Here is a 109,163-nt window from a genome sequence, read left to right as displayed (position 1 = left end):
GGAGTCGGAAGGGATTCCGGATGCCGGGGAGCACGACGCTCTCCGCGATCAGATGCGCGGGGGTCGGTGCTCGAGCGAGAGGGGAGGAGTTCTCGTCAGCGACACATTCGACAGCACATGACGGCGCCGCCGGCCATCATGCCGGCGTTCCCGGGGGCCTCAAAGGAGGTCGGGGTGAACGCGTTGTCAGTCATGCGCCTAATCAAAGCGGATACGTGACACGAAAGTCAAGCATCCGCTCGACTTCTGTGCAGTGGCACGGCGTCGCCCGAGGTATAGGTTCGACCGCATGACCCGGAGCGAGGCATGACCCAGACGTCCCCTGCGATCCCCGACCGGGCGAGATGGCAGGCCTTCGCGGTCTGCGTCGCGGTGGCCGCGCTGACGATCCTCGACCTGTCGAAGGTGAACGTCGGGCTCCCCTCGATCGAGAAGTCGCTCGGCGCCGGGCCGACCGAGCTGCAGATCATCGTCGCCGGGTACGCCCTCGCATTCGGTCTGGCGCTCGTGCCGTCGGGCCGGCTCGGTGACCTGTACTCGCGCAGGCTGCTGTTCATCATCGGGCTCAGCGCATTCACGCTGTCGAGCGTGGCCTGCGCGATCGCCCCCGACATCAACACGCTCGTGATCGCGCGCATCGTGCAAGGTGTGGCGGCGGGCATCCAGATGCCGCAGGTGCTCGGGCTGGTGCAGCAACTGTTCCAGGGCGAGGAGCGCGGTCGCGCCTTCGGCCTGTTCGGCGCCACGATCGGCGTCGCGACGGCGTTCGGGCCCACGCTCGGCGGCCTGCTGATCGCGGTGGGCGGGCCGACCGACGGCTGGCGCCTGCTGTTCTGGATGAACGTGCCGCTCGGCATCGTGCTGCTGCTGTTCGCCTTCCGGCTGCTGCCCAAGGCGCAGGTGCGCGATCCCGGTGCGAAAAACCTCGACCTCGTCGGGATCCTGCTGCTCGGAGCATCCGTCTTCACCTTCATGCTGCCGTTCGTCCTCACGACCGGCGGGCCCGACGACAGTGACTTCCGCTGGTTCTGGCTCGCCGGCACCGTCGTTGCCGTCGCGCTGTTCATCTGGTGGGAGCGGCGGTACAAGGCGAGCGGCAGATCGCCCGCCATCTCGTTCGCGCTGTTCTCGATCAGCTCGTACCGCAACGGGTTGCTGCTCGCGACCGCCTACTTCGCGGCGGTACCGGCGGTGTTCCTGCTGACGACGCTGTTCCTGCAGGAGGGGCTCGGGTTCGAGCCGGTGTTCGCCGGGATGGTGAGCATCCCGTTCGCGCTGACCTCGGCGATCTCGTCGCTGATCGGTGGGCGGCTCGTGCTGCGCATGGGGCGGAAGCTCGTGGTCATCGGAGTGGTCGTCGCCATCGTGGGCTTCGTGCTGGTGCTGCTGGCGGCCGTGCTGCCGCCCGCCGGCTGGTCGATCTGGCTGATGGCCGGTGCGATGGCGGTCGCCGGGGCCGGCGGCGGACTCGTGATCTCGCCGAACCAGACGCTGACGCTCGCCGAGATCCCGGTGACCGAGGGCGGCGTGGCCGGGTCGATGGCGCAGGTCGGGCAGCGCGTCGGCACCGCGATGGGGGTCGCGGCGGCCTCGTCGATCTTCTTCGCGACGCTGTACCGCGAGGTGCCGGGCAATGCCGACAACGTGATGGCGTACCACGACGGGTTCCGCAACGCGTTCTTCGTGGCGTTGGGGCTGTTGGCGGTGGCGCTCGTGATCGGGTTGCTCGACCTGCGGCGGCGGGCGCTGCAGGCGTCGTCCTCTGAGTCGGATGCCGACGAGTCGGCGACTCCCGCGGCCTCGTAGGCGGGCCCGCGCCGACCTCGCCCATCGCCGCAGGTGGGCGCGGGGTGGGGGTGTGGGTCAGACCAGGCCGTAGAGGCGGTCGCCCGCGTCGCCGAGGCCCGGGACGATGTAGCCCTTCTCGTTCAGACGCTCGTCGAGGGCGCCGAGCACGAGGGTGACGTCGCGGCCCTCGGTGGCCTTCTCGAGGGCGGCGACACCCTCGGGGGCGCCGAGGAGGCAGATCGCGGTGACGTCCTGCGCTCCGCGGTCGAAGAGGAACTCGATCGCCGCCGAGAGCGAGCCACCCGTGGCGAGCATCGGGTCGAGCACGAAGCACTGACGGTCGGACAGGTCGTCGGGCAGGCGCTCCGCGTAGGTGGTGGGCTCGAGGGTCTCCTCGTTGCGCACCATGCCGAGGAAGCCGACCTCGGCCGACGGCACCAGCTTCACCATGCCCTCGAGCATGCCGAGCCCGGCGCGGAGGATGGGCACCACGAGCGGACGCGGCTCGCTCAGCGCCAGACCCTGCGTCTCGGCGACGGGGGTCTGGATGGTGATCGGCTCCACGTTCACGTTGCGCGTCGCCTCGTAGGCTAGGAGGGTCACAAGCTCCTCGGTGAGCGCGCGGAAGGTCGGCGAGGGCGTCGTGCGGTCGCGCAGCACGGTGAGCTTGTGGGTGATGAGCGGGTGATCGGCAACGTGAACTCGCATGAGGCCAATCTACTGGAGAGGACGGCGCCACCGTGCCCGAGAACGCCGCCCCGCCGCTGCCGCCCGCGAGTGTGCTCGACGAGTGGATGCGCGCCGCCCTCGTCGAGGCCAGGGCCGCGCTCGACACCGGCGATGTCCCGGTCGGCGCGATCGTGCGCGACGCGACGGGTGTCGTGATAGGCGTCGGACGCAACGAGCGCGAAGCACGCCACGACCCCACCGCCCATGCCGAGGTGCTGGCCCTCCGCCAGGCGGCCGAGACGATCGGCGACTGGCACCTGACCGGGGCGACCCTCGTCGTCACGCTCGAGCCGTGCGTCATGTGCGCGGGCGCGATCCTGTCGGCGCGAGTGCCGCGCGTGGTGTTCGGCGCCTGGGACGAGAAGGCGGGTGCCGCGGGCTCCGTCTACGACGTGCTGCGCGACCGCCGCCTCAACCACCGCGTCGAGGTGGTCGCCGGCGTGGGAGCCGCCGCCTGCGCCGCGCTGCTCACCACCTTCTTCCGCACCCCCTGACCTGCACCCGCATCCGGGTCGCGCAAACGCACCTTCGCGGCGGGGGCACGGGGCTTTTGCGCGACCCGGGCGCGGGCGAGGGCGCGGTCAGAGTGCCGCGAGGCGGGTGAGGTAGTCGGCGAGGAGGCGGGACGAGGCCGTCTGCATCGCGGCCGAGTGCCGCTCGCGGTCGGCGCGGAGCGCGTCGGGGGAGTAGCCGGCCGCCGTGACGTAGGGCTCGTCGCCCGTGAGCCACTGCTCGTGCATGTCGGCGGTGAGCTCGGGGTGGAACTGCACCGCGAGCATCCACTCGCCGATGCCGAAGGCCTCGTTGGGGTATGCGGCCGACGACGCCAGCAGCGTGACGCCCTCGGGCAGGTCGAAGGTGTCGCCGTGCCATTCGGCCATCGGCACGCCCGCGACGTGCCGAACCGGCGAGAGCGCTCCGGCCGCGGTCGGTTCGACGACCCGGTAGCCGACCTCGACGGTGGGGCCCGGATGCACGGACGACCCCAGCGCGGCCGCCAGCGCCTGCGCGCCGAAGCAGACCCCGAGCACGGGCCGCTCCTCGTCGAGGCGGGCCCGCAGGAAGTCGAGCTCCGGGTCGATGTAGCCGAGGCGGTCGCGGTCGTAGACGCCGTCGGTCGAGCCCAGCACGATCACCAGGTCGGCACTGCGGGCGCGTTCGAGACCGGCCGCGAACTCCTCGGGGGACGCCGACGCATCGACGAGCTCGACGGCGTAGCCGTGCTGCGCCAGCACGGGGGCGAAGTTGCCGAGGTGCACCGAGGGCTGGTGCTGCACGACCGCCGCCCGGCGGTCGGGCTCAGGAGTCGGCCCGGGCATCCGTTCGCTCGTCAATCGGCGCTCTTGATGATGATCGCCGAGGTGTTGAGCTCGACGTCGATCGGTGGCACGTAGACGTCGGGCTCGAGGTAGATGACCCGGGCGATCGGCACGACCTCACGGATGCGTCCTTCGACCTCGTCGATCGTCTCGGCCACGTCGCGCAGCTCGGAGTCGGGCGCCAGCGCGATCTTCGCCCCGACGAGCAGCTCGTCGGGCCCGAGGTAGAGCGTCTTGATGTGGATGAGGCGGTCGACCTTGGGCGTCGACTCGATCGCCTGGACGATCTTGTCGTGGTCGGCCTCGGTCGCGCCCTCGCCGACGAGGAGGCTCTTCGTCTCCATGCCCAGGATGATCGCGACCGCCACGAGCAGGGCGCCGATGAAGAGGGTGCCGATGCCGTCCCACACCCCGTCGCCGGTGACGACCGAGAGGCCGACGCCCACCAGGGCGAAGGCCAGGCCGGTTAGGGCCGCCGTGTCCTCCAGCAGCACCACCGGCAGCTCGGGGGCCTTCGCGCGGCGCACGAACTGCACCCAGCTCTGCTTTCCGCGGGTGTGGTTGCTCTCCTTGATCGCGGTGCGCAGCGAGAAGCTCTCGAGGGCGATCGCGATGACGAGCACGGCGATCGGCACGATCGGGTTCGAGATCTCCTCGGGGTGCGAGATCTTCTCGATGCCCTCGTAGATGGCGAAGACGCCACCGACCGAGAACAGGATGATCGACACGACGAACGCGTAGACGTAGCGCTCGCGGCCGTAGCCGAACGGGTGCTCGCGGTCGGCCGCCTTCTTCGCCTTGCGCCCGCCGAGCAGCAGCAGGAGCTGATTGCCCGAATCGGCCAGCGAGTGCACGCTCTCGGCGAGCATCGACGACGAGCCCGAGATGAGGAACGCGACGAACTTGGCGACGGCGATTCCGACGTTGGCCAGCAGGGCCGCGATGATCGCCCTGGTTCCGCCCGATGCGCTCACGTGAGACCTTCTTCCTGCGGTGGGGTGATGCCAATCCTAGGATGGCGGGATGACCGCCGCAGAGACCACCGCCCAGCCGACCGACGCCCAGCCCGCCGATGGAACAGCGCCTGCACCCGCGCTCGCCCTGCCGACGATCGCCCTGCTCGGCGCCGGAGCGATGGGCCGCGCCATCCTGAGCGGCCTGCTCGCTCCCACGGTCGAGGTCGACGGCCCCATCCGCGTGACGAATCGCAGCGCCGCCAGGGCCGCCGAGCTCGACGGCACCCCGGGCGTGACGGCGTCGGCGACCGACGGCGACCCCGAGGCGAATCGCCGGGCCGTGGCGGGCGCCCGAGTGGTGCTGGTGGCGGTGAAGCCCTCGATGGTGGTCGACCTGCTCGACGAGATCGCGGATGCGCTGGAGCCCGGCGCCGTGGTCGTGAGCGTGGCGGCCGGCGTGACCGTGGCGACATTCGAGGAGCACCTCCCTTCGTCGGTGTCTGTGGTGCGGTCGATGCCGAACACGCCCGCGGTGGTGGGGCGTGCCGTCACCGGCATCTCGGCCGGAACCCGCTCGAGCGACGACGACCTCGCGCTGGTGCGCCGTCTGTTCGAGACCGTGGGAACGGTGGTCGAGGTTCCGGAGAGCCAGCTCGATGCTCTCAGCACGATCTCGGGGTCGGGGCCTGCGTACGTCTATCTGTTGATCGAATCGCTGACCGAGGCGGCTGTGCAGAAGGGGTTCACGGATGCCCAGGCCGCCGAGCTCGTGAACGGTACCTTCGCGGGCGCCGCCGAACTCCTCGTGGCGTCGGGGAAGACGCCGACGGAGCTGCGCATCCAGGTGACGAGCCCCAAGGGCACCACCGAACGCGCCGTCGCTGTGCTGCAGGAGGCGGGCCTGCCTGAGCTCTTCGGCCGCGCCACCGACGCCGCCCTCGCCCGGGCCCGCGAGCTCGCCGCCGGCTGAGCCGCGGGGTCGGCCTCGTCAGCCCGCGAAGCCGGCGTCGCGGGCGACGACGGCGGCCTGCAGCCGGGACGAGCATCCGAGCTTCATCAGCACCCGGCTCACGTGCGACTTCGCCGTCGTCTCGGTGATGACCAGGCGGTCGGCGATGGCTTGATTGCCGAGCCCCTCGGCGAGACAGGCGAGCACGTCGCGCTCGCGCGGTGTCAGCTCGTCGAAGGCCGGTGAGGCGGATGCTCGGGCCGCCGTGACGGCTGGGGGAGCATCCGGCGCCGGCGCCCTGCTCGCCACCGCCTCGAGCACCCGTCGCGTCACCGCGGGCGACAGCATGCCCTCGCCCGCCGCGACGCGGTGCACGGCCTCGAGGAGGGTGCGGGCGTCCGTCGACTTCAGCAGGAAGCCCGCCGCACCGGCGCGGATCGCCCCGAACACGTACTCGTCGAGGTCGAAGGTGGTGAGCACGACGACGGCGGCCAGGCCCTCCGCGGTGATGCGGCGGGTGGCGTCGATGCCGTCGCGGACGGGCATCCGCACGTCGACCAGGGCGACATCGGGGCGCAGGCGCCGGGCCTCGACGACCGCCGCGTCGCCGTCGCCCGCCTCGCCGACGACCGAGATCGCCGGGTCGGTCTCGAGCATCGCGCGCAGCCCGCTGCGGATCATCGGGTGGTCGTCGACGAGCAGCACCCGGATGCCCGCGCCCATCCGCTCGCCCGTCGGCACCCGCTCGCCCGGTGGCACCCGACCCCCCGGCGGCACCGCAGGGCCCGTCACGCCCCGCCCCGCAACCGCGTGGTCGGCAGCTCGGCGTGCACGACCCACTCCTCGTCGTGCCGGCCGATCACCGCGAAGCCGCCCAGCGCCCTCGCCCGCTCGCGCATCACCTCGACGCCGATGCCGCCCGAGTGCGCCGTGTGCAGCGATTCCGCCGACGCAGGGTCGGTAGAGGAGCGGCTTGAGGAGCGGCCAAGCGCGCTTCGCACCTCCACGACCAGCCGCGGCGGCCCCTCCGCCTGCCGCACCGCCACCGTCGCCGCACACCCCGGAGCATGCTTCCCCGCGTTCACCAGCGCCTCCTGCACGATCCGCACCGCGGCCTGCTCCGCGGCCGACGGCGCCCCGACGCGCGCGAAGTCGACCCCGCCATCGAACCCGCCGGCGAGAGACACGTCCACCCCCGCCCGCCGTGCCCGCTCGACCACCGCCCCCAGCCCCTCGAGCCCCGGCGCGGTCGCCCACGGATCGGCCTCGGCACCCCGCAGCAGCCCGATCAGCTGCCGCATCTCCTGCAGCGACTCCAGGGCAGACTCCCGCACCACCGCGAGCGCCTGCCGGTCGCGGGCCGGATCGGGCTCCCGGGCGAGGCTCGCCTCGGCCTGGATGGCGATCACCGAGACCTGACCCGCGATGGTGTCGTGCAGGTCCCGGGCCATCCGGGCGCGTTCGCCCCGCACGGCCTCGGTGCGCTCGCCGTCGGCGACGAGGCGCAGGGCCTCAGCCTCCCGGGCGAGCGCATCGGCCCGCTCGGTCTCGAGCCGCGCGCGCTCCTCGGCGAGCTCCGCCAGTTCGCTCTTCTGCTGCACGTTCGCCGCCCACCAGAGCGGCAGCACCACGAGCGCCACCGCCTGCAGCACGAGCAGCACCGTCACCCGTGGCGGTGCCCCCGAGAGTACCGAGGCGACCGTGATGCCGACCAGCACCACGACCACCGTGCGGGTGATCAGCCGCCGCCCGGCCGGGGTGGTGAACAGCCAGGCCGCGAAGAGCAGGTCGAACAGGGCGAGCACGACGCCGATGCTGCCGCCGAGCATCCCGTCGGCCACCGTCGCCGCCACCCCGACGAGCAGCATGGTGAGCGGATGCCGCCGCTTCGCCAGCATGGCCGCGCACGCGACGGCGAGCGGCCCGAGGTGCGCCCACGGGGTCTCGACGAGCGTGGGGGCGTCCGACCAGGTGCCGGTGACGCCGAGCGCGATCAGCGCGGTGCCGAGCAGGAACACGACGGCCGCGGTGAGGGCGTCCTCCAGTCGCGGGTTCGCGCGCACCCGGGCGTCGGCACGCCGCAGGGCCGCGAGAGGTGAGCCGGGCCGTCGGTCGGTGCGCTCGCTCATCCCGTCATCCCATCACACGCCCGCGGGCCGGGACATCCTCCGAAGGATGGAGGCATGCTGCGAAGACACCTCCTTCGACGGATGCCCGCCGGACACCGCTCGGCGACCGTGGAGTCATGACCCCCGTCCTTCTCGGCACCCTCGCGGTGCTCGCCCTGATCGACAGCACCAGCTTCGGCACGCTCGTCATCCCGCTCTGGCTGATGCTCGCCCCGGGGCGGGTGCGCCCGCTGCGCGTGATCGTGTTCCTCGGCACGGTGGCGGTGTTCTACCTCGGGGTGGGGCTGCTGCTGCTCGCCGGGGCGTCCTGGCTGCAGGACGCCCTCGGCGGAGCCGACCCGGAGGCCCTGCTCGAGCTGCGGCCGGTGCGGATCGCCGAGCTGGTGCTCGGACTCGCCCTGCTCGGGGGCAGCTTCTGGATCGACTCGCCGAAGCGCCGGGCCGCGGCGGCGTCGAAGGGGCCCGGTCGTCTGTCCCGGTGGCGTGAGCAGGCGATGGGCGAAGGACGCAGCGGGGGACTCGTGCTGCTCGCCCTCGCCGCCGCGCTGATCGAGGTGGGATCGATGCTGCCGTACCTCGCCGGGATCGGGCTGGTCAGTGCATCCGGAGTCGACTGGCCGGCGTCGGCGCTGCTCGTCGCGGGCTACTGCGTGGTGATGATCGCACCGGCGCTCGTGCTGCTCGTCGTGCGCACGGTGGCCGCCCGGGCCGTCGAGCCGGTGCTGCGGCGGCTGAGCGAGTGGCTGAGCGCGCACGCCGCGTCGACGACCGCGTGGATCGTCGGCATCGTGGGGTTCCTGCTCGCCCGCGACGCCGCCGTCGGGCTGGGCCTCTTCGGCTAGTTCCCCAGGGCTGCGAAGGTCTCGATGTCCGAGCTCTTGCCCGACACGATGATGAGGTCGTGGTTCGACACCACCGTCGACTCGGTCGCATACGTGAACGGCTTGCCCGGGCTCTTCACGCCCACGACGGTCACGTGGTACTTCGACCGCACCCCCGACTCGGTGAGGTTCAGCCCGCGGATCGGCTTCGGCGGGTACATCTTGACCAGCGCGAAGTCGTCGTCAAACTCGATGAAGTCGAGCATGCGGCCCGAGACGAGGTGCGCGACGCGCTCGCCGGCCTCGGCCTCGGGGTAGATGACGTGGTTGGCGCCGATGCGCTCGAGGATCTTGCCGTGCGAGCGCGAGATCGCCTTCGCCCAGATCTGCGGCACCCGCAGGTCGACGAGGTTCGCCGTGATCAGCACCGAGGCCTCGATCGACGACCCCACGGCGACGACCGCGATCTGGAACTCGGGGGCCCCGATCTGACGCAGGGCCTCGACGTTGCGGGCATCCGCCTGAACCGTGTGGGTCACCCGCTCGGACCACTTCTGCACGAGCCGCTCGTCTTCGTCGATCGCCAGCACCTCGCGGCCCAGCCGGTCGAGCTCGCCGGCGGTCGCCGCACCGAACCGGCCGAGGCCGATCACGAGCACGGGCGCGTCGTGTCTGATGCGATCAACCAACGATGGGCCTCTCTTCCGGGCGCTTGTAGAGCTGCTGCCGCTGGCTGGCCGCCAGCGCTGCGGCGAGTGTCACTGTACCAACGCGGCCCATGAACATCGTGGCCGCCATGATGTAGACGCCCTCGTCGGGCAGCGAGGCGGTCAGCCCGGTCGTCAGGCCCGAGGTGGCGAACGCCGAGATCACGTCGAACAGCACGAAGTCGAGCGAGGCCTTCGAGATCTGCAGAATCAGGATGCTCGACACCGCGACCGTGGTGGCCCCCCACAGCACCACGGACACACCGAGGCGCAGCACGTCGCTCGGGATGCGGCGCCCGAACGACTCCATGTCGTGCACACCCCGCGCCTCGGCGAACGCCGCGAGGAACAGCACGGCCAGGGTCGTGACCTTGATGCCGCCCGCGGTGGAGGCCGAGCCGCCGCCGATGAACATGAGCATGTCGGTCACGAGCAGGCTCGAACCGTTCAAGTCGGGGATGGAGATGGTCGAGAACCCACCCGAGCGGGTCATCACCGACAGGAAGAAGCTCTGGAAGACGGTGTCGCCGGCGTCGAGCTGCCCGAAGGTCTTGGGGTTGTCGAACTCGAGCGCGATGTAGAGCGCGGCACCCACCACGATCAGCAGCAGGCTCGTGACGATGGTGAGCTTCACGTGCACCGACCAGCGCACCCGCGTCTCCGTGCCGTGCACGCGTCCGGTGCGGCGGCGGATGCCCCAGGCCCGCAGACTCCGCGACAGCGTGTAGATCACCGGGAAGCCGATGGCGCCGAGCACGACGCCGAGCATCAGCACGCCGAGGAAGAAGTAGTCGTCGGCGAAGGGGGCGAGACCCTCGGCGTTCGGCGCGAATCCGGTGTTCGTGAACGCCATGGCCGAGTAGTAGAAGCTGTGCCAGACGGCCTCGCCGACGGGGATGCCGTCGATGAGCATCCGCGGGAAGAGCAGAGCGGCGATCACCGCCTCGATGACGAGGGCGCTGATGGCGACCGTCGACAGCAGGGAGCCGATCTCGCCGAGCCGCACCGCCTGCCCCTCGGCGACCGGGCCGTGGTGCATGCGCAGCGGGTTGGTGTCGCTCGCGGCGATCAGGCGGGCGCGCAGGCCGAGCTTGCGCGAGATGGCCAGGCCCAGGATGCTCGCCAGGGTCAGCACCCCGAGAGCCCCGATCTGCACGCCGATGTAGACGATGGTGTGGCCGAAGGCCGACCAGTGCGTGGCCATGTCGACCGTGGACAGGCCCGTGACGCAGATGACGGAGACCGCGGTGAAGAGGGCGTCGGCGAGCGGCGTCATGCGGCCGTCGGTCGCCGCGATGGGCAGCGAGAACAGGATCGTGAAGATCAGGATGAGCGCCGCGAAGATGAGGATCGCGAAGCGCGAGGGCGAGTTCTCGGAGAACTCCCGCATGCCGTCGCGGATGCGGCCCGCCAGCGTGGCGCTCCGATTGAACGGATTGGGTCGAGCCGGGAGGGTGCGGGCGCTCACCGCAGCAATGCTACTCGGCGGGTCGGCGCGCGCTACCGGCGGGTCGGTGCGCGTCACCGGGCGGGTCGGCGCGCGCGGGGCCGGGTATGGCGCCGATCCGCCGCCTGCCCACTACCCTGGTCGCATGGCCGACATCTTCTCCGTGATCGCTGACCCGACCCGGCGTCAGCTGCTGTCGCTGCTGCTGGAACGCTACGTGTCCGCCGAGCCGGCCACCGCATCCGCGACCTCGGAGGGTGAGTACAGCGTTTCGGAGCTCGTCGGCCACCTCGAACTCAGCCAGCCGACCGTGTCGAAGCACCTCAAGGTGCTGCGCGACGCCGGCCTCGTCGCTGTGCGCGAGGAGGGCCAGCACCGCTTCTACAAGATCGACGTCGCGCCGTTGGAGGACGTGGAGGACTGGCTGATCCCGTTCCTCAGCGCCGACTTCGACACCGCCGAGGAGGACGCCCTCTGGGACAACGCCTCCGACGCCGTGCGTTCGGCGGCGGCGACCTTCGGTCAGAACGTGGGGCGGCGCGCGGCGCAGACCTCGCACGCGGTCAAGTCGGTCACCGAAGACCTCGTCTCCAAGCTCCGCCGCTAGTCGTAGGGGCTAGGCCAGTCCGCTGGGCGTATCCGCGCGGGCTCGCGTCGCACTATAGTTCAGCCATGACCACCTCCTCGCCCGAGCTCGGCGACGTGAAGTTCCTCACCGTCGCCGAAGTGGCCGAGATGATGCGGGTCTCGAAGATGACGGTCTACCGCCTCGTGCACGCCGGTGAGCTGCCGGCCATCCGCTTCGGTCGCTCGTTCCGGGTGCCCGAGTCGGCGGTCGCCGTGGCGCTGCGCAACCACATCGCCGACACCGCCTGACGGCGACTGCTACACTTCTCCGAGGCTCTTTCTGCCCCTGGCCGCCGTATCTGCGCGGTCATCCCCGAAACGTGTGAGGTCTGTGTGGGTTCTGTAATCAAGAAGCGACGCAAGCGCATGGCGAAGAAGAAGCACCGCAAGCTGCTTCGCAAGACTCGCCACCAGCGTCGCAACAAGAAGTAGCGCCGAGGCTTCCGCCTCGCCGCTGCGCGAGCAGAGCGTCAGACCTCCGGGGCTGGCGCTTTTTGCTTAAGCTGGCGCCATGCCCCTCTACTGCGCCACCCTCGTCGTGCGTGACGCGGTCACGAAGCTCGACGCCCTGGCGATCGTGGCGCTGGCGGCGGATGCGGTGGTCACCGACCCCGGCACCGTGCGCCCCAAGGTGGTGCTGCCGGGCGGAGCCTGGGTCGAGGTCGAGATCCCCAAGTTCGGCGAGCCGCCGCCCCTCGCACTCGACGTCTACTCGACGCTCGGCGACGACCACGCCAAGATCGCGGCGCTGGCGCTGCTCGCCCGGCTCGAGGAGCAGACCGCCTGGACGGTCAAACCCGACTTCGTGCTCTGAGCCCCGTCTCCTAGGCTGGTGTCGTGGCCGCCGTTCCCCTGACCTTCATCGCTAAGCCCGGGTGTCACCTCTGCGACGACGCCCGCGCCGTCGTCCGCGAGGTGATCGGGTCGCTGGGCGATGCGGTCGAGGTCGAGGTGACCGAGCTGTCGATCCTCGACAACCCGGCGCTGATGGACGAGTTCGCCGAGGAGATCCCGGTCGTGATGATCGGGGGTCGCGTCCACACCATCTGGCGGGTCGAGCCGGCCCGCCTCCGCACCGCCCTTCTGGAGGCCGCCTCATGATCCGTCACGTCGTCGCGTGGAAGGTCGCCGCCACCGAGCCCGCCTCGGCCGCCCTCGCCGCCGCCGAGATCACGCGGCTGCTCTCCTCTCTGCCTGCGCTCGTACCGTCGATCTCGTCCCTCACCGTGGGGCCGAACATGGCGTACTTCGAGTCGAACTGGGACGTGGTGCTCGTCGCCGACTTCGAGACCCTCGCCGACCTCGACGCGTACCAGGTGCATCCCGAGCACCAGGCCGTCGTGCCGCAGATCAAGGCGCTCGTCTCGCAGCGGGCGGCCGTCGACTTCGAGCTGTGAGCGCCGGGGCGCTCGAGCTCCGCACCGACCGGCTGCTGCTGAGGCGCTGGCGGGCCTCCGATCATGAGCCGTTCGCGGCGCTGAACGCCGACCCGGCGGTGATGGAGTTCTTCCCCGCGCCGCTGACCCGGGCCGAGAGCGACGCGATGGCGGAGCGGGCCGACGCCGGCTTCGACGAGCGGGGGTACGGACTGTGGGCCGTCGAGCTGACGGCGACGGGGGAGTTCGCCGGGTTCGTCGGTCTGGCGCCGATGCCCGACGGCTTCGGCGGCGTCGAGGTCGGGTGGCGGCTGGCGCGGGCGTTCTGGGGCGCGGGGTATGCGACCGAGGCGGCGCGGGCGAGCATCCGCTTCGCCTTCGAGACGCTGGGCCTACCCGAGGTGAGCTCGGTGACCTCGGTGATCAACGTGCGCTCGCAGGCGGTGATGCGGCGCCTCGGCATGACCCCGGCCGAGCACTTCGACAGCCCCCGCGTGCCCCCGGGCTCCCCGCTCGTCCCCCACGTCCGCTACGCCCTCCAGGCGCCGCCGGCCTGACGTCTTCCCCCGTGTACAATTCGACCCTCGAGATGTACAATCCGAGCATGACCGCCATCAGCGTCGCGGATGCCCGCAACCACCTGTCAGACGCCATCGCCCGCTCGCAGACCGAGGCCGTCTTCATCGAGCGCCGAGGCGAACGAGCCGCGGTGCTCGTGAGCCCCGAACGCTACGACCGCATGCTCGAGGCGCTCGAGGATGCCGAGGACGTCGCCGCCTTCGACGAGGCGGTGGCCGAAGAGGGGGCGAACGTGCCCTGGGCCCAGGTCAAGGCCGATCTGGGCTGGGTGTGAGCTACCGGATCGAGCTCCGTCCGGCGGCGATCCGGGCCCTCAAGCGGGTCGACCTTCAGGACCGTGACCGCCTGCGCGGAGCCATCGCGTTGCTCGGTCAGGACCCGCGGCCCCCGGGCGCCCGAGCTCTTCAGGGCCGGCCGGGGCTGCGGGTTCGGGTGGGCGACTACCGCATCATCTACACCGTCGACGACCAGGTTCTCGTGGTCGCCGTGGTGACCCTCGGTCACCGGAGCGACGTGTACGACCGCTGACGCGCGGCGAACCCGGGGCGCCGACGGCCGCGCCGGCGCACCTCGGCGGCGGCTACGCCCGCCGGCCGCCGGCCGCCGGCCACTGGCTACGGGGTGAGGCGCGTCGGGCCGCGGAAGAGGTAGACGACCTCGCGGAGGTTCGTCTGGTGCAGCATGAGCATCAGCACCCGCGACAGACCCATGCCGAAACCACCGTGCGGCGGCACGCCGTAGCGGAAGAAGTCGAGGTAGAAGCCGAGCTCCTCGGGGTCGAGCCCCTTCTCCTTCGCCTGCTCGATCAGCACGTCGACGCGGTGCTCGCGCTGGGCGCCCGTCGAGATCTCGACACCGTTGTAGACGAGGTCGTAGCTGTTCGTGATCGTCTCGTCGGCTGCGTTGCGCATGTGGTAGAACGGCCGGATGCTCGCCGCGTAGTCGGTGAGGAAGACGAAGTCGTGGCCGTAGGTCTCCTTGACGTAGGCCGCGATCTGGCGCTCGCCCTCCGGGTCCATGTCGTCGTCGTCGCGGGGCACGACGTAGCCGCGCTCGGCCACGATGCGCTTCGCCTCGGCGAGCGGGATGCGCGGGAAGGGCTGCGTGGGCACCTCGATGTCGACGTCGAAGAGGGCCTTGATCTCCTCGCCGTGCTTCTCCTTGACCGCGCGGAGGCCGGCGACCATGAGCTCCTCGTGCAGCTGCATGACGTCCTCGTGCGAGGAGATCCAGGAGATCTCGGCGTCGACGCTGGTGAACTCGGTGGCGTGGCGGCTGGTGAAGCTGGGGTCGGCGCGGAACGCGGGCCCGACCTCGAACACCTTGCCGAAGCCGGCGGGCTGCGCCATCTGCTTGAAGAACTGCGGGCTCTGCGAGAGGTAGGCCTTCGTCTCGAAGTACTCGACCTCGAACAGCTCGGCGCGCGACTCGCTCGCCGACGCCATCAGCTTCGGGGTGTGGATCTCGATGAAGTCGTGCTCGACCCAGTAGGTGCGCCAGGCGTGCTCGAGCGTGGTCTGCACGCGGAAGACGAGGTTCTGCTCGGGGCGACGCAGGTCGAGGAAGCGCCAGTCCATGCGCTTGTCGATGCCGGAGTCGGCCGCGATGGGCGTCTCGGGGATGGCCGCGGTGACGACCTCGAGGCTCGCGAGCTTGACCTCGATGCCGCCGAGCTTCACGCGCTCGTCGTGCTTGAGCTCACCGGTGACGGTGACGAACGAGCCCTGGGCGAGGCCGGAGATGGTCTCGGCGACCTCGGCCGTGTCGTCGGTGCGGGGGTTGACGAGCTGCACGGCGCCCGACTCGTCGCGCAGCACGACGAACTGCACCTTCTTCTGGTCGCGAACGGTGTCGACCCAGCCCGACACGGTCACCGGACCGTCTTCGAGGGCGGAGAGGTTCTTGACGAGGGTGCGGGAGGTTTCAGTCACGGGAAGAAAGTCTACCCGCGCCGCCGCGGCGCACGGGGGCCGGCGGCGGCGCGGGACCGAGCAGGCCGGACTGCACGCCGGCGGGCTCGGACTGAGCGGCGGGACTGCACGCCCGGCTGCTCAGGGTCTGGGGTCTCAGGCCTTGCGGGTGGGTACGCGGTGGTAGCCGTCGATGCCGATGGCACGGACGGTCGCGACGATGCCGGCGACGGAGACGAGAGCGAATGCGGAGAGGGTGATGAGGGTCATGAGTAAGCCTTTCTGTCCCCAATTTCACCTCTTGTGACTGTTCAGCACAATCTCATAGTTCTTCACGGCTCTTGTAGCGTGCCTTCACGATGCTTCGGCTTGCCGCTCTCGGCAAAAGCTCGGGTGGGGCGCTCGTAGAATTGACGGGTGCCCGCCCGCCAGATCCATCTCGTCCGCCACGGTGAAGTCTTCAACCCGAACGGCGTGCTCTACGGTCGCATCCCGGGCTTCGGCCTCTCAGAACTGGGTCATCGCATGGCGGCGGCCGCCGCGGCCGACATCGTCGCGCGTGACCGGCCGGTGGCCGCTCTGTACACCTCGCCTCTGCAGCGTGCCCGCGAATCCGGAGCCCCCATCGCGGCGGCGCTCGGCCTCGAGCCGTCGATCGAAGACCGCATCATCGAGCCCACCAACGCCTTCGAGGGCCGGCGCATGGAGGGCAAGGGCGGTGCGCTGCGCGACCCGCGCATGTGGCGCTTCCTCTGGAACCCGTGGCTGCCGGCCTGGGGCGAGCACTTCACGTCGATAGCAGGGCGGATGCGCGCTGCGATGACCGACGCGCACGCCGCCGCCGAGGCGTCCGGCGAGGCGGGCGACGTCGTGATGGTCAGCCACCAGCTACCCATCTGGATGGCGCATCGCTCCATCGTGGGCGAATCCCTCCCGCACGACCCCCGCAAGCGCCGTTGCGCGCTGTCGAGCATCACCAGCTTCGAGCTGCGCGACGGTCGCCTGGTCGAGGTCGGCTACAGCGACCCGGCCGCCGGGTTGCAGGCCGAGGCCACCGATGTGGGCGCCGTATGACCGGCACACCGCGCCCGTCCCGGTCTCGCGCTCGCGTCGGCTTGGCCGCCGGTCTGGCGCTCGTCACCCTGCTGCTGGCCGGATGCTCGAACGACCCCCTGGCCGAGCAGTACCGCGAGGGCAGCGATAAGGGCTACATCGCCGGCGACGGCACGGTCACCGAGATCGCGGAGGCCAACCGCCAGGACCCCGTCGAATTCACAGGCACCGACGAGAACGGCGACCCGATCAGCTCGGCCGACTACGCCGGCCAGGTGCTGGTGCTCAACTTCTGGTACGCGGGCTGCGCGCCCTGCCGCGCCGAGGCGCCCGACCTCGAGAAGTTGAACGCCGAGTACCAGGGCACGGGCGCGTCGTTCCTCGGCGTCAACGTGCGTGACCAGGCGGCCACCGCCCGCTCCTTCGCCGAGACCTACGGCGTCACCTATCCCTCCGTCGTCGACACCGACGGCGCCCTGCAGTACGCCTTCGCCGGCACGGTCGCGCCGAACGCGGTGCCCACCACGCTCGTGATCGACACCGAGGGTCGCGTGGCGGCGCGCATCCTGGGCCGGGTGAGCGAGCCGACCATTCTCGACACCCTGATCAAGACCAGCCTCGGCGTGCTTCCCGAGCCCGGGGCGACCTCGTCCCCGTCGCCCACCCCGGCTGCCGGCTGACGTGAACAATCCCTTCGCCGAGATCGTCCTGAGCGGGCAGCTGCTGCTGGCCATCCCGATCGCCCTTCTCGCCGGGCTGGTGTCGTTCGCGTCGCCGTGCGTGCTGCCCCTGGTGCCCGGCTACCTCGGTTACGTCAGCGGTATCGCGGGCATCCCGTCGCTCGCCGGCACCGACACGCGCTCGGCGGCCGAGGCGCGCAAGGCGGCGAAGGATGCCCGACGGCGCATGCTCCTCGGCATCTCGCTATTCGTGCTCGGCTTCTCCCTCGTCTTCCTGGCCTATTCGGCGGCGTTCGGCGCCCTCGGCACCTGGCTGTTCCGCTGGCAGGACCTGATCACCCGCATCATGGGTGTCGTCGTGATCGCGCTCGGGCTCGTCTTCATCGGCCAGTTCAGCTTCCTGCAGCGCACCCTGAAGCCGGCGTTCCGCCCGGCGACGGGCCTCGCGGGGGCACCGGTGCTCGGCATCGTCTTCGGCCTCGGCTGGACCCCGTGCATCGGCCCGACGCTCGGCGCCATCCAGGCCCTCAGCCTGACGAGCGGCTCGGCCTGGAACGGTCTGCTGCTCGGCTTCTTCTACTGCATCGGGCTCGGCGTGCCGTTCCTGCTGGTCGCCCTCGGGCTGAACTGGGTGACCGGATCGGTCGCATTCCTCAAACGGCATATCCGCACGATCAACATCGTGGGCGGCGTGCTGCTGGTCGTCATCGGCCTGCTCATGGTGACCGGGCTCTGGTCGCTGTGGATCTACGAGCTGCAGGCGGTGATCTCCGGTTTTGTCCCGTCCATCTGATCACATCGACTCCCCGCAGTCGCCATCGGGCTCCGACGTCACCCTGCCGAAGCTCGGCTTCGTCGGGACTCTGCGCTGGTTCTGGCGGCAGCTCACCAGCATGCGCACCGCTCTCTTCCTGCTGCTCCTGCTCGCCCTGGCCGCGGTGCCGGGGTCACTCGTGCCGCAGCGGGCGGCCGACCCGAACGGTGTCACCCAGTACTTCGTCGACAACCCCGACCTGGCCCCGGTGCTCGACAAGATCCAGGCCTTCGACGTCTACACCTCGGTGTGGTTCTCGTCGATCTACCTGCTGCTGTTCATCTCGCTGATCGGCTGCATCGTCCCGCGCACGAAGCACCACTTCGACGCGCTGCGGGCCAAGCCGCCGCGCACACCGGCGCGGCTGTCGCGGCTGGCCGGGTTCACGACGCGGGAGGTGCCCGCGACTTCCGTGTCGTCTGCCGCTGCGCCTTCGGCCGCTTCGGTCGTCGATTCGGCGCGCACGCTGCTCAAGCGTCAGCGCTACCGCACGATCGTCTTCACCGGCGTCGACCGGGCGACGGGCCTCGAGACCGCCTCGGTGTCGGCCGAGCGCGGCTACCTGCGTGAGACCGGCAACCTGGTCTTCCACTCGGCGCTCGTCGGCATCCTTCTGGCCGTGGGCATCGGCGGCGGCTTCGGCTACCAGGGCCAGCGCGTCGTGGTCGAGGGCCAGACCTTCGTCAACACGCTGCTCGCCTACGACTCGTTCAACCCCGGACGCTTCTTCAGCGACTCGGCGCTGTCGCCCTACCAGATCACACTCGACTCCTTCTCGGCGACCTACGAGACCCAGTCGCTCAAGGCGTTCGGCCAGCCGCTCGACTACACGGCCGCCGTCACGACCACCGATGCCGACGGCTCGGTCTCCGACGCGGACATCAAGGTGAACGACCCGCTGAAGATCGGCGGCACCGACGTCTACCTGCTCGGCAACGGCTACGCGCCGACGATCACGGTGCGCAACCCGGCGGGCGACGTCGTGTTCACCGATTCGGTGCCGTTCCTGCCGCAGGACGCGAACCTGACCTCGCTCGGGGTCGTGAAGGTTCCGGATGGTCTGCCCGACCAGGTGGGCATGATCGGGTTCTTCTACCCGACCCAGTCCGAGGCGCAGTCGGGCGTCTACTTCTCGTCGTTCCCCGACCTGCAGTACCCGGTGCTCACCCTCAACGTCTACGACGGCGATCTCGGGCTGAACGACGGCGTTCCCGCCTCGGTCTACTCGCTCGACACCGACAGCATGAACCAGCTCACGGGTGGCGCCACGGGCGTCGACTCGATCGAGCTGAAGCCCGGCGAGACCGCCGAACTGCCGAACGGACTCGGCTCGGTGTCGCTCGACGGGGTCAAGCGCTTCGCCTCGTTCGACGTGCACCACGACGCGACGCAGGGGTGGGTGCTGCTGTTCGCCATCCTGGTGCTGGCCGGGCTGCTGACCTCGTTGTTCATCCCGCGGCGGCGCGTCTGGGTCAAGGCCACCGCGCGTGCCGACGGGTCGGTGCACGTGGAGTACGCGGGGCTCGCGCGCGGGGACGATCCGCGCCTCGTCGACGCCGTCGCGGAGCTGGCCGATCGGCACGCCGGAACCTCCTCCACCGACAGCGCAGCTCCCGATCCGTCCACAGGCTCGCCGGCTCCCGGTACGCCCCCCGATTCCAAGGCTTAGGCTTCTCCCGTGACGCAAACCCTCGACGAGATCTCGATCATCCTCATCTACTCGGCCATGGCCGTGTACGCGCTCGCGTTCATCGCGTTCGCGCTCGATCTCGCCCGCCGCTCGTCGACCGTGAAGTCGGCGGTCGAAGCCTCGGGGTCGGCATCGGTTCCGGCCTCGGTCGCGCCCGAGCTGGCGTCCGTGGGCGCGTCCTCCGCCGGTTCCCCCGTCGGGCGTCCGCCTCGCGGCTCGGGGGCAGACGACGCGTCCCTCGTGTCCCTGGCCGGGGTAGACGCGGCCGGCCGCCGCTCCATCGCGTTGCGGCTCGGCGTCTCGTTCACCATCCTCGCCTTCGTCGTCCAGCTCGCCGGGGTCATCCTCCGCGGCATCGCGGCCTCCCGGGTGCCGTGGGCGAACATGTACGAGTTCTCCATCACCGGAACGCTGCTGATCGTCGCGGTCTTCCTCGTCGTGCTGCTGCGCGAAGACCTGCGCTTCCTCGGCACCTTCGTCACCGGTCTCGTGCTCATCCTGCTCGGCGTCAGCGCGGTCAACTACTACGTCAGCGTCGCTCCGCTGCCGCCGGCGCTCCAGTCGGCGTGGCTCGTCATCCACGTGCTCGTCGCCATCCTCGGCACCGCGTTCTTCGCCATCGGCGGCGCGCTCTCGGTCATCCAGCTGCTGCAGACCAAGGGCGACTCGGTGTCACGCCTCGCCACCGTGCTCCGCCTGCGCTTCCTCAAGACGCTGCCCGACGCCGAGACCCTCGAGCGCCTGGCCTACCGCGTCAACATCGTCGGCTTCGTGTTCTGGACGTTCACGCTCATCGCGGGCGCCATCTGGGCCGAGCGCGCCTGGGGTCGCTACTGGGGCTGGGACACGAAGGAGGTCTGGACCTTCATCATCTGGACCATCTACGCCGGCTACATCCACGCGCGCGCCACTCGCGGCTGGCGGGGGTCGCGCTCGGCCTGGCTCGCCATCGTGGGCTTCTCGGCCGTGCTGTTCAACTTCGGTGTGGTCAACGTGTTCTTCAAGGGACTGCACGCGTACTCGGGGCTGTGAGTCGGGTCGTTCGATCGAACGCCGCTTGAGCGCTGTTCGCGCGCTGCCTGAGCGCCGCCGGAGCGCTGCTTCGGCCTCGGCGACTCGGCCCGGTGGACGGGATCCGTGCGCCCGCGTCGAGCGGGGAGGTCAGCGGGCGAGGTGGGCGTGGGTGCGGGTGACGCGTTCGGCCCACCACTGCCGGCGGGCATCCGTCGCCCGGTGCGTCTCGAGCAGGGCCGGGTCGACGCGAGGGCGCTCGACCGGGATCGTGCCCCCGCGCGGAACGAGGCTCTCGCCAGGCGCGACCACGTCGCCGGTGAAGAGGTCGACGGTCGCGAGCCCGCAGTCGTAGTCGAGCTCGGGCAGCGCGGCGGCGAGGTGCGCGCCCATCGCGATGCCCACCGAGCTCTCGAGCGCCGACGAGACGACGGCCGGAAGCCCCGCCTCGGCCACGATGCCGAGGGCCCGTGCCACGCCGCCGAGCGGCTGCGCCTTCACCACGATGAGGTCGGCGGCGCCCGCTCGGGCCACGGCGATCGGATCCTCGGCCTTGCGCACGCTCTCATCGGCCGCGATCGGGATGCCGAGCGACTCGCCGACCCGCTCCCGGATCTCGACCAGCTCCTCGACGCTGGCGCAGGGCTGCTCGACGTACTCGAGGTCGAACTCGGCCAGGCTGCGGATGGCGTGTTCGGCCTCGTCGATGTTCCAGCCGCCGTTCGCGTCTATGCGAACTCGGCCCTCGGCGCCCAGGAGCTCGCGGGCCCGCCGCACCCGGGCGATGTCGTCGTCGAGCGTCTGGCCGCGCTCGGCGACCTTCACCTTGACGGTGCGGCAGCCGTCGTAGCGGGCGAGCACGCGCTCGACGTCGTCGGCGGGCACCGCGGGCAGGGTCGCATTGACGCGGATGCTCGTGCAGCCCTCTCTCGCGGCCGGGAGCTCGTGCCAGCCGAAGTCGACGGCCGCGCGCAGCCAGGAGCTCGCCTCGGCGTCGCCGTACTCGGGGAAGGGGGAGAACTCGGTCCAGCCGCGGGGGCCGTCGAAGAGGGCGAGCTCGCGCACGGTCTGGCCGCGGAAGCGGGTGTCCAGCGGGATGGCCACCACGTGCATCCGCTCGAGGAGGTCGTCGAGGTCGGGCAGCTGCGAGGTGTCGTCCACCTCCCCATCCTCGACCCCGCTCTCCTTCTGCACAATCGCGGGCCGCGCGTTGATCCTGCACAATCGCCGCCCCCGCGGAGCAGGCACGCCCGACCCGCGTAGCCTTGACCCATGACCGACCAGAGCACCGTCTCCGACATCTTCGACCCGTCCGCGTGGGTCGTCGCCCCGGGTTCCGAGGGCTTCACCGACATCACCTACCACCTCGACACCGAGGGGCGGGTGGCGCGCATCGCCTTCGACCGGCCGGAGGTGCGCAACGCGTTCCGGCCGAAGACGGTCGACGAGCTCTACAGCGCCCTCGACGACGCCCGCCAGAACCCGCGGGTCGGGGTCGTGCTGCTCACGGGTAACGGTCCGAGCCCGCGCGACGGCGGGTGGGCGTTCTGCAGCGGTGGCGACCAGCGCATCCGGGGGCGCGACGGCTACAGGTACTCCGACGAGGAGACCGCGGCGGGCATCGACCCCGCTCGGGCCGGTCGGCTCCACATCCTCGAGGTGCAGCGGCTCATCCGCTTCATGCCGAAGGTCGTCATCGCGGTCGTGCCCGGCTGGGCGGCCGGCGGCGGGCACTCGCTGCACGCGGTCTGCGACCTCACCATCGCCTCGGCCGAGCACGGCCGATTCAAGCAGACCGACGCCGACGTCGGCTCGTTCGACGCCGGGTACGGCAGCGCCTACTACGCCCGGCAGATCGGGCAGAAGCTGGCGCGCGAGGTGTTCTTCCTGGCCGAGGAGTACAGCGCGCAGCGCGCCTACGAGATGGGTGCCGTCAACAAGGTCGTGCCGCACGCCGAGCTCGAGGTCGAGGCGCTGGCCTGGGCCCGCATCATCCTGGGCAAGTCGCCCACGGCCATCCGCATGCTGAAGTACGCCTTCAACGCGGTCGACGACGGGCTCGTCGGCCAGCAGATCTTCGCGGGCGAGGCCACCCGTCTCGCCTACGGCAGCGACGAGGCGGTCGAGGGCCGCGACTCGTTCCTCGAGAAGCGGGCGCCCGACTGGTCGGCGTTCCCGTACCACTACTGATGCCGATCCCGCCCGAGGTGCCCGCGTGAGCAGACCGCTCGAGGTCGTTGCCGGTCTGCCCGCGCCCGAGCTCTCGGCGCGCTTGCGCGAGGCCCTGTCGAACGACGGCCCGGCCCTGCTCCCGCGGGAGTCCCGTGCGCGGTCCTCCTCGGCGCCCTCCTTCTTCGCGACGGGGTCCTCCGCGTCGACCGATTCCTCCTCCGGGGGCCCGAACGGCGCGCCGCTCGGCGACGCTGGCGCGGGGGCCCTGGTGCCGCTGCCTCGTGAGGTGCGGAGAAGTGTGGCCCTCGTGATCGAGACCTCCGGGTCGACGGGAGTGCCGAAGCGGGTGGCGCTCAGCACCGACGCTCTGCTCGCCTCGGCCGCGGCGTCGGAGCAGGCGCTCGGCGGGCCGGGGCAGTGGCTACTGGCACTGCCGACTCACTACGTGGCCGGCCTGCAGGTGCTGGTGCGATCGATCGCGGCGGGCACGCAGCCGGTCGTGCATCCGCCCGGCCACTTCTCGCCCCAGGCCTTCGCCGCCCTCGCGGGCCGGCTCGAGCAGCCCCTGCGGTTCAGCTCGCTGGTGCCGGCCCAGCTCGCTCGTCTCGTCGAGGCGGCCGAGGCCGACCGTGACATCCGCCGGGCCGTCGCCCGCTTCGACGCCCTCCTGATCGGCGGCCAGGCGTTGCCCGACCCGCTCCGCGAGCGGGCGCTCGACCTCGGCTTCGCCGTCGTGCGCACCTACGGCGCCAGTGAGACCGCCGGCGGCTGCGTCTACGACGGCCGCCCGATAGGGCGCACGGTGGTGCGACTGGTCGCGGGCGAAATCGAGATCGCGGGGCCGTCGTTGGCTGAGGGCTACCTCGGCGACGATGCGCTCACGGCAGCCCGCTTCCACACCGACGAGGGCCTGCGCTGGTACCGCACGACCGACACCGGCACCGTCGTCGACGGCGTCGTCACGGTCACCGGCCGCCTCGACGACCTCATCATCTCAGGCGGCATCAAGGTCTCCCTCGGCCGGGTCGAACGCCTCGTGCAGGCGCAGCGCGGCTTCGAGCAGGCGGTCGTCGTCCCGCGCGACAGCGAACGCTGGGGCCAGGTCGGGGTCGTCGTCGTCGACGACCTGCCCGCGGCGCCGACGCCGCCATCGCACGATCGGGCGCCCACCGGCCGCCCCATCGGCAGCGCCGAGACCGGTGACCCGGTGGCCGGGGGACTGCAGGCCGGCGACCCCACCTCCGACCAGCCCGTCATCGAACTGGGTGGCGCGCGCCTCGATCGTCTCCGCGAGACTGTGGTCAGAGAGGCCGGCCGGGCGGCCGCGCCCGCCGCGCTCGTCCACGTGCACACCCTGCCGCGTCTGGCGTCGGGCAAGCCCGATCGCGTGCTGATCGAACGCCTCGTCGCGGCCGGCGCTCCGGGCATCCCTGCCACCGGCGCCCCGGGCGTCCCTGCGGCCGGCGCTCCGGGCATCCCTGCCGCCGGCGCCCCAGGCGTCCCTGCGGCCGGCGCCCCAGGCGCCCCTGCCGCCGGCGCCCCGGGGAGCACTGCCCACCCCACGACCACGGTCCCGGCTCCCGACCCACTCCCAGGCGACGCCGCGTCGCGAGGATAGAATCAGCCCCGATGTCCAAGACGAAGAAGCGCCCCTCCGGCCACCCCGCCCGCACCGCCCCGCCGCGAAACGGCGCCCGCCCCGCATCAGGGCGCGCCCCCGCCGCGCGGCCGGCCGGACCGCGATCGGCGGCCGGCGCCTGGATCGCCGGGGCGCGCATCCGCACCCTCACCCTCGGTGTCGCCCCCGTCGCCATCGGAACCGGCGCCGGCATGCTGGCGAGCGATTTCGACATCTCGAAGACGCTGGTGGCCCTGTGCTTGCTCGTCGCGATCTTCCTGCAGATCGGCGTGAACTACGCCAACGACTATTCCGACGGGGTCCGCGGAACCGACGACGTGAGGGTCGGCCCGCCGCGCCTCACCGGCTCAGGGCTCGTGCCGGCGAAGCGCGTGCTCATCGTGGCCCTCGTCTTCTTCGGGCTGGCCGCCGCCTCGGGCCTCGCGATCGTGATCATCACCGGGCACTGGTGGCTGCTCGCGGTCGGCGCGGCGGCCATCGCCGCGGGCTGGTTCTACACCGGCGGCAAGCACCCCTACGGTTATTACGGTCTCGGCGAGATCTTCGTGTTCGCGTTCTTCGGCATCGTCGCGACGGCCGGCACGACGTTCATCCTCGCGGGCTACGTCAACTTCGAGGGCTGGCTGGGCGGTGTGGCCGCCGGCGCCATCGCGTGCGCCGTTCTGATGGCCAACAACATCCGCGACATCGATCAGGACCGCCTCGTCAAGAAGCGCACGCTGGCCGTGCTGATCGGGCGCACCGCTTCGCGCATCCTCTACGTCTTCTGGCTGCTGGTGGCGTACGCCGTGCTGGCCTTCTTCGCGCTGATCTACCCGAAGGCGTGGCTGGTGTTCTTCACCCTGCTGCTCACCGTGCCGGCCACGATCATCATGTTCACGGCGCGCACGCCGAAGGAGTACGTCACCGTGCTCAAGCTCACCAGCCTGTTCGGCCTGCTCTGCGGCGTGGGTCTCGGGCTCTCGTTCGCCTACTGAGCCCGGCGCTCGGTGCCGTCGACGGCGCTGTCCTCGACGTCCTCGTCCTCGGTCGAGCCGGCCTTGGACCTGCCGGCGGCGGCGGCTGCGCCTGACGCATCGACGACCGGTGCCGGGCGGCCCGCCTGGCCCCGGTTCAGCCGGGCCTCGTACAGCGTGCGCGACGCCTCTTCCCGGGGCTTCCGCAGGAAGATGATCGAGATGCAGAGCGAGATGATCGCGGCGATCACGGCGGCGATCCAGGGCTCGATGCTCAGCAGGTAGAGGATGGTGAGCACGACGGCGAAGATCCCCAGCCGGATGAGGGTGTACACGAGCCACGTGCGTCCAGGATTCACACCACGAGTCTAGGACGGGCATCCTGACCGCCCGCTCGAAGGCCGGCCGAGCGCTCGCCCGGGCCTCGACGCGAGGGCTCGCCCGACCCCCGGTCAGCCCTCGGCGGACACGCAGTCCGCTCCCGGATCCCGGGGGTACAGTTACGGCATGGCTCGCGTACTCCTAGCCCTCGTCATCGTGGTCGTGGCATTCACCGTGTACGCCCTCGTCGACTGCCTGATGGTGCCGAAGTCGCGCGTCAAAGCCCTTCCCCGCGTCGCGTGGGTGTTCATCATCATCCTGTTCACGCCGATCGGCGGCATCCTCTGGCTGGTCATCGGCCGCGGCCGCCGCTCGAACACGCCACCCGTGCGGGCGATGGGGCCCGACGACGACCCCGACTTCCTCGGCACCATCCGCCCTGTTCGCGATCCCGACGACGACGAGCGCCTCCGCGACCTCGAGCGCCGCCTCGCCGAGACCGACGACGAGCAGGACAACCCCCGCGCCGACCGGTGACCGTCAGCCCCGCGGCCACCTTCGCCCACCGGCTCGTCGACGCCTTCGTCGACCTCGGTGTGCGCCATGCCGTCGTCTCCCCGGGCTCGCGCTCGCAGGCCCTCGCCCTCGCGCTCGCCGACGCCGAGAGCCGCGGCCGGATCGCCCTGCACGTCCGCATCGATGAGCGCGACGCCGCCTTCACCGCGCTCGGCCTCGCCCGCGAGTCGGGGCTGCCGGCGCTCGTCGTCACCACCTCGGGTACGGCGGTCGCGAACCTCGTGCCCGCCGTCGTCGAGGCCAGCCACTCCGGCGTGCCGATGATCGTGCTGAGCGGCGACCGCCCCGCGCGCCTCCGTGGCACCGGCTCGAACCAGACCACCTGGCAGCCGGGCTTGTTCGGGCGCTTCCCCCGCCTCGAATTCGACGTCCCGCCGCCCACGCTCGGTGAGGTTCCGGATGCTCGTGCCCTCGCCGCGCGCGCCCTGGCCGCCGCCCTGGCGGCTCCCGACCCGTCGGCAGCGGGCCCCGTTCCGAGCGGGGACGGGGACGCGGACGCGTACACGGTCGAGTCGTCCCTGGCCGGAGCCGGCCCCGTGCACCTCAACCTGCAGTTCGTCGAGCCGCTCTCGGGCGAGGTGCTCCCCGACGACGAGCCCGCCGGGCCGGGGGCGGCGGCTCCCGAGAGTGCGGGACGCGCATCCGTCGCCCCCCGCACCCTGCACCTCGACCGCGGCCCCCGCACTCTGGTGATCGCCGGCGCCGACGCCGGCGACCGCGCCAACGCCTTCGCCCTGCACGCCGGGTTGCCGCTGATCGCCGAGGTCTCGAGCGGCGCCCGCTTCGGCCCGAACCTCGTCAGCGCCTACCGCATCCTGCTCGATCATCCCGATTTCGGCGGGCGGGTCGAGCGGGCCGTCGTGTTCGGACATCCGACGCTGAGCCGCCAGGTGCCCGCCCTGCTCGCCCGCGACGACGTGCAGACGATCGTGGTGCGCGGTCACGGTGAAGCGGTGGTCCCGCATCCGCAGACCCTCGTCGTCGACGAGATCACCGCCGACCCCGACGACCGCGGCGACCGCGCGGCCCGGGCCTGGGCCGGCCAGTGGGTCTTCGCCGGTCGCGAGCTGCTCGAGGAGCAGTCGGCGGCCGATGACGTGGCGGCGCCGCTGATCATCCCGGGTGGCGCGGCCGATGTGGCGGGGGCGCGTGACTACGCCAAGGGCGAGCTGGCGGCGCTGCGGGCCCCGGTCACCAGGCGGTTCCTCGCCGACGCGATCTGGCGCGCGACCTGGCCGCACGATCGGCTGGTGCTCGGGGCGTCGCGGCTGATCCGCGAGGTCGACACGGCGGTCGGCGGCAAGAAGATCGTGGTGCACGCCAACCGGGGCCTGGCCGGTATCGACGGCACGGTCTCGACGGCGATCGGCATCGCGCTCGCCGCCTCCGACGGCTCGACGGGGGCGCGCACCGGCACGACCCGGGTGCTGCTCGGCGACATCACGCTGCTGCACGACACCGGCGGGCTGAACCTGCCGCCGGGCGAGCCGCGCCCCCGCGTGCAGCTCGTGGTGGGCAACGACGGCGGCGGCACGATCTTCGACGGTCTCGAGGTCGCCGGCACGGCCGCCCGCGACCCGTTCGACCGGGTCATGTTCACGCCGCAGAACGTCGATCTGGCCGCTCTGGCCCAGGCTTTCGGATGGTCGTACCGCGCGGTCTCGACCCGGGGGGACCTTGATTCGGCCCTCGCGTCGCCGCCCGCGGGGTTGAGCCTGCTCGAGGTGCCGCTGTCGCGCTGAGTGGGCCATCTCGTGCGCGCTGTGCGCTCGTCGTCGTCCCCTCCTTCACCGTCGCGGCCGCTCCGGATCTTCTCCACAGTCCCGCCCCCGCGACCTCGCTGTCAGCCCCGCGAACTAGGCTCGTCCCGTGACTGAGACAACCGCATCCGCAGCGCTCGAGACCCTCAGCCGGGTCTTCGGGTACGACTCGTTCCGAGGCGACCAGGCTGAGGTCATCGATCACGTCATCGGGGGCGGCGACGCCGTGGTGCTGATGCCCACGGGCGCGGGCAAGTCGCTCTGCTACCAGGTGCCGTCGCTCGTGCGGCACGGCACGGGTGTCGTCGTGTCGCCGCTGATCGCGCTCATGCACGACCAGGTCGAGGCCATGAAGGCGGTCGGCGTCAAGGCGGCGTTCCTCAACTCCACGCAAGACCCCACCGAACGCGCGGGGGTCGAGCGCGACTACCTCGCCGGCGAGCTCGACCTGCTCTACGTCGCGCCCGAGCGGCTGTCGAGCGAGAGCACCAAGCGCTTCCTCGAGAGCGGCGACATCGCGCTGTTCGCCATCGACGAGGCGCACTGCGTGTCGCAGTGGGGGCACGACTTCCGGCCCGACTACCTCGCGCTCGCCGAGCTGGCCGAGCGCTGGCCCGACGTGCCGCGCATCGCCCTCACCGCCACCGCCACCGAGGCCACCCACAAGGAGATCACCCAGCGGCTGTCGATGGGTGAGGCGAAGCACTTCGTCGCGAGCTTCGACCGGCCGAACATCCAGTACCGCATCGACCCGAAGGTCGAGGTTCGCAAGCAGCTGCTGTCGTTCATCCGTTCGGAGCACTCGGGCGACGCGGGCATCGTCTATGCGATGTCGCGCAACACGGTCGAGAAGACGGCGCAGTTCCTGGCGGCCAACGGCGTCGATGCGATGCCCTATCACGCGGGTCTCGACTCTCGGCTGCGGGCGCAGACGCAGGCGCGATTCCTCCGCGACGAGGGGGTCGTGATCGTCGCCACCATCGCGTTCGGCATGGGCATCGACAAGCCCGACGTGCGGTTCGTGGCGCACATCGACCTGCCGAAATCGGTCGAGGGCTACTACCAGGAGACCGGTCGCGCCGGCCGCGACGGTCTGCCGTCGACGGCGTGGATGGCGTACGGGCTGAACGACGTCGTGCAGCAGCGGCGCATGATCGACGAGTCGCCCGGCGACCTCGCGCACCGACGCCGGCTGTCGGCGCACCTCGACGCGATGCTCGCCCTGTGCGAGACGGTGAGCTGCCGGCGGCAGAACCTGCTCGGCTACTTCGGGCAGAAGAGCGAGCCGTGCGGCAACTGCGACACCTGCCTCACCCCGCCCGAGTCGTGGGACGGCACGGTGGCCGCCCAGAAGCTGCTGTCCACCGTCGTGCGGCTCGAACGCGAGCGCAACCAGCGCTTCGGCGCGGGGCACCTGGTCGACATCCTGCGGGGCAAGCGCACCGAGCGCGTCGGTCAGTGGAAGCACGACGAGCTGAGCACCTGGGGCATCGGCACCGAGCTGAGCGAGCAGCAGTGGCGCGGCGTCGTGCGGCAGCTGCTGGCACAGGGGCTGCTCGCCGTGAACGACGACGGCTACGGCACGCTCGTCATCACGGCCGACAGCGCGGCGGTGCTCTCGGGCTCGCGGGCGGTGCAGCTGCGCAAGGAGGCCGAGCGGGTCGCGACCCGGGGCGGCTCCGGCTCGGGTTCGGGCTCGTCGCGGGGCGGCAGCCGGTCGGCGGCGAAAGACGATCTCGGCGAGGCCGATGCGGCGCTCTTCGAGGAGCTGCGGGCCTGGCGTGCGGCCACCGCGAAGCAGCAGGGCGTCCCGGCCTACGTCGTGTTCCACGACGCCACGCTCGCCGCGGTCGCCTCGCTCCGCCCCGGCTCGGTCTCGGCCCTCGAGGGCATCGCGGGCATCGGCGACCGCAAGCGGGAGGCGTACGGCGCCGGCCTCGTCGAGGTCGTCACGTCGGGCGCCTTCGACCCGTCGTCGCTCCCGGCCCCCGCCGAAGGGGGCGCCGATGACGCGGCCGCCGGTGCGGGTTCGGGTTCGGGCTCAGCCGCCCGCGCCTCCGGGGGTCGCACTGCCTCCGGCCGCGGCCGCTCCACCTCAGGCGCCCGTCGCGACGGCAACCGGCGCCCGGGCGGTGCGCGCTTCTCGCCGGCCTCCGACTCCGGCCCCGACTCGCCGCCCTACGACGACGCCCCGTCCTTCGACGATGTTCCGCCCGATGCCTACTACGAGGCGCCCCCCTACGACGACGCCGACGCCCCGCCCCTCTACCCCTGACGGGTGGCCCGGGCGGCCGTAAGGGGCGCGGGCGGCACCGGGGGACATCTTGACGCCCTTGACGGGCCGATCTACCCTGAACTTGACGGCCTTGACGGCCTTGATTCCCACGTTGCCCGAGGAGTTACTACATGACCATCCAGCGCGTGCCCGACGATTTCAGTCATGACGTGGCTGAGGCGGTCGAGCGTCGGTTGCGCGCACTCGGCGACGACCAGGTGCGGGGTCTGGCCCAGCTCCTCTCGCCGGACGAGGTCGCGGATGCGATGCTCCGCCCGCTGCCGATCGCTCGGGTGTCGAGCCCGGTGAATGGGGTCGTCGGCCCGTTCTACTCGACGGCCGCCCTCACCGCCTTGCGCAAGGTCAGCCGGGAGGCGATCCGGCAGGCTTCAGCGCGGGGGGACATCCTCCGGTTGTGGACGAGCGACGGCAAGGCTGTCTTCCCCGCGTTCCAGTTCGGTCCACGGGGGGAATTCCTGCCGGGGCTGCGGGCCGTGCTGGAGGCGCTCGCCCAAGGGCACGACGATCCCTGGCTCTGGGCGCAATGGCTGAACGGTCGCCCGGCGGTCGCCGCCTCGAAGAATTCGCCGACCATGGCCGAACTGCTTCGGTCCGGAGAGAGCTCCGTCGTCATCGAGACAGCTCGCCGCGCCGCCGCCGCGTGGGCCGCGTGAGCCGGCAGCCTCCGCCCGCCCTCGGCCTCGACCTAGCCGACTTCCCACGCCAGACGCTGCCCGAGGGGCGGGTCGTGCATCGCTCGCACCGCCCTGATCTCGGACCGTGCTACTTCAACGGTACGCCGCACTGCCGATTCAACCTCGGGGGCGGTCGCGGCACCTGTTACGTCGCCGACGACATCGCGACCGCCGTGCGCGAGAAGGTGCGGGAGAGCGTCTTCGACCAGGGAGTCGTACCGGCCTCCCTGGCGAACTCCTTCGTGGTGTCATCCATCCGTGTCGCTCGCAGCTTCTCCTGCGCAGACATCGCCAGCGCTGACTCGGTGACGCACGGCGTGACGCGGATGCTCGGCACGATGGACGACTACGTCGTCCCTCAGCAGTGGGCGACGGCCTTCGACAAAGCGGGCTTCGACGGGGTGCGATATGGCTCGAGCTACACGAACGGCCCCAGCACGGCGTGGGCGCTCTTCGACGAAGAAGGCGAGCATCCTTTCGGGGACGTGACTGCCGTGCTCCCCGGTGCCGCTGCCTGCGCACTGGCCGGGATCACGGTCTATGGCCCTCCCCATTCGGACGAGCTCGAGATCGTCTAGCCGCGCTGGCAGCGAATGGCCCGTGGTCGGTCGCGGAGGGCGGGGTGAGTCGGCAGAATCGGGGGATGACGACATCCGGGACGACCGACATCGCCGCCGAGCTCGAGCGGGTCACCGAGTATTGGACGCCGCGGGTCGTGGGGCGCGTGAACGACCAGTACGTCAAGGTCGCGAAGCTGCTCGGCGAGCTGGTCTGGCACGCCCACGAGGACGAGGACGAGATGTTCCTCGTCGTGTCGGGCCACCTGGTGATCCAGCTGGAAGACGCCGACGACGTCGAGCTCGGGCCGGGTCAGTTCTTCGTGGTGCCGCGGCGTGTGCGGCACAATCCGGTGGCAGCGGAGGAGGTGCACATCGTGCTCGTCGAGACGGTGACGACCGCACACACGGGTGACGTGACGGTCGCGGGCACCGTGCCCATCGATCGTCAGGTGGGGGAGTTCGGCTAAGCCGAGGCTCCTACTGAGCCGGCTGATCCGGCGAGGCCGGCTGATCGGGTGCGCGCGTCGAGTCCGCGTCCTGCGCCCGCGCCTGTTGCAGCGCCGCGTCGAAGTCGGCCTCGGGGTCGGTGAGGAGCTGTGCCGTGGCGAGGGCGTGGGCGCGCACGTCGGGGCGGGCATCCGTCGACGCGGTGTCGAGCGCGGGGCGGGAGGCCTCGCCGAGGCGCTGGAACGACTGGGTGAGGCTGAGGCGGAGGTCGCGGTCGCCGCGCCCGAGCTGGGTGGCCAGCGTGGTGGCGAGGGCGGCGCGGTGCTCGTCGTCGGGCGCGAGGCCCGAGGCGGTGCGCCAGGCGTTGCGGGCCACGACGTCGTCGGTGTCGGTGAGGAGGGCGGTCGTGATCGCCGGGAACGCGCGCGGGTCGCCGACCTTGGACAGGGTGTGCAGCGCCTGGCTGCGGGCCTGCGCGATGGGGGAGTCGAGCTCGGGCAGCACCTGGTCGACGACGGTGTCGGGGTCGTGCCGGGTGAGCGCCCAGGTGAGCATGTCACGCACGAAGAAGTCGCGTTCGACGCGGCACTGTCCGACCAGCACCCCGATGTAGGCGGGGGCCGGGCGGGTGCCGGCGGTCAGGGCGGCCTGCAGGCGGGCGGAGGCATCCGGAGCGCTCAGCGCCAATCGAAGACGAGTCGATGCGCCCGCGCCCGCGGCGTCGGGTGGAACCGAGCTCGGGGCTTCGCTGTGGGTGGCATCCATCCCGCCAGCGTACGTCAGCCCGCCCGACGCCCGAGCGCCGTCATCGCGCCCGCGATCTCGGTCGACGGCAGGGCGTGGAACTCGACCCCGCCCCGGCCGTCGCTGACGATCAGATCCCACACGCCCGGGTGCGCGATGACGGTGGCCGTCAGCGGGCCGCGGGTGAAGACGCGCACCGTCCGCAGCGCGATCTCGGAGTGGTCGACCCAGTCGGTCAGCGTGTCCTCCCCGGCGAACCGCGGCAGCCCGTACGGGTCCGACTCGTCGGTGACGCGGCCGCTCACTCCGTCAAGAGCAGCGTGTAGATCTTCGTGATGCGCCCGTCGCGCACGAAGCAGGTGTCGACACCTCGCACCACCGGCGGCGCGCCCTCGGGCCCGAGGTTCCAGGCCAGGTAGCCCATGTCGTGGTTGACGTAGATCGGGCCGGCCTCGGAGAAGACGAAGCCGGGCGCACCCTCGAGCAGCGCCCCGGCCTTCGCGTCGAGCGCGTCCCAGCCCTCGACGACCTCGTCGGGGTCGAGGAACACCACGTCCTCGGTGTAGGTGCGCTCGATCGCCGCGCGGCGGAGCGTGGCGTCGCGCTGCCCGAACACCTCGTGGAGATTCGCCCTCATCAACGACTCGATCTGCTCGGTCATGGCCGTCTCGCTCCCTGCTCGTGGATCACGCCGGCGTCTCCGGCTCGTAGACCTTGCGGAACGCGTCCTTGCGGGCGATCTTGCCCGCCCGGAACTGGAAGATGTCGCAGCCCCGCGTCTCGACGACCACCCCGTCGGGGCCGGGGCCGGTGAACGACCAGGTGCCGGCACCGCGGGTGCCCAGGATGATGGGCCCTTCGTCTTCGTGCCGCTCCTGCCCGACGTCGTGGGCGAGCATGAGCGCGAAGCCCTCCCGCACAGCGTCCTTGCCCGACCAGGTGCGGCCGGGCTCGGGGCCGACGGACGCGCTGTAGACGCAGTCGTCGGTGACGTGGCTCATCAGCGCCTCGAGGTCGTGGCGGGCCCAGGCGTCGCTGAACGCCGCCAGCACCTCGGGTGTCATGTCGCTGTGGCGGTCGTCGGTCGAGCGGGATTCGTCCATGAGTGAACTCTGGCACCGCGCGGGCTCGTCGTGTCGAAAAGTTCTGACGGGCATCCGGATGCGCTACTGTCGCCTTAGAGGGAAAAACCCCGTCGCCCCTGGCAGACGGAACCGCGTACGCGTCTCACGGGAGTCGTCACTTCTTCATCGAAGGAGTGCGCCCATGACCGAATCCGTCCCCTCATCCGTCCCGGCCCCGCCGCCGCGTCTGCGCGAAGCGTGGGTCGCGCTCGCCGGGCTCTCGGCGGTGTTCCTGTTCGAGATGCTCGACAACTCCGTCCTGAACGTCGCGCTCCCGACCATCGGCCGTGACCTCGGCGCTCCCACCGCGTCGCTGCAGTGGGTCTCGGGCGCCTACTCGGTCGCGTTCGGCGGCCTGATGCTGCTGTTCGGCGCGATCGCCGACCGCTTCGGACGCCGCCGGGTCATGCTCGTCGGCCTCACGCTGCTCGCGACCGTGAGCGTGCTCACCCTCTTCGTCACCTCGATCGATCAGCTGATCGCCGTGCGAGCACTGCTGGGCGTCGCCGCGGCCATGACCACCCCGGGGTCGATGGCGCTGGCGTTCCGCCTGTTCGACCGGGACGATCTGCGCGTCCGCGCCCTGACGGTCATCTCCACGGCCGGGCTCGTCGGGCTCGCCGCCGGGCCGACGATCGGCGGCTTCGTGCTGGCCGTGGCGCCCTGGCAGGTGCTGATCGTCGCCAACGCGCCGATCGCGGTGATCGCCTTCCTCGGCATCCGCGCCGGGATCGCCGCCGACCAGCGGGCCGACCGTCACCGCGACCCGATCGACGTGCTCGGCGCGGTGCTCGGCGCGGTGACCGTCGTCGGCGTCCTCCTCACGCCGACCCTGTTCGTCGTGGGTGCCGACACCGCACCGGCCTGGGTCGCGATCGCGGTCACCGTGGCGGCTGGGATCGGGTTCGTCGTCCGGGAGCGCACCGCGCGCCATCCCCTGCTCGACCTGCGGCTCGTCGCGCAGCCGCTCGTGGCCTCGGGTCTCGCCTACAAAGCCGCCACCGGGCTCGCGATGGCCGGCCTGTCGTACCTGACCACCCTGCAGCTGCAGCTCGCCTGGGGATGGACGCCGGCCCTCGCCGCCCTCGGCACCCTCCCGCAGGTCGTGGTGCTCCTGGCGAGCGGGCGCTTCGTCGGCCCGTTCGTGAAGCGGGTCGGTCTCGACCGGGCCGCGTGGATGAGCGCCGCCGCCGTCGTGGCCGGGCTCGCCGTGTTCGCGCTGCTCGCCCGGTTCGGGTACCCCTGGGTGCTGGTGGCCCTCGTCCTCGTTGCGGCCGGGATGCGCGTGGTCGGCGTCGTGGCCGGCAGCAGCGTGCTCCGGGGCCTTCCCGGCGACCGCACGTCGATCGGGGCAGCCCTCGTCGACACCGCGAGCGAACTGGCCACCGCCGTCGGGATCGCGGCGACCGGCACGATCCTCGCCGCCCTCGTCGGATCGAGCGTCACGGCGGAGGCCTTCGACCCGGCGCGGCTCACGGCCTTCGAGGAGGCGATCGTGATCGCCGGGCTCGCCATCACCGCGCTCGCCGCGGGGCTCGTCGTGGCGGGCATCCGCTGGTCACGCCGGGCCACGCGCCCGACGCCGGCCGACCCCGCCCCCACCTCGGCCGGCTTAGCCCTGGCTGACCCCGCCCCCACCCCGGTCGGCCCAACCCCGGTCGGCCCCACCTCGGCCGGCCACACCACCCAGGAGTCCTCCTATGTCTGACCCCATGCCCCGCCCTCCGTTCGACCCCGAGCTGATCCCCTTCCTCGACACCCTCGAGGCGCGCGGGCCCGTCACGTTGACGACCGAGATGCTGCCCCGGATGCGCGCGCTAGACGTGACCGAGGAGGCACTCGACGAGCGGCTGCACTCGCGCGGCTACGAGCGCCGGTCGCTCACCGTGCCCGGCCACCTCGGCGACCCGATCTCGCTCGCGATCATCCAGCGGACCGGCCGCACGGGAGCGACCAGCGCGTTCTACACGATCCACGGCGGCGGGATGATGTTCGGCCACCACCTCGGCAACCTCGACTCCTACGACGACTGGCTGCTGGACGACCACGACGTCGTGCTGATCAGTGTCGACTACCGGCTCGCCCCCGAGCATCCTGACCCCTACCCGGTCGAGGACTGCTACGCCGGACTCGTCTGGGTGCACGACCACGCGGACGAGCTCGGCATCGACCCGGCCCGCATCGTGATCGCCGGGCAGAGCGCCGGAGCGGGGCTCGCCGCGGGCACCGCGCTGCTCGCCAGGGACCGGAAGGGGCCGGCGCTGCTCGCGCAGATCCTGGTCTCGCCGATGCTCGACGACCGTGACTCGACGGTGTCGACGCAGCAGATCGACGGAGTGGGGGTGGCCGACCGGCAGCTGACCCGCTTCGGCTGGGACGCCTACCTCGGGCCCCGGCGTGCGGGCGAGGACGTGTCGGTCTACGCCGCGTCCGCGCGCGCGAGCGACCTGGCCGGGCTGCCGCGCACCTACATCGATTGCGGGAGCGCGGAGGTCTTCCGCGACGAGACGGTCGCCTACGCGACCGCGCTGTGGGCGGCCGGCGGCGACGCCGAGCTGCACGTCTGGCCGGGTGCCTTCCACGGGTTCACGAGCATGATGCCGACGGCCGCGATCTCCCGCAGCGCCATCGCGGCCCTGGCCGACTGGACGCGGCGGCTCCTGGGGTCGCCGACGGCTTAGCTGCGGCGAGAGGTCGGGGCCGCCGACGGCTTAGCTGCGGCGAGAGGTCGGGGCCGCCGACGGCTTAGCTGCGGCGAGAGGTCGGGGCCGCCGACGGCTTAGCTGCGGCGAGAGGTCGGGGCCGCCGACGGCTTAGCTGCGGCGAGAGGTCGGGGCCGCCGACGGCTTAGCTGCGGCGAGAGGTCGGGGCCGCCGACGGCCTAGTCGAGGCGGGTGGGCGCCGACGGTCCAGGCGCGGCGACGGGCGGGGCGAGGGTGAGCCACTCCTCGTCGAGCCGGTAACCGACGGCGCGGTTGGCGGCGATGCTCGCCGGGTTGTCGAACGAGCCGCCGGTGCGGAACATTCGGCGCCCCTCGTCGGCGAGGGCCAGCACACTCGCGGCCTTCACCGCCGCCCCGAGGCCCCGGTCCCGCCAGGTGCCGTCGACGACCGTGAAGTCGGTCTCGGTGGCGTCGCACGCCAAGGCGCCGAGCGAGAGGAAGCTCATCGCGACGAGCCCGGGCGCCGCGAAGACACCCCAGCCGCGGTGAGCCGGCGCCGGCGTCGCGCTCTCCACGGTCAATGCGTCGTGGGCGGTCGCGACGTCACCGGGGTAGTCGTCGAGGGTCTCGCGGTCCAGCGCCAGCACGGCGTCGACGTCGCCGGGGCCGAGCTCGCGAAGGGCGAGCGGATGCACGTCCCGCACCCGCTCGCGCAGGCGGTCGCGCATCCGCTCGTCGATCACGAGCCCGGCGCCCCACGAGCGCGCGACGACTACCCAGCCGCGACCCTCAAGCCCGGCCCGCTCGGGCGAATCGGCGCGCATCACCCGGCGGTCGCGCATCCGGAGCTCACCGCACCCCATGCGGCGGGGCGGCGACCGCCGGAACGACGATCACGACCCGCGGCGGGGCGGCGCTCGCCGGAACCACGATCACGACCCGCGACGGGGCCGCGACCGCTGGAGCGACGATCACGACCCGGCTGCGCCGTGCACGCGGCCGGTCGCCGGGTCGACCCAGTTCGCCGAGCCGGTGAGGCGGTGCCAGCGCTTGTGGAGGGCGAGGTCGGTGTCCGCGGCGTCGACGACCGCCGCGCCGCAGAGCTCGCAGATGCGGATGAGCACCGTCTCGCCCTCCGCCGTGCGGATCGAGAACGCGCCCTCCGGGAACACGACGCCCATGGGTACCCCTTCCGTGACCGCTCGGGGAGCCGTGGCCCCGAGGGTGCCACCACGGTACCCGACGCGCGGCCGCACGTCTCCGACCGCCCGCATCCGTCTGCAGACGGATCCCGCGTCGGCCCGCCCGGAGAAGAATGGGGTGATGCAGCCTCAGGGGAGACCACGATGATCGACGTCGACCGGGTTGATGTGCGGGCCGCCGGCGTGACGCTGCTGCGGCCGGTGTCGGTGCAGGTGGGGGTGGGCGAGGCGCTCGTGGTGCGCGGGCGCAACGGCACGGGCAAGTCCACGCTGCTGCGCGTGCTCGCCGGGGCCCGCCGGCCGTCGGGCGGCACGGTGCGGGTCGGCGGCTCCCTCGTCGATGCGCGCGACCGACGGTTCCGGCGGCGGGTGTCGGCGATGATCGGGCTCCCGCCGATGGCGCCCGAGCTGACCGTCCTCGAGCACGTCCGGCTGGTGGCGGCGACGTGGTACTCCGATCCTGACGAGAGCCGGGCGGTCGAGGGTGGGCTGCTCGCCGAGCTGGGGCTGGATGCGCTGTCCGCCCGGTTCCCGCACGAGCTGTCGTCGGGCCAGACCCAGCTGTTCGGCCTCGCTCTGCTGCTCGCGCGGCCTTTCGACGTGCTGCTCCTCGACGAGCCCGAGCAGCGCCTCGACCCGGAGCACGTCCACACGATCATCCGCGTGCTCAGGGCCCGTCGGGACGCCGGGGCCACCCTCGTCGCGGCCACCCACAGCTCGGTGCTCGCCGACGCGCTGGCCGACCGCACCCTCGAGCTGGACGCGGCCGCGTGACCGGCGAGGTCGCGTGAGCGGGCGGGTGCGGGCGGCGATCGCGGTCTGGCGCGCCCGCTCCGGCCGCGCGGTCGGGCAGAGCTCGTTCGACCTGTACCTCGGCCTGATGGTCGCGCTCGTGGCGGTCGTGCCCGTCGGTCGGGCCGTCTGGCTGAGCGCGTCGGGGCACGAGGGGCTCGCCGTGCTGTCGTCTCCGGATGCTCCGGCCGCCGCGTCCCTCCTCGCGACCGCGCTCTGGGCGGGCGCTCTGCTGCTGGGCCGTGAGCGCGGGCCGGCGCTCCGGTCGCCGTTCCTCACGCACGCGCTGGCGTCGAGCGCGATCCCGGTCGCGACGGCGTTCCGGGGGCCGGTGCTGCGCTCGGGGGCCTTGATCGCGGCGGCCTGCACGGGCGCGGCGATGGTCGTCGGCGCCAGTCTCCTCGTCGCGGGGCTGACCGATCCCGTCGGGGTCGCCGTCCTCGCCGGTGCGGGGCTCGCCGTCGGCGTCGTCGCGGCGGTGGCGTGGCTGATCGGGCAGGCGGCGCCGCGTGCGGCTGCGGTGACGGCGGTCGTGGTGGGGATGCTCGGCGGTGCGGCCGCGGTCGTCCCCGCGCTGCGCGCCGTCACGCCGTCGGGCTGGGTCGCGCTGGCGTACCCGTCAGCGCAGGCGCCGGGCGCTCCGATCGCTCTGGCGGCGCTGGGGCTCGTCGCGGCGGTGCCGGTGCTGATGAACACGCTCCGTGCCGGCGAGCTCACGGCCCAGGCCTCGCGCTGGAGCTCCGCCACGAGCTACGCCGCGGGGCTGGACTTCGACATCGCCGCTCAGCTCTACCGGCGTCGCCCGCAGCTCGGGCGAGGCCTCGTCGCCGTGGGAGCAGGGCGCGGGCGGGCGGGTCTGTTCCTCGTCCGCGACGTCGTCGGGGCCGTCCGCACTCCGGGGCGGCTCGCCGCCGGGGTGCTCGGGCTCGTCCTCGCCACAGCCCTCCTCGCGCTGGCGACCGCGCCGGCGATGCCCGGGTGGCTGCTCGGCGCGGTGGCCGGTGTGATGGCCTACGCCGCCCTCGGCCCGCTGACCGACGGCATCCGCCATGCCGCCGACACCGCCGCCGATCTGCCGCTCTACGGAATCGGCGACACGCAGCTCGTGGCGAGCCACCTGCTGTTCCCGGCTCTCGCGGCCCTGATCGCGGTGGCCGCCGGGGTCGCGGTGGTCTGGCTCCTGACGGGAGTCGCCCCGTTCGCTGCTGCCGGACCGACGGCCCTGCTCGCCGCGCTCGCGCTGGCCGGGCGGCTGGCGGCGGCGCTGAAGGGGCCGTTCCCGCCGGTGCTGCTGACCCCGGTGCCGACCGCGATGGGCGACCCGATGGCGGCCGTCCGGCTCGCCTGGGCGCTGGACGGTGTCCTCCTCGCGTCCGCCGCCGGCCTCGCGGCGGCGCTGCTGACGAGCGTCCCGCTCCTCGCGGCGGGTGTCGCGGCGGCCACCGTCGTCACGGTCGCGTACCGCTGGCGTCACCGCCGCTGACGGGCCGACGGTCGGCACCCGGCGCCTGACGCTCGGTGCATGGCCGCTCACGACGGGCCGCCGGCGGGCGTATCAGCTGCGGGCGGCCAGGAGCTCCTGCATGTACTGGATCTCGCCGGACTGCGCGAACACGATGGCCTTCGCGAGCGCGGTCACCAGCGGGTTCGTCGTGCGCGCGAGCGCGGCCTGGGCCATCTCGACGCCACCCTGGTGGTGGGCGATCATCAGCTGCAGGAACAGCGTCTCCGCCTCCACCCCGGTCAGGCCGGAGAGGCGGTCGAGGTCGGCGGAGGTCGCCATGCCGGGCATCGGCTCGCCGGGAACCATGGGGGCGGTGCCCGATCCAGCGCCGCCCGCACCGGCTGTCCCGTCCGGCGCCGACGACGAGCCCCCGTGCGCGTGCCCGTCCGACCCGTCGAGGGTCGGCTGGAGCATCCACGTCATCTCGGGCTGCGACGACGCCTGGGGCAGGCCCCACGCGTTCAACCACGCGTACATCTGCCCTGACTGCTGCGCCTGCGAGGTCGCGATGTCGTAGGCGAGCGAGCGGATGGCCGGGTCGTCGCTCTGCTCTCGGATGATCAGCGCCATCTGCACGGCCTGGTCGTGGTGGGTCTGCATGTCCCGCGCGAAGCCGGCCTCGACTCCGGTGTCGGTCGGGGTGGCGGTGCGGGGTGCTGCGAGCCAGCCGGCCGAGAACGCGACGACCGCCACGAGTACCGCGGCCACGATCGCCGCGAGGGTGAGGCGGCCGCGCGAGGGGCGCCGAGCATCCGGAGCCCCCTCGTGGAGAGGGGAGTCAGGCGACGAGGACGAGGAGGTCACCCCGCTCAGGCCACCTTGCCGGAGGCGTCGAGCCCGCCGGTGCAGGCGGCGCCGGGCTCGGGGGCGTCGTTCGAGCGCCAGAACTTCTGCACGAAGTCTCCGAGGCGCTCGTCGTCGACGCCGTCGAGGAAGACCTGATTGCCCCAGGCGGAGGCCACGACCGGCGAGGCGAGGCCCTCGTAGGGCGAGAGCACGACGTAGGTGTCGGGCAGCTCCGAGCGCAGGGTCTCGACACCGGCCTCGTCGACGACCGCGGGGTCGTAGGTGACCCAGACGGCGCCGTGCTCGAGCGCGTGCACCGCGTTCTCGTTGGGCACGGCCTGGTCGTAGACGCCGCAGTTCAGCCAGACGGCGTTGTGGTCGCCGCCGGCGGGCGGGGTCTGGGCGTAGTCGACGGTGCCCGTGACGTGGTTCGAGGTGAGGTTGTCGTAGCTCTGCAGCTCCCCGATCGAGATCGAGGCCGGGTCGACCTTGGGCTCGGCGCTCGTGACGACGAAGGTGATGACGAGGCCGAGCGCGATCACACCGGCCGCTGCGCCACCGAAGATGCCGATGCGGCGGTTGCGCTGCTGCTTCTTCTGCTGCGCGATCATCTGGGCGACCTTCTCGGCGCGGCGCGCTTCGCGCTCCTGCTTCACCGTGAGCTTCTTGGCCTGGTCTTTGGCCTTCGGGGGCACGGAGGAGGTGGGTTCGGAGGGCACGGGTCTCATTTCGACGAACGGGAGCAGGGCAGGCGGAGCAGGGTGGTGCGAGCAGGTGGTGCGAGCAGGTTGCAGCGACAACCATCGCCAGGATGCCGCAGCCGCCTATGAAAAAGCAGTGAGCAGCACCATAGCCCGGGGGGCATGCATCGCGTGCGAGCATCGGGGGATGTTGAAGACGATCGCCCGGGGCCTCGCCCGACCCCTCGCCGGCGTCGTGTACCGGCCGACCGTGATCGGGCGGGAGCTCGTTCCCCGCGAGGGCGCCGTGCTGCTCGCGAGCAACCACCTCAGCTTCATGGACAGCGTCGTGATCACCGTCATCGCCCCCCGCGACGTGCGCTTCCTCGCCAAGCAGGAGTACTTCACGGGGGAGGGCCTGAAGGGCCGCGTCTCGAAGACGTTCTTCGAGTCGATCGGCGCCATCCCGGTCGATCGCGACAGCGCGACCGCCGCGCAGGACTCCCTCGAGCGCGGCCGCGAGGTGCTCGAGTCGGGCGGCGCCTTCGCCATCTACCCCGAGGGCACCCGCTCCCGCGACGGCCGGCTCTACCGGGGCCGCACCGGGGTGGCCTGGCTGGGGTTGACGACCGGATGCCCGATCGTGCCGGTCGCGCTCAGCGGCACCGAGAACCTCCAACCCGACGGCGCGCGCGTTCCCCGTGTGACGCCCGTGACCATCCGCTTCGGCGAGCCGATCGAGTCGGCGGGCTATGGCGAGGCGGGCTCGGCGCGCGCGCGACGGAGGCTCACCGACGACGTAATGGCCGCCATCGCCGCGATGTCGGGGCAGGAGCTCGCGAACGCCTACAACGAACCGCCCGCCTCGGGGGTCGTGGAGCGGGTGCGCCGCGCCATCCACCGCAACGACCCCGACGGGGCGACCCCCGACTGACCCGCGGCGGGCGACGCGCGACACACGCCGAACCCCTACCAGCGCGTCCGCGCCGCCGGCCCCGGCGCGATCGTCACGTCCACCGGCGCCACCGCCCGCCCCTCGGCGTCGACGAACGCCAGCGACACCGGCTCCTCCCCGGCGACCAGCACCGACGACGCCCCACCCTCGTAGGGGTTGTACGCGTCCCCCCACTGCACCAATGCCCCGATCACGACCGCGAGCCCCCGCCCCGCCTCGGTGAGGTGGTAGCTCGAGCGCTCGCGCGACCCCGGGGCCCGGTACGGCCGCTTCTCGAGCACGCCGCTCTCGACCAGCTTCGCGAGCCGCGCGCTGAGGATGTCGCTCGGGGCGCCGAGGGACTCCTTGAACTCCGAGAAGCGGGTGAGCCCGCGGAAGGCGTCGCGCACGACGAGCAGCGACCACTTCTCGCCGACCACGTCGAGCGTGCGCACGATCTGGCACCGGGGCCCGTCGGCGGGCCGGCTCGCGGGGTCGGTCATGGCCACCATGGTACGTCCGGCCCCTCTGTATTGGAAATTCAAACTCAGACCGCTACTCTGACGACATGACGACAGCAGCGCGCCTCGGGCGCCGGGGCACGTTCTGGGCGGCGACCACGGTGCTGGCGCTGTGCCTGTGGTCCAGCGGAGCGGCCAGCGTGCTCTACCCGAGCTACGCCGCGGAGTGGTCGCTGCCTCCCGTGGTGACGACGTCGGTGTTCGGCGCCTACCCGCTCGCCCTGCTGATCGTGCTGCTGCTCTTCGGCGGCATCAGCGACGCGATCGGCCGCCGCCGCGCCATGCTGCTCGGCATCGCGCTGCTGGCGGTCGCCGCCCTCGTCTTCGCGGCCGCCCCGAACGTCGGCTTCCTCTTCGCGGGCCGCGTGCTGCAGGGCATCGGCACCGGCTTCGCCCTCGGTGCCGCCAGTGCGGCGCTCGTCGAGCACAACCCCTGGCCGAACCCCCGCCGCGCGAGCTCGATGACGACCGTCGCGACCTCCACCGGGCTCACCCTCGCCCTGGTGGTCTCGGGGCTCCTGGCGCAGTACGCCCCGCTCCCGCTGGTGCTCGGCTTCGTGGTGCTGTTCGCGCTGGCGCTCCTGGCCTTCCTGGCCGTGCTGCTGACCCCCGACGACCGTCCCGCCTCGGCACCGGGTCAGGATGCGCGGTCCGCCCTCCGCCCGCAGGCCCTCCGTCTGCCGCGGGGCATCGCCCTCGCCTTCGCGGCCGCCACCCTCTCCGTCGCCACCGCCTACAGCGTCGGCGCGATCTTCCTCTCCCTCGGCGCGCAGATGGCGCGGGAGCTCACGGGCACCACCGACCTGCTCGTCGTGGGCGCCCTGCTCGGCATCTCGTCGGCGACCATCGGCGTCACGGCGCTGCTGCTCGGCCGGGTGCCCGCCCTGACCTCGATCGTGCTCGGCGGCGTCGTGTCGCTCGCCGGCCTCGGCCTGATGGCGGCGGCGGCCTCGTCGGGGTCGCTGCCCCTCTTCTTCGCCTGGTGCGTGGTCGGCGGCATCGGCTACTCGTTCGCCTTCACCGGTGGCCTCGGCCTCGCGAACCGTGCGGCCCCGGCCGGGCACCGCGGCGCGGTGCTGTCGCTGCTCTACCTCTTTTCGTACCTGCTCCAGGCGCTCACCGCCGTCGGCGCGGGGGCGGCGGCGACCGCCCTCGGCCTCGCGACCGCCGTCGACCTCGCGGCCCCGGCGCTGGCGGTGCTCGCCCTGGCGACCATCGTGCTGGTGGTCGTCGAGCGGATGCGCGGCCGCTCCGTCTCGCCGGCCGACCCGGCCGCTTTGTCTGCCTCGGTGGGTGGATCCTGAGAACGACTGTGGGATGTCCACAGTGGGTCGCGCGGCCGCTCGGCCCCCGTTTGTAGGCCCGTCACCGGCCGTTTCGCCCTCGCGACCCCTCCTCGTACCGTGTGATCAGCCACGACGACGAGGATGACGATGACGAACACGATCGACCACACGCAGGGCATCGACAAGAAGGCCGACACCGACGCCGCCCGCATCGACAGCGAGCTCGACGCCTCGGCCCGTCTGCCCAAGCGCTCCACCGGCAGCGGCGTGGTGGTCGCCCGCACCGACGTCGAGTGGCTCGGCCGCTACCTCCTCGGCAGCTGGGCCGAGGTGAGGCTGGCCGCGCGTGAGCTCACCGCCCGCCCCGAGATGCAGCGCATCGAGGGCCAGAGCCTCGACGAGCACCGCGAGCGCGTCTTCGGGCAGCTGAAGCTCCTCGTCGAGGACGGGCAGGTGCATCGCGCGTTCCCGAAGTCCGTCGGCGGCGAGGACGACCACGGCGGCAACATCGCGGGCTTCGAAGAGCTCGTCACCGCCGACCCGAGCCTGCAGATCAAGTCGGGGGTGCAGTGGGGGCTGTTCGGTGCCGCCGTGCTGCACCTCGGCACCGAGTACCACCACCGCACCTTCCTCCCGGGCATCATGAGCCTCGAGGTGCCCGGCGCCTTCGCCATGACCGAGACCGGGCACGGGTCCGACGTGGCCGCCATCGGCACCACCGCCACCTTCGACGAGGCCACCGGTGAGTTCGTGCTCGACACCCCGTTCCGCGGCGCCTGGAAGGACTACCTCGGCAACGCCGCGAAGCACGGCATCGCCGCCGTGGTGTTCGCGCAGCTCGTCACCAAGAACGTCAACCACGGGGTGCACGCGTTCTACGTGCCGATCCGCGATGCGGCGACCGGGGAGTTCCTGCCCGGCATCGGCGGCGAGGACGACGGCCTGAAGGGCGGGCTGAACGGCATCGACAACGGCCGGCTCCACTTCGACGGCGTGCGCATCCCGCGCAGCAACCTGCTGAACCGCTACGGCGACGTCAGCGCCGACGGCGAGTACTCCAGCAGCATCGCGAGCCCCGGCCGCCGGTTCTTCACCATGCTCGGCACGCTGGTGCAGGGTCGCGTCTCGCTCGACGGCGCCTCGGTGGCCGCCGCGAAGATCGCCCTCACGGTCGCGGTGACCTACGGCAACCAGCGCCGCCAGTTCACCGCGGGCAGCGACACCGACGAGGAGGTGCTGCTCGACTACCAGCTGCACCAGAAGCGCCTGATGCCCCGGCTCGCCACGACCTACGCCGCCAGCTTCGCCCACGAGAAACTGCTGACGAAGTTCGACGAGGTGTTCTCGGGTGTCGCCGACACCGACGAGGGTCGGCAGGACCTCGAGACCCTCGCCGCGGCGCTTAAGCCGCTCAGCACCTGGCACGCGCTCGACACCCTGCAGGAGGCGCGCGAGGCCTGCGGCGGCGCCGGCTTCCTCGCCGAGAACCGCCTGGTGGGACTGCGGGCCGACCTCGACGTCTACGCCACCTTCGAGGGCGACAACCACGTGCTGCTGCAGCTCGTGGCCAAGCGCCTGCTGAGCGACTACAGCCGGCGCTTCGCCAAGGCCGACTTCGGCGTGCTGGCCCGCTACGTCGTCGAGCAGGCCGCCGGTCGCACGGTCAACGGCTCGGGCCTCCGCTCCTTCGCGCAGACCGTCGCCGACCTCGGTTCGACCGCCCGCTCCGTCGGTCAGCTGCGCGACTCGGCCGCCCAGCGTCAGCTGCTCACCGACCGCGTCGAGACGATGGTCGGCGAGGTCGCCGGCAAGCTGCGTCCGGCCGTCAAGCTGTCGAAGAAGGATGCGGCCGACCTGTTCAACCTGCACCAGTCGGAGATCATCGAGGCCGCCCGGGCGCACGCCGAGCTGCTGCAGTGGGAGGCCTTCACCGAGGCGATCGAGGGTGTCGACGGCACCGCGCCCGAAGGCCTCGACGACGGCACCCGCGTGGTGCTCACCTGGCTGCGCGACCTGTTCGGTCTGGGCCTCATCGAGAAGCACCTGGCCTGGTACCTGATCAACGGGCGGCTCTCGCCGAGCCGCGCCCGCGCCGTCGGCCTCTACACCGAGCGGCTCTCCGCCCGTCTGCGTCCGCACGCGCAAGACCTCGTGTCGGCCTTCGGCTACGGCCCCGAGCACGTCCGCGCGTCGATCTCGAGCGGCGCCGAGAAGGCCAGGCAGAGCGAGGCGCGCGAGTACTACCGCGCCGCCCGCGCCGCCGGCACGCTTCCGGTCGAGGAGAAGAAGCTGGGCACGACGAAGTAGCTCGTACCCCGGTACCAGACGATCGGCACCGGGGTCCGATGAGGGGCGCGACGGGCATCCGTAGCGTGGAATCGGCGCAGAGAGCGCACGAACCACGAGCACAGGAGCACGAGAGCCCATGATCGAAGCCACCTCGCTGACCAAGCGCTACGGCGCCAGAACCGCGGTCGACGCCATCGACTTCACCGTGCGACCGGGGCAGGTGACCGGCTTCCTCGGCCCGAACGGCGCCGGCAAGTCGACCACCATGCGCATGATCGTCGGACTCGACCGGCCGAGCGCCGGCCGGGTCACGGTGAACGGCCGGCCCTACGCCGAGCACCGGGCGCCGCTCCGCGAGGTGGGTGCCCTGCTCGACGCCAAGGCGGTGCACACCGGCCGTTCGGCGCGCAATCACCTGCGCGCCATCGCGGCGACCCACGGCATCCCCGCGCGCCGGGTCGACGAGGTGATCGGGCTGACCGGGCTCGAGAGCGTCGCCCGCAAGCGGGTGGGTGGCTTCTCGCTCGGCATGGGCCAGCGTCTCGGCATCGCGGCGGCCCTGCTCGGCGACCCGGCCACCCTCATCCTCGACGAGCCGGTCAACGGCCTCGACCCCGAGGGTGTGCTCTGGGTGCGCGGCTTCGCGCGGCAGCTCGCGGCCGAGGGGCGCACCGTGCTGCTGTCGAGCCACCTGATGAGCGAGATGGCCCTGACCGCCGACCACATCATCGTGCTCGGCAAGGGCCGTGTGGTGGCGAACGCCCCGGTCGGCGACCTCCTCGGCTCGACCGGCAGCTTCGTGCGCGTGCGCAGCCCCCGCGTCGACGAGCTCGCCCGGCGGCTCGGCCAGCCGGATGTCACGGTCACGAGCGTCGACGCCACCACCCTCGAGGTGCGGGGCGTGGGAGCCGAGGTGATCGGCGAGGTCGCGGCGGGGCTCGGCGTGCCGTTGCACGAGCTCACCCTGGTGCAGGGCTCGCTCGAGGACGCCTACCTGTCGCTCACCCGCGACGAGGTCGAGTACCGCACCGGCGCCGTGACCGGTGCCGACGCCGCCGGCCGTGCCGGTGCCACCGCGGTCTCCGAGGAGGTGGCCCGATGAGCGCCGCCACGACCGCCCCCGCCAGCGCGCGGGCCACCCTCCAGCCGGTTCCGGATGCGCGGCTGCGCTTCACCGGCATCCTCCGCAGCGAGTGGATCAAGCTGACGACCCTGCGCTCCACCCTCTGGGCCTACGCCATCCTGACCGTGCTGCAGGTCGCGATGGGCGCGCTGCTCGTGATGACCCAGACCGACGCCATGGCGGCGGGTGCCGCCGCCGATCCGGCTGCGGCCGCCCATGCGGCCGTGCAGATCTCGACCCTCGGCGTGCTGTTCAACCAGCTCGTCATCTCGGTGCTCGGGGTGCTCCTCATCTCGGGCGAGTACGGCACCGGGCAGATCCGGTCGAGCCTCACGGCGGTGCCGACGCGGCTGCCGGTGCTCTGGGCGAAGGCCCTGGTCTTCGCGGTGACGAGCTTCGTGGTCGGACTCGTCGCCGTGTTCGCCGCCTACGCGGTGACCTGGCCGATGCTCCAGACGAAGGGCATCACGAGCAGCCTCGGCGACGTCGACGTCTGGCCCCACCTGGTGGGGGCCGCCGGCTACCTCGCCCTGATCGGGCTGGTCGCCTTCTTCCTCGGCGCGCTGCTGCGGCACACCGCCGGCGGCATCGCCGCGGCGGTCGGGCTGCTGCTCGTCGTGCCCTCGGTGATCTCGTTCATCGGCGCCGAGTGGGCGAGGGTGCTCTCCGACTGGCTGCCCGGATCGGTGGGTCAGACGCTGTTCTTCGGCGGCGGGGTGTTCGAGCCGTGGCAGGCCGTGCTGGTTATGCTCGGGTGGATCGCCGTGGTCGCCGTGCCCGCGGCGATCCTGATGCGCCGGAGGGATGCCTGACAGTGACGACGACGGGGCCCCAGGGCCCGGGCATCCGCACCTCGGCGCCGGCGGCGCAGCCGTCGGGCGCCGAGGACCTGCGGCTGCCCAAGCCGCCGGGCTTCGTGCGCTCGTTCTTCAACCGGCACCCGTGGCTGCTCGACGGGCTGATCGCGGGCACCTACGCGGTGCCGATGGGGCTGTTCGCCCTCGTGGTCGCCGTGTCGGTGCTCTTCGGGCGGGTGTTCGGCGACGACCCGGTGTCGAGCAGTCCCCTGTATCCGGCGCTGCTGCTCTACGGGGCGGCGGCCGTGTCGGTGGCGCTGCTGTTCCGGCGGCACGTGCCGGTCATCACGGCGGCGATCTGCATCGCCGCGATGCTGCTGCCGTCGTCGAACGGCCCGCAGCTCGACGTCGCCCCGGTGCTGTTCGCGCTCTACGCGCTCGCCGTCTACCGCTCGGTGCGGGCGGCCTGGATCGGCACCGCCGCCGCGGCCGGCGTCGGGGTGCTGGCGACCGCGCTGCAGACCGGCGACGCCGTGCAGACGGTCGCGTTCGGGCTGCTGATCGCCTTCCTCGTGGTGATCGCGACGCTCGTGGGCATCACCTTCGGCAACCGGCGGCGCTACATCGACGCCCTGCTCGAGCGGGCGGCCCAGCTCGCCCGGGAACGCGACCAGCGGGCGCAGCTCGCCGTCGCCTCGGAGCGGGCGCGGATCGCGCGGGAGATGCACGACATCGTGGCGCACAGCCTCACGGTGATCGTGGCGCTGAGCGACGGGGCCGAGGCGAGCCTCGCCCGCTCGGGCACCGCTCCCGCCTCGGCCCAGGAGGCCGTGCGGCAGACCGGCGCGACGGCCCGCCGCGCCCTCACCGACATGCGCCGCTCGCTCGGGGTGCTCGCCGACGACGACGCTGCCGGGGTCACCGACGCGGCACCGCTCGCTCTGGCGCCCCAGCCGGGCGTCGCCGACCTGCCCGAGCTGATCGCCACCTTCCGGGCGGCCGGGCTGCCGGTGCGCTTCACCAGCGTGGGCGAGCCGCCCGCCGACACGGTGCTGCAGCTCACCGTCTACCGGATCGTGCAGGAGTCGCTCACCAATGCGCTGCGCTACGCGAGGGGCGTCGACCGGGTGGACGTCGAGCTGCGCTACGACTCGGCCGGGGTCTCGATCGCGGTGGTCGACGACGGGCTCGACCCGGCGCGCGGGGCCGCCTCGGAGGGCTCGGGCCGCGGGCTGATCGGGCTGCGGGAGCGCGTGCAGGTGCACGGCGGCCAGGTCAGCGCCGGGCCGCTCGGCACCCGAGGCTGGCGCGTGGCGGTGCGCCTCGGTGACCCGCCGCCGGCGGCCCGGCCCACGCCGGACACACCCGCGCCGGACGGCACCGCGCCAGACGGCCCCGCGCCGGATGCCGCCCCCACGACACCCCCTCAGGAAGGCTCCCCATGACCGACGCCCCCGCCCGCATCCGGGTGCTCCTCGTCGACGACCAGCAGCTCATCCGCCTCGGCATGCGCATGGTGATCGAGTCGTACGACGACCTCGACGTCGTGGGCGAGGCCGGCGACGGCCACGAGGCGATCGCCGCCACCGCCCGGCTCACCCCCGACGTCGTGCTGATGGACGTGCGGATGCCGGGCCTCGACGGCATCGAGGCCACCCGCGCCATCGTGGCGGCGAACCCCGCCAGCCGCATCATCATCCTCACCACCTTCGACCTCGACGAGTACGCCTTCGCCGGGCTCTCCGCGGGCGCCAGCGGCTTCCTGCTGAAGGACGCCCAGCCCGCCGAGCTCGTCGCCGCCATCCGCGCCGTCGCCTCGGGTGATGCCGCCGTCAGCCCGCGCGTCACCCGCGCCCTCCTCGAGCTGTTCGGCCCGCAGCTCCCGGTCGGTGGGGCGGATGCCCGTGCCGTCGCTCCCGGCGTGCCCTCCGCCCCGGCCGCCTCCCCGCTGCTCGCGACGCTCACCGAGCGCGAGCGCGAGGTGCTCGTCGCCATGGCGGAGGGGCTGACGAACTCCGAGATCGCCGCCCGCTTCTTCCTCTCGGAGTCGACCGTGAAGACCCACGTGGGCCGGGTGCTGATGAAGCTGGAGCTGCGCGACCGGGTGCAGGCGGTCATCTTCGCTTACGGCGCCGGGCTGGTCTGAGCATCCGACGAGGCGGCGCCCCCGCCCGCCCGAGCGACGGCCCGGGGCACACCATGCGCCATGGGGCCGCTTCCCATGGTGAGCGGGACCACCCCGGCTACGATCGGCTCGTGCCCCCTGCTCTCCGCCTCCGCGTCTCGGCGATCGCTCTGGTTGCCGCGACCGTGCTCGGGCTGAGCGCCTGCGCGGGCGGCACCGGGGGCGGCGGCGCCGAGCAGCCCGCGGCCGACGGCTCGACGAGCGCGAGCCCGACCCCCACCGCGACGCCGAGCCCCACCCCGACGGCCGTGGCCGACGCGGGGCCGGCCGCCCCGAGCATCCGCCCCCTGCCCGCCGACCCGGTGTTCGACTACCAGCTCGGTGGCGCCTACGCCCCGCCTGCCGGGGTGACCGTCGTGGTGCGGGACAGCACCGCGGCCCCGGAGGCGGGTCTCTACAACGTCTGCTACGTCAACGGCTTCCAGAGCCAGCCCGGCGAGAACTGGCCCGAGGTGCTGGTGCTGCGCGACGACGAGGGCGAGCCGGTCGCCGACCCGGGCTGGCCCGACGAGACCATCTTCGACATCACGACGCCCGACAACCGGGCGGCGATCGCCGACCGCCTCGCCGTGACGGTGGCCGGTTGCGCGGGCAGCGGCTTCGACGCGGTCGAGTTCGACAACCTCGACTCCTACACCCGTTCCGAGGGGGCGTTCGGGCTCGAGCAGGCGGCGCAGTTCGCGACCATGCTGGTCGACATCGCCCACGCCAACGGGCTCGCGGCCGGCCAGAAGAACACGCCGGAGCTCGGCGCCCGCGGCCGCACCCAGATCGGCTTCGACTTCGCCGTCGCCGAGGAGTGCCAGCGCTTCGCCGAGTGCGGCAGCTACACCGACGTCTACGGCGGCCAGGTGCTCGACATCGAGTACGCCGGACACCTCAGCGGCACCTGGGCCGAGGTCTGCGCCGATCCCGCCCGGCCCGTCGGCATCATCCTGCGCGACCGGCCGCTCGCTCCGGCGGGGGCCAAGGGGCACGTGTACGACCGCTGCTGACACGGGGTCTTCACCGTCCGTTCACCCGGGCGTCGGCGCGCATCACCGCGGGGCGTGGGCCGGGGCGTGCAGGATGAGGCGCAAGCGGTGGGGCGTGCGGTTCCCGCGGACGGGGGCGGGCGTGAGGGCGAGAAGCGGCGGGCGGGCATCCGGAGACCGGCCGGGCGGGGGGATCGACTCGTCACTCGTCGACACGATGCTGCTGTTCGACTGGAACGGCACCATCGTGATCGACTCCGACCACGCCCGGGCGGCGCTCACCACGGTGCTCGCCCGGCGGGGCCTGCGCACCCTGGGCGAGGCGGAGTTCGCGCTGCGCTTCCGCCTGCCGCTGGGGGAGCTGCTGGAGCGGCTCGGGGTCGAGCCCTCCGACGTGCCGGCGGCCGAGCAGGAGTGGACGAGGGCACTCGCCGAGTCCCGCACGCAGCTGCGCGGGGGCGCGGCCGAGTGCCTCCGCGCGCTCGCCGGTGCGGGGGCCTGGCTCGGCGTCGTATCGGGCGCCTCGCCCTCGGCGGTGCGTTTCGACCAGCGGGCGCTGCAGGTGCCGTCGGTCTGGAACTCGGTCGACACCGGGGTCGCTGACACGCTCGAGCTGCTGCTGCGGCACCGGGCCGTGCGCGACCGGGCGTTCTTCGTCGGCGACGACCCCGACGACCTGCGCTGCGCGTCGGCGGCCGGCTATCTGCCGGTGGGGGTGACGGATGCTCCCGCCGACGCCCCGGCCCTGCGCGCCGCCGGGGCGCTGCACGTCATCGGCGCCCTCGACGAGCTGACGGGCATCGTGACGGGAGGGCGTCAGCTCGTGAAGGAGCCGTAGCCCGTCGTGTTCATCAGGCCGACGGTGACGCTGACGATCCAGACCCCGACGCCGATGCTGATGAGGAGGGTCAGGGCCAGCAGGCCGATCGAGACCCACATCGGGGCGATACCCCGGCCCGAGCGGCGGCGCACGACGATCGAGCGGCCGATCGGGTAGACCGGCGCGGGGATGAAGGCGAACGCCCAGTGGAAGGGGCGGTCGAAGCCGCGGGCGAGCAGCCACTTGCGGTCGAAGAACGCCAGCACGACGCCGGCGCCGTAGATCAGCCAGCCGAACAGGGTGGCCGCCGACTGGGCGAGCAGCGCGGCCCCGGAGAGGCCGCCGTACATCGAGTAGCCCGAGCCGCCGGTCTCGAACTCGTAGCGGATCATGTCCTCGAAGCCGGTGAACGACAGGGGGAGCAGCAGCAGGCTGAGGGCGGGCAGCAGGGTGATGATCCAGATGAAGGGGCCGTAGACCGGGGTGCCCGGGTCGACACGCCGGGGCTCGGCGCCCGGGTGGGTGCCGTAGGCGGGGGCGGCGGGGTAGGCGTACTGGCCGGCGGCCGGCTGGTGCACGGCGGGCGCGTGCTGCGCGGTGGGCGCGGGCTGCGGGTGCGCGGGCTGCTGCGCGGCCGGCTGCACGTTCTCGCTCCAGCGCGAGCCGTCCCACCAGCGCAGGCCTCCCGAGCCCGCCGGGTCGTCGTACCAGCCTGCTGCCGTGCCGCCGTGTCCATCCGTCTGGCTCAACTGGGCCCCCTTCGTCATGCACAGCATAGGGGCCCCACCCGATCGTGCAGTGGGCGCAGCAGAATGGACGGGTGAATCCCGGCTACCTGAACCATGCGAGCTACGGGCCCCCGACGCCGGAGGTCGAATCGACCGTGCACCAGCTGCTCGCCGCCGCCCGGCGGGGCGAGCCGGCGGCGTCGCTGCACGCGGTCGACGAGCGGGCGCGGGCGGCCGTCGCGCGGGTGACCGGCTTCGCGCCCGAGGGCGTCGCGCTCAGCACGAGCACCTCGCAGGGCCTCATGACCGCCGCCGCCGGCCTGCGCGGCGAGGTGCTGGTGAGCCTCGACGAGTTCCCCGCCAACCTCTACCCGTGGCTGCGTGCCGAGCAGGCGGGCCGGATGCGCGTGCGCCCCCTCCCCGGATCGGGCTCTGCCGCGCCCCTGCACGTCACCGCCGAGCGGGTGGCCGATGCCCTCACTCCGTCCACCCGGGTGCTGGCGGTCAGCGCGGTCGACTTCCGCACCGGCTACCGGGCCGATCTCGGAGCGCTCCGAAAGGTGATCGGCCCCGACCGGCTGCTCGTGGTCGACGGCATCCAGAACCTCGGGGCCGCGCCCAACGACTGGACGGCGGCCGACGTGCTGGCCGTCGGCGGCCAGAAGTGGCTGCGGGCGGGCTGGGGCACCGGCTTCCTCGCGCTCTCGCCGCGCGGGCTCGACGAGGTCGCGCCCGTGCTCGGCGGGTGGACCGGGGTCGAGCACCCGGCGGCCTACGACGGGATCGAGCATCCGCTGCTGCCCGGCGCCGAGCGCTACTCGGTCACGAGCCTCTCGCCGTTCGCCACCGGGGCGTTCGCCACCGCCCTCGAGCAGTTCGAGGCGGCGGGGCCGGAGCGGGTGGCCGACGGGGTGCGGGCGGCCACCGCGAGCGTCATCGCCGCCATCGACGCCGCCGGGCTGGCGCTGCTGTCTCCCCGGGCGTCCGAGGAGCGGGCCGGCATCGTTGTCGCGGGCCTGCCCGAGGAGCGGGCCGCCGCTCTGCACACCCGGCTCGCCGCCGCCGGGGTGACGACGACGCTGCACCCGGGCGGGCGCATCCGCTTCTCGCCGCACGCGCACACCCCGGCCCAGACCCTCGCCGAGCTGCCCGCGCTCCTCGCCGCCTGACCGGGCGCGCGGGAGGGGGCGGGCGGTCGCGGTATTCTCGAGGGGCAGGCGACGAGACGGGCAGTGGGCAGCAGCATGACGAGCAGCACCGAGATCACCCCCGTGCTCGACGACTCCGTGCGGGTCGACGGCGGGGTCGCGCAGATCCTCGACCGGCGGGTGTTCCCGGAGACCGTGAGCTGGGTCGAGGCCGGAGACGCCGAGCAGGTGGCCGAGGCCATCCGCGCGATGGTCACGCAGAGCTCGGGCCCGCTGTTCGCGGCCTACGCCGGGCTCGAGCTGACCGCGCTGCAGGTGGCCGGTCTCCGGCCCGAGGCGGCGCGCGAGCGGATGCGCGTGGCGGGGCTCGCGCTCGAGACCGCCCGCCCCACCAACGGTCACCCCCGCGAGGCCGTGCACCGGGTGCTGGGCGACGTCGACGTGGCGCTGGCGGCGGCTCGCGCATCCGGAGCCGACGACGCCCGCGCCACCGCCGCGCTCGTCGAGGCCGCCGTCGAGAGCGCCCGGAGCGGCGCGCAGAGCTACCGCGACCGCAGCCGACGGCTCGGAGTCGCGACGGCGGAGCTGCTGCCCGACGGCGCGCGCATCCTGACCCACTGCTGGATGGACACCTACCTGATCGAATTCGTGCGCGCCGCCCGCCAGGCCGGCAAGCGCTTCGACTGGGTCGCCACCGAGACGCGCCCGTACCTGCAGGGCGCCAGACTGACCTCGCACACCCTCGCCGAGTTCGGCGAGCACGTCACGCTGATCACCGATGGCATGGGCGCCGCCGCGCTGGCGCCCGGCTCGACGCTCGGGCCGATCGACGCGCTCGTCACGGCGGCCGACCGGGTGTCGCTCGACGGCAGCGTCGTGAACAAGGTGGGCACGCTCGGCCTCGCGGTCGCCGCCTCGGCGTTCGGGGTGCCGTTCTACGCGCTGGTGCAGGCTCCGGATGCCCAGGCGCCCACGGCCGCCGACATCGTGGTGGAGGAGCGCGACCCCGCGGAGGTGCTGTACACGCTCGGGCGCCGCACGGCATCCGCTCTCGTGACCGACGCCTGGTACCCGGCGTTCGACGTGACGCCGGCGCGGTTCGTCAGCCGGATCGTCACCGACCGGGGGGCGTTCGAGCCGTCGCGGGTGGGGGAGTACTACGCGACGGGCGCTGCTGACGCAGGCGCGTCGTCGGCTGCGGCCGGGTCGGGCTCGATCGCCGGCGGTGCGCGATGAACGCGCCCTACGAGCTGCTCGTCGGGCGCGACGACGTGGTGGCCTACCTCGCGGGCGCCGGGCTGCTCGGGCGGGTCGCCGCCTCACCGGCCGAGGTGCGCGTCGACGAGGTGACCGCCGGCAACATGAACCGCGTCTTCATCGCCCGCGGCCCGCTCGGCAGCCTGGCCGTGAAGCAGGCCCCGCCGTGGGTGCAGGTCGTCGGGCCCGAGTGGCCGGTCGACCCGGGGCGCATCGCCTCGGAAGCCCGCACCTACGGGCTGCTCGCCGAGCGGGTGCCCGAGTCGATCCCTGTGATCGTGGCGTTCGACCCCGAGCGCTACGTGCTGGTGATGGAGGACCTCAGCGCCCTCGACGTGCTGCGCGACGCCCTCGTGCGCCAGGTCGTCTCGGGCGCCGACGCCGTCGGGATCGACTACGCGCAGCTGGGCGAGGTGGTCGGCCGCTTCGTCGGCGAACTGGCCGCCTCGACCTCCGTCTCGGCACTCGGCCCGGCCGCCCACGCCGAGCTCGTCGAGCTGGCCGCCAACCCCGAGCTCTGCCGCATGACGCTCGACGTCGTGCTCGACGAGCCCTACCGACAGCACGAGCACAACCACTGGCACCCGGCGCTCGACGAGCGCGTCGCCGCGCTCTACGTCGACGAGCGGATGCGCGGGGCCGTCGCCTCGATCCGGCACGACTTCGAGACGCGGCACGAGGCGCTGATCCACGGCGATCTGCACAGCGGATCGGTGATGATCGGGCGCCCCGCCGGAGCGCAGCGCGTGGTCGTGTTCGACCCCGAGTTCAGCTTCGTCGGCCCGATCGGCATGGACCTCGGGTTGTTCTGGGCGAACCTCGAGCTCGCCGCGATCGCCGCCGACGCCGTGGGGCAGCCGGCGCTCGCCGCGGCGCGCCGCTCGGCGATCGACACCAGCTGGGACGCGTTCGCCGAGGTCTGGGACGCGGCCGGCGCCTCCGCTCCCTCGCCGTCGCTGGCCGCCATCTCGCGCGACGCCTGGCGCTTCGCCGGGGTCGAGGGGATGCGCCGGGCGGTCGGCTTCTCGCACGCCGCCGACATCGAGTCGCTGCCCGGGGACGTGCTGGGCGAGGCGTCGATCCGTCTGTTCGACGCGGCCCGGCATCACGTGCTCACCGGCGAGGCGCTGCCCGCATCCTGAACCCCCGCCGTCGCGCCTGCGGCGCCCACCCACCCCCTGAACCCTGACGCGAAGGAACGACCGTGACGATCGAGAACCCGCCGGCCCCCACCCCCGACCCGCTGATGGTGACGGCACGCTGCCTCGTCGTCGACCTGGAGGGCACCACGAGTGCGGCCGGGTTCATCCTCGGCGACCTCTACGACTACGCCCGGCCCCGGCTCGCCGCCTGGATCGACGAGCACGCCGACGACGCGGCCATCGCCGAGGCGCGCTCGCAGGTCATCCGCGACGCCTCGCTGCCCGCCGACGCCACGACCGACGCCGTGGTCGCCGTGCTGCACGAGTGGATGGAGCAGGACGTCAAGGCGACGCCGCTCAAGACCATCCAGGGCCAGATCTGGGCCGAGGGCTTCGCACGCGACGAGATCTCGTCGCACTTCTTCGACGACGTCATCCCGAAGCTGCGGGACTGGCACGAGCACGGTGTCGCGCTCGCCGTGTTCTCGTCGGGATCGGTGGCCTCGCAGGTGCCGTGGTTCCGGCACTCGCCCTCGGGCGACCTGACGTCGCTGATCACCGACTACTTCGACACGATCAAGGCCGGGCCGAAGAAGGAGTCCGCGTCGTACGACGCGATCGCGTCCTCCCTCGGCATCCCGGCCGAGGAGCTGGTGTTCTTCACCGACAACCCCGGCGAGGTCGCGGCGGCGCTCGAGGCCGGCTGGCAGGTCGTCGCCTTCTCGCGCGAGGGGGAGCCGTTCTTCGAGGCGGACTTCGGCGCGGCGGCCGTCGTAGGGTCGTTCGACGAGGTGGAGGTCGTGGCGCCGTGAGTGGGGTCTCGCTGCCTGGCCTGAACGCTGAATCCCTGCGGACCGCCGGCGGTGCGCTCGCTGCCGAGTCGGCCCGGTTCGCGGCCCGCGGGTGGATGCCCGGGACCGCCGGCAATCTGTCGGTGACGCTCGATCGTTCTCCGCTGAGGCTCGCCGTGACGGCCTCGGGGCTCGACAAGGGGGAGCTCGGCGCCTCGGACATCGTGGTCGTGGACGAGCTCGGGGAGTGGGCCGCGGACCCGGTCTCGGCTTCTTTGACCACGTCGCTCGGCCTCGCGCGGAAGCCCTCCGCCGAGGCGGGGCTGCACGCCCGGATTGCGGCGGTGACCGGGGCGGGGGCCGGCATCCACGTGCACGCGCTCGCGGCGGTGCGGGCCGGCCACCGCTGGCCCGAGGGTGTCGAGCTCGAGGACCTCGAGATGCTGAAGGGCATCGGTCACTCCGCGCACGGGGAGCGGGTGGTCATCCCCGTCGTGCAGAACCACCAGGACATGCGGGTGCTCGGTGACGACTTCGAGCGCGTCTACCGCCCGGCCGCCGACGGTGTCGCGGAGGTGCCGGCGCTGATCGTCGCCTCGCACGGCATCTACGCCTGGGGCGCCGACCTGCGCCAGGCGCGCTGGCACCTCGAGCTCACCGAGGCGCTGCTGCAGATCGCGCTCGCGACCCGCTGACCCGCGCGCCCGGGGTCGCGCAAAGTCACCTTCGCGGGCTCCCAGAGCGGCTTTTGCGCGACCCGAGAGCCCTCAGACGAGGGCGCGAGTCAGGGGCCGCCGAGCCAGTGGTCGATGCGGTGGTGGTCGGGGGAGAAGCCGTGGGCGACACCCCAGAGCACGGCCTGGGTGCGGCTCGAGACCCCGATGCGGCGGTAGATCTCGCGGATGTACGACTTGATCGTGTTCACGCTGAGGTAGGTGAGCGCGGCGACCTCGGCGTTGCTCTTGCCCTGGGTGATCAGGGCGAGGATCTCGGACTCCCGCTCAGTGAACCCCTCGTGCCGGCCGGGCCAGTCGAGGCCGGGGGCGCTGCCGACCCGCTTGCTCGGCGGCTCGCTGACCACGCTCTCGCCCGCGTGCACCGCCTCGAGCGCGGCTACGAGCTCCCGCGCCGGCAGCGTCTTCGACAGGTACCCGTGAGTGCCCTGCGCGCGGGCGCTCTCGACGAGCTCGGGCTGGAAGTTCCAGGTGTAGACGACCACGCGCCGGGCCCGCGGGTTCTTCACCAGCCCGGCCAGCTCCTGCCGGTCGGACTCGGGCTGGGCGAAGGAGTCGTAGAGCACGATGTCGACCTCGTCGCTGAGCTCGGCGTTCGCGTCGATCTCGCAGATGACGATGCGGTCGCGGTACCGGTCGAACATGTGGGCGAGGCCCGTGAGCACCACGTCGTAGTCGTCGACGAGGGCCACACGGATGGGCTGCTTCGGCGTCTCGGTCACCTTCCTGAACCTACTCCCGCCTCGCCGTCGGAAGACCACCCCTAGGGGTGTCCCGGACCACCTCGCCGGGTGGTTCGCTGAACGGAGCCGCTCAGAACCGGGCGCACGAACGAAGGAAGACATCATGCTCGGACTCATCATCAGCCTTCTCGTCATCGGCCTCATCGCCGGTGCCCTGGCCCGCCTGATCGTTCCCGGTCGGCAGAACATCTCTATCCCCATGACCATCCTGCTGGGTGTCATCGGCTCGTTCGTCGGTGGCTTCCTCGGCTTCCTGATCTTCCAGCACGACCCGATGGACGGCTTCTTCCAGCCCGCCGGCATCATCGGCTCGATCATCGGCGCCATCATCGTGCTGCTGATCTGGACCCGCTTCGCCGGCCGCAGCACCGCGCGCCGCTAGTCGCGCATCGCACCACCGACACGGCCCTTCCCTCCGGGGGAGGGCCGTGTCGGCGTTCGTCGTTCGTTTTTTGCGGGCCGCGTCAGCCCCACTGCCGCGCCGGCCGTCAGGCGGGGAGGCCGAAGGCCTCCGCGAGCACGCCCGCGGTGAAGGGGGCGTCGACCGGCAGCGGCGCGCCGTCGACCGAGCGGATGGGCGCGAGCAGGCGTCCGCTCGAGCAGAGCCAGGCCGCGTCCGCGGTCGTCAGGTCGTCGGGCGTCAGCACGGCCTCCTCGGCCGTGAGCCCGCGGGCGCGCACGGTGTCGAAGAAGGCGGCCTGCGTGGTTCCGGCGAGGATGCCCAGGTCGGTGCGCGGCGTGCGGAACACGTCCCCGTGGCGCACCACCACGTTCGCCGTCGGGCCCTCCAGCAGCACGCCGTCGGTCGAGACGAACACCACGTCGTCGGCGTCGCGCCGGGCCGCCTCACGGAGGGCCGCCTTGTTCAGCGCGTACGACAGGGTCTTGGCGCCCTGCAGCAGCCACGGCGCGGTCTGCGCGATGTCGCTGCGGTAGCCGCGATCCAGCAGCACGACGCGCACGCCCTCACGCCGGGCGGCCGAGTGGTCGGCGCCCGAGAGCACCTGCACCCACCCGGTCGGCCCGTCGATGGTGTGGGCCGGTGTCTCGACTCCGCGGCTGTGGAACAGCTTCACGAGCAGCTCGGGCGCCGCCTCGTGCGCGGCGAGGGCCGCGTGGACCGCCTGCTCGAAGGCGTCGAGATCGGGCGCCGGAAGCTCGAGCAGCTCGGCCGAGTGCGCTAGGCGGGCGAGGTGGCGGGGCAGCTCGAGCAGCCGCCCGCCCACGACGCCGATCGACTCGAACACCCCGTCGCCGCGCGTCACGGCGAGGTCGGCGACGTTCACCACGGCCTCCGCCTGCGGCACGGGCTCGAGGGCAGGGGTGGGGGTCGGTTCCGGCGTCGCCGTCGGCGTAGTGGATCCCGGCTCCGGCGTCGCTTCGCGATCAGCGGATGCCCGCCCACCCCCTCTCGGCAGGAACACCACCACGTCGTCGTTCGTCACGGTCGTCGCGTCGGTCATGGTGGGGCTCCTCGGGTCGTGGGGGCCGCGCATCCGTTCGCGGGCCCCTCCCAGTCTCGCTTAGTGTGCCCCCTGCGGTGGCAGACGATCCGGCATGGGCTGGCCCGTCACACTGACGTGCACCGAACTGGCGAAAGACCCTGCCTGCTCTCGCATTCGGTACGCGAGCGACCACCAGTTATGATCTGCCCGCGTCAACGGGCGAGAAAGCCAGTGAGCTGGTCGAAGACACCCGCGGAGATTGCTGATGTCCCGCCGAGCACGACAATGTGTGTCGGCTGAAGACGCCGCAGCTCGCTCCTGATCGAATCCGGAATCGCCGTGGGTGTGACAAGCAGAACTGGCGCGCGTCGCTGGATCGCTGCAGCCGATCCCGATAGCGCATCGGGGAAAGTGACGCCCGAGGCGATGAAGACCGTGCGGGTGCCGACAGGGAACGCGGCCGACGCACCCGCGGACACATCGAATCGATCCTGGCCACCGATCCTGTTCACCGGAGCGATTGCTTGGAGCGCCGCGACAACTCCATCGGATACGGCGTTGGGGCCTCCGAGAACGGTGATCGTGTCTGGTGCCAAGCGCCGCAACTCGGCCGCGACCAGTGTCGGGAGACGATCTTTTCCGACGAGAAGGACGGGAGACTGACCAGCGGCAATCGCACCGGCCGAGAGTGCGTCCGGAAAAACCTCTCCTGACGCGACGAACGCTGTGGTCGGCCCATCCGACGCAACGACATCGAAAACGGTCTCCGAAACCTTCGCCGACACCTCGAAACGGTCGGCGCCCGAAATTCTACTAACCAGCGGCGAGTATGCCCCAAGCGCCTTCTCCACGTCTGAGTGGATAGCGCTGGTTCCGCCGGCTACGACAATCCGCTGCGGTTTTAGGCGCTGTAGCTCGATCGCGGTGGCGGTCGGAATGGAGTCGGGAGTGACCAGAAGGACCGGCCCGTGTTCTCTGCCTGCTGCCGCAGCACCCGAGAGCGCATCCGGGAAGGTGACACCGGATACGACATAAGCGACGGGGACCCCACTAGCGAAGGTGAGCTTGGAAATCGTGGCCGAGGTGCCAAAGCGATCTGCGCCGTCCATCCGCGTCAGGGTGGCGAAATTCGTACTCGCGACGTAGACCTGTCCCTTCGGCATTGTCGCCTCGGGCAGCAGATTGGTCGACTGGGAGCTGAAGACGACGACACCTCCGTTCGCCGTCGATGTCTCATATGAGTTGTCATCGCCGATCGCCTGCTCGCGGGGTGAACTGACAACGATGGTCGTACCTCGTCCCCTATCGAAGAGGTACACCTGGGATCGGTTGAAGGCCAAATCGGAACCCTGTGGCACAAGATCCCTCGCGTCCGAAATGTAAGACACTTGGCGCCCATCTGGAGAAATGGATGCCTTGCTACTGGTGCCGGTCGCTGCGGTGGTGCCGGAATTGTCTTTTGAAACAAGGCGGTTGAGATTCGCTTGCAGATCGCGAAGATAGATTTGGAAGCTTCCAGGTCGTGCGAGATCAGTGAGGTCCGTCGCCGCGCTCTCGAACGCGACGAATCGACCGTCGGCTGAGATCGACGGACTGCGCGATATTGAATTGCTGGCGCTCGAGCCGCTGCGGCTGACGCTCACTAGGTCGGTGTCGCCGACCATTGTGTCGCGTCGATAGATTTGCGGCAATCCAGCGGTCGGTGCCGCTGTTAACTCTCCGGCGGTTTCGAAAGCGATGAATCGACCGTCGAAGCTGATGGATGGACTGAATGAGTTGCTCGGCGAGCCCTGTGGTGATGGACTCTCAGTTATGCTGACCATCTGCGTCGTTGCGGAAATAAGGTCACGTTTGTAGATCTGGGCATTTCCGTTTGTCGGAGTGCTGACGAGGTTCGTGGCTGAGGTCACGAAGGCTACCGTGCGACCGTCTCCCGCAAGTTCGGCCTGACCGACGTCGTAGTTGGCAGCGGTCGGGGTTCGGCCGTCGGCCGTGCTCGCCAGAGAGATATCCCCACTCGACCGGGACCAAATCAACAGCTGCGCCGCCGTGGTCCCAGTCGGCGTCGGCGTCAGGTTGGTTGCGAAGGACCTGAACGAAACGATAGAGCCGTCGTCAGAGACATCAGGGGCGCTGGAATGTCCGTTTCCTGAATTCCCCCCGACGCTGCTGACCACTCGAGTCGTGCCATTCGCTCGGTCTTTCAGGTAGACCTGGGAATAAGGCGACGTGACTGACGCGATATTCGACGCGGCGCTGACGAAGACGACGAAGCGCCCGTCAGGAGATGTCGCAGCGGAAAACGCCGGGCTGTCCGCCGGGGACGAGTTGTCCGCCGCCCTGCTGACTAGTTCCACCCGCGCTAGTGGTGCTGTGCCGGCGGTTGCCGAGCCAGCTGCCGCTCCGGACCATCCCGTCACAACGATCGAAACACTCGCGGTGATCATTGCCAGCCGTCCAAGGCGCGATCGTCTTGACCGCAGTGTCAGAAGCTGTGAACGGCTGCTGGGCATAAGTTCTCGATTCATCAGTCTCGCGTCGTCCGAAAGGACAATCATTCCACGGAGATGAAGTTTTGTCACCTATGTCAGCCAGTGTCCAGATCGGATGCGTCATCTTGTCGACGCTTCCGATGCGCTGTGGTCCCGTTGCTGCGGGTCAGCGCGGGGTGCGGGAGGCGCGGAGGGTCGCGAGGGTCTCCGCCGCGAGGGCCTCGACGTCGGCGATGCCGTGGCGGGTGAGGGCGAGCGAGCGGCCGGCGCGCAGCACGCCGCGGGCCGCGCCCTCGCGCTCGGCGGCCGGCAGGGTCTCGATGTCGCTCGCCTTCGCGAAGCCCACGATCCGGCGGATCGCCTTGGCCGCCGCGAACACGGCCGCATCGTCGCGGATGCCCGCCAGCAGCTGCTCGAGCACCTCGTCGCCCCACACGCGCGGGTCGAGCCGCTCGGGCCAGAGCGCCCGGTACTCGTGCTCGAAGGCGGCCCACAGGCGGCCGGGCAAGGTGAGCACGAGCTCGGCGCGATCCGGTTCGCCGAGGGCCTCGGCGCGGGCCGCCGCGAGGATCAGGTTCGCCCAGAGGGCGCCGAGGTCGAAGCCCGTCGGGCCCACGAAGCCGAACTCGCTGTCGAACGCGCGCACGGAGGCCCGGGCATCCGGAACCCCGCCCTCGAAGCCGCCCGCCGGCCGTACGAACACCGACCCCGTGTGCAGGTCGCCGTGGATGAGCGACTGCGCGGTGGTCATGAAGCGGAACTTCGCGAGCCCCATCTCGCGCCGCAGCGCCCGGTCGGCGCGGAGGGCCGCCACGTCGGGATCGTTCGCCGGCAGCACCGCGTTGTGCGGGTGCTCGATGTACGGCTCGGTGAAGACGAGGTCCTCGGTGATCTGCGCGAGCTCGGGGTTCACGGCGCGCGTCACCAGGGCCTTGTGCTCGAGCGGGTCGAGACCGAGCGGCGAGGTGGCGAAGGCGGTGCGGGCGACGTAGCGCCCGATGGCGTCGGCCGCGTACTCGTGCACCCGCCCGGCGTTCAGCTCGTTGCGCCAGACGCGGTGGTCGGACAGGTTCTCGATCGCCAGCACGAAGTGCTCGTGGTCGAAGTCGTAGAGCGCGGGCACGTGCTCGGCGTCGGCGCGCTGGTGCGCCTCGAGCACGGTCGCCTCGCGGGCCGAGCGCTCACGGGTCATCGGCCACGACGGGTCGGTGCGCACGTGGGGCAGCGACTGCTTCAGAACGACGGATGCTCCGCCGGCGTCCTCGACGATGAAGACGAGGTTGAGGTTGCCGTCGCCGACCTCGCGCACCGACGCGATGCGGGCGGCGTCGACGACCCCGGCGAGAGCGCGGCGGCTCGCGAGGTAGGCGGCGACGGTGTCGGCGGTGAGCTGGGAGAAGTCGGGCATGGTGATCCTGGTCGGGCTGGGTGGGCTGGTCGGGCCGGGTGGTTCTGGTCGGGCTGGGTGGTCCTGGTCGGGCTGGGTGGGGCGGGGGTCAGGAGGCGCTGGTCGTTGAGCCCGCGGTGACGACCGTGCGGCGGCGGGAGAAGGTGAAGCTGAACAGCAGGGCGACGAGCAGCACGATGCCCTTGCCGAAGTCCTGAGCGTAGTAGGGCAGGCCCGCCATGGTGAAGCCCGTGACCATCACCGCGATCAGCACGGCCCCGAGGGCGGTGCCCCAGGCGTTCGGCCGGCCGATGCCGAGCACGCTCACTCCCACCAGCGCGACCGCGACCGCGTCGAGCAGCAGGGAGTTGCCGGCGGTGACGTCGCCCTGCCCGATGCGGGCGGCGAGCAGCAGGCCGGCGACCGAGGCGAGCAGGCCGCAGCCCATGTAGGCAGCCGTGCGGTACCACTGCACCCGGATGCCCGAGAGCCGCGCAGCCTCGGCGTTGGTGCCGACGGCGAAGAGCGCCCGGCCCCAGCGGGTGCGCTCGAGCAGGAACCAGAGCAGCACGGTGATGAGCAGGAACAGGATCACGGGGATCGGCACGGGGCCGATCGAGCCGCGGTCGAGCCAGAGGAAGTCGGCGGTGAACTTGCCGGGCGCCGTCGTGCCGTTCGACAGGGTCATCTGCGACGAGATCGACTTGCCGTCGACGATGATCAGCTTGAGGCCGACGATGACGAACATCGTGGTGAGTGTCGCGAGCAGGTCGGGGATGCGCGCCACGACGATCAGGAACGCGTTCAGCGCCCCGATCAGCAGCCCGCACACCAGCACCACCGAGACGGCGACGCCGCCGACCTGGTTGGCGATGACCATGGTCCACGCGGCGATCGAGACCGCGAAGCCGGCCGAGGCGCCCACGGAGAGGTCGATGCCGCCGACGGTCATCGCGAGCATCACGCCGAGGCCCGCGATCGCGGTGGGCGCGATGAACTTGAGCATGCCGAAGACGTTGTCGACGGTGCGGAAGTTGGGCTCGGACACCACGAAGAACAGGATCAGCAGCGCCGTCACGGCGACGAAGCCCCACTTCACGACGGTGCCCGAGACCCGCTCGCCCGCCGACTTCGTGGGAGCGGCCGGCCGGGCGGGCGGGGCCGTGGTGGTGCTGGTCATGGGGAAGTCCTTTCGGGGTCGGACTCGGTGGTGGTCGAACCGGCGGGGGCGCTCTCGCCGGTGGTGGCGGCGGGGGACGGGGCGGTGCCGGCAGCGGGGGACGAGGCGGCGGTCTCGCCGAGGAAGGCGTGGATGATCGTGGGGCGGTCGACGTCGTCGGCGTAGCGGTCGAGCTCGATGCGGCCCGCCACGAGCACGACGATGCGGTCGGCCACCTCGAGGATCTCGTCGACGTCGCTGGAGAAGACGACCGCGGCGGCGCCGTCGGCGGCGATCGCGGCGAGGCGGGCGCCGATCTCGCGGCGGGCCGCGATGTCGACCCCGCGGAAGGGCTCGTCGAGCAGGGCCAGGCGCGGCTTCGCCGACAGCCAGCGGCCCACGACGACCTTCTGCTGGTTGCCGCCCGAGAGGTCGTCGATCAGGGCGTCGGGCCCGGCCGTGACCACCGAGAGCGTGTCGATGACCGTGTCGGCGCGCGAGCGCTCCGACCGCCGGCGCAGCAGCCCGAGCGCGCTCGACTCGGCGAGGAACGGCAGCGTGATGTTGCGCAGCACCGACCAGCCCGGCAGGATGCCCTGCTTCTGACGGTCTTCGGGCACCAGCACGACCCCGGCGCGGATGGCGTCGGACGGCCGCTTCGGCGCGTACGCCGCGCCCTCGAGCGTGAGGCGTCCGGCCAGCGGCTGCGCGAGACCGCCGAGCAGCTCGGCCAGCTCGGTCTTGCCGGCGCCGATAAGACCGAGCACCCCGAGCACCTCGCCCCGGCGGATCTCGAGGTCGATCGGCGGGCTGTCGGGCAGGGCGACGACACCCTCGAGGCGGGCCACCGCATCCGTTCCCCGTGCGGCCGTGCCCCGCTCGTTCTCGAGCGCGGTCTGCCGGCCGAGCATGTCGTGCAGCAGCTCGTGCCAGGCGAACGGGCGGGAGGAGACCGACTGCACGAGGCCGTCGCGCAGCACGACGACGCGGTCGGCCAGCGCCTCGATCTCGCCGAAGCGGTGGGAGACGTAGACGATCGACAGGCCGTTCGCGCGCAGCGCCCGAAGCACGTCGAACAGCCGCTCGGCCTCGGCGGCGGTGAGCGCCGAGGTGGGTTCGTCGAGGATGAGCAGGCGCGGGGTGCTGCGCAGCGCCCGCGCCAGCACGAGCAGCTGCGCGTCGGAGATGGGCAGCGTCGCGGCGTCGCGCTCGAGCACGGCGTCGTTCCAGTCGAGACCGAGCGTGGCGAGGGCGGCCCGGGCATCGGCGAGGGCCTGCCGGCGGCGGCGCAGCGGATGCCTCGACGCCTGCGCGAGGTCGTCGAGCGTGAGGTTCTCGGCCACCGACAGGCCGGGCACGATGCCGTCGGCCACCTTCTGGTGCACGGTGGAGATGCCGAGCTGCCGCGCCTGCACCGGGGAGGACAGGTGCACGAGATCGCCGCCGATGCGGATCTCGCCGCCGTAGCGGGCGTTCGCCCCCGACAGCGCCTTGATCAGCGTGGACTTGCCGGCCCCGTTCGCGCCGAGCAGCGCCGTGATCTCCCCCGCGCCGAAGGCGAGGTCGACACCCTGCAGCACGACGTTCGACCCGTAGGCGACCGAGACGCCCGCGAGGGACACGACGCCACCCGCGGGAACCCCGACGGGGGACACGACGGTGTCGTGCCCCCCGGGGCGATCGGCGAGCGGGTCGGTCATTCGGAGACCGCGGGCAGCCAATCCGCCACGACCACGTCGTCGAGCGCCAGCGACGGCTCAGCGGCCCGCAGCTCCTTGACGTTCGTGACCTTGTTCTCGGCCAGGAAGTCCTGCGTGATGGTGATGGCGGGGAACTGCACGTCGGTCTCGTCGAGCTGACCGGCCAGGCTGAGGGCGAGGGCGCGCACGACTCCGGCGCCGACGGCCGCGGGGTCGGTGGCCGAGGTGGCGACCCAGGGGCTGCCCTCGGCGGTGATGACCTCGAGGTCGGCGTTGGAGATGTCGATGCCGTAGACCTTCACCGAGCTCTGCAGGTTGTTCTGGATGACCGCCTGCACGGCGCCCTTGGTGATCTCGTCGTAAGGAGCGAAGATCGCCTTCACGTCGGGGTTCTGCTTCAGGGCCGCGTCGACCAGCGGGATGTTGTCGGTCGCGGTCGACTCGGAGACCTTGCCGGTGGAGAAGACGACGTCGAGGTCGTTGTCGGCCACGACCTTGTTCCACACCTCGGCGCGACGGTCGAGCGGGGCGAAGCCGGTGGCCGAGACGTAGCCGACCTTGGCGCCCTGGCCGACGTCGGCGACGAGCTGCTTCAGCACGCCCTCGGCCATCGAGGCGTCGGACTGGCTGGTGGTGATGACACCGTCGGTGTCGGTGAGCGCGAGGTCGTAGACGATGACCGGGATGCCCGCGTCGACCGCCTTGGTGATGAGCGGCTGGATCGTGTCGGTCTGACCGTGGTCGACGATGATCGCGTCGGGCTTGGCGGCGATGGCCTGCTCGAGGTCGCTCGCCTGCTTCGCGTTGTCGTTGCGGGCGTCGGTGACCTGCAGGTCGATGTTGGCGAACTCCGCCTGGGCGGCCGCGCCGGCGCCCCAGGCCTCGAAGAAGTCGCCGGCGCCGCTCTGGCGCACCAGCGCCACGGTGACCGGGTCGCCGTCGAAGGGCGAGGGGAGGGCGGCCGAGGCGGTGGGCTTCGCCGCCGAGTCGGACGAGGACGCTTCGGACGAGGTGCTCGACTGCGCGCAGCCGGAGAGGACGAGGAGGCCGGCGGCGGTGAGGGCCGTGACGGCCGCAGCTCTGCGGAGGATGGCCATGGAGTGCTCCTTCGGGACGAGGAATGTGGGGTGAGGAGGGTGCAGTGGGTGCGGGTGCAGCTCGATTCAAGACCTCGCGTGCGTGTCGCGGCGAATCGTGTTGCGCTCTGTTACCTTCACGGGCCTTCGAGATGGATGTGCAGGAGGAGACGCCGAGCGCGCGGGATTACGATGAGCACATGACCCTGCTGACCGTGTGGAACGACACCGACCCCACCACTCCCGCGCTGCAGACGCGCGACTTCGACACCATCCACGAGGTGCTCGCCGGCCTGAACGCCCGCTTCAGCCGCTGGGAGCTCAAGGAGCTCTCGGCCGAGCCCACGCAGGAAGAGGTGCTCGAGCTCTACCGCGACGAGATCGCCGGCGTGAACACCGACCACGGCTACACGCTCGTCGACGTCGTCTCGATCACCCCCGCCGACACCGACGAGTACCGGGCGCAGGCCGCCGAGGCGCGCCAGAAGTTCCTCAGCGAGCACCAGCACGACGACGACGAGGACCGCTTCTTCGCGCGCGGCTCCGGCGTGTTCTACCTGCACGCCCAGGGCAAGGTGCACGCCGTGTTCTGCGAGGCCGGCGACCTGCTCTCGGTGCCGAAGGACACGACGCACTGGTTCGACATGGGCACCAACCCCGACTACGTCTCGGTGCGCTTCTTCCACGACGACGACGGCTGGGTGGGCCACTTCACCGGCAGCGACGTGGCCACGAAGTTCGCCACCTACGACGAGCTGGCCTCCGTACCCGCCTGAGCGTGCCGAACGGGGCGGCTCAGGACTGCGTCGCCCCGAACGCCAGCCCCAGCACGTAGGTGACGGCCGCCGCGCCGAACCCGATCGCCAGCTGCCGCAGCGCCCGGCGCAGCGGCGGACCGCCCGAGAGCAGCCCGACGACCGCCCCCGTGCCGAGCAGCGCGAGCCCCACGAGCACCGACGCGATCAGCACGGCCACAATTCCCGAGAGCCCGAACAGGTAGGGCAGCACCGGGATGATCGCACCCGAGGCGAAGAAGCAGAACGACGAGATCGCGGCCTGCCAGGCGGTGCCGATCTCCTCGTGCTCGTCGCCATCCGTCGCCCCGCCCGTGATGGTCGGCGCCGTGACCCCGGCGTCGCCCGCCCGCTGGATGCGGATGGCCGAGGTCGTGGTCGACAGGCCCCCGAAGACGTCGGCGGCTTTCGCGGCGGCGTCGACCGAGCTCATGCCCCGCGCCCGGTAGACGAGCGCCAGCTCGTTCGCGTCGACGTCGAGCTTGGGCACCGCCGTGTGCGCGTCGGGATCGGGCGTCGAGGCCGCGAGGAGCTCGCGCTGCGACCGCACCGAGACGAACTCGCCGGCGCCCATCGAGAGCGCGCCGGCCAGCAGCCCTGCGACGCCGGTGGCCAGCACGACCGTGCTCGAGACGCCGGTCGCCCCGATGCCGAGCACGAGGGCGAGGTTCGACACCAGTCCGTCGTTCGCCCCGAAGACGGCGGCGCGGAAGGTGCCCGACAGGCGGCCGCGTCCCCGCGCGGCGAGACTGCGCACGACCTCGCCGTGGATGCGCTCGTCGGCTGCCATCGCCGCGGTCGCGTCGACGTCGGTCTCGTAGGGCGAACGCGCCTCGGCCCGCTGCATCAGCGCGAGCACGAACACCGAACCGAAGCGCCGCGCGAACACGGCGAGCAGGCGGGTGCGCAGGTCGGCCCGGCGCGGCTTGCCGACGTCGTCGCCGAGCAGCTCGAGCCAGTGCTCCTCATGCCGCCCCTCGGCGTCGGCCAGGGCGTCGAGGATCTCGCGCTCCGACCCGGTCTTGCGCTGGGCCAGTTCACGGTAGACCCGGGCCTCGGCCCGTTCGTCGGCGAGGTACTGGCGCCAGCGGCGCAGTTCGGCGGGGGTCGGCGGGGTGGGCGAGGGGCGCTCGGGCGTAGACGTCATCGAGACCCAAGTGTGTCAGTCGCCCGTCGAGCACCCCGCCCGAACGCCGCCTTTCCCAGTATTTCGAGCCGCCGAAAGGTGAGCCGGGTGCGCGTTAGGAGTCTTCGGTGCGCAGATCCTGCGGGGCCGCATGCCCGACGGGCGACGAGGCGTCGCTGGCCGCATCGGGCCCCGGTGCGATCGTCGGGTCGGGCTCGGCCTCGCCCTCCGGCTCGTCGCCGTCGAGGCCCGACGGCAGCACGGTCTCTCCGGCGGTGGCCGCCGTGCCCGCACCCTCGGGCAGCAGCTCGTCGGCGTCGCCGTGTCCGTAGTCGCGACCCTCGCGGTCGTCGTCGGGCGTGATGCTGTCGGTCATGGTTCCGCTCCTCACCGGGCGGCCGTTCACCGCCCCGGAGTTCCAGCCCACCACCCTGAGCGCGGCGCGCAACCCCTAGCTGTAGCCCGACGGCGTCGGGAACAGGCCCTGCAGCGCATGGTCGCCGACCTCCTGAGCCTTGTATGCGACGGGGTCGTGCAGCGTGATCGTGCGGGCGTTCCGCCAGAACCGGTCGAAGCCGTACGACTCCCCGGTGGCCCGCGCCCCGGTGAGTTCGAACAGCCGCGAGGTGACGTCGAGCACGGTCGTCGTCGACACGACCTTGGCCGCCGCGATCTCCACCGCGACCTCGCCGCGCTCGGCGTCGGTGAGGTCCCAGCCGCGGTCGGCCGCCTCGACGAGGGCGTCCGTGGCACGCCAGGTCAGGGCATCCGCCGCCCTCGTCGCCGAGGTCAGCTCGCCGATCAGCTCACGGATGTACGGGTCGTCGACCGCGCGGTCGACGGTGGCGGTCGACCAGGGGCGGGTGCTCGTGGCGACGTACGAGGCGGCGGCCGCGAGTGCCCCCTCGGCGAGCCCCACGTGCAGGTGGTCGAGCGCGAGCTGGAACAGCAGGATGGACAGTGAGGCGTAGGGGCGGTAGGCCGGCCCCGCCTGCTCGCCGAGCCCGAGCACGTGCGCGTCGGGCACCGACGCCGCGTCGAACGACACCGAGCCCGAGGCCGACAGCCGCTGCCCGATGTTCGCCCAGTCGTCGTGGTGCACCACGCCGGGCTGCGTGGCGTCGATGATGATCGCGAGCTTCTCGCCGGTGTCGACCCGGGTGCCGGAGGCCGTGACCCGGTCGGCCACCTGGGCCCCGGTCGCGAAGAACTTGCGGCCCGACACGGTGAACCCGCCCTCGACAGGCGTGAGCTCGAGGCCCGCGTCGCGCGGGTTGCCCGCACCGCCCCAGAACCAGTGGTCCGTCGCGAGCCCGCGCTGCAGCTCCTCGATCGCCGGCTGGTTCTCGTTCAGCTGCAGCCGCCACGAGTTGACGTAGTGGTACGCGAAGACGTGCCCCAGCCCGGCATCGGCGCGGATGATCGGCCGCAGCGCCTCGAACACGGTGCGCCAGCCCAGCCCGCCGCCGCCCAGCGCGGTCGGAACGAGCGCGGGCAGTGCCCCCGTGGCGCGCAACCGGGCCACCTCGGCGAACGGAGCGGTGCCCTCGGCGTCGCGCTCGACCGCGACGGCGGCGAACTCGGCGGCCAGCGCGGCGAGGGAGCGCTTCAGGGCCGACGCGGAGGTGATCGTGACAGGCGCGCTCATCGCTGCTCCTCCTGCCACGGCGAGCGGTTCCACTGCCGCAGCACCTGGTTGCCGTGCTCGAAGCCGAGCACGCAGAGCGCGGCGGTGTCGAGCACGAGGTACTCGCCGGTGCTGATCGGAGCGCCGATCCAGGTGGCGGCGAGCGTGCGCAGGTAGTGGCCGTGCGAGAACAGCAGCACGTCCTCGCCGCGGTTCAGGGTGAGGTGGGCGCGGCGGATGATCGCCTGGTTGCGTCGCAGCAGGTCGGCCGCCTGCTCGCCGACGCCCTCGGGCGTGGGCTGCACGCCGTCGCGCCAGAGGTTCCAGTCGTCGCCGTAGGCCGCGCTGATCTGCGGGCTGGTCAGGCCCTCGTACGCGCCGTAGTCCCACTCGACGAGGTCGGCGTCGGTCTCGACGTCGGGGTAGCCGACGATCGCGGCCGTCTCGACCGCGCGGCGCCGCGGGCTCGAGAGCACGAGGCCGAAGCGGCGGCCGGCGAGCACCCGCCCGACCGCCGCCGCCTGCTCCTCACCGCGCGCGGTGAGGGGGATGTCGGTGCGCCCGGTGTGCCGCCCGTCGAGGCTCCACTCCGTCTCGCCGTGCCGCACGAGCACGACCTGCGGTGCGGTGCCGCGCGCGGCGTTCTTGAAGGTCTCGCCCGCGTCGGGGTGGTCGGGCGGGAGAGCGGCGGGATGCATCATGCGGGAGTCCTTCGACGAGGGGGCGGGAAGAGCGCCCCGTCCAGGCTAGCGCCCGAAACATGGCCGCAATCCGGGCCGGGCATCATGGCGTCATGAGCGAATCCGGCACCCTCCTGACCATCGTGAACGCCGTCGTCATCCCGATGGCCGACGACCGCGACTGGTTCCGCGGCTGGCTGGCGGTCGGAGCCGACGGCCGCATCGAGGCGATGGGGGAGGGGGCGCTCCCGCCCGGGCGCGAGTCGATCGGCTCGGGCGAGGTGCTCGACGCGAAGGGCGCGTTCCTCGCACCGGGCTTCGTCTCGGCGCACAGCCACATCTTCACCAGCGGGATGCGCGGCATGACCCCGGGCGAACCGCTCTACGGCTGGGTCGGCGAGCAGAGCACCTTCATCGCCGGCGCCGACGAGGAGGACGTGTACTGGTTCACCCTGCACGGCTGCCTCGACTTCCTCGGGAACGGGGTGACGAGCGCCTACAACTTCACCGACTCGCGGGTCGTCGGCAAGTACGACGCCGAGACCGACCGCCGCGAGATCTACGCCGTGCGGCCCGAGGCGTACCTGCACCGTCAGTTCGACGCGGCGCGGGACGCGGGGCTCCGGACGATGAACGCGATCCGCCTCGACAGCGAGTTCCAGCCGGTCGAAGAGGCGTTCGACGCCTTCGGCCGCGCCGTGCGGTACCTCGAGGCGTCGGTCCCGCCCGAGCTGTCGCTCGGAGCATCCGTCTTCGGAGCGGTGCAGTGGTCGGCGAGCGCCGAGGCCGCCCGCGACGAGGTGCGCGCCATGGACGAGCACGGGATCGGCAACCAGGCGCACTTCCTCGAGACGAGCGAGGCGCTCGACCAGCAGCGGGAGAAGTTCCGCTGGTACGAGGAGGCCGGGGCGCTGCGGCCCGGCTTCCTGTTCGGCCACTTCGTGCACCCCGACACCTACATGGCCCGCGTCGCCGCGGAGAAGGGCGCCGGAATGGTCTGGCAGCCCACCTCGAACGGGCGCCTCGGCTCCGGCGTCGCCGACATCCCGCGCTACCGGGAGCTCGGCATGCCGATCGGCGTGGGGCTCGACGACCAGTCCTGCACCGACGTCTCCGACCCGTTCCAGAACCTCCGGATCGGGGTGTACACGCAGCGGGCGGTCAATCAGGACGCCTCGGTGCTGATGCCCCGCGAGATGCTGCGGATGCACACGCTGGGCTCGGCCGAGGCGCTCGGCGTCGCCGACCGCGTCGGCTCGCTCGAGGTCGGCAAGTACGCCGACCTCCTGCTCGTCGACCCGTCGAGTCCCGACACCGGGCCGGTCTGGGACGTGCACGCCCATTACGCCTTCGCCTGCGGGTTGCGCAACCTCAAGCGCGTCTACGTGGGCGGGCGGCTCGTCGCGGAGGACGGCGTCAGCACGAATCCGCTCGCCGCGCAGGCCTCGGCGGAGCTCCATGCCCGGGTACGCGAGGTGGCCTCGCGCTCGGCCGCGAGGAGCACCGAACGACTGGCCTGGTGACCGCAGCGAACGGCTGCTGAGAAGTCCGTCGAATATCTGGTCGCGGTCCACCTGATCGCACTACGCTCCGGGAAAAGGGAAAGGTCATCGCCATGTCTGACACCACGTCCACCTCCTCCGACCCGTTCGCCGACGCCTCAGGCCCCGAGGGCCACTCGATCACCGACTGGACCGACCTCGGTCGCGAGATGTGGTCGTACCTGACCGGTCGCGGCGCGGCCGTGAACTACACCTTCGTCGACATGACCGTCGAGGTGCCCCGCGACATCGGGCCGGATGCGCCGCGAGCCACCTGGAAGATCGACGGCACCCTGCGCGTCACCACGAGCGACGACACCGCTCCCGGTTCCGACCCGCACCGCGGGCTCTGAGCCGGAGACCCGGACGGGGGCGGGCGCCATGGTGCGCCTCGACATCGACCTGACCTTCTCGGAGACCGAGTCCGACAGCACCGCCGTGCCGTTCCAGGGCACGATCAAGGCCTCGGGCACCGAGATCGTCATTCACGTGAACGAGCCGGGCCGGTTGCCGGGCAACGGTCGCCGGAGCCTCGCCGACCTCACCACGGTCGCCGACGCGCTCGCCGATCGCGGCATCTCGGTCTGTCTGGAGGGCCCGGACGGCCCGATCCTGCACCTCGGCGATGTGAAGAACAGCCGGCTGCAGCGGCTCGTCACGCGCTCGCCGCATATCCGGCTCGGCGGGTTCCAGGCGCTCGCCCCGCTGCTCGTCCGCCGCAACGGCGATCAGGCCCTCACCTTCCCGCTGCCGCCCACCACGCCGTTGCCCCTGCTGCCGACCGTGAACCGCGTGGTTCGCCGCCGGGTGACGACGACGCACTATCTGCCCGGTTCGGGGCGACCGCGCCTGATCTTCACCGTGGGTTCCGAGTACTGGAACGGGCGGCCGCCGCGCGAGTTCGACCTGCTGCCCGGCCGCACGGTGATCGGCTCGGGGCCCGACGCCGATCTGCAGCTGCCCGGGCTGGCGCCCGTGCACGCCGAGATCCGGCACGAGGACGACGACGAGTACGTGCTCTACGACATCGAGCCGACGGGCGGCGGGCACACGAGGGAGCCCGGCCCGGTGGGCGGGAGGCCGCCCCGCGGCCGCATCCTGCGCACCGGCGCGCGGATCGAGCTCGGCGAGTGGCGGCTGGCCTACTTCCGCGAGGAGTTCGCCGACCACGGCCGCCCCTACGGCGGTCGCGTCGGCGGCGAGCTGTCGAAGCAGAAGAAGCAGCCGCCGCGCGGCGGGAGCTCGTCGGTGGCCGGGCGGGTGACCGATCCGAACTGAGGTCGGAGAGGGCATCCGCTCTTCGCTACAGTCGTGCTGAACCCGAGCACGTGCCGAGAGCGCGCGTGCCGGCCGGTGCGAAGGAGACCGCCATGCTGACCGACCTCGGTGAAGCCGAACTGGCCGAGTACGAGAGCGTGCAGACCGCTCCCGACGACTTCGACGACTTCTGGCACACGACCCTTGCCGAAGCGCGGGCGGCGGGTGCGGGAACCGAGGTCGTGCTCGTGCCCGTCGAGACGGGCCTCGAGACGGTCGAGGTCTTCGACGTGACGTTCCCCGGGTTCGGCGGGCAGGGCATCAAGGCCTGGCTGCGGGTTCCCGTGGGAGCCGAGGGGCCGCTGCCGGCCGTGGTGCAGTACGTCGGCTACGGCGGCGGGCGCGGTCGGGCCTGGGAGAACCTGTTCTGGGCGAGCGCCGGGTTCGCGCACCTGCAGATGGACACGCGCGGCCAGGGCTCGACCTGGTCGGCGGGGGACACCGGCGATCCCGACGGGTCGACGGGGCCGCAGATCCCCGGCGTGATGACGCGCGGCATCGAGAGCCGCGAGGGCTACTACTACCGCCGGCTGATGACGGATGCGGTGCTCGCCGTCGACGCCGCCCGAGCCCTCACGCAGGTCGACCCCGAGCGCATCGGCGTGGTCGGGGGCAGCCAGGGCGGCGGGCTGGCCCTGGCCGTCGCGGCCCTCGCCGAGGGGGTGACCGCCGGTGCCTTCACCACCCCGTTCCTCTGCGACTACCCGCGGGCGATCCGCATCACGGATGCGCACCCCTACAAGGAGATCGCCCAGTACCTGGCGGTGCACCGCGACCGGCTCGGCGAGGTGATGGAGACGCTGCGCTACTTCGACGGGGTGAACTTCGCGCGGCGGGCGCAGGTGCCGGCCTGGTTCTCGGCGGCGATGATGGACCCGATCACACCACCCTCGACGATCGCGGGCGCCCACCGGGCCTATGCGGGCGAGAGTGCGCTGCATCTCTGGCCCTTCAACGGCCACGAGGCCGGCGGACCCGACGAGGACGTGCTCGTGCTCGCCTTCCTCGCGTCGCACCTGCGCGGCTAGAGTTCGGGTGACGGTCACGAGAAAGAGGCAAGGGATGCCGGCACACGCTGAACCGCCGCGCGGGCGGATCGAGGGGCCGTGGAGCTCCAGGCTGCGGGCGGGGGCGCCGGGAGCATCCGTCGACCTGGCCGGGTTCGACACCGGGGCGACCCCCGGGGTGCTCGATAAGGACGACGGGGAGGCGAGCTTCCGCGGAACCGGGAAGTCGCTCGCCCGGCTGCAGGAGCAGCTCTTCGCCGCGAGCACGGTCGGCAACGGTGCCCCCGCGCGCTCGGTGCTGCTCGTGCTGCAGGGCATGGACACCGCGGGCAAGGGCGGCGTGGTGAAGAAGGTCGCCGGCTCGGTCGATCCGCAGGGGGTCTCGCACCACGCGTTCAAGGCGCCGACCGAGGAGGAGCGGGCGCACCCGTTCCTCTGGCGCGTCGAGAAGCAGCTGCCGGCGCCCGGGCAGATCGGGGTGTGGGACAGATCGCACTACGAGGACGTGCTCGTGCCCCGCGTGCACGGCACCCTCTCGGCGGCCGCCATCGACGACCGCTACGCGACCATCAACGCCTTCGAGCGCCGGCTGGTCGAGTCGGGCACGACGATCGTCAAGGTGTTCCTGCACCTCGGTTACGACGAGCAGCGCAAGCGCCTGCTGCGCCGGCTCGACCGCTCCGACAAGCACTGGAAGTTCAGCCCGGGCGACGTCGACGACCGGGCGCACTGGCCGGCCTTCCAGGAGGCCTACGAGGCGGCGCTGACCGCCACGAACACCGAGCCGGCGCCGTGGTTCGTGGTGCCGGCCGACCACAAGTGGTTCTCGGCCCTCGCCGTGCAGCAGCTGCTCGAGGAGGCGCTCACCGGGCTGCAGCTGCGCTGGCCGACGGCGTCGTTCGACGTCGAGCGGGAGCGGGAGCGGCTGCTCGCCACCTGAGCGGGTATCGTTCGAGAATGAGCCAGGGCCTCCGCCGCCGCATCGCCCTCGGCGACGGGCGAGCGCTGGCCTACCGGGTCTACGGCGACCCGCACGGTGAACTGGTGCTGAGCTGCCACGGCGGGCTGATGAGCGGGCTCGACGCCGCCACCGGCCACGAGGTCGCTCGCGCGCTCGGCATCGCGCTGGTCTCGCCCGACCGGCCCGGCATCGGCGGCAGTTCGCGGAGCCCCGGCCGCACGCCGCTCGCCTGGGCCCACTTCGACGTCGGGGCTCTGCTCGAGCACCTCGCCTCGCCCGCCGGCGGGGGCCTCGACACCTCGCGCTTCGCCGTCACCGGCTGGTCGGAGGGCGGGCAGTACGCGCTGGCGGTGGCGAAGGCCTTCCCGTCGAGGGTGTCGGCCGTGGCGGTGGTGGCGGGAGCGCTGCCGCTGATCGACCCCGCGGTGTTCGCCGAGCTCAACCGCACCGACAAGCGGGTCGCCGGGCTGTCGCTGCGGGCGCCGACGCTCGCCGCGCTCGGCTTCGCGGCGACCCGGGGCCTCGCGCGCGCCTTCCCGCGGCTCACCGCCGAGGCCTCGGCCGCCGCCCTCGACGCGAGCGACACGGTGCTGCTCGCCCGGCACTCGGCCTGGTTCGCCCGCTGCGTGGCCGAGGGGGTCGCCGACCCGCGCGGCGCGGTCGACTCGTACCGCGCCTTCGTGGGGCCGTGGGGCTTCCCGCCCGCCTCGGTGACCGTGCCCGTCGTGGTGCACCAGGGCTCGGCCGACCGCCTGATCCCGGCGGCCTGGGCTGCCCGGCTGGTCGAGGTGCTGCCGGATGCGCGGCTGCGCAGCTACCCGGACGAGGGGCACTTCATCGTGCTGAGCCGCCGCGCGGAGGTGCTGTCGTCGCTCCTCAGCCCTGCGTGACCCGGTCGGCCTCGGCGGCGGGCACGGCACGGGGACGCGGGCGCAGGCACAGGGCGAGCAGCACGGCGCCGACGACGGCGCAGCCGACGTAGATGAGGGACAGGGGCACCTGGTTCCGGTCGTGCAGGCCCGACGCGAGGCCCATCGTGGCGGCGACGACGAGGTAGCAGACGGCGCTGGCGAGGCCGCCGATGAGGCCCAGGTTGCGGTCGAAGAGGCCGAGGGCGAGCCCGTAGGCGAGCGGGCACAGGGCGCCGCAGCCGAGCATCACGAAGACGGCCCCGATCGTGAGCAGCAGGAGGTCGGGCCCGACTGTGAGACCGCTGACGAGCAGCACGGCGGTGCCGACGACGAAGGACCCCAGGGCCGTGAACCCGAGGGTGCGGGGCGAGATGCGGGTGGCGAAGGCGCCGGTGGCCAGCTCACCGCCGAGATTCGCCGCACCGATGACCAGGGCGATGGCGCCGTACTGGAAGGGCGTCAGGCCGAGCACCTTCTCGTAGAGCAGCGGGGCGACGATACCGAACAGCAGCTGGGCGCTGGCGAACACCGCGAACGCGAGGGTCAGCCCCAGGAAGATCTTCTGCCGGAGCGTGCCGCCCAGCACCCGCGCGATGGTCTTCGGCACGATCGGCTGGGCGTCGGCCGGGTCGAGCGTCTCGGGCAGCACCAGCCAGACGACCAGCAGCGCGATGCCCGCGAGCACCGCCACGAGCACGAAGATGCCGCGCCACGACACGGCGTCGACGAGGAATCCGCCGATCGCCGGGGCGATCACCGGGGCCAGTCCCCACGAGGCGCCGAGCAGGCCCGAGAGCGAGGTGAGCTTCGCGCCCCGGGTGGTGTCGGCGGCGACGGCGTAGACGAGCACCATGCACGCGCATCCGCCCACCCCCTGGAGGAAGCGGAGCACCAGCAGCACCGCGATGTCGGTGGTGAACGCGATGCCGACGCTCGTGACGAGCAGCAGGGCCAGGCAGACCAGCAGGGTCGGGCGCCGGCCTTTCGCGTCGGCGATCACGCCCACCGGGATGAGGCCGAGGCTCATGCCGAGCACGTAGACCGTCACGGTGTTCTGCACGAGCGTCGACGTGGTGCCGAGCTCGGTGATCATCGTCGGGATGGCGGGGGTGTAGATGTCGATCGGCGCCTGGCTGAGCGGGATGACGCCGAGCAGGATGGCGACGAGCACGCGTCGGCTCGGCATGCGGGGGCCTCGGCGCACCGCGGTCGTGTCGGTCATCGGTCTCCCCCTGGTCGCTGCCGCGGGCTGCACCCGGCTGCCGTCAGCCTAGGGGTGGGGGAAGTCTGGAACCTGCCCCAGAAGGGGTGCAGCTTCCCGACTCCGGAAGGAAGCGTTCGGGCCGTGCGGGTGTTGACTCGTCGCATGGCACAGAAAACCTGGTTCATCACCGGAGCGTCCCGCGGTTTCGGCCGCGAGTGGGCGCTCGCCGCCCTCGAGCGGGGAGACCGCGTCGCCGCCACCGCGCGCGACACGTCGACCCTCGCCGAGCTCGTCGACCGCTACGGCGACCGATTCCTCCCCCTCCAGCTCGACGTGAACGACCGCGAGGCCGACTTCGCCGCAGTCACCGAGGCCTACGACTTCTTCGGCCGCCTCGACGTCGTGATCAACAACGCCGGCTACGGACAGTTCGGCTTCATCGAGGAGCTGAGCGAGCAGGAGGTGCGCGAGCAGTTCGAGACGAACGTGTTCGGCGCCCTCTGGATCACACAGGCCGCCCTGCCCTACCTGCGGGAGCAGGGGTCGGGGCACATCATCCAGGTCTCGTCGATCGGCGGCATCTCGGCGTTCCCGAACATCGGCATCTACAACGCCTCCAAGTGGGCGCTCGAGGGCTTCTCGCAGGCGCTCGCCCAGGAGGTCGCTCCGTTCGGGGTGCACGTGACGCTGGTGGAGCCGGGTGGGTTCAGCACCGATTGGGGCGGAGCATCCGCCAAGCACGCCGAGCCGCTCGAGGACTACGCCGCCGTGAAGGAGGCCGCCGCCGAGGCCCGCAAGTCGCGCATGGCCGAGCCCGGCGACCCTGGCGCGACCGGCGAGGCGATCCTCCGGATCGTCGACGCCGACGAGCCGCCGCTGCGGGTGTTCTTCGGCCGCTCCCCGATCGAGACCGCGAAGGCCGACTACGCCGGGCGCATCGCGGAGTGGGAGACGTGGAACGACGTGTCGGTGCTGGCGCAGGGCTGAGCGGGCTCGCTCAGCGACCCAGGGTGAGGGCGATGTCCTCCTGCACCAGGTCGTAGTTGATCACCGTGGCCGCGGTGAGCCCCGATGCCGCGGCCACGATGACCAGCGCGCCGGCGTTCGCCGAGTTGCCCGCCACCCAGACGCCGGGCACCGAGCTGAGGCCGGTGGGGTCGGATGCGGTCCACTCGCCCATCGGGCCGGCGACGGTGTCGGCGCCGAGCTGTCGCAGCAGCTCGTCGTTCGGCACGAGGGCCCCGCCCGTGAAGACGGCGTCGGCCTCGAGCGTGCTGCCGTCCTCGAGCGTGAGCCGGAGCGGCCGTTCGCGGGCGGGGTCGACGCGCTCGACGCGCACCACGTCCTGGTCTCCGACCCGGATGCCCCGTGCTGCGAGACCGCGGAGCGTCTCGGTCTCGAGCTCGGCGGTGACCCGGCCGACGATCGTCACGTCGTCGCTCAGCTGGCGCATCAGCTCGGCCTGATGGGCGGAGCGGGCCGAGGCGGCGATCACGACGACCCGCGAGTCGCGCGCCTCCCAGCCGTCGCAGTACGGGCAGGCGACGGCGCCGCGGCCCCACTGCTCCTGCACGCCCTCGATGGGCGGCAGCTCGTCGCGGAGGCCGGTGGCGATCACGAGCCGGCGGCCGCGGAGGACGCGGGGAGCGCCGCCGCCCAAGGCCTGGACCGTGACCTCGAAGGCGCCGACGCTCCCGGTCGCGCCCACGGCCCGTCCGTCGACGACGACGGCGCCGTAGCCCCGCACCTCCTCCCGGCCGATCCGCAGCAGCTCGGCGGGGTCGAAGCCGTCGCGGCTGAGGAAGCCGTGCATGTGGGAGGTGAAGCGGTTGCGCGGCTCTCCGGCGTCGACCACCACCACCCTCCGGCGGGAGCGGGCCAGCACCAGGGCGGCGTTCAGGCCGGCGGCTCCGCCGCCGACCACGATCACATCGAACTGCGTCTCATCCATGCCTCGAGCCTCGCCGAGCATCCGCTTCTGGCACAGTGGATTGCCGAGATGGCAAACCGGCACGGGTCAGGCGACGCCGCCCAGCGCCCCGATCAGACGCAGCTGGTTCTCGCGGTCGACACCCTGCGCGTGGAACTTCCCGTCGGGCGTGAAGTAGGCCACGAGGCCGTCGGGGTTCGGGTGACCCCAGGCCTTGAGGTGCTTCTCGAGGTCTTTGACGTAGTAGCGGGCCTCGCCGTCGATGGTGCGCTTCTCGGTGTGCTCGGAGGCGTCGAGCTGCTCTTCGCTCGGGCGCGGGATGTCGTCGTGGTCGGTCATGCGTCGAGCCTACGGTCGGGGTGCGGCAGGATGGGGCACGTGGTCACCGAGTCGCAGGGCGCACGCATCGGCGCGAGGCTGCGCGCCGTGCGATCGGCGCGGTCGGTGACGCTCGCCGCGCTGGGGGCCGCGACCGGCATCTCGGCCAGCACCATCTCGCGCCTGGAGTCGGGGAAGCGGCAGCCGAACCTCGAGCTGCTGATCCCGCTGGCGGCGGCGCTCGAGGTGACGATCGACGAGCTGGCGACCGATTCGGTGCCCGACCCCCGGGTGGCGGGGCGCCACGAGCACCGGCCCGGTCGCACGATGGAGCTGCTCTCGCGGGAGAGCTCGCCGATGCAGACCGTGCGCATGACGCTCCGACCGACACCCGAGGAGATCAGCCTGCGCACGCACGAGGGCTTCGAGTGGGTCTACGTGCTGAGCGGCCGGCTGCGCCTGCTGCTCGGCGACCACGATCTGGTTCTGGCCGAAGGGGAGGCGGCGGAGTTCGCCACGCGGGTGCCGCACTGGCTGGGCTGCGCCGACGACGAGCCGGTGGAGCTGATGTGCATCTTCAGCCGCGACGGGGAGCGCATCCACGTGCGGGCGCAGACCGAGCCCGACCGCCGCGCCGGTCGCTGACTCGGGCGACTGCTGCGCTCGGTGCCGTGGCGCTCCGCGCCGCGTACGCTCGGGGCATGGGACGAGCGACGGGTGCGGGTGCCGCGCGGGGCGGCGGGCTGAGGTTCGAGGGCCGCATCGCGGGGTTCGGCAGCGCATCCGGCACCCGGGTCGTGGTGGGGATGTGGGAGCGGTCGCCGTTCGGGCACTTCGCCGACGCGATGCTGGAGGACGCGGCGGGGCACCGCACCCTGCTGGCGCCCACCGAGACTGTCGCCGCGTTCGTCTCGGAGACCTACTCCTTCGACGAGGTGCGCGTGGTGCCCGTCTCGTGGCGGCGCATCGAGGGCGGGCTGGCGGTGCGGGCGGGCGAGGGCGGCTCCGCGCTCACTGCGCGCATCGCGGTCGGTGACGTGCCCCCGCTCGGGCGGCTGCTGCGCTCGGTGCCGCGACGGCTCGCGAGCGACGTGCGCTGGCTCAGCATGATCGACCCGATCGCCTCGCGTCTGGTGCCGGGTGTGCACACCGCAGGCTCGGCCGGTCACGGGCGCCTCGAGTACTACGGGGTGACCACGATGCGGCGCCTCGCCTGGGCGGAGGCGAGTGTCGACGGACAGCCGCTCGGCGCCTTCGCGGCGCTCGACCCGCCCGTGCGGTTCGGTTTCGGCTCGGCACCGCCCGAGCCGCACCTGGTCGACCTGACCACGGTCATCCGCCTGCCGGAGCGCTAGGGGCCGCCCCGGGGTGGCTTCGGCTGCACGGGTGCTGAGGGCGGCCTACCGGCTCGGGCCCGATCGGGGTTCGATGGAAGCCGAGGCACGGACAGGGGAGGCGGAGGCATGCACGAGGGAGTGACGCTCGACGCTCGACCCGGAGGCGACGCGGGCCTCGACGGGCTCTTCGCGTCGGCGGCGCTCGCGGCCGTCGACGTCGCGGCCGCGCTGCGGCTCGCGCGGGAGGTGGGTGCCGCGTCGCCGGGGCCCGGTCGCGGCCGCACCGTGCAGTACCTCGAGACGCTCGCGACGCTCGGTGCCGCCGACGTGACCGTGGCGCGGGTCGTCGAGCCGCACCTCGACGCGCTCGCCGTGCTGGCCGAGTGCCCCGACGACGTCGACCTGGGCGCGGTGGGCGTCGATGACTCGAGCACCTGGGGTGTCTTCGCGGCCGAGGCTCCCGGGGTGCGCCTGACGGCGGTTCAGGATGCCCGGGGCTGGACCCTGAGCGGGACCAAGCCCTGGTGCTCCCTCGCCGGCGACCTGAGCCACGCGCTGGTGACCGCCCACGTCGACGGGCCCGACGGCGGCGGTACCCGGCGGCTGTTCGCGGTGGCGCTCGGACGCGGAGGGATGGTCGTGCATCCGGAGGCCTGGGTCGCCCGCGGGATGCCGACCGTGCCGAGCGGGCCGGTGGACTTCGACGCGGTGGCGGCGGTGCCCGTGGGGGCGGCGGGATGGTACCTCGAGCGGGACGGTTTCGAGTGGGGCGGCATCGGGGTCGCGGCGTGCTGGTTCGGCGGAGCGGTGGGGATCGGGCGGCGGGTGCTCGACGCCGCGGCCCGGCGCCCGGGCGAGCTGAGCGAGCTGCACGCCGGGCGGTGCGCCGCAGCGCTCAACGCGGCACGGGCGGTGCTCGCCGGGGCGGCGGCGCGGATCGACGGGGGCGGGCTGGATCGCGCGGAGGCGCGGATCCTCGCGCAGGAGGTGCGCAGCGTCGTGCGCGGTGCCGGCGAGCTCGTGCTGCGGGAGGCGGCCCACGCCCTCGGGCCGGCTCCGCTCGCGCTCGACGCCGGGTACGCGGCCCGGGTGGCCGACCTCGAGCTGTACCTGCTGCAGGATCACGGCGACCGCGACCTCGCGCGGCTCGGGCGGCTGCTGGTCGAGCGCGAGACCGTGGGCTCGTCCGAGGTGGGGGCGGCATGACGGGTTACACGCACCACGACGACGGCACCGCCGAGGAGCGGTGGGCCGAGGCGTTCGCCGCGCGGGGCGGTGCGCTGCGCGAGATCGGCGTAGGGGAGCTGGCGGAGCTCGGGCACCTCGTGGTGGTGGCGGCGCATCCGGACGACGAGACGCTCGGGGCGGCCGGCCTGCTCGCCCGGGCGTACGCCGCCGGGGTGCGCACGACGGTGCTCGTCGCGACCTCGGGGGAGGCGTCGCACCCTGGGTCGACGACGCATCGGCCCTCGGAGCTCGCCCGGCTGCGCGAGGCGGAGACTGCGGCGGCGGTCGCGGCGGTGGATCCGGGGGCGACGGTCGCGTTCCTGCGGGCGCCCGACGGCCGGCTCGGCGAGGCCCCGCACCGCGAGGCGCTGACGGAGGCGCTGCTCGCCGCGGTGCGCGGCAGCGGCGCTGGCCCGGCCGGGGTCGCGTCGGCCGCCGACGGCGCGGGCTCAGCCGCGGCGCCTCTCGAGGGCTCGGGCCCCGGCGGGGCGCCCGTCGCGTCCACGTGGTTCGTCGCACCGTGGGGCGGCGACCGGCACCCCGACCACGAGGCCGCCGCCGAGGCGGTGGCCGACGCCGTGCGGCAGCTCGCCGACGAGCCGGGCGGGTCGCGCATCCGGAGCCTCGCCTACCCCGTGTGGCTGTGGCACTGGGGCGCACCCGACGGCGCCGAGGTGCCGTGGGACGCCCTCGTGCGCGTGCCGCTCGACGACGAGACCCTCGCGGCGAAGCGGGCGGCGCTCGCCGTGCACCGCAGCCAGGTCGAGCCGCTGAGCGACCGGGCGGGTGACGAGGTGCTGCTGCATCCGGGCATGCTCGCCCACTTCGAGCGGCCGTTCGAGCTGTTCGTCGAGGTGCCGGCCGAGCTGCCGGCGGGGCTGCCGGCCGAGCCGGAGCCTCAGCACGAGAACCACACCGCCGCCCGCTACTTCGACGCGCTGCACGAATCGGCCGCCGACCCGTGGGGCTTCGAGTCGCGCTGGTACGAGCAGCGCAAGCGGGCGATCCTGCTCGCGAGCCTGCCCGACCGGCGGTACCGGGAGGTGCTCGAGGTCGGCACCTCGACGGGGGTGCTCTCGCGGGAGCTGGCGGGTCGGGCATCCGTTCGCTTCGTCGGCGTCGACGTCTCGGAGGTGGCTTTGGCGCGAGCGCGCAACCGCAATGCCGACCTGCCGCAGGCCTCGTTCGAGCGGATGACCGTGCCCGCCGACTGGCCGGCCGGCACCTTCGACCTCGTGGTCGTCTCGGAGGTCGGCTACTACCTCGACCCGGCGTCGCTCACCGACCTGTTCGACCGGATCGCGACCGCCCTCGCCCCCGACGGGGCCCTCGTGCTCTGCCACTGGCGGCACACCATCGTCGACCGGGCGCTGACCGGCGACGACGTGCACGCCGTACTCGAGCGGCGACCCGATTTCGTGCGGCTCGCCCGCCACCTGGAGGAGGACTTCGTGCTCGATGTCGTCGTGCGCCCACCGGCCGTCTCGATCGCCGCGCGGGAGGGGCTCGCATGATCGGGGCGATCGACGTCGTGATCCCGGCGCGGGACGAGGAGGAGTCGCTCGGGGAGTGCATCCGCGCGGTGCTGGCGAGCCGCAAGGCGCTGCTGCACCTCGACCCGACGCCGCTCGTGCGCTGCCGGGTGGTCGTGGTGCTCGACGCCTGCGTGGACAACTCGATCGACGTGGCCGAGTCGTTCGGCGACGCCGTGACCGTGCTCGAGTCGACCGCCGGCAACGTGGGGCAGGCCCGAGGCATCGGCGTGCGGCACGCCCTCGCCGGCTTCGACCGGCCCGACGAGCAGTGGATCTGCACCACCGACGCCGACACTGTCGTGCCCGCCGACTGGCTGATCGACCACTTCTCGGTGGCGCAGTCGGGCGCCTACGTCGGGCTCGGGCGGGTCGAGCCGCGGGGCGACACCCTGCCGCCCGAGGCCCTCGCCGCCTGGCACCGGGCGCACGACGACGACGGCGTGCGGCACGTCTACGGGGCGAACCTCGGCGTGCGGGCGGATGCGTACCTGCGGGCGGGCGGGTTCCCGCCGATCCGGCTCGGGGAGGACGAGGAGCTCGTGCGCGCGATCGAGGGGCTGGAGTCGAGCGGGGCCGAGCCCGCCGGCGGGCGCATCGCGACGGTCGACGGGGTGGCGGTCACGTCCGACCGCCTCGACGGGCGCACCTCGGGCGGCTTCGCGGGCTTCCTCCGCCGTCTCGTCGACTGAGCGGCTTCCGCCCCCGCCTCTCGCGATCGAGTTGCCCCGATCCGCCCCAAAACGCGCCTTTTAGGGCGGATAGCGGCAACTCGATTGCGCGGGGCCGGGTGGCCAGGGCCGGGTGGCCAGGGTCAGGCCGCCGACCAGCCTCCGTCGGAGGGGAGGATGACGCCGTTGACGTTCACCCCGTCGTCGGACAGCAGGAACGTGATCGAGGCGGCCAGGGCATCCGCCTCGACCGCATCGGGCAGGATCGCCATGGCCTGGCGCACCCGTTCGGCCCCGAGCGGTGAGGCAAACCGCGCCTCGATGTTCGTGATCGTCGGGCCGGGCGCCACCGCGTTCGTGCGGATGCCGGAGGGCCCGTACATGAACGCCGTCGACTTGGTCAGCCCGGCGACCGCGTGCTTCGAGGCGGTGTAGGCGGCCCCGGCGGCCGAACCGCGGAGGGCCGCCTCGGATGCGACGTTCACGATCGCGCCCTTGCCCTGGGCGAGCATCACCGGAACCACCGCACGGGTCAGCTTCATCGTGCCCGTGACGTTGATGGCGAAGACGCGGTTCCAGACCTCGTCGGTGACGTCGCCCACCGGGGTCATGTCGTCCATGATCCCGGCCACGTTCGCGAGACAGTCGATGCGCTGGCCCGCGGCCGACACGATCGCGGCGATGGCCTCGTCGGAGGTGATGTCGCCCGCGACCGGCGTGACGTCGGCCTCCGGCAGCGACGCGACGAAGTCATCGAGGCGTTCGGCCGAGATGTCGACGGCGATCACCCGGCCGCCCTCCCGGGCGATGCGGGAGGCGGTGGCGCGGCCGATACCAGACCCGGCGCCGGTGACGACGACCGTCTGGCCGGCGAAGCGGCCGGCGTCGAGGCGTTCGGTCCACTCGGGCAGCTCGACGGGCACGGGGCCCTGTTCGCTGACTGCGTGCTCGGTGGTGCCACTCACGTCGCCGCCCGGCGTGCCGCCCGGCACCTCGCCGGCGGCGGCCCGGGCGACGAGCTGGTCCACGAGCTCCGCGGGGAACTGCCCGCGGCTCAGCGCCACGAGCCGCTTCAGCGCGAGGCGCCGCACGGGCCGCAGCGCGTCGGCGTCCTGCCCGCCCTGCGCCAGCAGTTCGCGGATCAAGGGCCCGCCGACCGGATGCTCGAGCCAGGTGGCGATCGAGGAGTCAGCACTGAGGGGAGCGGAGGAGGACGGCATGAGGGTCTCGCTTTCTCGGGTCGTGGAGGAGCGGACGGAGCATCCGCTCACCAACCGGACAACATTGTCCGCTAGTAGGCTACACCTCGTGCCCGAGGCTCCGAAACCCAATCGCGGCCCGAGTGCGGGCCCCGGCAACCGTCGGGCGCTGATCACCGCGGCCCGCGAGATCTTCGCGGGTGACGGCTACGCCGCGCCGCTGAGCTCGGTCGCCCGCCGCGCCGGCGTCGGCCAGGGCAGCCTCTACCGGCACTTCCCCGACCGGGTGGCGCTCGCGGTCGCGGTCTTCGACGAGAACCTCACCGAGCTCGAGGAGCTGGCCGCGCATCCTGGCACCACCGTCGACGCGCTGCTCGACGGGGTCGTGGCGCAGGCGCTGGTGTCGACGGCGATGATCGAGATGATCCGGGCCGAGCGCGACGACGAGCGGGTCGACCACCTCGGCGAGCGGATGCGGAGCGTCGTCACCGAGGTCGTCTCCCGCGAGCAGGCGGCCGGCCGGCTCGGCGCGGGGGTGACGGCCGACGACGTGTTCCTCGTGGTGTCGATGCTCGCGGGGCTGCTGTCGGTGACGCCGCCGTCGCAGCGCCCCGCGGCGGTGACCCGGGCCCGCGAACTCCTCGCCCCCGGGCTCTCGGCGCCCTGAGCGGATGCCCGACCATCCACTTGGCCCGTCCCGGTGTAAACCGGCCGCTATGGAACGGGACGGGCCAAGTCGATCGCCCGGCGCTCAGGCGCGGGAGCGGCGCCGAGTGAGGACGGTCGAGACCAGGGCCCAGGCTGCGTAGGTGAAGAGGGCGGCCGCCGCGATCGGCACGATGACCGAGCGGGCCTCGCCGTTGACCGCCGTGTTCACCCAGCCGAGCAGCGGCACGCTGTACCAGAGCACGCCCACGATCTGCACCTCGCGCACCGGCTCCTCGTCGACCAGGTCGTTGTTGTCGCCCTTCGTGCGGAATGTCGTCGAGCCGTCGGTCGCGAACGTCTTCTCGACCACGCGGTGACTCACGACGCCGGGCTTGCCCGACACGATCTGGTAGGTCAGCACGTCCCCCAGCCGGATCTCGCTCACCGGTTCCGGCCTCACGATGATCAGCGTCCCGGGCGGCAGCCCCGGCTCCATCGACTGGGTCAGCACGGTCAGCGGCCGCCCGCCCACCACGAGCGGCAGCAGGATCGTCACCACCGCCAGCCCCAGCACGAGCACCAGCAGCCCGGCGCTCAGCCCCACCCCGACCGCGTGCAGCACCCCCCGCTCGCGGCCCGCCCGGTGGCGCGGTCCGCCCGGCGGGGCGCTCTCCAGAACTGCGGATGCACGGGGTGGCGCCTCGAGGGCGCGGCGGCCGGTCATCAGGGCCGTCCCCGGTCGTCGCGGCGCCGCCGTGACAGCGCCACGGCCAGCACCACAGCGCCCGCGAGCGACAGGGCGGCGGACCAGAGCAGGGTGGAGAGGGGTGCTGCGGCGCCCGTCGAGGCGAGGGGGCCCGAGGCCGGTCCGTCGGGCAGGCCCGGGACCGGAACGCCGTCGCCGCAGGTTCCGGGGCCGGCCGCGGCGGCGGCCTCGTCACGCAGGGAGGCCGTGAAGTCGAGCGCCGCGCGCGCGTCGTGGCCGAGACGGTCGGGAGTGTCCGGCGAGAATTCGAGCGAGATGACCACGGCCACGGTCTCTCCGGGGTCGAGCACGGGGCCACGGAGGAGCACCGCGCACTCGGCGGCGTCGACGAACGGCACGGCACCGCCACCGAGCGGGGGGATGCCGGCGGAGACCCGCAGGGCGTCGGCGAAGGCGGAGACGGTGGCGCGGGCATCCGTCGCGTCGACGCGGAGGGAGGCCGGGATGCGGCTGTCGTTGCGCACCCAGAGGGTCGCGGTGACGACGTCTCCCGGCACGATCACCGGGGGTGCGGCGAAGAGCGGCTCGGTCGGCGCGTCACCGTAGCTCGAGCCGTCGACGCTCACCACGACGCCCCCGCCGGTGGTCGCGGCGGGCTCGGCCGCGACCGCGGGCGACCCGAGGGCCGGTGCAGCCGCGAGGGCGAGTGCAGCCGCGAGGGCCGGTGCAGCCGCGAGGGCCGGCGCGAGCGCGAGCGATGCCACGGCGCACCCTGCCGCGACGCGCGCCGGACCGCGGCGGCCCACGTCAGGGCACCTGCTTGCCGTCGATCGAGAGGGTGAACGCCGCGGCCGCCGCTCCGGCCGCCGACGCCGGTGCCGAGGTCGGCAGCTGCACGGCCACGCAGATGCGGGCGGTGCCGTTCGGGGCCACACGCACGCCGAGGTCGGTCGCGGGCGCCGCCGCGAAGGTGCCCTGCCAGGCCGTCGGCACCGCCGGACAGGTTCCGGTCGTGATCGCCGAGACGTTCACCGTCAGGGCCGACGAGAAGGTCGTCCCCGAGCCCGAGAGGGAGAGCCCCGCGATCCTGACCGACAGGGGCACCTGGCCGGTGTTGGTCACCACGGCCGATCCCGAGGCGACCGCGCCGGGGTACAGGGGGGCGGTGGGAAGCGTCAGAGGGGTGCTGACCGTGAACTCCGCGGTGCCCGAGCGCACCACGGCTCCGGGGCTGGTGGCCGAGGAGTTCAGCAGCGCGAAGGTGCTGCCCGAGGCGACCGTGCCGAGCACCACGGCGCCACCGACGAGAGCGGTCGCGACGAGCATCCGCTTCACCGGCGAACGCTTCACCGAACGCTTCCCCGGGCGCCGCGCATCGACGCGCCGCCCGGGGTCGCGGGGGGTCACGGGTTGACGGCGGGGGCGGTCTGCGTCAGCGTCAGGGTGAGGTTGCTGAGGTTGACCGCACCCAGCTTGGCCGCGTTCTCGGCTCCGGCGGTGTTGACGTTCGGGAACTTCAGCTTCACGGTGGCCGTGACGTTCTGGCTGACGCCGGCGGCGCCCGCGGTGACGGTGTACGTCGGGCCGGTGCCGGAGATGCCGGTGCCGGACGCGGTGAGGGTGTTCGTCGCACCGGCGTTCAGGTAGGCCGCGAGCGCCACGTCGGCCGGGTTGCTCGAGCTGGCCGCCGCGATGGTGCCGGGCAGGATCCCGAGCGTCGCCACGAGGTTGTCGCCGACCGCGACCACGCTGAGGGTGTCGGTGTAGGTGAGGGTGTCGCCGGGCACGATCTTGTAGGTGGCGATGTTGACGGCGGCGCCGTTCTGGTCGGTCCAGCTGCCGGGGCCGTCGGCGTTCGAGACCGCCAGGTTGCCCGCCGTGATGGTGCCGCCCGCGACCTGCGCCGAGGAGTTCCAGAAGGCGAAGGTCCCGGCCCCTCCGAGAAGGAGCACGACGCCGGCGGCCGCGGCGATCGCGCCCTTGGTGAGCTTGTTCATGAGGAGGAGATCCTTTCGCGCCACACCAGGGGGGCGTCTTGGGCGACAGTCGTCGCGCTGTTGGTGGCTCGAGTGTGCCGGGGCGCCTCGGGCGTCGCCAAGGGCTCGAGAAACGGATGTCGCGCCGGTGATCGAAGCTGTCGCCTCCTGCACGGCGCCCGGCAATGACTGGCCGTGCCGAGCCACCCGGCGTAGGCACGAGGCTATGAGAGCACTCACCTGGCAGGGAACGATGAAGGTCACCGTCGAAGACGTGGCCGACCCCGTCCTGATCGACGACACCGACGCGGTCATCCGCGTCACCTCCACCGCGATCTGCGGCTCCGACCTGCACCTCTACGACGTGCTCGGGCCGTTCCTCGACAAGGGCGACATCCTCGGGCACGAGCCGATGGGCGTCGTCGAGCAGATCGGCTCGGCGGTCACCCGCCTCGCCGTGGGCGACCGGGTGGTTATCCCGTTCGTCATCGCCTGCGGGCACTGCTTCATGTGCGAGCAGGGCCTGACCACCCAGTGCGAGACCACGCAGAACACCGCGTCGGGCACCGGCGCCTCGCTCTACGGCTACACCGAGCTCTACGGCTCGGTGCCCGGTGGGCAGGCCGAGCTGCTGCGCGTGCCGTTCGCCGACTTCAACGCGCAGAAGGTGGGCACCGAACTGCCCGACGAGCGCTACCTGTTCCTGTCGGACATCCTGCCGACCGCCTGGCAGGGTGTGGAGTACGCCGAGCTGCCCGAGGGCGGCACCCTCGGTGTCGTCGGACTCGGCCCGGTGGGGCAGTTCGTCGCCCGCATCGCGAAGCACCGCGGTCACCGCGTGATCGCGGTCGAGCCCGTCGCCGAGCGTCGCGCCATGGCCGAGCGCCACGGCATCGAGACCCTCGACCTCACCGATGACGTCGTCGACCGCCTGCGCGAGCTCACCGGCGGCCGCGGCCCCGACGCGATCGTCGACGCCGTGGGCATGGAGGCGCACGGCAACCCCGCCGCCTCCTTCGCGCAGTACGCGGTGGGGCTGCTGCCCGACGCGGTGGCGAAGAAGGCCATGCAGACCTTCGGCAGCGACCGGCTCGCCGCCCTGCTGCTCGCGCTCGACGCCGTGCGACGCGGCGGCACCGTGTCGCTCTCGGGCGTCTACGCCGGTGCGGGCGACCCGTTGCCGTTCATGACGATGTTCGACAAGGGCATCACGCTGAAGATGGGCCAGTGCAACGTGCACCGCTGGCGTGACGACATCCTGCCGCTGGTCGAGGACCCGGCCGACCCGCTCGGCATCGACGACCTCGTCACGCACACGGTGTCGCTCGAGGAGGCGCCCGAGATGTACGAGCTGTTCAAGAACAAGCAGGACGGCTGCATCAAGGTCGTGCTGAAGCCCGGCCTGACCGCGGCCGTCTAGCGGCCACCTAGAAGCTGTACATGACCTGGATCAGCAGCCCGTAGCTGAGCGATCCGATCACCGAGACGAGCGCGGCGGCGCCGAGCGCGATGCCCGCCGCCGCGAACGTCTTCGACAGCCCCCGGCGGGAGACCGCCACGATGCCGAGCACGATCGCCGCGATCGCGAGCAGCCCCGAGATCACCCCGTTGACGGCCGACACGGCACCCAGCACCGAGGGCTCCCCGGTGGAGATGACGGCGGCCTGGACCACCAGGTGCACCAGCCCGAGGATCGGGATGACCGCACCGACCAGCAGCGAGGCCAGCCCGAGCGGGTTGCGCCCCGGTCTCGGTTCGGGGCCACCGGCGTGCTGCAGCCCGGGCGGCGGGTACTGCTGCCCCGGTGGCGGGTACTGCCCCCCGCTCACGAGCTGGTCTTCTTGAGCGCCTCGGGCTTGTGCACGGCCTCGCGCCCGCTCTTGTCGCTCTTCACGAGGTACTGCGGGTCGTCATCGGATGCTCGGACCGTCCGTCCCGCAGCCTCGGTGTCCGACGTGATCGTCTTCTCGACCTCGCCGCTCGTGGTGGTGCCGTGGGTCGACCACTCGACGTGGTCGCCTTTCGAGAGTTTCTTCGTCATGGGCTGGACCGTACTCCCGCCCACCGGGTCGCGCGAGCCTTCGCGCTCGACCTTCACGAAGACGACACCGGCGACGATCAGCGCCCCGCCGGTCAGCTGCAGCCAGGTCGGTGCCTCGCCGAGCAGCAGCCAGGCGAAGAGCACCGCGAACAGCACCTCGACGAGTCCGACGAACGACGCGACCCGCGAGCCGAGGCGGATGGCGCCGATGATGCCCGCGAGGTAGGCGAACGCGGTGGCGACGAGCACGACGACAGCCATCGGCGCCATCCACGACACCTCGCCGACGAGGGGCATGACGACCGGCTCGAACGAGAACGTGAACGGCACCACGCCGGCGGCGCCGACCCCGCCGAGCACCACGCCGCCGAGCACGAGCCCCGCGCTGACCAGCGTGACCGGGGGGAGATCGCCCGTCGGCAGCGCCGCGATCAGGTAGTAGCCCGCGAGGCAGAGCGCGGCGCACAGCGCGAACACCACGCCGAGCGCGTCGAGCCCGCCGGCGCCCGACGGGTCGATGACGAGCACGAGGCCGGCGATGCTCAGCACCGCGCCGACGATCGTGAGCAGCGCCGGCGGGATGCGCGTGCGCGCCCAGGCCAGCAGCACCAGCAGGATGGGCGCGGTGTACTCGATCAGCAGCGCGATGCCCACCGGCATGCGCGAGATGGCGGCGAAGTAGAACACCTGGGCGCCGATCACGGCGACCAGGCCGTAGGCGAGCACGAGGCGCCACGCCCCGAACAGCAGGCCCCACCGCCCGCGGAGCGCGACGAGGGCGGCGGGCAGCAGCACGAGGCCTCCGGCGACGGCGCGCACGGCCACGGCGGCGGCGGGCGACCAGCCGGCGTCGAGCAGCGGCTTCACGAAGGGGCCGCTCGTGCCGAACGCGGCGGCCGCGGCGAGGGCGATGATCAGCCCCGAGGTGCGGTGGGTCGCGGGTGCGGGCATACGCGCATCCTCTCGTCGCGGTTCAGCACTGTCAGGAGCGTCAGGGCCTACGCTAGTGACAGTAACCCGTCGAGCTGTCAGGAGTCAACATGGTCTTCACCTATGACACCGAGGCGACCCTCGCCTTCGCCACCGCGCTGATCGACTCGACCGGCGGCATCTCGAACGGCAACCCCGAGGGGCTCGCCGACGTCGACGCGCTCGCGCGGATGCTCGACGACCACGGCTACTCGGGCCGGCGCGACCTCGACGCGGCCGAGCTCGACGAGGTGCGGGCGCTCCGCCCCGAGTTCCGGCGGTTCTGGGAGGTCTCGCGCGACGAGGCCGTGGCGCTCGTGAACGGCATCCTCCGCGACGCGCAGGCCCTGCCGCAGCTCGTGCGGCACGACGACTGGGACTGGCACCTGCACGCCACCGACGCCGACGCCCCGCTGGCCATCCGGATGCGCGTGGAGGTCGCCATGGCGTTCATCGACGTCATCCGCTCCAACGAGTTCGACCGGCTGCGGGTGTGCGAGGCCACCGACTGCTCGGCCGTGCTCGTCGACCTGTCGCGCAACCGGTCGAAGCGGTACTGCGACATCGGCAACTGCGGCAACCGGATGAACGTGATCGCGTATCGCGCCAGGCAGGCCGCCGAGGGCTAGAGCTCCGCGCCTACTCGCTCGCGGGGGCGGGCTGCGCGGGCTGGGCCGGCTTCCCCGCCTCCCCGCTGTCGACCGTCTCGGCGGTGGGGCTGTCGAGCGTCACCGAGGTGCGCGGCGACAGCCCCGGCGCGGCGGCGACGGGAACGGGCAACCGCACGATGAGCGAGCCCGGGTCCACACCGAAGCGGCCGCGGGTGGTCTCGCCGACCGGGTCGCCGTCGAGCTCGGCCAGCACGGGGGAGTCGAGCTCGAACTCGAACTCACTGCCCGACCACTGCTTGAGCGAGGCCAGCCCGTTGCGGTTGCGGGTCGCCACGTCGATGGCGACACCCACCCATCCGGCGACGATGTTCGGCTGCAGCATCACCAGCTCGAGGTCGCCGTCGTCGAGCACGGCGCCGGTGGCGATCTCGATGTTCGCCACCACCGAGCTGCAGTTGCAGGCCAGCACCATCAGGCACTTGGTCGGCTCCTCGGCCTGGCCGTCGACCGTCAGGGTCGCCTCGAAGCCGCCCTTGAACAGCGCGGGGGCGCCGGCGGCGACGTACGCGCCCCAGCCCACCTTCTTCTTCAGGTCGTCGTCGGTCTTGTCCATGATCTCGGCGTCGAGGCCCACGCCGCCCATCACGACGAACACGCGCTCCTCGCCGTCGTCGAAGGTGGCGAGGCCGACGTCGATGGCGCGGTCCTGGCCGAGCAGGGCGATCTCGACGGCGTCCTCGAGCGAGGTCAGCGGGATGCCGAGATTGCGCGCGAGCAGGTTGCCCGTTCCGCTCGGCAACAGTGCGTAGGGCACCGAGGTGCCGCGCAGCACGGCCGCGACCGCGCGCACGGTTCCGTCGCCGCCCATGGCGCAGACCACGTCGGGCTCGGCCTCGAGCGCGGACTCCGCGGCGCCCGTTCCCGAGTCCTCGACGGTGGTCTCGAACCACAGCGGCTCGTTCCAGCCCGCGCGCTGGGCCCCGGCGGCCACGGTCGCCTTCACGGCCTCGACGTCGTCGAACTTGCTCGGATTGATGACGACGGCGACCGTTCGCCGCCCGCTCTCTGCGCTCATGCCGAAACTCTAGGCCGTCGCCGGGCCGATGGCCGCCGCCGTGGCCGTCAGAGGAGCTTCTGCAGGGTGCGCAGGTTGCGTGTGGTGGTCGTGGCGCGGTAGCGGGCGCGGGCGAGCGCCTTTGCGAGCGGGGTGTCGGTGCTCGAGCCGCGAGGGCACTGCCAATAGAGCACGCCGTCGCCGGGCGTCGCCCGCTCTGGCGCTGGCGCAGGCGCTGGCGCGAGCTCGGCGGCGACCGCGGTGACCTCGGCGAACACGTCCGCATCCGAGGTGAACACGACATACGGATGCGCGGCCTCGTCGTCGGGGAACGGATACCCCGCGACGACCGCCGCCAGCCGGTCATGCGGCACGAGCACGATCCAGGCGTCGTAGCCGAAGCGCTCGCCGAGGGCCGCCTCGATGGTGGACTTGAGGGCTGCGGTGTCCCGCGCATCCGTCTCGAACACGACGTTGCCCGAGGCGAGCACCGTGCGCACCCCCTCGAACCCGAGCGAGCGGAACAGCGCACCGAGCTCGGCGCTCTTCACCGTGATGCCGTTGACGTTCACCCCGCGCAGCAGCGCCACGAACCGTGCCATGCCCCGACGCTAGCGCAGCAGGAGGGCGACCTGCTCGCGGATGTCGGCCGACAGGGCGTCGTCGCCGGCACTCACGTTCAGTGGAGAGGACAGGGTCACGAACATCGCCGCCGAGATGGTGCGGGCGAGCACCGCCGCGGCACGGTCGTCGACCCCGGGCACGGTGCGGAGCACATCGACGAAGGCGTCGTCGAGCCGCTGGATCAGCTCGAGGCCGGCCCGGTGGTGCGGCTCCTCGGGATCGCCGAAGACGAGCTCGCGCAGGTAGCTGCGGCCGTTCTCGACCTGGCGGCGGTTGCACGCGACGACCGGATCGATCAGCGTCATGATCGCGTCGAGCGGTGAGTCGGCGCGGGGGGCGGCGGCCAGGCCCGTCTCGATCGCCTCGGCGTAGTGCGCGTTCTGCACGAGCAGCAGCAGCTCGGCCTTGGTTCTGGCGTAGAGGAAGAGCGTGCCGGTGCCGATGTCGGCCGCGTCGGCGATCTGCTGGGTGGTGACCTCGTCGATGCCGTGGCGGTCGAAGAGCTCGGAGGCCGCGGCGGTGATGCGCTCGAGCTTCTGCAGCTTGTTGCGCTCGCGGCGGCCGGGGGGTGGGGTGCTCATCAGGCCTCCAGCGTAACCGGTGCTGCGCCGCAATCATTTGCGAGCGGCATCAGAAATGAGTACGCTCAGAAAAAACGACGAGAGAGCAGACATGAAGGCCTTCAGCATCGAGCGGTACCAGGGCGAGATCAGAGCGACGGATGCGCCGGAGCCGGTTGTGGGAGAGCACGACGTGCTGGTGCGAGTGCTCGCCGCGGGGGTGAACCAGCTCGACTCCAAGCTGGCGGAAGGGGAGTTCAAGGCCCTGCTGACGTACCGGCTGCCCCTCGTGCTGGGCCACGACGCCGCCGGAGTGGTGGAGGCCGTCGGTCCCGCCGTGACCCGCTTCGCGGTCGGCGACGAGGTGTTCGCCCGCCCGGCCGACCTGCGCATCGGCACCTTCGCGGAGCGCATCGCCATCGCCGAGGCCGACGTGGCGCAGAAGCCCTCGTCGATCAGCATGGTCGAGGCCGCGGGGCTGCCGCTCGTCGCGCTCACCGCCTGGCAGGCGCTGGTGGAACGGGCCCGCGTGGGGCCGGGCCAGAGGGTGCTGATCCACGGCGGGGCCGGCGGCTTCGGGTCGGTGGCCGTGCAGCTCGCGAAGCACCTGGGGGCGCACGTCGCCACCACCGCGAGCGGCTCGAACGCCGAGTGGCTGCGCGACCTCGGTGCCGACGAGGTGATCGACTACCGCTCGCAGCGCTTCGACGAGCTGCTCGACGGCTACCACGTGGTGATCGACGGGGTGGGCGGGGAGAACCTCGAGCGCTCGCTGCGCATCCTGAAGCCCGGCGGTCTCGCCATCGGCCTCGCCGGCCCGCCCGACCCGGAGTTCGCCCGGCAGCTCGGGCTGAACCCGCTCGTCCGTCTGGCGATCGGCGGCCTCAGCGCGAAGGTCAGGCGGCAGGCGAAGCGGCTCGGCGTGCGCTATTCCTTCCTCTGGATGCGGGCCGACGGAGCTCAGCTGGCCGAGATCGCCGCGCTGGTCGACGCGGGGGCGATCCGGCCGGTGGTCGGTCGCGTCTTCCCGTTCGACGAGACCCCGGCTGCGCTCGCCGCCCTCGGCCGCGGAGGTCTGCGCGGCAAGGTCGTCATCGACCACGGCGCCTGACCTGCGAGCCCTCTCCACCACCACCTGAACGAATCCGTCCCACCACCACCGATCAAGGAGTCATCATGCCCACACTCACCGGAGCCGTCGTGCTCGTCACCGGCGCCAACGGCGGGATCGGCTCGGCGTTCGTCGCCGAGGCGCTCGCCCGGGGCGCCGCCAAGGTCTACGCCACCGCCCGCACCCCGCGCGAGTGGTCGGACGAGCGGGTCGTGCCGCTCGCCCTCGACATCACCGACCCCGCGTCGGTCGCCGCGGCGGTGGAGGCCGCCTCCGACGTCTCGGTGCTGATCAACAACGCCGGCGTGCTGCCGTCGACCGCGAGCTTCCTCGAGCTCTCGGCCGACGAGCTGCGGGCCACGATGGAGACGAACTTCGTGGCGCCCGTGCTGCTGGCGACGGCCTTCGCACCGGTGCTGACCGCGCATCCGCAGTCGGTGCTCGTCGACATGCACTCGGTGGCCAGCTGGTACGCGTTCGGGGGCGTCTACAGCGCCTCGAAGGCGGCCCTCTGGTCGGCGACGAACTCGCTGCGCGTCGAGCTCGCCCCGAAGGGCGTCCACGTGGTGGGTGTGCACGTCGGCTACGTCGACACCGCCATGGCGGCTCACGCCGAAGGTCCCAAGCTCGCGCCGGCCGACCTCGCGGGCCAGGTCTTCGACGCGGTCGAGTCGGGCGCGTACGAGGTCATCGCCGACGAACTCACCGCCTCGGTGAAGGGTGCCCTGAGCGCCCCTGTCGAGGCGTTGTACCCCGAGCTGAGCGCGTCGCGATGAGTGTCACCGCGTCGGTTCGGCCCTGAGACGTTCAGCCCTGAGACGTTCAGCCCCGAGATGCCGACTGCGCGGCACCCGCCCCGAGGGGCCGGTGCCGCGCAGTCGGCGCAGCGGTGGTGGGGCGGGTCAGGCGGCGTGCTGGCGGCGGCGCTGGCGCACCAGGAGCAGCCCGCCGGCGGCGAGGAGCAGCGCGCCGATCGTGAGGATCGGGGCCACGACCGCGCCGGTGTTGCCGAGCACACCGGCGCCGGAGCCCGAACCGCCGCCCGCGCCCGCCGAGTCGCCCGGGCCGGGAGCGCCCGCCGGGGCGCTCGGCGCCGGGGTGGGGCTCGGTGCCGGTGCGGCGCCGGCCGAGACGGTGAAGTCGACCGTGGCCGTCACGCCGCTCTGGCGGCCGGTGACCGTGATCGAGTACGAGCCCTCCTCGGTCGGCGCCGTGAAGCCGAAGCGTGCCGATCCGTTCACCGAGTCCTCGGAGGCGAGGGTGACCGCCGTCGAGGTCGGGTCGAGCTGGCGGTCGCCGCGGAAGCCGGTGGCGTCGAGCACGAGCTCGCCGCCCGGGGCCACGGTGCCGGCGTTCAGCGTGGCGGTGGCGCCGGCGCTGAAGCTCGCGGTGTCGCGGTTCAGGGTGAGCGCGTTCGCCATGGTGAAGAAGTTGTCGGTCTGGTCGGTCAGCCCGACGACCTGCGCCGCGCCCGGTCCGTACGCCGCGATGCGCAGCTGGGTTCCGGTGTGCTGCTGCGACCCGCCGGCCTCGGCGGTGCCGTAGGCGACCTTCATCGTCGAGCCGTCGGCCGTGGTGAGCGCCGTGCTCAGCGTCGCGGGCGGGGCGTCGTCGACGATCTGGCTCGAGTGGGCGTGGTCGGCGGTGACGATCACCAGCGTGTTGCCGTCGGCGCGGGCGAACTCGAGGGCCTTCTGCACGGCCTCGTCGAGGTCGATGGTCTCGCCGATCTGGCCGCAGGCGTCGGCGGCGTGGTCCTGCTTGTCGATCGAGGCGCCCTCGACCTGCAGGAAGAAGCCCTGGTCGCCGGTGTTCAGCAGACCGATCGACTTCTCGGTGAGCGAGGCGAGCGAGAGCCCGGTGTCGAGACGGGCCGGGTTCGGCTGGCAGGTCACCGGTGCCTCGTCGCCGCCACCGATGGTGGCCGTCGTGGGGGCGTAGCGCGTCGGGAAGTTGCCGGGGGTGAACAGGCCGAGCACGGGCTGCGCCTGGTCGGCGACTGCGAGGCCGGTGAGCCCGTCGACGTCGCCGACGACCTGGTAGCCGCGGTCGGCGGCCTGGGCGAACAGCGTCTCGCCGTTCCACTGGCCGGCCTTGGCGGTCTGCTCGAACGAGGCCGAGCCGCCGCCGAGGGTGAGGTCGGCGCGGGTGTCGAGCAGCTGCTCGCTGATCGAGCCGAGGCCGCCGTTGACGAGGGCGTCGTCGCCGCACACCTCGCTGTCGGGGCCGTAGCACTTGCGCGCGTCGACGTGCGCGACCTCGACCGCGGGAGTCGCATCCTGGATCTCGGCGGTCGAGACGTTGCCCGTCTTCAGGCCGTTCGCCTTGGCGATCTCGATCAGGGTCTGCTGCGGGGTGCCGTCGATGTCGACAGAGATGGCGCCGTCGTAAGTCTTGGTGCCGGTCGACCAGGCCGAGCCGGTGGCAGCCGAGTCGGGCACGTAGTCGGGCAGGCCTCGCTCGTCGCCGGTGTTGTGAAGGGAGTACGTCGTGTACTGGCCGGTCAGCGGCAGGGCGTCGATGCCGGGCAGCTCGCCGGCCGCGCCGTAGGCGTAGTTGCGGGCGATCGTGATCTCGGAGTCGCCCATGCCGTCGCCGATCAGCAGGATGACGTTCTTCGCCGGTCCGTCGACGATCGAGGCGCGCAGGTCGGCGGTCTTGTCGCCGCTGTTGCGCTGGGCGCCGCCGTTGACCGAGAGGTCTCCCTCGGTGGACGCCGCGAAGGCGGCGGCCGGCAGGCCGAGGCTCGCCGCCGTGACGAGCGCCGCCGCGGCGACGAGCGCCTTCCGGCGCGTGGGTGTGATGAGTGACATGCCCCCATCTCAGGGGCCGGCGGCGAACGACAGGTGAACGGCCGTCGACGCCCTCGCGATCAGCGCCGGAACGCCTTGCGCGCCAGCCAGTTGCCGAGCGCCTGCACGGCCTGCACGAACACGATGATCACGATCACCGCGGCCCACGTGACGACCGGCTCGAACTGCCGGTAGCCGTACTGGATGGCGAAGGTGCCGAGACCGCCACCACCCACGAGCCCCGCCACGGCCGACATGTCGGTGAGCGCCACCAGAACGAAGGTGTAGCCCAGGATGAGCGGCCCCAGCGCCTCCGGCAGCACGACCGTACCGATGATCCGCAACCGGCTCGCCCCGACCGAACGCGCCGCCTCGATCACGCCGGGCTGCACCGTCATCAGGTTCTGCTCGACGATCCGGCTGATGCCGAAGGCCGCCGCCAGCGACAGTGTGAAGATGATCGCCGAGTTGCCGATGCCCACCCCCACCACGAGTCGGGCGAGCGGCTGGGCCGCGGCCAGGAAGATGATGAACGGGATCGGCCGGAACACGTTGACCAGGATGTTCAGCACCGCGGACACCGGCCGGTTCGGGTACAGGCTGCCGGGCCTCGTCGTGTACAGCCCGAGGCCGAGCACCAGGCCGCCGACCCCGCCGAAGACGAGGCTCAGCGCGACGATGTAGAGGGTCTCGTAGGTCGCCGTCGCCAGTTTCGGCAGCAGCGGGATGAGCTCATCCACGGACGTCCCCGTTCGGCAGTCGCGTCACGGTGACACCGTCGGGGAGGGTGCCGAGCGCCTGCTCGACCACCGCATCCGGCCCCGTCAGGGCCAGCGTGAGATGCCCGAAGACGCGGCCACGGATGTCGTTGACCCCGCCGAAGACGAGTTCGAAGCCGAGCCCGGCTCGGGACAGGGCCGAGAAGACCTCGGCCTGGGTCGACCCGGCGTCGTGGAAGGACAGCGTCACGAGCCGCCCCGGGTGCCGTGCCCGCAGCACGGCCTGCTCGTCCGCGCTCGGCACGCCGCGCACCACGGTCGAGACGAACCGCCGCGACGACGGCTGCTGCGGCGCGGAGAAGACGTCGAACACGTCGCCCTGCTCCACGACCCGCCCGCCGTCCATCACGGCGACCTTGTCGGCGAGGGTCTGCACCACGTCCATCTCGTGCGTGATGACGATCATGGTCACTCCGAGCTCCTCGTTGACCCGCTTCAACAGCCCGAGCACCTCGTGGGTCGTCTCGGGGTCGAGCGCGCTGGTCGCCTCGTCGGCGAGCAGCAGGCGCGGGCTGGTCGCCAGCGCCCGGGCGATGCCGACGCGCTGCTTCTGCCCGCCGGAGAGCTGCTCGGGGTGGCTGCCCGCCTTGTCGGCGAGCCCCACGAACCCGAGCAGCTCGTCGACGCGGCGGTCGATCTCGGTCCGCGGCGTGCCCGCCACCCGCAGCGGGTACGAGACGTTGCCCCGAACGGTCTTCGAGGTGAACAGGTTGAACTGCTGGAAGATCATCCCGATGCCGATGCGCAGCCGTCGCAGTTCTCGCTCGGGCAGCCCGTTGAGCTCGGTGCCACCGACGGTGATGCTGCCGGAGGTGACCGGCTCGAGCCCGTTGACGAGCCGCATTAGCGTGCTCTTGCCGGCGCCGGAGTAGCCGACGATTCCGAACACCTCCCCGGCCTCGATGTCGAGATCCACCCCGTCGACGGCGGTCACCGGCGGAGCGCCCCGGGTGGCGGAGGGGAACGTCTTGCGCACGTCGCGCAGGCTGACGAGGGGCATCCGGTCGATCAGCCCTCGTGCGCCTTCGTGTCGGCCTCCACGTCGGTGAGCGAGGCTTCCAGCTCGGAGACGGGGGTCTTCAGCAGCACCGCCGTTCCACCGGAGTTCTCGACCAGGCCGTCGGTGACGGAGGTGGTGTCCTGGAAGAGCTGCACCAGCTTCGCGTAGGTGGGGTCGTCCTTGTCCTCGGCCCGGGCGGCGAAGATGTTGACGTACGGCAGGGCGTTCGGGTCGGACGGGTCGTCCTGGGCGATGGCGTCGGCGGCCGTGAGCCCCGCGTCCTCGACGAAGTCGTTGTTGATGATCGCCGCGGCGACATCGGGCAGCGACGTGGCGGTCAACGCGGCGTCGAGGGTGGTCACCTTCACCTTGGAGGCGCTCTCGTCGACGTCGTCGAGCGTCGAGAAGATGCTCCCGCCGTCCTTCAGCTCGACGAGCCCGGCCGACTGCAGCACCAGGAGCCCGCGGGCGAGGTTGCTCTCGTCGTTCGGCACGGCGACCGTGTCGCCCTTCTGGATGGCGTCGACGGAGTCGTACTTCGTGGAGTACAGGCCGAGCGGGTAGATGGCGGTGGCGCCGATCGGCACGAGGTCCTCGTCTGCCGAGACGTTGTACTGGGCGAGGTAGACGATGTGCTGGAACTGGTTCAGGTCGAGCTCGCCCTCGCTGAGAGCCGGGTTGGGCTGGGCATAATCCGAGAAGTCGACGATCTCGACGGGGATGCCCGCGTCGGCCGCGGCCTGCTTGTAGGTCTCCCAATACGGGTCGCTCGCGCCCACGACGCCGATGCGCACGGGGTCGGAGCCGCCGCCCGCGGCGTCGGAGCTTCCGGCGCAGGAGGCGAGCCCGAGGAGCAGGGGAACCGCGGCGGCGGCGACGGCGAGCTTCTTGGCGGTGGAGGCGAGGGCGGTGGACGTGAGTGCGGTGATGGGCATGGTGGTTCCTCTCGTGGTACAGCCAGCGACGCTAGGTCGACACGGGTCGAAAACGAACTCCGCACGTAACACGACGGAACGCGGCGACACACTGTGTCGGTCGGCGTGCGCCCGGCCGACACGTCTGCCTACTGTCGCCCCATGGCCACCTTCATCGACACGATCGTCGTCGGCGGCGGAGCCATGGGCTCGGCGGCCGCCTGGCAGCTCGCCGGCCGCGGCACCGAGGTGTCGCTGTTCGAGCGCTTCGAGCCGGGCCACACCCACGGCGCCTCGCACGGGCGCAGCCGCAACTTCAACCTCGCCTACGCCGACCCGGTGCACCTCCGGATGCTCAGCGACTCCGCCCGGCTGTGGCGGGAACTCGAGGCCGAGACCGGGCGCACCCTGCTGACCGAGACCGGGGTCGTCAGCCACGGCCACCATCTGGGTTTCGACGAGATGGCGCGCGTGCTGCCGAACTTCGGCTTCGAGGCCGAGCTCGTGCCGGCGGCGGAGGCCGCGTCGCGCTGGCCGGGCATCCGCTTCGACCAGCGGGCGCTCGTGGTGCCGCAGGCGGGCCGGCTCGACGCCGACGCGTCGGTCGCGGCGCTGCAGCAGGCGGCGGCCGCCCGGGGCGCCGTCGTGACGCACCGCGCGCGGGTCACGCGCATCCGGGTGCTCGGCGACGACCGTGCGGCCGTCGAGGTGACGCCTCAGGATGCTCAGGGCGAGCCCGCGGGCGACGCCGAGCTGTTCGAGTGCCGCCGCCTGGTCGTCACCCTCGGCGGCTGGACCACCCGCCTGCTCGGCCCCGTGCTGGTGCTGCCCCGCCTCACCGTGACTCGTGAGGAGCCGGCGCATTTCCGCCCCGTCGACCCCGGCGCCGAGTGGCCCGGCTTCAATCACGTGCCCGATCTCGGCGACGGCCGCTACGGCTACTGGCCGGCGCCGATCTACGGCGTGCAGACGCCGGGGGAGGGCATCAAGGTGGGCTGGCACGGGGCCGGTGCCGTCGTCGACCCCGACGCGCCCGTCGCGCGCTCCGACCCGCGGCGGTTCGCGCCGCTGCAGCACTACGTGCGCGAGTGGCTGCCGGGCGTCGACCCCGCCGAGTTTGCCGAGATCAGCTGCACCTACACCTCGACCCGCGACTCGGCGTTCGTGATCGACCGGGTCGGTCCGGTGGCCGTGGGCGCCGGCTTCTCGGGCCACGGCTTCAAGTTCGTGCCGGTGGTCGGGCGGATGCTCGCCGACCTCACCGAGGGTCTCCGCGCCCCCTCGGTCTTCTCCCTCAGACCCGCGCGTCGCCCGGGCCCGGAGCCGTCGTGGCGTTCCCGCCCGCAGCCCGCCCGCCGCTGACCGCGAGCAGCGTCTCGCCCGGCGCGACCGCGGGGTCACCGGGTACCCGCGTCGATTGGGCGACGAGGCCGAGCCGCTCGGCCAGGGCGACCGAGCGCGTGTTGCGCGCATCCGTCACCGCGGTCACCCGCTGTGCACCCACGGCCGTTATGGCGAACTCGAGCAGCGCGGCCGCTGCCTCGGTCGCGTAGCCGCGACCGCCGAGCGCCGGATGCACGACCCACCCCATCTCGACCGTGCGCGTCGTGGCCGGCACCGCCCGCAGGTGCAGGGACACGTCGCCGATCAGGTGCCCGTCGAGCTCGACGGCGAGGGCCAGGAAGTCGTCGGCCTGCCAGAGCCGGGTGTGCCGGGTGCGGTCGCGCAGGTGCCGCCTCGAGCTCGCGGCGTCACGCTCGGGCCACGGCAGGAACTCGCGCACCGCGGGCTCGGACTGGAGGGCGAACCAGTCCGTGGCATCCGAGTCGCTGAGGCGGTGCGGTCGCAGCACGAGTCGCTCGGTGCGCAGCACGGGCGCGTCGACCGGCTGCTCGGTGCGTTCGCCGCGCAGGAACCGGGGCCGGTGGACACCCGCGGACGCGAGCGACTCCTTCAGGGCGGGAAGCGGGTTCGACCAGGCCGGGGTGTGGGGCCGTGCCGGGGTTCGGGGCCGTGCGGGGGTTCGGGGCCGTGCCGGGTGTCGGGCCGTGAGCTGGGACATACAGGGACGGTAGGCGAGCCCCTCATGAGGGGGTCATGACTTCATTTGAGGTGGCTATGAAAAGGGGCCGGCGGGTGGAGGTCGGCGGAGGCAGGGCGAACAATGGACGGGTGACGACCCCTGCCCCCGACGACCTGCTCTCCTCGGGCCGGCGTCGCGCGGTGCTGGCGAAGCTGCCGCGGATGTACCGGGCCGACGGCTCGCCCATCCGTGTGCTGCTCGTCGACGACGAGGCCGTGCTGACCAGCCTCGTCAGCCTCGCGCTCGGTTACGAGGGCTGGACGGTCGACATCGCCCACGACGGGGCGAGCGCCCTGCAGGCGTACCGCGACGCCCGGCCCGACATCGTCGTGCTCGACATCATGCTGCCCGACACCGACGGCATCTCGCTGCTGCGCCAGCTGCGCGAGCTCGAGGGCGGCGCGCCCACCCTCTTCCTCACCGCGCGCGACTCGGTCGACGACCGGATCGTCGGCCTCACCGCCGGCGGCGACGACTACATGACCAAGCCGTTCAGTCTCGAAGAGCTCGTCGCCCGGCTGCGCGGGCTGCTCCGCCGCTCGATCACGACGACCTCCGACGACGACTCGTACATCGCCGTCGGCGACCTCACGCTCGACGAGTCCAGCTACGAGGTGACGCGCGGGGGCGTCAGCGTCGCGCTGACCACCACGGAGTTCGAGCTGCTGCGCTACTTCATGCGGAACCCCCGCCGTGTGCTCTCCCGCGCGCAGATCCTCGACCGCGTGTGGAACTACGACTTCGCGGGCAAGGCCTCGATCGTCGACCTCTACGTGTCGTACCTGCGCAAGAAGATCGACGCCGACCGGCCGTCGATGATCCACACCGTGCGCGGGGTGGGCTACGTGCTCCGGCCCGTCGAATGAGCGGCACGTCGGCCGCCGCGCGCGGGCGCCGGCCGTGGAGCATCAGCCGCCGGCTCGTGGTGGGCACCGCCGCGGTCGTCGCCGCCGTGCTCGCGGCCGTCGGCATCCTCGGCGTGATCACCCTCTCCGCGTCGGTCACGACCGTCGTCGACTCGCAGCTGACGGGGTCGATGTCGGCCCTCGACCACACGGTCGAGCGGGTGCGCTACCCGAACCAGGCGGAAGGGGCATCCGGAGACCGCGGCTACGTGAAGCCGTTCGTCGACTACGTCGGGCACGGGCCCGGCGGGTTCATCGCCTTGATCGAGAACGGTACCGTCGCCGACTCGGCCATCTTCTCCGACTCCGACGCGACGCCGCTCGCCGACGGGGTCGTCGCCCAGCTCGAGTCGACCGTCTTCCAGGTGGGCGAGCACCAGAACCTCGACCTCGACGGACTCGGCTCCTACCGCGTCGCCACCGAGCTCGACAGCCGGGGCAACCTGCTCGTCGCGGGGGTGTCACTCGCCACCGTTCAGTCGGCGGTGCTGCAGGAGGCCGTGACCATCGGGGTGCTGTCCCTCGTCGGCCTCGCGATCATCATCGTGGGGGTCGTGGTCGTGGTGCGCCTCGCCCTGCGCCCGCTCGGCCGAGTGGTCGCGACCGCCGCCGAGGTGGCGTCGATGCCGCTGGATCGCGGCGAGGTCGCCATCACGCCCCGGGTCGACGCGGCCGACACCGATCCGCGCACCGAGGTCGGCAAGGTGGGCGAGGCCCTGAACCACCTGCTCGCGCACGTCGACGACGCGCTGGCGGTGCGGGCCGCCACCGACACCCGGATGCGCCGCTTCGTCACCGACGCCAGCCATGAGCTGCGCACGCCGCTGGCCGCGATCCAGGGCTATGCCGAGCTCACCCGGCAGGACGCCGCGTCGCTGCCCGAGATGACCGAGTACTCGCTGGCGCGCATCGAGTCGGAGGCGAAGCGCATGAACTCGCTCGTCAGCGACCTGCTGCTGCTCGCCCGGCTCGACGAGGGGCAGGACCTGCACCTGGATCGCATCGACCTCGGCGAGATCGTGGTGAACGCGGTCAGCGACGCCGGGGCGTCGTGGCCCGGCCACAGCTGGTCGCTCGCGGTTCCGGATGAGCCGGTGCCCGTGCTGGGCGACCGGGAGCGGCTGCATCAGCTGGTGCTCAACCTGCTCTCGAACGCGGCCGTGCACACGCCGGGCGGCACGCGGGTGGCCACGGCGGTGTCGGTCGTCGAGGGCGCTGACGGGCATCCGTCGATCGAGCTCACCGTGAGCGACGACGGCCCCGGCATCTCGGCCGAGCTGGTGCCCGAGCTCTTCGAGCGCTTCGCCCGCGGCGACTCGTCGCGCTCGCGGCGGTCGGGCAGCACGGGGCTGGGGCTCGCGATCGTGTCGTCGATCGTGGAGGCGCACGAGGGGTCGATCGAGGTCGCCTCGTCGCCCTCGGGAACCACGTTCACCGTGCGGCTCGCCCCCGTGGTGCCCGTGCGGGGGGCGCTCGCCGACGCCCCCTCGTAGTCGCGGGCCGGGTTGTCAAGCCCCTGTCGCGCGGGGGTGAGCGGGGTGGGCTGGAGGCATGCGAGCGATGACCTACCGGGGCCCCTACAAGGTGCGGGTCGAAGAGAAGGACAAGCCGAGGATCGAGCATCCGAACGACGCCGTCATCCGGGTGACGCTGGCCGCGATCTGCGGATCGGACCTGCACCTCTACCACGGCATGATGCCCGACACGAGGATCGGCCACACCTTCGGCCACGAGTTCATCGGCATCGTCGACGAGATCGGCTCATCGGTCGAGGGGCTGAAGGTCGGCGACCGTGTGATGGTGCCGTTCAACATCTACTGCGGCTCATGCTGGTTCTGCGCCCGCGGCCTCTACTCCAACTGCCACAACGTCAACCCGAACGCCACGGCGATCGGCGGCATCTACGGCTACTCCCACTCGACCGGCGGCTACGACGGCGGCCAGGCCGAGTTCGTGCGGGTGCCCTTCGCCGACGTCGGGCCGATGGTCATCCCCGAGTGGCTGAGCGACGAGGATGCGCTGCTGCTCACCGACGCGTTCTCGACCGGCTACTTCGGAGCCCAGCTCGGCGACATCGTCGAGGGCGACACGGTCGTGGTGCTGGGCGCGGGGCCGGTGGGTCTCGCCGCCGCCCGCTCGGCCTCGCTGATGGGCGCCGGCCGCGTGATCTCGATCGACCAGCTGGACTACAGGCTCGAAAAGGCCGCCTCGTTCGCCTACGCCGAGACGCGCAACTACACGCACTACGACGACATCGTCGTCGAGATGAAGAAGACCACCGGAGGGCTCGGCGCCGACGTCGTGATCGACGCGGTCGGGGCCGAGGCCGACGGCAACCTCGTGCAGCACGTGACCTCGGCCAAGCTGAAACTGCAGGGCGGCTCGCCCGTGGCCCTGAACTGGGCCATCGACGGCGTGCGCAAGGGCGGCACGATCTCGGTCATGGGCGCGTACGGTCCGCTGTTCAGCGCGGTCAAGTTCGGCGACGCGATGAACAAGGGGCTGACGCTGCGCATGAACCAGGCGCCCGTGAAGCGCCAGTGGCCGCGGCTGCTCGAGCACATCAGGGCCGGGTACCTGAAGCCGTCCGACATGATCACCCACCGCGTGCCGCTCGAGCACATCGCCGAGGGGTACCACATGTTCTCGTCGAAGCTCGACGGGTGCATCAAGACCGTCGTCGTCCCCGGTTCCTAAGGAGTCCCGATGCCGTACACCGCAGACACGCCCGTCCCGCCGCCCACCGCCGAGGAGCTGCGCGCCCGCGTGCCCGGGTGGGGCGCCGACCTCGACCAC

General features: G+C 72.3%; 118 protein-coding genes (1 of these 118 cut by a window edge). 69 read left to right on the top strand and 49 right to left on the bottom strand.

Annotation, left to right across the window (positions count from 1 at the left end):
• Positions 1–306 precede the first annotated feature (306 nt).
• A complete protein-coding gene (locus tag NVV95_RS13750) occupies positions 307–1,806 on the top strand; it encodes an MFS transporter (protein ID WP_259487121.1) in 1,500 nt (499 codons plus the stop codon).
• 57 nt (positions 1,807–1,863) lie between these two features.
• Here NVV95_RS13750 and upp read toward each other — a convergent pair whose 3' ends face one another.
• Positions 1,864–2,496 (bottom strand): uracil phosphoribosyltransferase, encoded by a 633-nt coding sequence (gene upp / locus NVV95_RS13745; RefSeq protein WP_259487120.1) that lies wholly within the window; start codon positions 2,494–2,496, stop codon positions 1,864–1,866.
• 86 nt (positions 2,497–2,582) lie between these two features.
• Between upp and tadA the strand changes: the two genes are divergently transcribed.
• On the top strand, positions 2,583–3,011 hold the full coding sequence (gene tadA, locus NVV95_RS13740) for a tRNA adenosine(34) deaminase TadA (protein ID WP_259487269.1): 429 nt from the start codon (positions 2,583–2,585) through the stop codon (positions 3,009–3,011).
• A gap of 87 nt (positions 3,012–3,098) precedes the next feature.
• Here tadA and NVV95_RS13735 read toward each other — a convergent pair whose 3' ends face one another.
• Positions 3,099–3,836 carry a glutamine amidotransferase-related protein gene (locus NVV95_RS13735; protein WP_259487119.1) on the bottom strand — a complete coding sequence of 246 codons (738 nt, stop codon included), beginning with the start codon at positions 3,834–3,836 and terminating at the stop codon, positions 3,099–3,101.
• Positions 3,837–3,847: 11 nt separating this feature from the next.
• Complete coding sequence (locus NVV95_RS13730; RefSeq protein ID WP_259487118.1) at positions 3,848–4,810, bottom strand: cation diffusion facilitator family transporter; 963 nt, start codon at positions 4,808–4,810, stop codon at positions 3,848–3,850.
• A gap of 49 nt (positions 4,811–4,859) precedes the next feature.
• On the opposite strand from NVV95_RS13730, the gene proC reads away from it, so the two are divergent.
• Positions 4,860–5,762, top strand: a complete 903-nt coding sequence (gene proC, locus NVV95_RS13725; RefSeq protein ID WP_259487117.1) for a pyrroline-5-carboxylate reductase — start codon at positions 4,860–4,862, stop codon at positions 5,760–5,762.
• 18 nt (positions 5,763–5,780) lie between these two features.
• Here the strand turns inward: proC and NVV95_RS13720 are convergent, their stop codons facing one another.
• The gene (locus NVV95_RS13720) at positions 5,781–6,533 is read right to left on the bottom strand and encodes a response regulator (protein ID WP_445727693.1); all 753 of its coding nucleotides are present in this window, start codon (positions 6,531–6,533) and stop codon (positions 5,781–5,783) included.
• Positions 6,530–7,870 (bottom strand): sensor histidine kinase, encoded by a 1,341-nt coding sequence (locus NVV95_RS13715; RefSeq protein WP_259487116.1) that lies wholly within the window; start codon positions 7,868–7,870, stop codon positions 6,530–6,532. The genes NVV95_RS13720 and NVV95_RS13715 overlap by 4 nt, the downstream gene beginning before the upstream one ends.
• Positions 7,871–7,986: 116 nt before the next feature.
• Here NVV95_RS13715 and NVV95_RS13710 point away from each other — a divergent pair, with 116 nt between their 5' ends.
• Positions 7,987–8,712, top strand: a complete 726-nt coding sequence (locus tag NVV95_RS13710) for a GAP family protein (RefSeq protein ID WP_259487115.1) — start codon at positions 7,987–7,989, stop codon at positions 8,710–8,712.
• Here the strand turns inward: NVV95_RS13710 and NVV95_RS13705 are convergent.
• Both NVV95_RS13705 and NVV95_RS13700 read right to left on the bottom strand, forming a co-directional pair.
• Positions 8,709–9,380: a potassium channel family protein gene (locus NVV95_RS13705; RefSeq protein WP_173183103.1), complete on the bottom strand. Its 672-nt coding sequence runs from the start codon at positions 9,378–9,380 to the stop codon at positions 8,709–8,711. The genes NVV95_RS13710 and NVV95_RS13705 overlap by 4 nt on opposite strands.
• Positions 9,373–10,788, bottom strand: coding sequence for a TrkH family potassium uptake protein (locus NVV95_RS13700; RefSeq protein WP_259487267.1), 1,416 nt, complete (start codon positions 10,786–10,788; stop codon positions 9,373–9,375). Before NVV95_RS13700 ends, NVV95_RS13705 begins: the two co-directional genes overlap by 8 nt.
• A 202-nt stretch (positions 10,789–10,990) precedes the next feature.
• On the opposite strand from NVV95_RS13700, the gene NVV95_RS13695 reads away from it, so the two are divergent.
• From NVV95_RS13695 to NVV95_RS13655, 9 genes are all read left to right on the top strand, one after another.
• Entirely contained in the window at positions 10,991–11,452 is a 462-nt protein-coding gene (locus tag NVV95_RS13695; RefSeq protein WP_259487114.1) for an ArsR/SmtB family transcription factor, read from the top strand.
• Between the two features lie 65 nt (positions 11,453–11,517).
• Positions 11,518–11,721: a helix-turn-helix domain-containing protein gene (locus NVV95_RS13690; protein ID WP_259487113.1), complete on the top strand. Its 204-nt coding sequence runs from the start codon at positions 11,518–11,520 to the stop codon at positions 11,719–11,721.
• A gap of 84 nt (positions 11,722–11,805) precedes the next feature.
• Positions 11,806–11,904 (top strand): 30S ribosomal protein bS22, encoded by a 99-nt coding sequence (locus NVV95_RS13685; RefSeq protein WP_003792170.1) that lies wholly within the window; start codon positions 11,806–11,808, stop codon positions 11,902–11,904.
• A gap of 79 nt (positions 11,905–11,983) precedes the next feature.
• Positions 11,984–12,286, top strand: a complete 303-nt coding sequence (locus NVV95_RS13680) for a hypothetical protein (protein WP_259487112.1) — start codon at positions 11,984–11,986, stop codon at positions 12,284–12,286.
• 23 nt (positions 12,287–12,309) lie between these two features.
• Positions 12,310–12,573, top strand: a complete 264-nt coding sequence (locus NVV95_RS13675; RefSeq protein WP_259487111.1) for a glutaredoxin family protein — start codon at positions 12,310–12,312, stop codon at positions 12,571–12,573.
• Positions 12,570–12,869: a Dabb family protein gene (locus tag NVV95_RS13670; protein WP_259487110.1), complete on the top strand. Its 300-nt coding sequence runs from the start codon at positions 12,570–12,572 to the stop codon at positions 12,867–12,869. The genes NVV95_RS13675 and NVV95_RS13670 overlap by 4 nt, the downstream gene beginning before the upstream one ends.
• Positions 12,866–13,405 carry a GNAT family N-acetyltransferase gene (locus NVV95_RS13665; RefSeq protein ID WP_259487109.1) on the top strand — a complete coding sequence of 180 codons (540 nt, stop codon included), beginning with the start codon at positions 12,866–12,868 and terminating at the stop codon, positions 13,403–13,405. Before NVV95_RS13670 ends, NVV95_RS13665 begins: the two co-directional genes overlap by 4 nt.
• 47 nt (positions 13,406–13,452) lie before the next feature.
• Positions 13,453–13,701, top strand: a complete 249-nt coding sequence (locus NVV95_RS13660) for a type II toxin-antitoxin system Phd/YefM family antitoxin (RefSeq protein WP_259487108.1) — start codon at positions 13,453–13,455, stop codon at positions 13,699–13,701.
• On the top strand, positions 13,698–13,955 hold the full coding sequence (locus NVV95_RS13655) for a type II toxin-antitoxin system RelE family toxin (RefSeq protein ID WP_259487107.1): 258 nt from the start codon (positions 13,698–13,700) through the stop codon (positions 13,953–13,955). Before NVV95_RS13660 ends, NVV95_RS13655 begins: the two co-directional genes overlap by 4 nt.
• Positions 13,956–14,041: 86 nt before the next feature.
• Here the strand turns inward: NVV95_RS13655 and aspS are convergent, their stop codons facing one another.
• Positions 14,042–15,358: an aspartate--tRNA(Asn) ligase gene (gene aspS / locus NVV95_RS13650; RefSeq protein ID WP_259487106.1), complete on the bottom strand. Its 1,317-nt coding sequence runs from the start codon at positions 15,356–15,358 to the stop codon at positions 14,042–14,044.
• A gap of 396 nt (positions 15,359–15,754) precedes the next feature.
• Here aspS and NVV95_RS13645 point away from each other — a divergent pair, with 396 nt between their 5' ends.
• The 5 genes from NVV95_RS13645 to ccsB are packed head-to-tail and all read left to right on the top strand — an operon-like array spanning position 15,755 to position 20,606.
• Positions 15,755–16,411, top strand: coding sequence for a histidine phosphatase family protein (locus NVV95_RS13645; protein ID WP_259487105.1), 657 nt, complete (start codon positions 15,755–15,757; stop codon positions 16,409–16,411).
• Positions 16,408–17,070, top strand: coding sequence for a TlpA family protein disulfide reductase (locus NVV95_RS13640; protein ID WP_375163833.1), 663 nt, complete (start codon positions 16,408–16,410; stop codon positions 17,068–17,070). Before NVV95_RS13645 ends, NVV95_RS13640 begins: the two co-directional genes overlap by 4 nt.
• Before the next feature lies 1 nt (position 17,071).
• Complete coding sequence (locus tag NVV95_RS13635) at positions 17,072–17,863, top strand: cytochrome c biogenesis CcdA family protein (protein ID WP_259487103.1); 792 nt, start codon at positions 17,072–17,074, stop codon at positions 17,861–17,863.
• On the top strand, positions 17,847–19,553 hold the full coding sequence (resB, locus tag NVV95_RS13630; protein ID WP_259487102.1) for a cytochrome c biogenesis protein ResB: 1,707 nt from the start codon (positions 17,847–17,849) through the stop codon (positions 19,551–19,553). The genes NVV95_RS13635 and resB overlap by 17 nt, the downstream gene beginning before the upstream one ends.
• A gap of 9 nt (positions 19,554–19,562) precedes the next feature.
• Positions 19,563–20,606 (top strand): c-type cytochrome biogenesis protein CcsB, encoded by a 1,044-nt coding sequence (gene ccsB, locus NVV95_RS13625; protein ID WP_259487101.1) that lies wholly within the window; start codon positions 19,563–19,565, stop codon positions 20,604–20,606.
• Positions 20,607–20,735: 129 nt separating this feature from the next.
• Here ccsB and NVV95_RS13620 read toward each other — a convergent pair whose 3' ends face one another.
• The gene (locus tag NVV95_RS13620; protein WP_259487100.1) at positions 20,736–21,746 is read right to left on the bottom strand and encodes an o-succinylbenzoate synthase; all 1,011 of its coding nucleotides are present in this window, start codon (positions 21,744–21,746) and stop codon (positions 20,736–20,738) included.
• A 111-nt stretch (positions 21,747–21,857) separates the two neighbouring features.
• On the opposite strand from NVV95_RS13620, the gene NVV95_RS13615 reads away from it, so the two are divergent.
• Genes NVV95_RS13615 through NVV95_RS13605 form a run of 3 tightly spaced genes read left to right on the top strand, consistent with a single transcriptional unit; the run spans position 21,858 to position 25,373 of the window.
• Positions 21,858–22,775: a 1,4-dihydroxy-2-naphthoyl-CoA synthase gene (locus NVV95_RS13615; RefSeq protein WP_259487099.1), complete on the top strand. Its 918-nt coding sequence runs from the start codon at positions 21,858–21,860 to the stop codon at positions 22,773–22,775.
• Positions 22,776–22,800: 25 nt separating this feature from the next.
• Entirely contained in the window at positions 22,801–24,375 is a 1,575-nt protein-coding gene (locus NVV95_RS13610) for an AMP-binding protein (RefSeq protein WP_259487098.1), read from the top strand.
• Between the two features lie 11 nt (positions 24,376–24,386).
• On the top strand, positions 24,387–25,373 hold the full coding sequence (locus NVV95_RS13605) for a 1,4-dihydroxy-2-naphthoate polyprenyltransferase (protein ID WP_259487097.1): 987 nt from the start codon (positions 24,387–24,389) through the stop codon (positions 25,371–25,373).
• Here the strand turns inward: NVV95_RS13605 and NVV95_RS13600 are convergent.
• On the bottom strand, positions 25,367–25,711 hold the full coding sequence (locus NVV95_RS13600) for a DUF4229 domain-containing protein (RefSeq protein WP_259487096.1): 345 nt from the start codon (positions 25,709–25,711) through the stop codon (positions 25,367–25,369). The genes NVV95_RS13605 and NVV95_RS13600 overlap by 7 nt on opposite strands.
• Positions 25,712–25,859: 148 nt before the next feature.
• On the opposite strand from NVV95_RS13600, the gene NVV95_RS13595 reads away from it, so the two are divergent.
• The 6 genes from NVV95_RS13595 (at position 25,860) to NVV95_RS13570 (ending at position 32,006) form a co-directional block, all read left to right on the top strand.
• Complete coding sequence (locus NVV95_RS13595; protein ID WP_259487095.1) at positions 25,860–26,210, top strand: PLD nuclease N-terminal domain-containing protein; 351 nt, start codon at positions 25,860–25,862, stop codon at positions 26,208–26,210.
• Positions 26,207–27,991 (top strand): thiamine pyrophosphate-binding protein, encoded by a 1,785-nt coding sequence (locus tag NVV95_RS13590; protein ID WP_259487094.1) that lies wholly within the window; start codon positions 26,207–26,209, stop codon positions 27,989–27,991. The genes NVV95_RS13595 and NVV95_RS13590 overlap by 4 nt, the downstream gene beginning before the upstream one ends.
• A gap of 127 nt (positions 27,992–28,118) precedes the next feature.
• Complete coding sequence (gene recQ, locus NVV95_RS13585; RefSeq protein WP_259487093.1) at positions 28,119–30,284, top strand: DNA helicase RecQ; 2,166 nt, start codon at positions 28,119–28,121, stop codon at positions 30,282–30,284.
• A 131-nt stretch (positions 30,285–30,415) separates the two neighbouring features.
• Entirely contained in the window at positions 30,416–30,958 is a 543-nt protein-coding gene (locus NVV95_RS13580; RefSeq protein ID WP_259487092.1) for a hypothetical protein, read from the top strand.
• A complete protein-coding gene (locus tag NVV95_RS13575) occupies positions 30,955–31,557 on the top strand; it encodes an RES family NAD+ phosphorylase (protein WP_259487091.1) in 603 nt (200 codons plus the stop codon). Before NVV95_RS13580 ends, NVV95_RS13575 begins: the two co-directional genes overlap by 4 nt.
• Positions 31,558–31,622: 65 nt before the next feature.
• Positions 31,623–32,006, top strand: a complete 384-nt coding sequence (locus NVV95_RS13570; protein WP_259487090.1) for a cupin domain-containing protein — start codon at positions 31,623–31,625, stop codon at positions 32,004–32,006.
• Positions 32,007–32,016: 10 nt separating this feature from the next.
• On the opposite strand, the gene NVV95_RS13565 is transcribed toward NVV95_RS13570, so the two are convergent.
• Genes NVV95_RS13565 through NVV95_RS13550 form a run of 4 tightly spaced genes read right to left on the bottom strand, consistent with a single transcriptional unit; the run spans position 32,017 to position 33,833 of the window.
• On the bottom strand, positions 32,017–32,751 hold the full coding sequence (locus tag NVV95_RS13565) for a HEAT repeat domain-containing protein (RefSeq protein WP_259487089.1): 735 nt from the start codon (positions 32,749–32,751) through the stop codon (positions 32,017–32,019).
• A gap of 14 nt (positions 32,752–32,765) precedes the next feature.
• Positions 32,766–33,035, bottom strand: a complete 270-nt coding sequence (locus tag NVV95_RS13560; RefSeq protein WP_259487088.1) for a hypothetical protein — start codon at positions 33,033–33,035, stop codon at positions 32,766–32,768.
• Positions 33,032–33,391: a nuclear transport factor 2 family protein gene (locus NVV95_RS13555; RefSeq protein WP_259487087.1), complete on the bottom strand. Its 360-nt coding sequence runs from the start codon at positions 33,389–33,391 to the stop codon at positions 33,032–33,034. The genes NVV95_RS13560 and NVV95_RS13555 overlap by 4 nt, the downstream gene beginning before the upstream one ends.
• Positions 33,392–33,416: 25 nt before the next feature.
• Positions 33,417–33,833 (bottom strand): nuclear transport factor 2 family protein, encoded by a 417-nt coding sequence (locus tag NVV95_RS13550; protein ID WP_259487086.1) that lies wholly within the window; start codon positions 33,831–33,833, stop codon positions 33,417–33,419.
• Positions 33,834–33,996: 163 nt separating this feature from the next.
• Here NVV95_RS13550 and NVV95_RS13545 point away from each other — a divergent pair, with 163 nt between their 5' ends.
• Complete coding sequence (locus NVV95_RS13545; RefSeq protein WP_259487085.1) at positions 33,997–35,562, top strand: MFS transporter; 1,566 nt, start codon at positions 33,997–33,999, stop codon at positions 35,560–35,562.
• A complete protein-coding gene (locus NVV95_RS13540) occupies positions 35,555–36,535 on the top strand; it encodes an alpha/beta hydrolase (protein WP_259487084.1) in 981 nt (326 codons plus the stop codon). Before NVV95_RS13545 ends, NVV95_RS13540 begins: the two co-directional genes overlap by 8 nt.
• A gap of 200 nt (positions 36,536–36,735) precedes the next feature.
• Here the strand turns inward: NVV95_RS13540 and NVV95_RS13535 are convergent, their stop codons facing one another.
• Both NVV95_RS13535 and NVV95_RS13530 read right to left on the bottom strand, forming a co-directional pair.
• Positions 36,736–37,359: a GNAT family N-acetyltransferase gene (locus tag NVV95_RS13535; RefSeq protein WP_259487083.1), complete on the bottom strand. Its 624-nt coding sequence runs from the start codon at positions 37,357–37,359 to the stop codon at positions 36,736–36,738.
• A gap of 129 nt (positions 37,360–37,488) precedes the next feature.
• Positions 37,489–37,698 carry a histidine ammonia-lyase gene (locus tag NVV95_RS13530; RefSeq protein WP_259487082.1) on the bottom strand — a complete coding sequence of 70 codons (210 nt, stop codon included), beginning with the start codon at positions 37,696–37,698 and terminating at the stop codon, positions 37,489–37,491.
• Between the two features lie 165 nt (positions 37,699–37,863).
• On the opposite strand from NVV95_RS13530, the gene NVV95_RS13525 reads away from it, so the two are divergent.
• Both NVV95_RS13525 and NVV95_RS13520 read left to right on the top strand, forming a co-directional pair.
• Entirely contained in the window at positions 37,864–38,493 is a 630-nt protein-coding gene (locus NVV95_RS13525) for an ABC transporter ATP-binding protein (protein WP_259487081.1), read from the top strand.
• 13 nt (positions 38,494–38,506) lie between these two features.
• On the top strand, positions 38,507–39,994 hold the full coding sequence (locus NVV95_RS13520; protein ID WP_259487080.1) for a DUF6297 family protein: 1,488 nt from the start codon (positions 38,507–38,509) through the stop codon (positions 39,992–39,994).
• A 72-nt stretch (positions 39,995–40,066) separates the two neighbouring features.
• Here NVV95_RS13520 and NVV95_RS13515 read toward each other — a convergent pair whose 3' ends face one another.
• Together NVV95_RS13515 and NVV95_RS13510 are read right to left on the bottom strand one after the other, a co-directional pair.
• Complete coding sequence (locus NVV95_RS13515) at positions 40,067–40,819, bottom strand: DUF305 domain-containing protein (protein WP_259487079.1); 753 nt, start codon at positions 40,817–40,819, stop codon at positions 40,067–40,069.
• A gap of 5 nt (positions 40,820–40,824) precedes the next feature.
• Entirely contained in the window at positions 40,825–41,529 is a 705-nt protein-coding gene (locus tag NVV95_RS13510) for a thioredoxin-like domain-containing protein (protein WP_259487078.1), read from the bottom strand.
• A 160-nt stretch (positions 41,530–41,689) separates the two neighbouring features.
• Between NVV95_RS13510 and NVV95_RS13505 the strand changes: the two genes are divergently transcribed.
• Positions 41,690–42,415 carry a lysophospholipid acyltransferase family protein gene (locus NVV95_RS13505; protein WP_259487077.1) on the top strand — a complete coding sequence of 242 codons (726 nt, stop codon included), beginning with the start codon at positions 41,690–41,692 and terminating at the stop codon, positions 42,413–42,415.
• 35 nt (positions 42,416–42,450) lie between these two features.
• On the opposite strand, the gene NVV95_RS13500 is transcribed toward NVV95_RS13505, so the two are convergent.
• Entirely contained in the window at positions 42,451–42,918 is a 468-nt protein-coding gene (locus NVV95_RS13500; protein ID WP_259487076.1) for a winged helix-turn-helix transcriptional regulator, read from the bottom strand.
• Positions 42,919–42,983: 65 nt separating this feature from the next.
• On the opposite strand from NVV95_RS13500, the gene NVV95_RS13495 reads away from it, so the two are divergent.
• The 8 genes from NVV95_RS13495 (at position 42,984) to NVV95_RS13460 (ending at position 52,428) form a co-directional block, all read left to right on the top strand.
• Complete coding sequence (locus NVV95_RS13495; RefSeq protein ID WP_259487075.1) at positions 42,984–44,240, top strand: MFS transporter; 1,257 nt, start codon at positions 42,984–42,986, stop codon at positions 44,238–44,240.
• A gap of 129 nt (positions 44,241–44,369) precedes the next feature.
• On the top strand, positions 44,370–46,529 hold the full coding sequence (locus NVV95_RS13490; protein ID WP_259487074.1) for an acyl-CoA dehydrogenase family protein: 2,160 nt from the start codon (positions 44,370–44,372) through the stop codon (positions 46,527–46,529).
• 118 nt (positions 46,530–46,647) lie between these two features.
• Entirely contained in the window at positions 46,648–47,613 is a 966-nt protein-coding gene (locus NVV95_RS13485) for an ABC transporter ATP-binding protein (protein ID WP_259487073.1), read from the top strand.
• Positions 47,610–48,446, top strand: coding sequence for an ABC transporter permease (locus NVV95_RS13480; protein WP_259487072.1), 837 nt, complete (start codon positions 47,610–47,612; stop codon positions 48,444–48,446). Before NVV95_RS13485 ends, NVV95_RS13480 begins: the two co-directional genes overlap by 4 nt.
• A gap of 2 nt (positions 48,447–48,448) precedes the next feature.
• Positions 48,449–49,876, top strand: a complete 1,428-nt coding sequence (locus NVV95_RS13475) for a sensor histidine kinase (RefSeq protein ID WP_259487071.1) — start codon at positions 48,449–48,451, stop codon at positions 49,874–49,876.
• Positions 49,873–50,577 carry a response regulator gene (locus tag NVV95_RS13470; protein WP_259487070.1) on the top strand — a complete coding sequence of 235 codons (705 nt, stop codon included), beginning with the start codon at positions 49,873–49,875 and terminating at the stop codon, positions 50,575–50,577. The genes NVV95_RS13475 and NVV95_RS13470 overlap by 4 nt, the downstream gene beginning before the upstream one ends.
• 110 nt (positions 50,578–50,687) lie before the next feature.
• Positions 50,688–51,611, top strand: a complete 924-nt coding sequence (locus tag NVV95_RS13465; RefSeq protein WP_259487069.1) for an endo alpha-1,4 polygalactosaminidase — start codon at positions 50,688–50,690, stop codon at positions 51,609–51,611.
• Positions 51,612–51,732: 121 nt separating this feature from the next.
• Positions 51,733–52,428: an HAD family hydrolase gene (locus NVV95_RS13460; RefSeq protein WP_259487068.1), complete on the top strand. Its 696-nt coding sequence runs from the start codon at positions 51,733–51,735 to the stop codon at positions 52,426–52,428.
• Here NVV95_RS13460 and NVV95_RS13455 read toward each other — a convergent pair.
• Positions 52,407–53,177 (bottom strand): DUF2510 domain-containing protein, encoded by a 771-nt coding sequence (locus tag NVV95_RS13455; RefSeq protein WP_259487067.1) that lies wholly within the window; start codon positions 53,175–53,177, stop codon positions 52,407–52,409. The genes NVV95_RS13460 and NVV95_RS13455 overlap by 22 nt on opposite strands.
• A gap of 53 nt (positions 53,178–53,230) precedes the next feature.
• Between NVV95_RS13455 and NVV95_RS13450 the strand changes: the two genes are divergently transcribed.
• From NVV95_RS13450 to mtnB, 5 genes are all read left to right on the top strand, one after another.
• Complete coding sequence (locus tag NVV95_RS13450; RefSeq protein WP_259487066.1) at positions 53,231–54,307, top strand: aminotransferase class V-fold PLP-dependent enzyme; 1,077 nt, start codon at positions 53,231–53,233, stop codon at positions 54,305–54,307.
• A 75-nt stretch (positions 54,308–54,382) separates the two neighbouring features.
• Positions 54,383–55,522 carry a translation initiation factor eIF-2B alpha/beta/delta subunit family protein gene (locus NVV95_RS13445; protein WP_259487065.1) on the top strand — a complete coding sequence of 380 codons (1,140 nt, stop codon included), beginning with the start codon at positions 54,383–54,385 and terminating at the stop codon, positions 55,520–55,522.
• Positions 55,519–56,685, top strand: a complete 1,167-nt coding sequence (locus NVV95_RS13440) for a phosphotransferase (protein ID WP_259487064.1) — start codon at positions 55,519–55,521, stop codon at positions 56,683–56,685. The genes NVV95_RS13445 and NVV95_RS13440 overlap by 4 nt, the downstream gene beginning before the upstream one ends.
• Positions 56,686–56,747: 62 nt before the next feature.
• Positions 56,748–57,497: an acireductone synthase gene (gene mtnC, locus NVV95_RS13435; protein ID WP_259487063.1), complete on the top strand. Its 750-nt coding sequence runs from the start codon at positions 56,748–56,750 to the stop codon at positions 57,495–57,497.
• Positions 57,494–58,171, top strand: a complete 678-nt coding sequence (gene mtnB, locus NVV95_RS13430) for a methylthioribulose 1-phosphate dehydratase (RefSeq protein ID WP_259487062.1) — start codon at positions 57,494–57,496, stop codon at positions 58,169–58,171. Before mtnC ends, mtnB begins: the two co-directional genes overlap by 4 nt.
• An 89-nt stretch (positions 58,172–58,260) precedes the next feature.
• Here mtnB and NVV95_RS13425 read toward each other — a convergent pair whose 3' ends face one another.
• Positions 58,261–58,854 carry a helix-turn-helix transcriptional regulator gene (locus NVV95_RS13425; protein WP_310796082.1) on the bottom strand — a complete coding sequence of 198 codons (594 nt, stop codon included), beginning with the start codon at positions 58,852–58,854 and terminating at the stop codon, positions 58,261–58,263.
• A 202-nt stretch (positions 58,855–59,056) separates the two neighbouring features.
• On the opposite strand from NVV95_RS13425, the gene NVV95_RS13420 reads away from it, so the two are divergent.
• On the top strand, positions 59,057–59,335 hold the full coding sequence (locus NVV95_RS13420) for a GlsB/YeaQ/YmgE family stress response membrane protein (RefSeq protein ID WP_259487060.1): 279 nt from the start codon (positions 59,057–59,059) through the stop codon (positions 59,333–59,335).
• Positions 59,336–59,441: 106 nt separating this feature from the next.
• Here the strand turns inward: NVV95_RS13420 and NVV95_RS13415 are convergent, their stop codons facing one another.
• The 6 genes from NVV95_RS13415 to NVV95_RS13390 form a co-directional block, all read right to left on the bottom strand.
• Positions 59,442–60,416: an aminotransferase class IV gene (locus NVV95_RS13415; protein WP_259487059.1), complete on the bottom strand. Its 975-nt coding sequence runs from the start codon at positions 60,414–60,416 to the stop codon at positions 59,442–59,444.
• 194 nt (positions 60,417–60,610) lie between these two features.
• Positions 60,611–62,845: a cell wall-binding repeat-containing protein gene (locus tag NVV95_RS13410; RefSeq protein WP_259487058.1), complete on the bottom strand. Its 2,235-nt coding sequence runs from the start codon at positions 62,843–62,845 to the stop codon at positions 60,611–60,613.
• Positions 62,846–63,056: 211 nt separating this feature from the next.
• Complete coding sequence (gene mtnK, locus NVV95_RS13405) at positions 63,057–64,298, bottom strand: S-methyl-5-thioribose kinase (RefSeq protein ID WP_259487057.1); 1,242 nt, start codon at positions 64,296–64,298, stop codon at positions 63,057–63,059.
• 88 nt (positions 64,299–64,386) lie between these two features.
• The gene (locus tag NVV95_RS13400) at positions 64,387–65,457 is read right to left on the bottom strand and encodes an ABC transporter permease (protein ID WP_259487056.1); all 1,071 of its coding nucleotides are present in this window, start codon (positions 65,455–65,457) and stop codon (positions 64,387–64,389) included.
• Positions 65,454–67,136, bottom strand: coding sequence for a sugar ABC transporter ATP-binding protein (locus NVV95_RS13395; protein WP_259487055.1), 1,683 nt, complete (start codon positions 67,134–67,136; stop codon positions 65,454–65,456). The genes NVV95_RS13400 and NVV95_RS13395 overlap by 4 nt, the downstream gene beginning before the upstream one ends.
• Positions 67,133–68,233: a substrate-binding domain-containing protein gene (locus NVV95_RS13390; protein WP_259487054.1), complete on the bottom strand. Its 1,101-nt coding sequence runs from the start codon at positions 68,231–68,233 to the stop codon at positions 67,133–67,135. Before NVV95_RS13390 ends, NVV95_RS13395 begins: the two co-directional genes overlap by 4 nt.
• Before the next feature lie 179 nt (positions 68,234–68,412).
• Here NVV95_RS13390 and NVV95_RS13385 point away from each other — a divergent pair, with 179 nt between their 5' ends.
• Positions 68,413–68,988: a 1,2-dihydroxy-3-keto-5-methylthiopentene dioxygenase gene (locus tag NVV95_RS13385; protein WP_259487053.1), complete on the top strand. Its 576-nt coding sequence runs from the start codon at positions 68,413–68,415 to the stop codon at positions 68,986–68,988.
• A 19-nt stretch (positions 68,989–69,007) separates the two neighbouring features.
• On the opposite strand, the gene NVV95_RS13380 is transcribed toward NVV95_RS13385, so the two are convergent.
• The 4 genes from NVV95_RS13380 to NVV95_RS13365 all read right to left on the bottom strand — a co-directional run bounded on the left by NVV95_RS13380 (position 69,008) and on the right by NVV95_RS13365 (position 72,460).
• Positions 69,008–70,153: a VIT1/CCC1 transporter family protein gene (locus NVV95_RS13380; RefSeq protein WP_259487052.1), complete on the bottom strand. Its 1,146-nt coding sequence runs from the start codon at positions 70,151–70,153 to the stop codon at positions 69,008–69,010.
• Between the two features lie 94 nt (positions 70,154–70,247).
• A complete protein-coding gene (locus tag NVV95_RS13375; RefSeq protein WP_259487051.1) occupies positions 70,248–70,508 on the bottom strand; it encodes a hypothetical protein in 261 nt (86 codons plus the stop codon).
• A gap of 75 nt (positions 70,509–70,583) precedes the next feature.
• The gene (locus NVV95_RS13370) at positions 70,584–71,780 is read right to left on the bottom strand and encodes an acyl-CoA dehydrogenase family protein (protein WP_259487050.1); all 1,197 of its coding nucleotides are present in this window, start codon (positions 71,778–71,780) and stop codon (positions 70,584–70,586) included.
• A complete protein-coding gene (locus tag NVV95_RS13365) occupies positions 71,777–72,460 on the bottom strand; it encodes a histidine phosphatase family protein (protein ID WP_259487049.1) in 684 nt (227 codons plus the stop codon). Before NVV95_RS13365 ends, NVV95_RS13370 begins: the two co-directional genes overlap by 4 nt.
• 92 nt (positions 72,461–72,552) lie before the next feature.
• Here NVV95_RS13365 and NVV95_RS13360 point away from each other — a divergent pair, with 92 nt between their 5' ends.
• The 6 genes from NVV95_RS13360 to NVV95_RS13335 all read left to right on the top strand — a co-directional run bounded on the left by NVV95_RS13360 (position 72,553) and on the right by NVV95_RS13335 (position 78,155).
• Positions 72,553–73,962, top strand: a complete 1,410-nt coding sequence (locus NVV95_RS13360; protein WP_259487048.1) for an amidohydrolase family protein — start codon at positions 72,553–72,555, stop codon at positions 73,960–73,962.
• 92 nt (positions 73,963–74,054) lie between these two features.
• A complete protein-coding gene (locus NVV95_RS13355) occupies positions 74,055–74,333 on the top strand; it encodes a hypothetical protein (RefSeq protein WP_259487047.1) in 279 nt (92 codons plus the stop codon).
• Positions 74,334–74,361: 28 nt separating this feature from the next.
• Entirely contained in the window at positions 74,362–75,258 is an 897-nt protein-coding gene (locus NVV95_RS13350; RefSeq protein WP_259487046.1) for an FHA domain-containing protein, read from the top strand.
• A gap of 92 nt (positions 75,259–75,350) precedes the next feature.
• Positions 75,351–76,325, top strand: a complete 975-nt coding sequence (locus NVV95_RS13345) for an acetylxylan esterase (protein WP_259487045.1) — start codon at positions 75,351–75,353, stop codon at positions 76,323–76,325.
• Between the two features lie 34 nt (positions 76,326–76,359).
• A complete protein-coding gene (locus tag NVV95_RS13340; RefSeq protein ID WP_259487044.1) occupies positions 76,360–77,244 on the top strand; it encodes a PPK2 family polyphosphate kinase in 885 nt (294 codons plus the stop codon).
• 17 nt (positions 77,245–77,261) lie between these two features.
• Positions 77,262–78,155, top strand: a complete 894-nt coding sequence (locus NVV95_RS13335) for an alpha/beta fold hydrolase (RefSeq protein WP_259487043.1) — start codon at positions 77,262–77,264, stop codon at positions 78,153–78,155.
• Here the strand turns inward: NVV95_RS13335 and NVV95_RS13330 are convergent.
• Positions 78,142–79,398: a multidrug effflux MFS transporter gene (locus tag NVV95_RS13330; RefSeq protein ID WP_259487042.1), complete on the bottom strand. Its 1,257-nt coding sequence runs from the start codon at positions 79,396–79,398 to the stop codon at positions 78,142–78,144. The two genes, NVV95_RS13335 and NVV95_RS13330, sit on opposite strands and share 14 nt — an antisense overlap.
• Before the next feature lie 144 nt (positions 79,399–79,542).
• Here NVV95_RS13330 and NVV95_RS13325 point away from each other — a divergent pair, with 144 nt between their 5' ends.
• Positions 79,543–80,367 carry an SDR family oxidoreductase gene (locus NVV95_RS13325; protein ID WP_259487041.1) on the top strand — a complete coding sequence of 275 codons (825 nt, stop codon included), beginning with the start codon at positions 79,543–79,545 and terminating at the stop codon, positions 80,365–80,367.
• A 10-nt stretch (positions 80,368–80,377) separates the two neighbouring features.
• Here NVV95_RS13325 and NVV95_RS13320 read toward each other — a convergent pair whose 3' ends face one another.
• Entirely contained in the window at positions 80,378–81,331 is a 954-nt protein-coding gene (locus NVV95_RS13320) for an NAD(P)/FAD-dependent oxidoreductase (RefSeq protein ID WP_259487040.1), read from the bottom strand.
• 66 nt (positions 81,332–81,397) lie between these two features.
• The gene (locus NVV95_RS13315; protein ID WP_259487039.1) at positions 81,398–81,649 is read right to left on the bottom strand and encodes a hypothetical protein; all 252 of its coding nucleotides are present in this window, start codon (positions 81,647–81,649) and stop codon (positions 81,398–81,400) included.
• A gap of 30 nt (positions 81,650–81,679) precedes the next feature.
• On the opposite strand from NVV95_RS13315, the gene NVV95_RS13310 reads away from it, so the two are divergent.
• The 5 genes from NVV95_RS13310 (at position 81,680) to NVV95_RS13290 (ending at position 86,416) form a co-directional block, all read left to right on the top strand.
• Positions 81,680–82,273 carry a helix-turn-helix domain-containing protein gene (locus tag NVV95_RS13310; protein ID WP_259487038.1) on the top strand — a complete coding sequence of 198 codons (594 nt, stop codon included), beginning with the start codon at positions 81,680–81,682 and terminating at the stop codon, positions 82,271–82,273.
• Positions 82,274–82,329: 56 nt separating this feature from the next.
• Positions 82,330–82,983, top strand: coding sequence for a hypothetical protein (locus NVV95_RS13305; protein WP_259487037.1), 654 nt, complete (start codon positions 82,330–82,332; stop codon positions 82,981–82,983).
• A 108-nt stretch (positions 82,984–83,091) separates the two neighbouring features.
• A complete protein-coding gene (locus tag NVV95_RS13300; protein WP_259487036.1) occupies positions 83,092–84,171 on the top strand; it encodes an acyl-CoA dehydrogenase family protein in 1,080 nt (359 codons plus the stop codon).
• Complete coding sequence (locus tag NVV95_RS13295) at positions 84,168–85,706, top strand: PIG-L family deacetylase (RefSeq protein ID WP_259487035.1); 1,539 nt, start codon at positions 84,168–84,170, stop codon at positions 85,704–85,706. Before NVV95_RS13300 ends, NVV95_RS13295 begins: the two co-directional genes overlap by 4 nt.
• On the top strand, positions 85,703–86,416 hold the full coding sequence (locus tag NVV95_RS13290; RefSeq protein ID WP_259487034.1) for a glycosyltransferase family 2 protein: 714 nt from the start codon (positions 85,703–85,705) through the stop codon (positions 86,414–86,416). Before NVV95_RS13295 ends, NVV95_RS13290 begins: the two co-directional genes overlap by 4 nt.
• 122 nt (positions 86,417–86,538) lie before the next feature.
• On the opposite strand, the gene NVV95_RS13285 is transcribed toward NVV95_RS13290, so the two are convergent.
• A complete protein-coding gene (locus tag NVV95_RS13285) occupies positions 86,539–87,615 on the bottom strand; it encodes an SDR family NAD(P)-dependent oxidoreductase (protein WP_259487033.1) in 1,077 nt (358 codons plus the stop codon).
• Positions 87,616–87,703: 88 nt separating this feature from the next.
• Between NVV95_RS13285 and NVV95_RS13280 the strand changes: the two genes are divergently transcribed.
• Complete coding sequence (locus tag NVV95_RS13280) at positions 87,704–88,261, top strand: TetR family transcriptional regulator (protein WP_259487032.1); 558 nt, start codon at positions 87,704–87,706, stop codon at positions 88,259–88,261.
• An 84-nt stretch (positions 88,262–88,345) separates the two neighbouring features.
• Here the strand turns inward: NVV95_RS13280 and NVV95_RS13275 are convergent, their stop codons facing one another.
• Genes NVV95_RS13275 through NVV95_RS13260 form a run of 4 tightly spaced genes read right to left on the bottom strand, consistent with a single transcriptional unit; the run spans position 88,346 to position 90,945 of the window.
• Positions 88,346–88,966 carry a signal peptidase I gene (locus NVV95_RS13275; protein WP_259487031.1) on the bottom strand — a complete coding sequence of 207 codons (621 nt, stop codon included), beginning with the start codon at positions 88,964–88,966 and terminating at the stop codon, positions 88,346–88,348.
• Positions 88,966–89,712 (bottom strand): hypothetical protein, encoded by a 747-nt coding sequence (locus NVV95_RS13270; protein ID WP_259487030.1) that lies wholly within the window; start codon positions 89,710–89,712, stop codon positions 88,966–88,968. The genes NVV95_RS13275 and NVV95_RS13270 overlap by 1 nt, the downstream gene beginning before the upstream one ends.
• A 43-nt stretch (positions 89,713–89,755) precedes the next feature.
• The gene (locus NVV95_RS13265; protein ID WP_259487029.1) at positions 89,756–90,298 is read right to left on the bottom strand and encodes a hypothetical protein; all 543 of its coding nucleotides are present in this window, start codon (positions 90,296–90,298) and stop codon (positions 89,756–89,758) included.
• Between the two features lie 53 nt (positions 90,299–90,351).
• Positions 90,352–90,945 (bottom strand): alternate-type signal peptide domain-containing protein, encoded by a 594-nt coding sequence (locus NVV95_RS13260; RefSeq protein WP_259487028.1) that lies wholly within the window; start codon positions 90,943–90,945, stop codon positions 90,352–90,354.
• Between the two features lie 205 nt (positions 90,946–91,150).
• On the opposite strand from NVV95_RS13260, the gene NVV95_RS13255 reads away from it, so the two are divergent.
• Positions 91,151–92,344: an alcohol dehydrogenase catalytic domain-containing protein gene (locus NVV95_RS13255; RefSeq protein ID WP_259487027.1), complete on the top strand. Its 1,194-nt coding sequence runs from the start codon at positions 91,151–91,153 to the stop codon at positions 92,342–92,344.
• A 7-nt stretch (positions 92,345–92,351) separates the two neighbouring features.
• Here the strand turns inward: NVV95_RS13255 and NVV95_RS13250 are convergent, their stop codons facing one another.
• Together NVV95_RS13250 and NVV95_RS13245 are read right to left on the bottom strand one after the other, a co-directional pair.
• Entirely contained in the window at positions 92,352–92,753 is a 402-nt protein-coding gene (locus NVV95_RS13250) for a hypothetical protein (protein ID WP_259487026.1), read from the bottom strand.
• A complete protein-coding gene (locus NVV95_RS13245) occupies positions 92,750–93,916 on the bottom strand; it encodes an HVA1 family protein (protein ID WP_259487025.1) in 1,167 nt (388 codons plus the stop codon). The genes NVV95_RS13250 and NVV95_RS13245 overlap by 4 nt, the downstream gene beginning before the upstream one ends.
• Before the next feature lie 89 nt (positions 93,917–94,005).
• Between NVV95_RS13245 and NVV95_RS13240 the strand changes: the two genes are divergently transcribed.
• Positions 94,006–94,563, top strand: a complete 558-nt coding sequence (locus tag NVV95_RS13240; RefSeq protein ID WP_259487024.1) for a CGNR zinc finger domain-containing protein — start codon at positions 94,006–94,008, stop codon at positions 94,561–94,563.
• Positions 94,564–94,573: 10 nt separating this feature from the next.
• On the opposite strand, the gene NVV95_RS13235 is transcribed toward NVV95_RS13240, so the two are convergent.
• Genes NVV95_RS13235 through NVV95_RS13225 form a run of 3 tightly spaced genes read right to left on the bottom strand, consistent with a single transcriptional unit; the run spans position 94,574 to position 96,804 of the window.
• Positions 94,574–95,620 carry a diacylglycerol/lipid kinase family protein gene (locus NVV95_RS13235; RefSeq protein WP_259487023.1) on the bottom strand — a complete coding sequence of 349 codons (1,047 nt, stop codon included), beginning with the start codon at positions 95,618–95,620 and terminating at the stop codon, positions 94,574–94,576.
• 47 nt (positions 95,621–95,667) lie between these two features.
• Positions 95,668–96,201 (bottom strand): DUF1697 domain-containing protein, encoded by a 534-nt coding sequence (locus NVV95_RS13230; protein ID WP_259487022.1) that lies wholly within the window; start codon positions 96,199–96,201, stop codon positions 95,668–95,670.
• 9 nt (positions 96,202–96,210) lie between these two features.
• Positions 96,211–96,804, bottom strand: a complete 594-nt coding sequence (locus NVV95_RS13225; RefSeq protein WP_259487021.1) for a TetR/AcrR family transcriptional regulator — start codon at positions 96,802–96,804, stop codon at positions 96,211–96,213.
• A gap of 91 nt (positions 96,805–96,895) precedes the next feature.
• Here NVV95_RS13225 and NVV95_RS13220 point away from each other — a divergent pair, with 91 nt between their 5' ends.
• Entirely contained in the window at positions 96,896–97,894 is a 999-nt protein-coding gene (locus NVV95_RS13220) for an NADP-dependent oxidoreductase (protein WP_259487020.1), read from the top strand.
• A 65-nt stretch (positions 97,895–97,959) separates the two neighbouring features.
• A complete protein-coding gene (locus NVV95_RS13215; RefSeq protein WP_259487019.1) occupies positions 97,960–98,670 on the top strand; it encodes an SDR family oxidoreductase in 711 nt (236 codons plus the stop codon).
• Positions 98,671–98,796: 126 nt separating this feature from the next.
• Here NVV95_RS13215 and phoA read toward each other — a convergent pair whose 3' ends face one another.
• Genes phoA through NVV95_RS13195 form a run of 4 tightly spaced genes read right to left on the bottom strand, consistent with a single transcriptional unit; the run spans position 98,797 to position 103,400 of the window.
• A complete protein-coding gene (phoA, locus tag NVV95_RS13210) occupies positions 98,797–100,707 on the bottom strand; it encodes an alkaline phosphatase (RefSeq protein ID WP_259487018.1) in 1,911 nt (636 codons plus the stop codon).
• 59 nt (positions 100,708–100,766) lie between these two features.
• Positions 100,767–101,426, bottom strand: a complete 660-nt coding sequence (locus tag NVV95_RS13205; protein ID WP_259487017.1) for a methionine ABC transporter permease — start codon at positions 101,424–101,426, stop codon at positions 100,767–100,769.
• Positions 101,419–102,465, bottom strand: a complete 1,047-nt coding sequence (locus NVV95_RS13200) for a methionine ABC transporter ATP-binding protein (RefSeq protein WP_259487016.1) — start codon at positions 102,463–102,465, stop codon at positions 101,419–101,421. Before NVV95_RS13200 ends, NVV95_RS13205 begins: the two co-directional genes overlap by 8 nt.
• Before the next feature lie 8 nt (positions 102,466–102,473).
• The gene (locus NVV95_RS13195; RefSeq protein WP_259487015.1) at positions 102,474–103,400 is read right to left on the bottom strand and encodes a MetQ/NlpA family ABC transporter substrate-binding protein; all 927 of its coding nucleotides are present in this window, start codon (positions 103,398–103,400) and stop codon (positions 102,474–102,476) included.
• Between the two features lie 141 nt (positions 103,401–103,541).
• On the opposite strand from NVV95_RS13195, the gene NVV95_RS13190 reads away from it, so the two are divergent.
• Positions 103,542–104,741, top strand: a complete 1,200-nt coding sequence (locus NVV95_RS13190; protein WP_259487014.1) for an FAD-dependent oxidoreductase — start codon at positions 103,542–103,544, stop codon at positions 104,739–104,741.
• Here the strand turns inward: NVV95_RS13190 and NVV95_RS13185 are convergent.
• Complete coding sequence (locus NVV95_RS13185; protein ID WP_259487013.1) at positions 104,674–105,441, bottom strand: GNAT family N-acetyltransferase; 768 nt, start codon at positions 105,439–105,441, stop codon at positions 104,674–104,676. The genes NVV95_RS13190 and NVV95_RS13185 overlap by 68 nt on opposite strands.
• A 182-nt stretch (positions 105,442–105,623) precedes the next feature.
• Here NVV95_RS13185 and NVV95_RS13180 point away from each other — a divergent pair, with 182 nt between their 5' ends.
• The 4 genes in view from NVV95_RS13180 to NVV95_RS13165 are tightly spaced (at most 58 nt apart) and all read left to right on the top strand, a layout consistent with a single transcriptional unit that may run on beyond the window.
• Positions 105,624–106,328, top strand: a complete 705-nt coding sequence (locus NVV95_RS13180; RefSeq protein ID WP_259487266.1) for a response regulator transcription factor — start codon at positions 105,624–105,626, stop codon at positions 106,326–106,328.
• A complete protein-coding gene (locus tag NVV95_RS13175) occupies positions 106,325–107,860 on the top strand; it encodes a sensor histidine kinase (protein WP_259487012.1) in 1,536 nt (511 codons plus the stop codon). Before NVV95_RS13180 ends, NVV95_RS13175 begins: the two co-directional genes overlap by 4 nt.
• A gap of 58 nt (positions 107,861–107,918) precedes the next feature.
• A complete protein-coding gene (locus NVV95_RS13170; protein ID WP_259487011.1) occupies positions 107,919–109,064 on the top strand; it encodes a zinc-dependent alcohol dehydrogenase in 1,146 nt (381 codons plus the stop codon).
• 9 nt (positions 109,065–109,073) lie between these two features.
• Positions 109,074–109,163: the 5' end (the start) of a hypothetical protein gene (locus NVV95_RS13165; RefSeq protein ID WP_259487010.1), read on the top strand. 471 nt of this gene lie beyond the right edge of the window; the window shows 90 of its 561 coding nt (coding positions 1–90); the start codon lies at positions 109,074–109,076; its stop codon lies off the right edge, out of view.

Source organism: Herbiconiux gentiana, assembly GCF_024978135.1.
GTDB classification, from domain to species: Bacteria; Actinomycetota; Actinomycetes; order Actinomycetales; family Microbacteriaceae; genus Herbiconiux; species Herbiconiux gentiana.
Note: the sequence above shows the minus strand (reverse complement) of the source record. Positions and strands in the feature narration are given on the sequence as shown.

What these genes read in the sequence shown, in the direction of transcription:
- NVV95_RS13750 (WP_259487121.1), top strand. Translation starts at nt 307, where the DNA reads ATGACCCAGACGTCCCCTGCGATCCCCGACCGGGCGAGATGGCAGGCC.
- upp (WP_259487120.1), bottom strand. Translation starts at nt 2,496, where the DNA reads ATGCGAGTTCACGTTGCCGATCACCCGCTCATCACCCACAAGCTCACC.
- tadA (WP_259487269.1), top strand. Translation starts at nt 2,583, where the DNA reads ATGCGCGCCGCCCTCGTCGAGGCCAGGGCCGCGCTCGACACCGGCGAT.
- NVV95_RS13735 (WP_259487119.1), bottom strand. Translation starts at nt 3,836, where the DNA reads ATGCCCGGGCCGACTCCTGAGCCCGACCGCCGGGCGGCGGTCGTGCAG.
- proC (WP_259487117.1), top strand. Translation starts at nt 4,860, where the DNA reads ATGACCGCCGCAGAGACCACCGCCCAGCCGACCGACGCCCAGCCCGCC.
- NVV95_RS13715 (WP_259487116.1), bottom strand. Translation starts at nt 7,870, where the DNA reads ATGAGCGAGCGCACCGACCGACGGCCCGGCTCACCTCTCGCGGCCCTG.
- NVV95_RS13710 (WP_259487115.1), top strand. Translation starts at nt 7,987, where the DNA reads ATGACCCCCGTCCTTCTCGGCACCCTCGCGGTGCTCGCCCTGATCGAC.
- NVV95_RS13700 (WP_259487267.1), bottom strand. Translation starts at nt 10,788, where the DNA reads ATGCGGGAGTTCTCCGAGAACTCGCCCTCGCGCTTCGCGATCCTCATC.
- NVV95_RS13695 (WP_259487114.1), top strand. Translation starts at nt 10,991, where the DNA reads ATGGCCGACATCTTCTCCGTGATCGCTGACCCGACCCGGCGTCAGCTG.
- NVV95_RS13690 (WP_259487113.1), top strand. Translation starts at nt 11,518, where the DNA reads ATGACCACCTCCTCGCCCGAGCTCGGCGACGTGAAGTTCCTCACCGTC.
- NVV95_RS13680 (WP_259487112.1), top strand. Translation starts at nt 11,984, where the DNA reads ATGCCCCTCTACTGCGCCACCCTCGTCGTGCGTGACGCGGTCACGAAG.
- NVV95_RS13670 (WP_259487110.1), top strand. Translation starts at nt 12,570, where the DNA reads ATGATCCGTCACGTCGTCGCGTGGAAGGTCGCCGCCACCGAGCCCGCC.
- NVV95_RS13660 (WP_259487108.1), top strand. Translation starts at nt 13,453, where the DNA reads ATGACCGCCATCAGCGTCGCGGATGCCCGCAACCACCTGTCAGACGCC.
- NVV95_RS13640 (WP_375163833.1), top strand. Translation starts at nt 16,408, where the DNA reads ATGACCGGCACACCGCGCCCGTCCCGGTCTCGCGCTCGCGTCGGCTTG.
- NVV95_RS13615 (WP_259487099.1), top strand. Translation starts at nt 21,858, where the DNA reads ATGACCGACCAGAGCACCGTCTCCGACATCTTCGACCCGTCCGCGTGG.
- NVV95_RS13605 (WP_259487097.1), top strand. Translation starts at nt 24,387, where the DNA reads ATGTCCAAGACGAAGAAGCGCCCCTCCGGCCACCCCGCCCGCACCGCC.
- NVV95_RS13595 (WP_259487095.1), top strand. Translation starts at nt 25,860, where the DNA reads ATGGCTCGCGTACTCCTAGCCCTCGTCATCGTGGTCGTGGCATTCACC.
- NVV95_RS13580 (WP_259487092.1), top strand. Translation starts at nt 30,416, where the DNA reads ATGACCATCCAGCGCGTGCCCGACGATTTCAGTCATGACGTGGCTGAG.
- NVV95_RS13570 (WP_259487090.1), top strand. Translation starts at nt 31,623, where the DNA reads ATGACGACATCCGGGACGACCGACATCGCCGCCGAGCTCGAGCGGGTC.
- NVV95_RS13565 (WP_259487089.1), bottom strand. Translation starts at nt 32,751, where the DNA reads ATGGATGCCACCCACAGCGAAGCCCCGAGCTCGGTTCCACCCGACGCC.
- NVV95_RS13555 (WP_259487087.1), bottom strand. Translation starts at nt 33,391, where the DNA reads ATGACCGAGCAGATCGAGTCGTTGATGAGGGCGAATCTCCACGAGGTG.
- NVV95_RS13550 (WP_259487086.1), bottom strand. Translation starts at nt 33,833, where the DNA reads ATGGACGAATCCCGCTCGACCGACGACCGCCACAGCGACATGACACCC.
- NVV95_RS13545 (WP_259487085.1), top strand. Translation starts at nt 33,997, where the DNA reads ATGACCGAATCCGTCCCCTCATCCGTCCCGGCCCCGCCGCCGCGTCTG.
- NVV95_RS13540 (WP_259487084.1), top strand. Translation starts at nt 35,555, where the DNA reads ATGTCTGACCCCATGCCCCGCCCTCCGTTCGACCCCGAGCTGATCCCC.
- NVV95_RS13535 (WP_259487083.1), bottom strand. Translation starts at nt 37,359, where the DNA reads ATGCGCGACCGCCGGGTGATGCGCGCCGATTCGCCCGAGCGGGCCGGG.
- NVV95_RS13530 (WP_259487082.1), bottom strand. Translation starts at nt 37,698, where the DNA reads ATGGGCGTCGTGTTCCCGGAGGGCGCGTTCTCGATCCGCACGGCGGAG.
- NVV95_RS13525 (WP_259487081.1), top strand. Translation starts at nt 37,864, where the DNA reads ATGATCGACGTCGACCGGGTTGATGTGCGGGCCGCCGGCGTGACGCTG.
- NVV95_RS13510 (WP_259487078.1), bottom strand. Translation starts at nt 41,529, where the DNA reads ATGAGACCCGTGCCCTCCGAACCCACCTCCTCCGTGCCCCCGAAGGCC.
- NVV95_RS13505 (WP_259487077.1), top strand. Translation starts at nt 41,690, where the DNA reads ATGTTGAAGACGATCGCCCGGGGCCTCGCCCGACCCCTCGCCGGCGTC.
- NVV95_RS13500 (WP_259487076.1), bottom strand. Translation starts at nt 42,918, where the DNA reads ATGACCGACCCCGCGAGCCGGCCCGCCGACGGGCCCCGGTGCCAGATC.
- NVV95_RS13495 (WP_259487075.1), top strand. Translation starts at nt 42,984, where the DNA reads ATGACGACAGCAGCGCGCCTCGGGCGCCGGGGCACGTTCTGGGCGGCG.
- NVV95_RS13490 (WP_259487074.1), top strand. Translation starts at nt 44,370, where the DNA reads ATGACGAACACGATCGACCACACGCAGGGCATCGACAAGAAGGCCGAC.
- NVV95_RS13485 (WP_259487073.1), top strand. Translation starts at nt 46,648, where the DNA reads ATGATCGAAGCCACCTCGCTGACCAAGCGCTACGGCGCCAGAACCGCG.
- NVV95_RS13480 (WP_259487072.1), top strand. Translation starts at nt 47,610, where the DNA reads ATGAGCGCCGCCACGACCGCCCCCGCCAGCGCGCGGGCCACCCTCCAG.
- NVV95_RS13470 (WP_259487070.1), top strand. Translation starts at nt 49,873, where the DNA reads ATGACCGACGCCCCCGCCCGCATCCGGGTGCTCCTCGTCGACGACCAG.
- NVV95_RS13455 (WP_259487067.1), bottom strand. Translation starts at nt 53,177, where the DNA reads ATGACGAAGGGGGCCCAGTTGAGCCAGACGGATGGACACGGCGGCACG.
- NVV95_RS13445 (WP_259487065.1), top strand. Translation starts at nt 54,383, where the DNA reads ATGACGAGCAGCACCGAGATCACCCCCGTGCTCGACGACTCCGTGCGG.
- NVV95_RS13440 (WP_259487064.1), top strand. Translation starts at nt 55,519, where the DNA reads ATGAACGCGCCCTACGAGCTGCTCGTCGGGCGCGACGACGTGGTGGCC.
- NVV95_RS13425 (WP_310796082.1), bottom strand. Translation starts at nt 58,854, where the DNA reads ATGTTCGACCGGTACCGCGACCGCATCGTCATCTGCGAGATCGACGCG.
- NVV95_RS13420 (WP_259487060.1), top strand. Translation starts at nt 59,057, where the DNA reads ATGCTCGGACTCATCATCAGCCTTCTCGTCATCGGCCTCATCGCCGGT.
- NVV95_RS13415 (WP_259487059.1), bottom strand. Translation starts at nt 60,416, where the DNA reads ATGACCGACGCGACGACCGTGACGAACGACGACGTGGTGGTGTTCCTG.
- NVV95_RS13410 (WP_259487058.1), bottom strand. Translation starts at nt 62,845, where the DNA reads ATGATCACCGCGAGTGTTTCGATCGTTGTGACGGGATGGTCCGGAGCG.
- mtnK (WP_259487057.1), bottom strand. Translation starts at nt 64,298, where the DNA reads ATGCCCGACTTCTCCCAGCTCACCGCCGACACCGTCGCCGCCTACCTC.
- NVV95_RS13400 (WP_259487056.1), bottom strand. Translation starts at nt 65,457, where the DNA reads ATGACCAGCACCACCACGGCCCCGCCCGCCCGGCCGGCCGCTCCCACG.
- NVV95_RS13395 (WP_259487055.1), bottom strand. Translation starts at nt 67,136, where the DNA reads ATGACCGACCCGCTCGCCGATCGCCCCGGGGGGCACGACACCGTCGTG.
- NVV95_RS13390 (WP_259487054.1), bottom strand. Translation starts at nt 68,233, where the DNA reads ATGGCCATCCTCCGCAGAGCTGCGGCCGTCACGGCCCTCACCGCCGCC.
- NVV95_RS13385 (WP_259487053.1), top strand. Translation starts at nt 68,413, where the DNA reads ATGACCCTGCTGACCGTGTGGAACGACACCGACCCCACCACTCCCGCG.
- NVV95_RS13380 (WP_259487052.1), bottom strand. Translation starts at nt 70,153, where the DNA reads ATGACGTCTACGCCCGAGCGCCCCTCGCCCACCCCGCCGACCCCCGCC.
- NVV95_RS13375 (WP_259487051.1), bottom strand. Translation starts at nt 70,508, where the DNA reads ATGACCGACAGCATCACGCCCGACGACGACCGCGAGGGTCGCGACTAC.
- NVV95_RS13370 (WP_259487050.1), bottom strand. Translation starts at nt 71,780, where the DNA reads ATGAGCGCGCCTGTCACGATCACCTCCGCGTCGGCCCTGAAGCGCTCC.
- NVV95_RS13365 (WP_259487049.1), bottom strand. Translation starts at nt 72,460, where the DNA reads ATGATGCATCCCGCCGCTCTCCCGCCCGACCACCCCGACGCGGGCGAG.
- NVV95_RS13360 (WP_259487048.1), top strand. Translation starts at nt 72,553, where the DNA reads ATGAGCGAATCCGGCACCCTCCTGACCATCGTGAACGCCGTCGTCATC.
- NVV95_RS13355 (WP_259487047.1), top strand. Translation starts at nt 74,055, where the DNA reads ATGTCTGACACCACGTCCACCTCCTCCGACCCGTTCGCCGACGCCTCA.
- NVV95_RS13350 (WP_259487046.1), top strand. Translation starts at nt 74,362, where the DNA reads ATGGTGCGCCTCGACATCGACCTGACCTTCTCGGAGACCGAGTCCGAC.
- NVV95_RS13345 (WP_259487045.1), top strand. Translation starts at nt 75,351, where the DNA reads ATGCTGACCGACCTCGGTGAAGCCGAACTGGCCGAGTACGAGAGCGTG.
- NVV95_RS13340 (WP_259487044.1), top strand. Translation starts at nt 76,360, where the DNA reads ATGCCGGCACACGCTGAACCGCCGCGCGGGCGGATCGAGGGGCCGTGG.
- NVV95_RS13335 (WP_259487043.1), top strand. Translation starts at nt 77,262, where the DNA reads ATGAGCCAGGGCCTCCGCCGCCGCATCGCCCTCGGCGACGGGCGAGCG.
- NVV95_RS13330 (WP_259487042.1), bottom strand. Translation starts at nt 79,398, where the DNA reads ATGACCGACACGACCGCGGTGCGCCGAGGCCCCCGCATGCCGAGCCGA.
- NVV95_RS13325 (WP_259487041.1), top strand. Translation starts at nt 79,543, where the DNA reads ATGGCACAGAAAACCTGGTTCATCACCGGAGCGTCCCGCGGTTTCGGC.
- NVV95_RS13320 (WP_259487040.1), bottom strand. Translation starts at nt 81,331, where the DNA reads ATGGATGAGACGCAGTTCGATGTGATCGTGGTCGGCGGCGGAGCCGCC.
- NVV95_RS13315 (WP_259487039.1), bottom strand. Translation starts at nt 81,649, where the DNA reads ATGACCGACCACGACGACATCCCGCGCCCGAGCGAAGAGCAGCTCGAC.
- NVV95_RS13310 (WP_259487038.1), top strand. Translation starts at nt 81,680, where the DNA reads ATGGGGCACGTGGTCACCGAGTCGCAGGGCGCACGCATCGGCGCGAGG.
- NVV95_RS13305 (WP_259487037.1), top strand. Translation starts at nt 82,330, where the DNA reads ATGGGACGAGCGACGGGTGCGGGTGCCGCGCGGGGCGGCGGGCTGAGG.
- NVV95_RS13300 (WP_259487036.1), top strand. Translation starts at nt 83,092, where the DNA reads ATGCACGAGGGAGTGACGCTCGACGCTCGACCCGGAGGCGACGCGGGC.
- NVV95_RS13295 (WP_259487035.1), top strand. Translation starts at nt 84,168, where the DNA reads ATGACGGGTTACACGCACCACGACGACGGCACCGCCGAGGAGCGGTGG.
- NVV95_RS13290 (WP_259487034.1), top strand. Translation starts at nt 85,703, where the DNA reads ATGATCGGGGCGATCGACGTCGTGATCCCGGCGCGGGACGAGGAGGAG.
- NVV95_RS13285 (WP_259487033.1), bottom strand. Translation starts at nt 87,615, where the DNA reads ATGCCGTCCTCCTCCGCTCCCCTCAGTGCTGACTCCTCGATCGCCACC.
- NVV95_RS13275 (WP_259487031.1), bottom strand. Translation starts at nt 88,966, where the DNA reads ATGACCGGCCGCCGCGCCCTCGAGGCGCCACCCCGTGCATCCGCAGTT.
- NVV95_RS13260 (WP_259487028.1), bottom strand. Translation starts at nt 90,945, where the DNA reads ATGAACAAGCTCACCAAGGGCGCGATCGCCGCGGCCGCCGGCGTCGTG.
- NVV95_RS13255 (WP_259487027.1), top strand. Translation starts at nt 91,151, where the DNA reads ATGAGAGCACTCACCTGGCAGGGAACGATGAAGGTCACCGTCGAAGAC.
- NVV95_RS13245 (WP_259487025.1), bottom strand. Translation starts at nt 93,916, where the DNA reads ATGCCCGCACCCGCGACCCACCGCACCTCGGGGCTGATCATCGCCCTC.
- NVV95_RS13240 (WP_259487024.1), top strand. Translation starts at nt 94,006, where the DNA reads ATGGTCTTCACCTATGACACCGAGGCGACCCTCGCCTTCGCCACCGCG.
- NVV95_RS13235 (WP_259487023.1), bottom strand. Translation starts at nt 95,620, where the DNA reads ATGAGCGCAGAGAGCGGGCGGCGAACGGTCGCCGTCGTCATCAATCCG.
- NVV95_RS13230 (WP_259487022.1), bottom strand. Translation starts at nt 96,201, where the DNA reads ATGGCACGGTTCGTGGCGCTGCTGCGCGGGGTGAACGTCAACGGCATC.
- NVV95_RS13225 (WP_259487021.1), bottom strand. Translation starts at nt 96,804, where the DNA reads ATGAGCACCCCACCCCCCGGCCGCCGCGAGCGCAACAAGCTGCAGAAG.
- NVV95_RS13220 (WP_259487020.1), top strand. Translation starts at nt 96,896, where the DNA reads ATGAAGGCCTTCAGCATCGAGCGGTACCAGGGCGAGATCAGAGCGACG.
- NVV95_RS13215 (WP_259487019.1), top strand. Translation starts at nt 97,960, where the DNA reads ATGCCCACACTCACCGGAGCCGTCGTGCTCGTCACCGGCGCCAACGGC.
- phoA (WP_259487018.1), bottom strand. Translation starts at nt 100,707, where the DNA reads ATGTCACTCATCACACCCACGCGCCGGAAGGCGCTCGTCGCCGCGGCG.
- NVV95_RS13200 (WP_259487016.1), bottom strand. Translation starts at nt 102,465, where the DNA reads ATGCCCCTCGTCAGCCTGCGCGACGTGCGCAAGACGTTCCCCTCCGCC.
- NVV95_RS13195 (WP_259487015.1), bottom strand. Translation starts at nt 103,400, where the DNA reads ATGCCCATCACCGCACTCACGTCCACCGCCCTCGCCTCCACCGCCAAG.
- NVV95_RS13190 (WP_259487014.1), top strand. Translation starts at nt 103,542, where the DNA reads ATGGCCACCTTCATCGACACGATCGTCGTCGGCGGCGGAGCCATGGGC.
- NVV95_RS13185 (WP_259487013.1), bottom strand. Translation starts at nt 105,441, where the DNA reads ATGTCCCAGCTCACGGCCCGACACCCGGCACGGCCCCGAACCCCCGCA.
- NVV95_RS13180 (WP_259487266.1), top strand. Translation starts at nt 105,624, where the DNA reads ATGTACCGGGCCGACGGCTCGCCCATCCGTGTGCTGCTCGTCGACGAC.
- NVV95_RS13175 (WP_259487012.1), top strand. Translation starts at nt 106,325, where the DNA reads ATGAGCGGCACGTCGGCCGCCGCGCGCGGGCGCCGGCCGTGGAGCATC.
- NVV95_RS13170 (WP_259487011.1), top strand. Translation starts at nt 107,919, where the DNA reads ATGCGAGCGATGACCTACCGGGGCCCCTACAAGGTGCGGGTCGAAGAG.